Below are 115,343 nucleotides of genomic sequence, written 5' to 3'. Positions count from 1 at the left end.
ATAGCTAAAATTCATAAAACGGATAAGTTTGGATATCACTTTTACACACCGCATTATCAAAATCATTTTAAAAAATATAAATTCAATAAAAACAATATTTTAGAAATAGGCGTTGGTGGTTATGAAGATCCATTTGTTGGGGGAAATTCTTTAAGAATGTGGAAATCGTATTTCCCGTTTTCTAAAATATATGCTTTAGATATTCATGATAAATCTTTTCTTCAAGAAAGTAGAATAAAAATTTTTAAAGGAAGCCAGGTGGATTTTGAGTTTTTAGAAACTATTACCAAAGAAATAGGAGATATAGACCTTATCATTGACGATGGAAGCCATATAAATGAACATGTCATTGAAAGTTTTAAATATCTTTTTCCTAAACTTAAAAAAAGCGGGATTTATGTTGTTGAAGACACACAAACGTCGTATTGGAATGACTATGGAGGTGATTCAAGTAATTTTGATAACAAACAAACCATATATGGCTTTTTTAAATCTTTAATAGATGGGCTAAATAATGAAGAGTTTATTATAGAAAATTATCAAAAAACATATTACGACAAGCATATTATCTCCATGCATTTTTATCATAATATGATTTTTATATATAAAGGCGATAATGATGAGTGCTCAAATTATTTAGTAAATAATTCTATACCTAATGGAAAAGGCTAATATAGCAATATTAACTACGGTTGCAAATTTCGAGCTGTATGGAATTACTTCGAAGCTTTTTCCTAAAGGCATAAAAAAATATGTGATAGATGGAACAAATGGAATGCATGGCATTCACAGTATCTATTACATGTTTAATAAACTTTCAAATAAGGGCATTCATTGGTTGATATTAGCAGATGAAGATGTTATTTTTGAAGACAGTGATGTTGTTTTTTCTATTATAAAAAATATGGATGATAATAATATTTCTGTTTGTGGAGTTAGAGATGGAGGCGTTATTAGTCATCGAAATTATAATCCAATAGCAGTAAATACTTTTTTTTCAATACTTAATTTCAAGGAAATTTCTAAGGAATGGAACAAAGAAGAAGTAAAAAGCAACCAATTTATTTTACCTTTTGAATTTAAAATTGATGAAAGTAAATTAAATGGATTGTTTGATGTTCATAGTCTTTATGAACCGTATTATTGTTTTTTTCTTTGGTTAAAACGAAAAGGGAAAACCTTTTTATATTTAGATTCAGAAATGATTGACGATAATATTTCTAATACTTTATTGTTTGAAAATCAATTGTTTGCTTGTCATACTTGGCATGCTAGGAGCTATAAGATAAGCGAAAAGCATACAACCCGAATTAATAAGGTTTTAAATAAAATGAACATTGAACTTAATTCAAGTAAATTAGATTCTAATACAGTAATATTTAAAGATCAATTTTTCTACATTAAGATGAAACTTAAAAAAAGTTATAAAAAGGTTATAAATAAGCTGAAATAATATTTGACTAAAGGAAGTATATAGTATGGAAAAAATAGAAATATATAAGAACAGGTCATGTTTTGCAAGTATTATGTTAAACAAGTATTTCTATTTTGCACCAAATAAAATAGTCAGTGATATTGGTGCAGGATTTGGGCACATGAAAAAAGAAATTGAAAGTATTGGTGCTAAATGGCAACCTTTTGATTATGTTAAAAAGATAGACGAATCTGTAATTTGGAATTTAAATGATAAAGCTCCAAATAATGTTGAAAACGCTGGGATTGTTATTTTTTTAGAAGTGTTAGAACATCTAGATAATCCACTTTTTGGTATACAAAATATTGCAACACATATGGAAAAAGAAGGGGTATTAATATTAACTACTCCGAATCCACAATCTAGTAAAAATATATTAAGTTTGTTTTTAAGAGGTTCTCTTTATGCGTTTCAAGAAAAACATATTGTAGAAAATCACGTATTTACTCCTTGGAAACATGTTGTTTACGAGTTTTTAAAAAGAAGTGGATTTGAGGTATTGGAATATGCTATAGTTGATATGCAGTATAAAGATAGAAAAACAACATCAATTAAAGATTGGTTAAAGTATAAAGTAGAATCTTTTATAGAATACAGAAACCCTTTAGCCAAAGGCATGAGTTATGGAATAGTTGCTAGAAAAATATCATGACACATATTAAAATAATAGGAATTTGAAAACCATAGCCATCATACCAGCCAGGGGACATTCAAAACGATTGCCTAATAAAAATATCAAGTTATTGGCAAGCATACCCTTATTGGTTCACAGTATAAATTATGCTAAGGAACATGATTTTATTGATACTATTTATGTATCGACAGATAGCAAAGACATAAAAAACATAGCCTTAGAACATGGTGCATTTGTTATTGATAGACCACGAGAACTGTCTGGAGATTTGGAGCCTACAGTAACCGCTTTAAAACATGTTTTAGAGTCTATAGATGATGCTATTGAAAATGTTATTTTATTGCAGTCCACAAATCCGTTACGACCTAAACTTTTGTTAACAGAAGCATTTCAACGGTATAAAAGCAACACATACGATAGTTTATTTACGGTGTCCCGAAACCATCAAAAATTTGGGACTATTGAAAAGGGTATTTTTAAACCATTTAATTATTCTATTGGGCAGCGTAGTCAAGATTTAGAGCCTTTGTATTTTGAAAATGGCTTGTTATACATTACAAAAGCAACGCATATTTTGAATAACCAAATTATAACAGAAAATGCATTTCCGTTAATTGTAGACCACCCTTTTGTTTCAATAGATATTGATACACAGGAAGATTTTGACTTAGCAGAATTTATGATAAACAAATACAATAATGAATAACCCATTTATAGACATAGCAGGTCGCAAAATTGGTCAAGATTTTCCACCATTGGTTATTGCCGAAATAGGCATCAATCATGAAGGTTCCTTGCAAGTCGCAAAACAAATGGTTGATGCCGCTTTTAGAGCGGGTGTTGAGGTTGTAAAACATCAAACCCATATTGTTGAAGATGAAATGAGCCGTGTAGCCAAACAAGTGATTCCTGGAAATGCGGATGTATCCATTTACGATATTATGGAACGTTGTGCTTTAAATGAAGCCGATGAATTGGAACTAAAAAACTATGTTGAAAGTAAAGGCATGATCTTTATTTCTACGCCTTTTTCACGCGCAGCAGCAGAACGTTTAAAGCGATTTGATGTGCCGGCTTATAAAATAGGCTCAGGCGAATGTAATAATTATCCATTATTAGAGCATATTGCCCAGTTTGGAAAACCAGTTATTTTAAGTACGGGTATGAATACCATTGAAAGTGTTAAAAAGGCTGTAGCAATTTTTGATAAGCATCATGTACCCGTGGCGCTTTTACATACCACCAATTTATATCCAACACCAAGCCATTTGGTACGCTTTGGAGCTATGATGGCATTGCATCATGTGTTTCCAGATAAGGTTTTTGGGTTAAGTGACCATACTTTAAATAACAATGCGTGCTTGGGAGCAGTCGCTTTGGGTGGGTCTATACTGGAGCGTCATTTCACCGACCACATGCAACGCCAAGGACCGGATATTGTTTGCAGTATGGACGAAACGAGTTGTAAAGAACTTATTGCGGGTAGTAAAGAAATCGCGCTCATGCGAGGAGGTACTAAAGAACCGGCTAAAGAAGAACAAGTCACTATTGATTTTGCTTTTGCAACGGTGTGTAGTATTTCAAACATTAAAAAAGGAGCTGTTTTTACCAAAAAGAATATTTGGGTTAAACGCCCTGGTACAGGCAAAATTTTAGCAGAACATTTTGATAGCATTTTAGGAAAAAGAGCCAGTCGGGATATTGAAAATGATGAACAATTAACTTGGGGGGATATTGAATAAAACCACTGTTAAGTTTGTTGAAGTTATATGAAGGAGGTGTCGGTAATAGGACTTCGACAGGCTCAGTCTGACAACGTATGGTTTATTAAGTTAGTTTTGTGGAACAACGTTTGTCAAGCTGAGCTTGTCGAAGCTGTGTGAAGAAAGTGTTGGTAATAATAGGACTTCGACTGCGCTCAGTCTGACAGGGAGTTTGTTGTTTATTTGTTGAATCGTTTAATTGTTGAATCGTTGAATTGGTTGTTGATTACCAACTAGTGGCTAGTGGCTAGTGACTATTGACTAGTTGTTCACTAATTAAAATTTTATATTTGTTGCAAGTAAAAAAGCATGCATAAAAAAATAGCGTTTTTAACAGGTACACGGGCCGATTTTGGTAAAATGAAACCACTTATCCAAATTCTTGATAATCATCAGGATTTTGAAGCTCATATTTTTGTTACGGGCATGCATCTTCTCGAAACTTATGGATATACCCTCATTGAAGTAGAACGTTGTGGTTTTAAAAACATTTCAACGTTTCGGAATGATACCCATGAGGCCAGTATGGATTTAACCTTGGCGAAGACCATCACCGGTTTTTCTGAGTTTGTAAAAAATACACAACCAGATTTAATTGTCATTCATGGTGACCGAGTGGAAGCCTTGGCAGGCGCCATTGTAGGTAGTTTAAATAATATTTTGGTCGCCCATGTGGAAGGTGGCGAATTATCAGGAACTATCGACGAATTGTTGCGTCATGCCACCAGTAAAATGAGTCATATTCATTTTGTGGCAAATGGTAAAGCAAAGTCCTTATTAAAGCAAATGGGGGAGTTGCCAGAATCTATTTATAGTATTGGTTCCCCTGATGTCGATATCATGTTTTCAAATACGTTGCCGGATTTACAAACCGTAAAATCGTATTACAACATTCCTTTTGATGCGTATGCTGTTGCTATGTTTCATCCTGTAACCACGGAGCATCAACAAATGGCACATTATGCCAAGGCTTTTGTAGAGGCTTTAATTGAAAGCAATAAAAACTATGTGGTTATTTTTCCGAATAACGATATGGGAAGTCAGATCATTTTAGATGCGTATCAGTCCATTTTAAACCATCCGAATTTTAGAGTGTTCCCTTCTGTTAGGTTTGAATATTTTTTAACACTTTTAAGACATTCAGAATTTATTATAGGCAACAGTAGTGCTGGTGTCAGGGAGGCACCTTATTATGGCATTCCCACCATTAACATTGGTACGCGCCAACATAACAGAGCCATTTCTAATGCTATTATTAATACAGACTATCATGTCAATACGATTTTAGAAGGCATAGAAGCGGCTAAACATGTGGTTGTAAACAAAATCACTGATTTTGGGAATGGCCATAGTGCGGAAGCATTTTTAAACGTTTTAAAATCGGAATCACTTTGGAAAACGAATCATCAAAAACAATTTAGATCACTTTAATGAAAAAACTAGGATTGGTAATTACCGATGGCGTTGGCTTTAGAAACTTTATTTTAAGTGATTTTTTACGACATGCCGAAAAACGTTTTGATGAGGTGGTTATTTTATCATGTTTGCCAAAAGATATTTATAAGCCGTATACCAATCTTCGGGTGATTGAATTGGATGTGTTTGAAGAAACGTTCAAAACCTGGTTTTTTAGAAAGTCTAAAGAAATAGCACACCTTAAATTACATCAAAAAGGAAATTTAGGGATTCAAGATAATTTAAAAACCAATGACTCTAAGCTAAAAACAACCAGAGGGTATGCCACTCGTTTTATATATAAATTAACGGCGTTGTTTCATTCAGAATTTACTATTCAACAGTTTCAAAAATTGCAAAATAGTACCTTTTCTAATCATAGAATTACAAAAGGCTATGCTTCTATTTTAGAAAAAGAGTCTTTTGATTTGTTGTTTTTCACCCATCAAAGACCTCCATATATTGCGCCTTTGGTGTATGCAGCACAACAAAAAAAAATAAAAACGGCAGCCTTTATTTTTAGCTGGGATAATTTGGCTTCAAAAGGCAGGATGTCTTCCAATTTCGATTATTATTTGGTTTGGAGCGCTGTTATGAAACAAGATTTACTTCAGTTTTACACATCTATCAAACAGGAGCAAATTAAAGTCGTTGGAACACCCCAATTTGTGCCGTATGTGATGGATGATTATAAAGTATCGAAAGAAGCGTTTATTTCGGAATTTAATTTGGATGCTAATTTAAAAACGGTATGTTTTAGTTGTGGGGATATTTCAACTAGTAAAAATGATGAACTTTATATAGAAACCATAGCAAGTGCCATTACAGAAAATAAAATTGAACAGGTTAATTTTATTGTCAGAACATCGCCAGCAGAAGACCCCATTCGATTTCATTCTTTAGTTGAAAGATTTCCATTTATAAAATGGAACTTCCCTAAATGGATACAAGTACGCGCCAATCATCAAGAATCGTGGTCGCAACGTATCCCAACACTTGAAGACGTTAAACAATTAAGGGCATTATTGGAATATTCCGATTTGAATATCAATATGCTTTCTACCATGAGTTTAGATTTTATGTTGTTTGATAAACCTGTTATTAATCCTATTTTTGGTCATGCCACTAATGGGTTGTATGATGATCAACGATTTTTAGGATACGCACATATTCAGCATTTGGTGACCAGTCAATCTTCAAAAATAGTCAAGGATAAAGAACAATTACTTGCTGCTATTTCAGGATATTTAAATAGTGATAGTGATTCACTAAATCGAAAAAATTTTATTAAACAACAAGTCGGCGTATCTTTAGAAGAAACCAATAAGCAATTAGTGGTAAGTTTAAAAGAATGGGCATAATTAGAAAACATATAGCTGTAATTTGCAATTACGAACTTCTTGAAGATCGGGTAGGTGGTATGGACTATTTTTTCTGGGCGTTTAATGATAAATGTGCTGAACAACAGATTGCAGTCGATTGGTTTTTTCCAAATAAGGGCGGACATGGAGGTTATCCAACATTTAATATAATTCCAGCGAACGATTCCAGTTTAGAAGCATGCTTTTCAAGTTATATTAAAACACAAAAAGTTCAGTATTCACATATAGTTACACATTTTATTGAGTTGTGTACGCCCTTTTTTGTAGATGTTAAGAAACTTCAAAAAGCAAAAATTATTGCGGTTGACCACAATCCCAGACCTTTGGGAGGTTATTCACTTAAAAAGCAATTAAAAAAGAAGTTAAAGGGATTCTTATATTCAAGATATATTGATTTATTCATTGGAGTTTCCAACTATACAAGTCAGGCTATTTTACAGGATTTTGGAAGCCATTTAAAACCAAAAACACAAACTATTTATAATGGGGTGTTGATTGATACTATCCTTCCTAAAACCACGGAAAGAAGTCGAATAAACCCTAAGTTTTTAGTAGTTTCACATTTACGGGCATCTAAAGGCATTCAAGATTTAATACGTGCGGTTTATTTATTGACAGAAACGATAAAAAAAAGTTTAAAGATTGATGTGTATGGCGACGGCCCATATAAAGACAGCTTGTTTCAATTGGTAAAACTTTATAATCTAGAAGCTGTTTTCAATTTTAAAGGCAGTCAATCCACTTTAAAAGCCTTATACCAACAGTATGATTATTTGATTCAGCCCACGCATATGGAATGTTTTAGCTTATCTATTTTAGAAAGTTTGGCGGCTAATATTCCTGTAATTACTACGCCAGTTGGGGGCAATACGGAAGTTATAACCAACAATGAAAATGGGTTTATATTTGAAACTAAAAATAGTAAAGCATTATCAGGCTTGTTAGCCGACATTATAAAAGGAGAAAAATATATTATAGGACATACACGGACTTTAATAGAAGACAGATTTTCAATTGATATGATGGTACACAATCACATGAAACACCTATGGGAATAGCGTTCACATACACGAGCATGATTATTCAGGGTGTTCCATCTGACCAAAATATAAAATAAATTTTAGTACATGACAAAAATCAAAATACATTGAGATGTCAGTCTGAGCGCAGTCGAAGACATTGGAAGTATCGTTTTTAATGGCATTTCGCAAGCTTTGCTTTTATCTTCAAATAAAAATATATTTTCATTTTCGATAATGCTCAATGTGACATGCCTCAATTTTTGTCATGTACTAAAACAATATAAATAAACAGATAAAACACTCATGAGAAAAAGCTTCTCACACAAGCATGATTATTCAGGGTGTTCCATCTGACCAAATTAAAACAATGAAAATAAACCAGATGAAACTTATAGGGATATGAAAATCGCTTTCCTAACACCCGAATATCCCCATCCTAAAACCGGAACGGCTGGAGGTATTGGCACGAGTATTTTAAATCTATCGAAAGCCTTATCTGATTTAGGACACGATATTAGCATTCTTGTTTATAGACAGGATCAAGACGATTCTTTTATTGAAGCAGGCATTCACTTTTATAAAATAAAAAACATTAAAGTAAAAGGCTTGTCGCTTATTTTGACACAAAAAAAAGTAGAACGCTTGATCAACTCCTTGTATGATTCTGGCAACATTGAGCTTGTTGAAGCGCCAGAATGGACCGGTTTTACAGCGTTTGTAAATCCGAAATGTCCTTTGGTTATTAAAGAACATGGTAGTGATACCTATTTTTGCCATTTAGATAACAGAAAAGTTAAGTTTAAAAATAAATTCCTTGAAAAACAGGCTCTTAAAAAAGCAGATGGTGTTATTAGCGTCAGTGCTTATACAGGAAATTTAACGAATGAATTGTTTGGGTTGAATAAACATTTTACTGTCATTCCCAATAGTATTGATGTCTCTGTATTTAAACCAAACCCCAATAAGTCTGAAAAATTAACGATTTTATATTTTGGAACACTTATAAGAAAAAAAGGACTTTTAGAATTGCCTAAAATATTCAACCGTGTCCATGATTCAAAAAATGAAGTAGCATTAATTTTGGTAGGAAAAGATAGTGGTGATAAAAAAACAGGGTCGACTTCGACATGGCAACTCATGCAACCTTTATTTAGCGCATCGGCAATAAAGAAAGTAAGCTATATGGGAGCGGTTGACTATTCAAAAATCCAACAGCTCATTCAAGAGGCTACGGTTTGTGTATTTCCTACCTTTGCAGAAGCCTTACCCGTATCGTGGCTAGAAGCCATGGCTATGGAAAAAGCCATTGTAGCTTCTAATATTGGTTGGGCAAACGAAATGATTGAAGATGGTAAAGAAGGTTTTTTAGTGCATCCAACCCAGCACAAACAGTATGCTGAACGCATTTTAGAATTGCTTGATGATCCCTCAAAACAAAGGCAATTAGGTATGGCGGCCAGAGAAAAAGTAAAAACACATTTTAGTCATGATTTAGTGGCGAAACGTTCCGTAGAATTTTATAAAACCATATTAAGAACATGACAAAAAAACAAACATATTCAGATGTCAGTCTGAGCGCAGTCGAAGACATTGGAAGTATTGTTTTTAATCTAAATAATTCCCCGAAGGCTCTGCTTCGGGGTGTCCAATTCACCTCTCCTTTGGAGGAGAGGTCAGAACTGCCTTTTCGGGCAGTTCTGGGTGAGGTAAAATACAAAATTTCGGTTTTTGACCCTGAGGTCAAAATGAAACAGGCGAAATACCTCTATGGCTCTGCCTCGAGGATAGTCTGTTTCAAGAAATTTTTTATTCGTATTTCTCAAGCTTTGCTTTTATCTTCAAATAAGAATATATTTTCATTTTCGATAATGCTCAATGTGACGCGCTTCAATTTTTGTCATGTGCTAAAAACCATATTAAAATCTTGATACACTTAAAAGAATACATTACACCCAACGGCGATATTTTATTATATCAAGGCACTCCCAATTTTAGCTTGCTTGATGAGTTAGCTATGGGAGAAGGTGATATTTGGCACAGTAGTCTGGATCAAGGCTATAAAAATGTCTTTCCTGAAATTGTCTATCAAACGGTGGTGTTTTTCTGGTATGGAAAGGATTTTGATAATTTAGAAAAGTCGGTTAGTTGGCGAATCAATCCCAATGCTTTTGTAATAAGAAAACAGGTTTGGGAAACTTTTGGAGGTTTTGATTTGGATTATGAAAACCTACAAATGTCGGCTTTGGATTTTGGGTTTAATACGTTGAGGTACCAAGGTGTTGTTCCTTTGTATGTAAAAGGATTGTTTGAAAACCTTATTGAAGCCGTCCAAATTTCAACAAAAGATATTTATACCTTCTACATTAAAAATTTTAAGCTTTCACATAGTATTTATATGTTATTTAGAAGCGGTTTTTGGAAGCCGAAAGACCTGAAGGGGTTTTGGTTTGCAAAAAATAAATACCGTTTTAAGAATAAGTCAGTCTTATTAAAACCTCGGGAATTACAACCCATAAAAGGAACCCCAAAAGTAAGTTACATCATTCCCACCATGATGCGTCAAGATTTCACTTTAAACCTCTTGAACGATTTGGAAAATCAAACTTACAAGCCTTTTGAAGTGATTGTGGTGGATGCCACTCCAGAAGCAGCGAGAGATTCGTCGCTTTATCATGCCAATGCCTATTCGTTTAAGGTTGTTTTTAAATGGCAAACCACTCAAGGCAGTTGTAGGGCAAGAAACGAAGCCATCGATTTATGTACGGGCGATTACATTGTTTTTGGTGATGACGATATTCGCATTCAACCGCAATTTATAGAAAACCATATCAGATTATTGCAAACCTATAACGCCGAAGCCTGTAATGGGTTGGATATTAGGGCAGACCACCAGCAGCAAACGCTAATCGATTTAGATGATAAGTTAAAAGCGATGGGAGATGAACGTTGGAAAGTTGGTGCAGCACAATCATTTAGTAATGCGAATTCCTGTGTATCAAGGCGTGTTGTAAATCAATTGATTGGCAACGATATCAATTACGATGGCGGTTATGGTGAAGATAGTGACTTTGGCCTATCAATTTCAAAATTAGGTGTTACCGTTTTACATAATCCATTCTCTGTAAACTTGCATTTAAAACCACCTATGGGTGGTTACCGTTTTTGGGGACAACAAGCGGGTATAAAAGGAAAAAAACGTAAACAACAACCTTGGGAACTGGATAAGCCGGTTAAATGGATTGTACCAAAACCAAGCCCTACCATCATGTATCAACTGTTTAAACATTTTGATGAAAGACAACGTAAAGAATATAAAATCAAGTATTTTGTGTTTTATTTCACAAAAGCAAAGTGGATAGACATCCCATTAAGAGTATTAAAGCTCCCCATAAGGCTTTTACAGTTTAATAAATCAGTGTTTTATGCCAAAAACTTAATAGCTTTGGGAAAACGAACCAAGTAGTAGTATATTTTTTGTCACACTGAGCCTGTCGAATTTTGTCACACTGAGCGCAGTCGAAGTGTTTTTATTGGGTATTCGATAAGCCCAGATAAATAAATATATTTTTTTGAATTATATTAAAAATTTAATCATGCCTCAAGGCTTATGAATTTTACTTTAATAGTTTGTACATACATGCGACCAAAACCACTGTTAACTTTATTGCAGTCGGTAGCGAAACAAACATTATATCCCAATGACATTTTAATTATTGACGGTTCTACCAATAATGACACGGAAACCATTTTAAAAGAGAATGCATTTAAAGACTTAAAATATTTTAAAGTTGATGCCAGCCATAGAGGCTTGACCAAACAACGTAATTTTGGAGTTAAAAAGGTTTCTGAATCTTCGGAGATTATTTGCTTTTTGGATGATGATATTGTTCTTGAACCAAATTATTTTGAAGCTTTAATAAAAACATATTCTGAAAAGAAAGATGCTTTAGCGGTTGGCGGTTATATTATTAACGAAGTAAGTTGGACGAAGTCCGATCATAAAAAGGATCCTTCAAAATTTTATTATGATGGATGGATGCGAAGTGAACCTTCACGATTCAAAATGAGACGAAAATTTGGTTTGCTACCAGATGCTGTACCAGGATGTATGCCTACGTTTTCACATGGGCGCTCCATTAGTTTTTTACCACCCTCAGGAAACATTTATGAAGTAGAACAGCTTATGGGAGGTGTTTCTTCTTATAAGAAAGATATTTTCGACCGATTTAATTTTTCAAGCTATTTTGAAGGGTACGGACTTTATGAAGATGCCGATTTTTCATTGCGTTTAGCAAAAACAGGAAAACTCTATGTGAACACCAATGCACAATTGGCGCACTATCACGATGGTTCTGGTCGTCCCAATAAATACAGTTATGGCAAAATGGTGCTTCGAAATGGTTGGTATGTATGGCGCGTTAAATATCCAAATCCTACTTTTAAAGCGCGTTTAAAATGGCATGCTACAGCCATTTTATTGACTAAAATAAGATTGCTTAACGTCATAACGACTTCAGAAAGAAAAGAGGCGTTCACCGAAAGTTTAGGACGTATTGTTGGCTGGTTTTCGCTTATCTTTAATGCTCCAAAGGTTAACAGATAACTCATGGCAAGATTTAGACAAGACATAGAGAAATATAAAAAATATAGTGGTAATAAATCAGGAGTCATCTTGTTATTAACAACCCAAGGACTTTGGGCATTATGTGTTTATAGGTTTTTTAACGCCATTTATAGGAGGCAGATACCAGACATAATTAAAAAACCACTTTTGATTTTAGGTGTCATGTGTCAAAAATGGATAGAACTTGTTGCGGGCATTCATTTGCCTTATTCAGCAAGTATTGGAGTGTCTTGTTATATCGGTCATTTTGGTGGTATCATTGTCAATTCCAACGCCGTAATTGGTGATAATTGTAATATCTCACAAGGCGTAACCATTGGGGTTAGCGGACGCGATAAAAAACGGGGGGTTCCTGTAATTGGGAATCATGTATATATGGGAGCCCATGCTGTTATCGTTGGGAAAATAACGGTTGGTGATAACTGTGTTATAGCCGCAAACTCACTAGTTGTTAAATCGGTTGATGCCAATACAACGGTTATGGGTGTGCCTGCCGTAGTTGTAAATAACAATACTTCAAAAGATTATATTTAATGAAGTTTTTAGTCATTACAAACGCCCCTACTTTAAAAGAAAATGATTCTTATGTGGCTTATGAACCTTATGTTCGGGAAATGAATATTTGGGCTAAGTACGTTGATGCGTTTACCATATTATCTCCAACAACTTACGACAAAGCACTATTGACGTCCCGTTTTGATGTGCAACCAGAAGTGATATCTGTAAGGTCATTACAATTTGATTCATTAGGAGCCATGATATCCAGTTTATTAAGTATGCCTGTGATCGTTGTTAAACTATTTCAGGCCTGCAAAAAAGCCGATCACATTCATTTAAGATGTCCAGGTAATATGGGCTTGTTAGGGTGTTTTGTTCAAATGTTTTTTCCGAAGAAAACAAAAACAACCAAATATGCTGGTAACTGGGATCCAAAAGCCAAACAGCCTTTAAGTTACAGGTTTCAAAAGTGGATTTTAAGTAACCCCTTTTTAACTAAAAACATGCAGGTTTTGGTGTATGGTGATTGGCCAAACCAAACTAAAAATATCAAACCCTTTTTTACGGCTACCTATAAGGATTCTGAGATTGAAACACCTATCAAACGAGATTATTCTGGAGATTTGAAATTTGTTTTTGTGGGTACTTTAGTTCCAGGCAAGCGTCCGTTATTAGCCCTACAAATTATTGAGGCATTGTACAAACAAGGTAAAAACGTGTTTTTGGAGGTTTATGGTGAAGGTGTTTTAAAACAAGAGTTACAGGATTATATCCATGCCCGTGGTCTTGAAAAAATGGTTACATTACATGGCAACCAATCTAAAGACATGATAAAAGAAACACTAAAAACGGCCCATTTTTTAATACTACCATCAAAATCTGAGGGGTGGCCTAAAGTCATTGCGGAAGGCATGTTTTTTGGCGTGATTCCTATGGCGACAGCCGTTTCTTGTGTGCCTTATATGTTAGACTTTGGCAACCGAGGGATTTTAATTGAAGCTCATTTGAATGAAGATGTTAGTCACATTAATAATGCTTTAAAAGATACGGAAAAACTGGAATCCATGTCTAAAAAAGCTTCAAAATGGTCACAGCAGTACACTTTAGAAGCTTTTGAGAAAGCCATAGTTAAATTATTAAATTATAAATGAAAGTTTTACAGCTTATAGATTCGTTACATGCTGGTGGCGCAGAACGTGTGGCAGTAAATTACGCAAACGCGTTAGCAAGTCGTGTTGAAAAGTCGTTTTTATGTGCTACTAGGGCTGAAGGGTTGTTAAAACAAAGTGTATTGAAAGAGGTCCATTATTTGTTTTTAAATAAAAAATCTAGTTTAGACTTTAAGGCTATAAGAAAGCTTAATAGATTTGTTAAAACCAATAATATAGCTATCATTCATGCACATGCCTCCTCATTTTTTATAGCAACCATCATTAAAATTTTAAATCCGAAACTGGTCTTAATTTGGCATGAGCATTACGGAAATAGAGCCCAGACGTCAAGTGTAAATAAATTTATTTTAAAACTGTGTTCTTTTTTTTTCTCATGTATCATTGCAGTTAATAAGGCATTGAAAGTAAGGAGTGAAGATAAGCTTTTGACTAAAAATGTATATGTTTTAGCTAATTATCCACAAATTAATCCGACTTTAAAATTAACAACGCTTCATGGTGAAACTGGTAAACGCCTTGTGTGTTTAGCGAATTTAAGACCCGATAAGGACCATATTAATTTATTAAATGCCTTTAATGAGGTTTTTAAGCTTCAACCAGATTGGAGCTTGCATTTAGTTGGGTATTTTTATGAAGATGACTATTATCGTTCAATTAAAAGCTTTATTATTGAACGTCATTTAGAAAAACATGTGTTTATTTACGGAAGCTGTGCCGATGCTTCTAATATTTTAAGCCAAAGTACTATGGGGGTATTGTCGTCAAAATCTGAAGGATTGCCAGTAGCACTTTTGGAGTATGGTTTAGCAAAATTACCCGTAGTAGCAACAAATGTAGGCGATTGTAGTAAAGTGATCTCCAATAATGAGGAAGGTCTTTTAGTTGAACCTATAAACCATAAAGTTTTAGCTGAAGCTTTATTAACTTATATTAATGATTTAGATTTGAGGAATAAAGTTGCTAAAAATTTATATTTGAAAGTGACGTCCACTTTTTCAGAAGCAAAAGCTATGGAATCACTAATTGAAATCTACAAAGCCCATCAAAAATGAAGTTGTCGCTATATTATAAACTTCTCGTTTTTCATGTCATTTTAGCTATTGGTATTTACCTTATAAGGCCGTTGGCGTTGGTGTATTTTTTATTTATTACTGTATTTTTTAGCTATAAAATCTTAATGGCTTCTAAAAAGTACAAAACGTTCTATGTGTTGGTAGCTTGTGCCTATGTAGTCGGAATAGAGGTGTTTTTAAGAATGAATGGAGGTACGGTATTTTATGAAGCTATTAAATATTTGGTAATAATATTTGTTCTTATGGGCTTAATTAGCAATAGTTTTTCCAATAAGGCATTGATTTATGTGCTGTATATTGTACTATTAATACCAGGGATTTTTGTAGCGGTCGCCGATTTGGGTTTTGAAACGAGCATTAGAAGAGCCATCGCTTTTAACTTAAGTGGTCCTATTTGTCTAGGGATTACAGCCGTTTTTTGTTATAAACGTACCCTTACTTACAATCAGATAAAGATAGTGCTATTGGCCTTATTACTTCCTTTAATAAGTATGGCTGTTTATTTATTTTTATTTACGCCTGATTTACAAGAGGTAATTACAGGAACGGAATCAAATTTTATGACCTCTGGTGGTTTTGGTCCTAATCAAGTAGCAACTGTTTTGGGCATTGGTATATTTGTTTTGGCTACGCGGTTTTTTATGTCTAAAGACCCTTTTTTATACCGATTTATAGATTTGTGTTTATTAGGTATATTGACATACAGAGCACTTATTACCTTTAGTAGGGGTGGTGTTATTACAGCGGTTATTATGATTTTATTTTTTGTGGGATTATACTATTTAAAAGTTAATCTGAAAACCAAATTCCGTATAAAATTTTCATTGTTTTTATTTTTAATATGTATATTTTCTATTTGGTTATACAGTTCTATTCAGACGAGCGGATTTATTGAAAAACGTTATGCTAATCAAGATGCAGCAGGACGGGAAAAGCAAGATGTAACAACAGGTCGAACCGATTTAATGGCTTTTGAGCTTAAAGAGTTTATCGATAATCCTTTTTTAGGTATTGGGGTAGGTAAAGTAAAAGAAGAACGTTTAAACGAGACAGGCGTTGCAGCAGCGTCTCACAACGAAATGAGTAGAATAGTAGCCGAACACGGGTTATTAGGCGTGTTTGCCTTCCTTATCTTGTTAATGACTCCTTTGGTTTTTAGGATAAAAAATAAAACAAACTTATTTTTCTATTCGTTTTATTTATTTTGGTTATTGACCATTAATCACTCAGCAATGCGTATAGCGGCACCAGCATTGATTTATGGACTTTGTTTATTGAATATTACTTATGGAAACGGGAGGGTTAAGAATGAAGAATGAAGAATGAAGAATTAAGAATGAAGAATTAAGAATGAAGAATGAAGAATTAAGAATGAAGAATTAAGAATTAAGAATGAAGAATTAAGAATTAAGAATTAAGAATGAAGAATTGAGAAAATAGGATTGACACTCGAATCTTTGAAACTCTGTAGCTCAGAAACTTTGCAACTTTGAAGCTTTGTAACTTAAAAACTTTGCGCCTTCGTGCCTTCGCGAGACAAATAAATTTAGCGAAACAAATTAGCGAGACAAACACATAAACAATGAAAAACCTCCTATACATAGGAAACAACTTATCTAAAACCGGTAAAACTGAAACGACCATTGAAACCTTGAGCAAAAATTTAAGCTTGGAAGGTTATACAGTATATACCAGTTCAAATAAAAAGAACAAACTATTACGTCTTCTTGATATGCTTTCTGCTATTTTAAAATATGCCAAGAAGGTAGATTATGTTTTAATTGATACGTATAGTACCTCAAATTTTTATTATGCGCTTTTTTGTAGTTATTTATGCCGCTTTTTAAACTTAAAATACCTGCCTATTTTACATGGTGGCAATTTACCAAAAAGACTAAAAACGAATCCAAAGCTAAGTCAAGCCATTTTTAATCATGCCTATAAAAATATAGCACCTTCGGTTTATATACAGTCTGAATTTGAAAAAGCAGGGTATTTTAATTTGTTTCATATACCCAATGCCATAACCCTTAAAGACTATGTTTTTAAACAAAGAAACTTCGAAACTGTTCATTTGCTATGGGTACGTTCGTTTTCAGACATGTACAATCCGCTTTTAGCTATTAAAATTTTAAAGGCTTTGCAAGATGAGCATATAAACGCGACGCTTAGCATGGTAGGACCCGATAATGATGGTTCTTTACAAAAAGCAAAGGATTATGCAAAAGCACTAAATGTTGAAGTGAATTTTACAGGAAAACTTTCAAAAGAAGCATGGATTTCATTATCTAAAAGCCACACTATTTTTATAAACACCACGAATTTTGATAACATGCCGGTTAGTGTGATGGAAGCCATGGCCTTAGGTTTGCCTATTATTTCTACAAACGTAGGCGGTATGCCGTTTTTAATTAATAACAACCACGATGGCATTTTGGTGGACCCAAACAGTGCAAACGAATTTGTTGAAGCTGTAAAAAGGATCCTTTCAAACCACGAAAACACACATAAAATGACTTTAAACGCCAGAAAAAAAGTAGAAAGTTATGATTGGGGTGTTGTTAAAAAGTTGTGGATTAGTGTGTTTCAATAAATAGTAGTTTGTGTCATTTATACTGAACTCGTTTAAACTTTTCACAATTGGCTAAAAAATTGTCCTTTTGTACTCGCTTTTTGTCTTTTCTTCCTTCCGTAGCCCTGCTATGCAACTCAAAAAAGCCTTCAACCGAACACAGGGCGGAGCGTAAAAATAACCCTGTGGGTTATTTTAGTGAACGAGCCAGCTGGAGTAGGGCTAAATTTTCGCTTCAATCAAAAAAGTTTAAACGAGTTCACTATCTTTAGCACGACAAATAAATACAAGCTGTAAGGATGTCTAGAAAAGGGATTCATTTCGAAATATCAGAACGTAAAGTGTTGCTTCGAATTTTTGATATTGTTTTCATACTTATTGTTTTGTACTTTGTTAGCAACACCTTCGAGTTTGATTATTTTACCATAACAAAAGAAAATTGGCTTTGGGCGTTTGTACTTGTTTTATACATATCCATATTCGGAACTATTTTTGAGCTTTACGACTTACAAAAATCCAGCAAGCTTGAAAAAATTTCTACCAGCATTGTTTTTACGGTGTCTGTTACAGTTCTGTTTTATTTTTTAACACCTTTTTTCACGCCTATTTTACCATACAATCGCTTGCAGATTATATATTTTTACTTTGCCATTTTACTTGCATTGTTTTTATGGCGTATTGCTTATTTAACATTTATTGTATCTCCCCGGTTTTACAAAAAAGTGCTTGTCGTGGGCGAAACATCCAATATTCAAAATATTATTGAAGACTTTAAACATGCCGATCCTAATTATAAAATTGTGGGATTTATTAATTGCGAACCAAGGAAATCGGATAAGATTAAATTTAAAGGTATCGTTGAATACAGCCCAAAACAAATCTATCAGGTTATAAAAGACGAAAATATATCGGAAATCGTTATTGCAAGCTATAATTCCCAATCTATAACTGCAGAAATTTACAGAGATCTTATTACGCTTTTAGAAGGTGGTTTTCCTATAAAAGAATATACGCAGGTGTATGAAGATATGATGCAACGCGTGCCTGTTCAATTTGTTGGAAAAGATTTTTACAGATATTTTCCATTTAGTCGAACCAACCATAACAAGCTATATTTGTTTTTTCATCGCTTATTCGATATTCTTATTTCTGTTTTAGGACTTCTATTTGGGCTTATAATACTGCCTGTAATTTTGTTGGGAAACCTCATTGGAAACCGCGGTCCCCTTTTTTATATACAAGAGCGCATTGGTAAAAATGGTAATCTTTTCAAAATCGTAAAATTTAGAACCATGATTATTAATGCTGAAACTGCTGGTGCCGTTTGGGCAAAAAAAAATGATACCAGAATAACAGCTTTTGGTAAGTTTTTAAGAAATACCCGCTTGGATGAATTTCCTCAGTTTTTTAATATTTTAAAAGGCGACATGAGCTTAATCGGCCCCAGACCAGAAAGGCCTCATTTTGTTAGGCAACTATCACAAATATTACCTTTTTACGAAACGAGGCATATTGTAAAACCAGGATTAACGGGTTGGGCACAAGTAAAAACAAGATATGGCTCATCTGTAGATGATAGTTTACTAAAACTGCAATATGATTTGTATTATATTAAGCATCGAAGTTTTTTGCTGGATGTCAACATCCTTATAAAAACACTAAGTACCATTATTTTCTATAGAGGGCAGTAGTTGGTAGGTTTTGGGTTCAAGGTTTTTAGTTTCAAGGGTTTGAACTTCCCTGATTAGAGTTGACCGATTTTAAACATTAATTTCATTGTTAAAAATAGTAATAGATTGTTGATGAAAAGTACTTTTCATCAACAATCTATTTTCAAATTCCATTGGGCTTATCCTTCCAATATTATTATGTGGTCTTACGGTATTATATTGGCTGACTGCTTTTTTCACCATTCGCTTTAACTGCTCAAAACTTTTGGGTTTCCAGAGTTCAATATAATCGTTCTTTATGGTTCTGTTTATGCGCTCTGCATAGGCGTTGTCCTGGGCTGTTTTTGCCATGCTTATTTCGCAGCCTTTACTCTTTAGAAGGTCAATATACTTACTGTATATATACTGGCTTCCTCTGTCTGAGTGGTGTACCTGGGGCGCTTTATTGCTTTTCAGGGCCATTTGAAGGGCTTTAATATTTGCCGAAGCCCTCATATGGTCCGAAACTTGATGGCCCACTATTTTCTTGGTATAGACATCTATTATAAACACCGCATAGTAAAACTTTTCACCGACACGGACATAAGTGATGTCGGACTGCCAGACTATAGAGGGTGCATTTACCTCCATTCCCTTTATTAGGTTGGGATAAGACACATGCGATGAAAAGGTGGTCCTCCTAAAGTTTTTTTTGCGCTTTAAACGATAGCCCAACTCCATAAACGTCTCTACAAATCGGTCCCTGCCCATAAAATCGGGACGCAATGTATCGTACATCTTCTCAACCCCACAACCGGGATGGTCTTCCCTTAACCGATCAGCTTCCATAACCAAGCCCATCACTTTTTTATCAAAGACCGCTTGGCGCTTGGCGTACTGATGGACGGCCTGCTTGCTGATACCTATGGTTCTGTACAACTGGTTCATAGAGAAGTTTATTTTCTTCTGGTTCCTGAGGAACCACTCGATTGTGGGGTGTTGGAGTTTTTTTTGATGTCGATATCAAGTTCGGTCTTGGCGATGTCGATCATCTTTTCAAGATAATCAATCTGTATCTGCTTTTTACCAACTGTTTGCTCCAGCTCCTTGATCCGTTGCTCAAGGGCTTTTAACTTTTGTGTGCTGCTGTCCTTCATCTCTATTATGCGTTGACCTCGCTCGTTTGACCGGGAATATTTATATATCCAGTTGTAAATTGATCCTTTACTAAGTTTATGTAATCGCTCTAATTGTGGAACACTAAATTTACCACTTTCAAAATCATTGACAATGGACTTTTTGAACTCTTCTGAATACTTCCGTTGTTTACTAATTAATTTTACATTTGCTTTCATATAAATTGACTTTAAGTGGTCAACCTATATCAGGGACGTTCGTACAAGGTTCAAGGTTTAGGGTTCTAGGTTCTTGGTTCTTGGTTTGGTGGTTTAGCGTGAAATAAATTGTCTACCTTCTATCGTCTATTCTCTAATGTCTATTAGAATAGTATTTTATTAAAAACAAATATCTAATAAATAGAGCGATTAAAAAAGGAATCAGTCCAATGGCAAATACTTGTACGCCAATGATCCAATGAAGTGTTAACAGACATAAAAGAATGACCAAAAACTTCAGGTATTTAATAAACCAAGTGCTTGTTTTTTGCTTTAATAGCTGCCCAATGACTAAAATGTTTAGTGCGCATGCCCAAAGCAAATTGTAGTTTTGGTGTGTCCCTTTGTGGTCTGTGGCAAACCAAAGTAATAAAATAAGTATACCAATAATACCAGTAAGACTAAACAAGGTGATATCTAACCATACCGATTGCTTTTGTTTTTTAAAATCGGTGTAGGTTATAAAAAGTATGAAGCCACCTAAAATGCCAAAAATAAATAGGGGACTTGTCAAAAATTGAGAAGGAACGGGGGCATCAATTTTTTCATAAAGTACGTTGCTTTTTTTTATCAGTGGCTTATTACTGTTTTTTATGGTAGCTACTTCAAAGAATCTGTATATGTATTTTGGTAAAAACATATGTTCTTCTGGAGTCGCTTTTTTATCAATAACAGAACCCAATGCCAAATCGATACCAAAACAGCCCCACGAGTTTCTATTTAAATTACTGTGTATTAATTCCCTGAATGTTTGTGGTTTGAAATCTCTAGGGTCATTAAATTGAATTGAATTGTTTAAAGCAATATTAGTAACGTCTTTTATTTTTGTAGCGCAATTATCATAAAAGAAATCGTATAGATACCTTCTATTTTCTGGTTTGATATTGTTCAACAAATAATCAAATAACTTCTGTTTTTCAATTTGTGAAAGATTCAAAACCTGTTCTTTAATACTTCTGTTTTGAGAAATATAGGCTTCAAAAAAGTCTTCGTAATAATTCAAACCAATTAAATAATTAAGTTTCCCTTGAGCAAATTTTAAGTAAAAATTAGGAGTTTCAAAATCGTAAACGCCATAGTTAAACGCCAAATCGATGCCTTTTACGGGGTCTTTTACTCTAAAGGCATTGTGTCCAAACGAATCGTTTAGCAAGGCACCAGGACCGATAGTTAATACGCTAATTTCGGCTTGTTCAGATAAGATATCTTGTTGAGCGGTTATGACTTCAACAAATAAAAAAAGACATAAAAAAAGTAGTTTTTTTTGCATAAAAATAAGGTTACCTAAAAATGCTAAAATCGAGTTTTAACGAAAACACATTAGAATATAAGGCCACACTTTGGTCGCCAATATCGGTGAATGCATAATCAATTTGAATACCGTTATACTTAAAGCCAACGCCAAAACTAGGTTGAAAACTTAGTTGTTGTGAATTATCTATTTGTGTTTCATTTTGAAAATTACCAACACCAGCGCGTAAATAAACCATATCGATATACCCAAATTCAAAGCCTAAAGCAGGGTTGATACTTGCAAATGATGATGAGATGACATCGTTGTTTTCTTCAAACCGTACATTTAAATTGGCAGCAGCTAAAAGTGTATAGTCGTAATGAAAATCAAATAGTTTAGAAACGCCAATTTGTAATTTAGGAATGGTAATTTCGGTGGTTTCGGGTAGTTCCTGGTTCTGTCCTTCAACAGCATCCTGAACTTTTTTAAATTCCTCTTCATTAATAGCCCAAGCGTTAAACGTGGTTGTAATATCGCGTGCCATCACACCAAATTTCCAATCGTTATTGGTTTCAAATTGAATACCGGCATCAAACCCAAAACCCCAGGACGAAGCAAAATCGCCTATAACACGACGAATTATTTTGGCATTTACGCCGTAATTAAGCCCTTCAATAGGCAGGGCGCGTGCATATGAAAATGTGAGGCCATAATCGGCAGTAGAGAAGAGGCTAATTCTATCATAGTTTATATTGCCTTGTTCGTCAATAAGTTGGGTGGTATTTAAAATATCGTCAACAGCAAACCTAATTAATGAAATACCTATCGTGCTTCTATCATCTAAAGGTTTTGCAAAAGCAACATAATCATAATTGGCAATATTGGCAAAATAGCTGGAATGCATCAGGGCAAGTTGGTTGTCTTCCAATTTTAATAAACCAGCAGGATTCCAATACCCAGAATTCACATCGGAAGTATTTGCTGTAACGGCGCTGCTCATGCCTAAAGCTGCAGCATCTACACCAATATTCATAAACTCGTTGGAATATTTCCGAACGGTTTGGCTAAATACAGTTGCCGTGATTACACAAAATAATGCAGTAATGTAAGGTCTCAATCGCAATTTTTTTACAAAGATGCACATAATTTACAAACCTATTAACTTGAAATTATAATAGATATTGCTTTAGACGAGAATTGTTTACTATTTTTACAGCATTAAAAGAGCAATTATGAAGCAATATATACCTAATGCGTTAACCTTATTAAACCTTTTTTGTGGAAGTATTGCTGTTATTTTTGCAGTTAATAACCACTTTGTTGCCGCGGCATTATTTGTGTTTCTTGGTATATTTTTCGATTTTTTTGATGGTTTTGCAGCCAGAAAATTGCATGTGCAAAGTGCCTTGGGCATTCAATTGGATTCACTTGCCGATATGGTAACCAGTGGAGTGGTTCCTGGAATTATTATGTATAAGTTGTTGAGCTTGTCTGTTGACGCTCCATCGATGGTAACTGATTGGGATTCCAATATGAAACCTGTTAGTTTTACAATTTCGTTGGTGCCATTAATTGGTTTATGTATTACCTTAGCTTCAGCATACAGATTGGCCAAATTTAATATAGACGAAGACCAGCAAACCTATTTTAAAGGCTTGCCAACACCTGCCAATACCTTGCTAATTGTTTCTTTGCCTTTAATTATAGAATTTCAAAATAACGATTTAATAAATGCAATCATCGTTAATAAATGGTTTTTAATGACACTTACCGCATTGAGTTGTTACCTGCTTAATTCAAGTATTAAACTATTTGCCTTAAAGTTTAAGGATTGGAGTTTTAAAGCCAACGCAACCCGTTACATTTTTATCATACTTTGTATGATCTTTTTAATTGTGTTGCAGTTTGCTGCGATACCACTGATTATACTACTTTATATAGGCATGTCTGTTTTTGAGAATGTCGCTTCCAAATTAAAATAATTTTTACATACAATGGCTTCAGGTTTTTTTGCCCTATTAGATGATATTGCAGCACTTATGGACGATGTTGTGGTAATGAGTAAAATATCTACTAAAAAAACAGCAGGTATTTTAGGAGACGATTTAGCGGTTAATGCTGAAAAAGCGACTGGTTTTGTATCATCAAGGGAGTTGCCCGTTATATGGGCAATTACTAAAGGCTCGTTTTTGAACAAGCTTATTATTTTACCCATTGCTTTTTTACTAAGTTCCCTGTTGCCTTGGGCAGTCACTTTAGTTTTAATATTAGGTGGCGTTTATTTAGCTTATGAAGGTGTTGAGAAAATAGTAGAATATTTTTTTCCTCATAAACATGATGTCGCTTCAATTGAAGAAGTAAACCTATCAGAAGAAGCTATTATATTGCTTGAAAAAAAGAAAATAAAGTCGGCTGTTGTTACCGATTTTATTCTGTCTATTGAAATTGTCATTATTGCCTTAGGAACCGTTTTAGGCAAACCTATTTTATTTCAGATATTAGTCGTTTCCATCGTAGCTATTATTGCTACCGTAGGTGTCTATGGGATTGTAGCACTTATTGTAAGAATGGACGATTTAGGTTTTAAGCTAATTAAAAGGAGTGCCAATCAAAAAGGGGGTATGGCAAGCATTGGAAACCTTTTGGTTAAATCACTGCCTTGGGTCATTAAGAGTTTATCGGTTATTGGTACTGTGGCACTTTTGTTGGTTGCCGGAGGTATTTTTACACATAATATTGACTTTCTTCACCATTTTATGGAAGCCATCCCCAGTTTTATAAAAGATTTTATAGTTGGTTTATTAGTAGGTTTTATTGCACTTTTAATAATTAAGTCATTTAAAATTCTTAAAAAGATGTTGTTTTTCAACAATAATTAAATTAAATACCTCAAAAAGTCATTTAAAGCAATATATTTAGGTTTATTAAATAGCTAAGATGAATAGCATTAATGTAATCGATTAACTTGACTGGGATTTTTAATTATGAAACGCTCATACAGAATGGGATTTACACATACTAGGATGATTATTAAGGGTGTTCCATCTAAACAAAATATAAACTTATGAAAAATATAATATTACCAATTGTTTTATTTTTAGTTAATATAGGCATGTCCCAAACGCCCATTACTTCGGGTACGGACTGGACTGTAACCAACCTAGCAAATAATGATGCGCTGCTAAAACCAAATACGATTCTCTATGGTCCCGATGGTTATTTATGGATAACAGAACGTGTTGGGAAAAAGCTTGTTAAAATTAGCCCTTCTGGAGGGGCCAAAATAGAAATGTTGGATTTATCTGGTTTGGTCTATCAATCTTCTGGTCAAGATGGATTGTTGGGTATGACTGTGCATCCAGATTTATATGCAGATGTCAACACAACAACAAACAACTATTTATATCTGCTTTATACATATAATAGTTCAGGTGCTAAATTTAGAATTGCACGTTATACATATAATGCGGCCACAGGTAAACTAGATAGTGGGAGTGCTACGACCATCATAGATGGTATAGAAGCCAGTAACGACCATAATTCCGGTAAAATTGTAATGGGTCCGGATTTAAAATTGTATTGGACTATTGGTGAGTTTGCAAATAATAGAGGCAGTAAGGCTTGTTTCGAAATTAGAGCTCAATATTTGCCCACAAGCCCTTCCGATTACTCCGATTATAAAGGTAAAATGTTACGATTGAACCTAGATGGTAGTATTCCTTCAGACAATCCAATACTTAATGGTGTAATAAGTCATGTATTTAGTTATGGGCATAGAAATGCACAAGGTTTAGTATTTGGTTCAAACGGAAAGTTATATTCATCAGAACATGGCGATAAAACCGATGACGAAATAAATATTATTGAATCGGGTAAAAACTATGGTTGGCCATTAATAGCAGGTTATAATGACGATAGTGGTTATGCCTATTGCAATTGGTCCAGTTACCCTGCAAGTTGTGGTTCTTACAGTAATCTTATAGATAATTGTCCTGGGCCTGCAATAGAAGAATCGACATCGGCAGCGTCCATGCCCAATTTTATGCCTCCAATAGGTACTCTTGATAGTACGCTAGCTACAGAACCAACAGGTGGCACATCTTCTACATGGCCTACAGTGGCTCCTGCTAGTATTGATATTTATGAAGGTGGAAAAATTCCAGATTGGGGCGTATCCCTTTTAGTGCCTACGCTTAAAGCAGGAAAGATTTTCAGGACAAAATTAAATGCCGATGGTACTGCCTTAGAAGATGGTACTTATGAAGAATTTCATTCGTCTAGTGACCGTTTTAGAGATGTAGCAATAGATCCTGATGGCATCACCATTTACACCATAACTGACGCTGGTGCATTGGTTAAGCTTCAATTTGTTGGAACACCATTGAGTCATTCTAAATTTGAAACAAACACTATTTCAATCATACCTAATCCAGCATCAAATGAAATTAGATTAAGTTTCAATGCTAATTTTAAAGATACTCTTGATGTAGTGATCGTTGATGCTTACGGAAGAAAAATTAAAGAGATTCAAAAAATAACCAACAACTATTCGGTAGATACTTCTAAATTTTCGAATGGTATATATTTTGTTTCTCTGTTAGACGGTGATAAAAAAATGATGACCAAAAAAATCATTATTCAGCGTTAAGAGCATTTTGGGTAACGTTTGTTAATCAACATGAGTTATAAACGATATGCAAATTCTGTTACCTCGAGCGTAGTCGAGAGGTTTTAGACTTTGATACCTTTAAATGAGGTCTCGACTGCGCTCGACCAGACGGTGTTAATACAAATAATTAAATACGTGAGTTCGATATGAATTTTAACGAAGTGAGATGTTAAAAGTACAAAGTTAAAAAGTTCAAAGTACCGATGAAGTTTGTGATACACGATTCAACGATTACACAGTTAAACAGTTAAAAGTTACAGGATATGTTTACCAACCAGAACTAAGGCTTTAATCTAAATAATTCTCGACGGCCCTGCCTCGAGGATAGGCTGTTTCAAGAAATTTGTTTATTCGCGAATTTTCTTTTTACGTAACTCGAAGTTTTGGCCTAAGTACACTTTACGTACCATTTCGTCATTCGCCAATTCTTCAGGTTCACCTGCTTTAAGAATACTGCCTTCAAACATTAAATAGGTTCTATCAGTAATAGCAAGCGTTTCCTGTACGTTGTGGTCGGTAATTAAAATACCAATATTCTTTTTGGTAAGTTGTGCAACAATACGTTGAATATCTTCAACCGCTACGGGGTCAACCCCAGCAAAAGGCTCATCCAATAAAATAAAACTAGGGTCGGTTGCTAAGGCACGTGCAATTTCGGTACGTCTGCGCTCGCCACCGGATAATAAATCACCTCGACTCTTACGAATGTGCCCTAAACCAAACTCTTCAATAAGCGATTCCATTTTATATTCTTGCTCTTTTTTACTAAGCTTGGTAAGTTGCAGTACACTTAGAATGTTATCTTCAATACTTAGTTTTCTAAAAACCGATGCTTCTTGTGCCAAATAGCCAATGCCGTTTTGTGCACGTTTGTACATGGGATATTGTGTGATTTCAGTATTATCTAAAAAAATATGGCCACTGTTAGGTTTAATTAAGCCAACCGTCATATAGAACGAGGTTGTTTTACCTGCACCATTAGGTCCCAAAAGTCCAACAATTTCACCTTGTTCAACTTGTAAAGACACATCTTTCACCACTTTTCGTCCGCTGTAGGACTTCATTAAATTTTGAGCTCTTAAAATCATATTCTATGTAATGAATGCCAAAAATAGTGAAATCATGTACACTATTACAGCAGATGTTCTAATTTATATTTTGTTTAACGCTGTTGTTCCAAGGCGTCCCAAAATTCGTAAGCGCGACGTAAATGCGGAATGACTATAGTACCACCCACCAAAGTCGCAATACTTAAAGCTTCAACCACTTCGTCTTTTGTTAAACCTAATTTGTAGCTTGTTTCTAAATGGTATTTAACACAATCATCACAACGTAAAACTGCTGAAGCTACCAAACCTAAAAGTTCTTTGGTTTTTACGTCTAAAGCACCTGCTGCGTAAGCGTTCGTATCCAAATTAAAAATACGTTTGATGATTTTGTTATTGTCGGCTAAAATTTTGTCGTTCATTTTAGAACGATACTCATTAAATTCGGTAACGGTATCAGACATGTTTTTTTAGTTTACGATTTTGGTTGCGTACTACAATTTTAGCAATAATAATGCTTACTTCATATAGAATTAAAATAGGAATGGCTACAATAACCTGACTTGCTATATCTGGGGGTGTAATGATAGCAGATAAAACCAATACAAGTATTAAGGCGTATTTTCTATATTTTCTTAAAAATTCGGGGGTTACTAAACCGATTTTTGTTAAAAAATAAATGATGATAGGTAATTCGAAAATAATGCCTGATGCTAACACCGATGAACGTACCAACCCTATAAACGAGCTAATATCTATTTGATTGTCAACTCGTGATGATATACTGTAATTTGCCAAAAAGTTAATAGATAACGGCGTGATAATGTAATAACCAAACAAAGCACCTAAAAAGAACAGTAACGAAGAGATTACTATAAACCCACGGGAATGTTTACGTTCGTTTGCATGCAGGCCAGGGCTAACAAATTGCCATAACTGGTAAATAACATAAGGAAATGAAATAATAAATCCAGCTAAAACAGCGGTCCAAATATCTGCCGAAAACTGCCCTGCCATCGTTCTATTTTGTAAAATAAGAGGCACTTCATCGTTACAGAAACTGGTATCCAGATTCATATAGGTTGCTATTCTACATAAAAAATCGTAGGTTGGAAAATTCATGTCCAGTGGAGCGAAAATGATATCGTCAAAAATGAATCTACTAAAAATAAACGCCAAAGTACCTACAATTACTATTGCTAAAGTAATTTTAATAAGACGCCAGCGTAACTCTTCAAGATGGTCTAAAAAAGACATCTCGTTTATATTTTTTTTCGCCATTATATAATGCCTTCTTTAATTAAATCGTGTAAGTGAACAATGCCTGCATAATTACCGTTTTCTTCAACCAAAAGTTGGGAAATACCATGCGTTTCCATAATTTCCAACGCATCAATCGCCATAGCACCTGAACTAATGCGCTTAGGATTGGGACTCATGATATCTTTGGCGGTTAGTTTGGAGAAATCGTCAACCTTTGTTAGCATTCTACGTAAATCGCCGTCTGTTATAATGCCTGTAATTTTATCATTTTCAACAACAGCTGTAACTCCTAACATTTTTTCCGTGATTTCAATAATAACGTTTTTTATACTTGTTGAAGCAGTGACCTTTGGTTTTTGGTTAACTGAGGATATATCTTGAACACGCAAGTACAATTTTTTCCCTAAAGCACCTCCAGGGTGGTATTTGGCAAAGTCGGTACTGGAAAAACCCCGTAAATCCAATAAGCAAACGGCAAGCGCATCGCCAATAACCAATTGTGCTGTGGTACTTGTTGTAGGCGCCAGATTATTGGGGCAAACTTCTTTTTCGACGTAAGCATTTAATATATAATCGGCATGTTGTCCCAAAAACGATTCTAAGTTGCCTGTAATAGCAATTATTTTGTTTTTAGCTCTTTTAATAAGTGGGATAAGCACTTTTATTTCTGGGGTGTTACCGCTTTTTGAGATACAAATGACCACATCATCTTCAAGAATAAGTCCTAAATCACCATGAATAGCATCGGCGGCGTGCATAAAAACTGCAGGGGTTCCGGTTGAATTTAAAGTAGCAACAATTTTACTTGCTATAATAGCACTTTTACCAATGCCTGTAATGATAACACGCCCCTTAGAATTGTAAATAAGGTTTACGGCATCGGCAAAATCATCATTTACTAAATTTGACAGGTTAAAAATGGCTTTACTTTCCATTTCAATAGTTTGTTTTGCAATATTGATAATTGAGCTTTTACTATTCAAAATTTATTGTTTTTTTAGTTGATGCTTATAAAGAAATTATTATCTTTAAATGTAAATCGAAATTAATTTTGTTGTAATTTCGATTTTCGTTACAAAACTAACGAAAAAAACACGAGGGTTCTCTCTATACACTTTAAAAAATAATCCAGTGGGTTTTGAATATTTTTTATGATTTTTTAACGATTAAATAAATTTCAGTATCATTCATGTTAATAGCAAAAAGTGACTTGCATTCAGCACTAAAAAAGTATTTTGGGTTTGGCAAATTCAAAGGACTCCAAGAAGGTGTTGTAGAAAGTATTTTATCAGGAAATAACACATTCGTTATCATGCCAACGGGCGGTGGTAAATCGCTTTGTTATCAACTGCCAGCATTAATGCAAGAAGGAACGGCCATTGTAGTGTCTCCTTTAATAGCTTTAATGAAAAATCAAGTAGATGCCATTAGAGGTGTTTCCAATGAAGAAGGGATTGCACATGTTTTAAATTCCTCGCTAAATAAAACAGAAATAAAACGAGTTAAGGAAGATATTGTTAATGGTATTACGAAACTTCTTTATGTGGCACCGGAATCGCTCACTAAGGAAGAGAATGTAGAGTTTTTACGTTCGGTGAAAGTGTCTTTTATGGCTATTGACGAAGCACATTGTATTAGTGAATGGGGACATGATTTTAGACCGGAATACAGAAATTTAAAACATATTATTGGTCGTATTGGCGATAACATTCCCATTATAGGTTTAACTGCTACGGCAACGCCTAAAGTGCAGGAAGATATTATTAAAAACTTAGGAATTAGTGGGGCTAAAACATTTAAAGCCTCGTTTAATAGACCTAATTTATATTATGAAGTACGTCCTAAAACCAAGAATGTAGATGCCGACATCATCCGTTTTATAAAGCAAAACCAAGGAAAGTCCGGTATTGTTTACTGTTTAAGCAGAAAACGAGTTGAAGAACTTGCACAGGTTTTGCAGGTTAATGGTATTAAAGCAGTCCCTTATCATGCGGGATTAGATGCTAAGTCAAGATCAAACTACCAAGACAACTTTTTAATGGAAGATGTTGATGTGGTGGTAGCTACAATAGCCTTTGGTATGGGCATCGACAAACCTGATGTGCGTTTTGTAATTCATCACGATATTCCGAAAAGTATAGAAAGCTATTACCAAGAAACCGGTAGGGCAGGGCGCGATGGTGGTGAAGGACATTGTTTGGCATATTATGCCTATAAAGACATCGAGAAACTTGAAAAATTCATGTCTGGTAAACCCGTTGCAGAACAGGAAATCGGGCAGGCCTTATTGCAGGAAGTGGTAGCATTCGCCGAAACATCTATTTCCCGTAGAAAGTTTATTTTACATTATTTTGGTGAAGAGTTTGATAACGAAACAGGTGAAGGTGGCGATATGGATGATAACGTTAGACACCCCAAAAAGAAACACGAAGCGAAAGATGATGTTAAGTTACTTCTTGAAACTATTGATAAAACTAACGAAAAGTACAAGTCTAAAGACCTAGTACATGTTATTACGGGTAAAGAAAATGCCTTAATTAATTCGCATAAAACCAACGAGCAAGCTTTCTTTGGGAAAGGGAAAGATAAAGATAAAAAGTATTGGATGGCCTTATTAAGGCAAGTACTGGTGTCTGGGTTGCTTAAAAAAGATATTGAAACGTATGGTGTGATCAAATTAGCTAAAGCTGGTAGAGATTTTATAAAAAAACCAGAATCTTTTATGATGACCGAAGACCACATTTTTGATGGAGAGCAAGAAGACGGTACTATTGTTACAGCAGCTAAAGGAGAAGGCGCTGTAGCCGATGAGTTGTTAATGAATTTATTGAAAGATTTACGTAAAAAGAATGCTAAAAAATTAGGAGTGCCTCCTTTTGTTATTTTTCAAGACCCATCGCTAGAAGATATGGCGTTAAAATATCCCATTACTATGGCAGAACTTGCTAACGTGCATGGTGTTGGTGATGGAAAAGCAAAAAAATATGGTAAAGATTTTATAGAACTTATAGCACAATATGTTGAAGAACACGATATTATTCGTCCAGATGATTTAGTTGTTAAATCTACGGGAAGTAATTCAGCCAATAAACTTTATATTATTCAAAACATAGATAGAAAGTTGCCATTAGATGATATTGCTTCATCAAAAGGCATGTCTATGGAAGATTTTATCAAGGAAATGGAAGCCATAGTCTATTCTGGTACCAAACTAAATATAAACTATTGGATTGATGAGATTTTAGATGAAGACCAACAAGATGAAATTCATGATTACTTTATGGAATCTAAAACGGATAGCATAGATGTCGCTATTAAGGAATTTGATGGTGATTATGATGAAGATGAACTTCGTTTGTATAGAATTAAGTTTATTAGTGAAGTAGCTAATTGACGTTTTTAAGTTTATGGGTTTATGGGGTTATGAGATTTAGCTTTACAGCTCAGTCCCTTTGTAACTTTGTAACTTTATAACTTTTAACTTTACAACTCCTTACAGTAAACCAATCAAAAAATACCATTCGTTAATAAACAATTGTTAATCATTTCTTATATTTGCAGCTTCATTAAAAAAGAATAGCATGCAAGACGGATTATACGCAAAATTCAATACAACTAAAGGGGGGATCCTTGTTACTTTGGAATTCAAAAAAACACCAGGGACAGTTGGTAACTTCGTAGCTTTGGCCGAAGGAAACTTAGAAAACAAAGTAAAACCTCAAGGAACACCTTATTATGATGGTCTAAAATTTCATAGAGTTATTCCAGATTTTATGATTCAAGGTGGTTGCCCACAAGGTTCAGGTTCAGGTGATCCAGGCTATAAATTTGATGACGAGTTTCATCCGGATTTAAAGCACGATGGACCAGGGGTTTTGTCTATGGCAAATGCAGGACCTGGCACCAACGGTAGTCAGTTTTTCATTACACATGTTGAAACACCTTGGTTAGATAACAATCATACCGTTTTTGGTAAAGTGGTTGAAGGTCAAAATGTGGTTGACGCTATCGCTCAAGGTGATAAAATTGAAACTTTAGAAATTATAAGAGTTGGTGCAGAAGCAGAAGCTTTTAATGCCGTTGAAGCTTTTAGAACTTTTGAAGGTTCAAGAGAAAAAAGATTAGCAGAAGCAAAAAGAGAAGCCGAAGCCGAATTAGATAAATTAGCCTCAGGATTTAACAAAACCGAAAGCGGATTACGTTATCAAATTATTCAAAAAGGAACAGGGACAAAAGCCGAAAAAGGTAAGCATGTCTCCGTACACTATAAAGGACAATTAGCAGATGGAACTGTTTTTGATTCATCATACAAACGCAACCAACCCATCGATTTTCCGGTAGGAATTGGTCATGTAATCTCAGGTTGGGATGAAGGCATTCAATTATTAAACGTAGGTGATAAAGCACGTTTTGTAATTCCTAGCCATTTAGGATATGGAAATAGAGGTGCAGGAGGGCTTATTCCACCAGATGCAACCTTAATTTTTGATGTAGAATTGATGAGTGTTAAATAACATTAATTAAAATAATTATCAGAAGGCTCTGCTTCGAGGATAGTCAGCTTCAAGAAATTTTTTATTTAAAGTATAGTTTTATAAGCCACTTCATTGTGGCTTTTTTTTATATTTACATATGATAAAACAAGAATTAGAAAAACTTAAATACCCTATTGGGAAGTTTGATTGCCCAACTAATATTTATCCGCAACAAATTGAGGGTTGGATTTCCATTTTAGAACATTTTCCAAACCGATTAGAACATCTTGTTAAGAATTTATCTGATGACCAATTAGATACGCCCTATAGACCAGAAGGTTGGACGGTTAGGCAAGTTATTCATCATTTGTCCGATAGCCATCACCATAGCTATGCACGATTTAAATGGACTTTAACAGAGGATACACCAGTTATTAAAGCCTATTATGAAGATAGGTGGGCAGAATTATTTGATACTAAATCGGCACCAATTGATATGTCCTTACTTCACTTAAAAGCCATTCATGCGAAGCTCGTTTATTTATTAAAAGGGTTATCTGATAATGATTTAAACAAGCATTTTATTCACCCAGAAACACAAAGTGAAGTGGTCTTAAAAAAGAATATAGGTATGTATGCATGGCATAGCAACCATCATTATGCACACATCGAAAATTTGATGAAACGTAATAACTGGATTTAGAAGATTATGATAAGACCAGTAACTGTTGCAGATGCCCAACAACTTGTAGCGATCTATAATTATTATGTTATTCATTCTATCGTAACGCTAGATTTGGTTCCTTTTTCGGCTCAGGATTTTGAAGAGAAAATAAGCACCATTTCCAGTCAATTTCCCTTTATAGTTTACGAAGAAAATGATGAGATATTAGGTTATGCCTATGCCAATACGTTTCGAACAAAACCTGCCTATAATAAGACAGTAGAGCTAACCATTTACTTGAAGCATAATACATTGGGGAAACAAATTGGGAAAAAAATGTATTCAGAATTAATTCAACAGCTAAAAGAAGAAAATTACCATGTACTTATTGGCGGTTTAACATTGCCTAATGATGCCAGTGTAAAACTTCATGAGGGTTTTGGATTTGAAAAAGTAGCGCATTTTAAGGAAGTTGGCTATAAATTCGATAAGTGGCACGACGTAGGTTTTTGGCAACTAACCACCAACTAATTCTAAGAAATCCAACAATCTAACAATTTAAGAGGTCTAATAATCTAAGAAGTCTAAGTCGTCTAGCATTCTATTCTGGGATTTTCCATTTTATATTGCAACCTATACTAGGTTTTTGTGGGTTGCTGTTTTCTTTGTCTTCTATCAAACAATCCAATGCATGCCGTAAATCACTTCCTGTAACAGGTTTGCCATTCCCAGGTCTTGAATCGTCCAACTGCCCTCGGTAAACTAACTTTAAATCTTTATTAAACACATAAAAATCGGGTGTACAGGCAGCTTCATAAGCTTTGGCAATATCTTGACTTCCATCATATAAATAAGGGAATGGGAATTTTTCACTTTTAGCGTGAATTTTCATTTTATCAGGACCATCTTGCGGGTATTTGATAGCATCGTTACTAGAAATCGCTGCAAAACCAATCCCTTTTTTTAAATAGGCCTTTGCAATAGCTATTATTTCATCACATACATGAATTACAAAAGGGCAGTGGTTGCAGATAAACATAATAACTGTGCCATTTTTGCCTTTAACCGTTTCCAAATCTATAAGTGTATCGCTAATAGTATCAGGTAATTCAAAGTAAGGTGCCGTAGTACCCAAGGGTAACATATTTGAAGGTGTATTTGCCATAATAATGAGTTTTATTCAAAGTTCGGAATAATTTGTATTTTTAAAAAATGAATAGGACTATAACTTTTGAGGATTTTTCTAAAATAGACTTGCGGGTAGGAACCATTATTGAAGTAAATGATTTTCCTGAAGCACACCATCCTGCCTACCAATTAACAATTGATTTTGGCGATTTGGGAATTAAAAAGTCGTCAGCACAAATTACTACACGATATAAAAAGGAAGATTTACTAGAAAGACAAATTGTGGCCGTTATAAACTTTCCTAAAAAACAGATAGCTAAGTTTATGAGTGAATGTTTGGTTTTAGGAGCGGTTAACGGTAAAGATGTTATTTTATTAAACCCAGAAAACAAAGTAAAAAACGGTCATGTTGTGAGCTAAAAAAACCGCTACCAAAAAGTAACGGTTTGTATTGTTCATTTTTTTTATTACCGTATTAAATATCATCAAAACTTAAATCAGTGAAACTTTCGGTCGATTTGTGTAATTCCCCGTTTTCACTAGGAGTTTCTTCAGTATCATATTCTTTTTTGAAGTCTTTTTGATGACGCTCACTAATAACTTCATCACCTTTTTCATCAATAATATAATCGGTCATTTCAGCTAAAATATCTTTAAACTCACTAAAGTCTTCTTTGTAGATATAAATTTTATGCTTCTTGTAATGAAACGAACCATCATCATTGGTGAATTTTTTACTTTCGGTAATAGTTAGATAATAATCGTCTGCTTTTGTAGATCTTACGTCAAAAAAATATGTGCGTCTTCCTGCTCTTAATACTTTAGAAAAAATCTCCTCTTTCTCCATCATGTCATTATTGTTCATAGTTATATAGAAATTTATTAAATTATCAATTTATATCAAAAATCTAAAAAAAACCAATACGAACCAACATTTTATGAAATTTCTTTTTAAAGTATCCTATTTTGTTGCATTTAATGCAAGCCTATTTGTTTATAAATAAAGGGTTTATGCCAGTTGTTGTTTGAGTTTACTATAAAAGAGAATGATGATTTTTTATCGATATAAAATAGAGGGCAGAGTGAAAAGAAAATGTGCACTGCACATTTTTAACGACGAGCCAGCTGGCGTATTGAGCATAGACAAAGCTATATTTTCATTTTATATTGAAATAGCGAGGGGAAAAAAAGGCATTTTATTACAGTAAACACAAATAGTAAATGGTATTAGTCTTTATTTGAAGAAGCTTCACTTGATTGCTTTAAGTATAGGTGTTGGTAGTACCCTTCTACATTTATAAGTGTTTCGTGTGTGCCTTCTTGAACTATTTTACCATTATCCAACACTATAATTTTATGGGCATTTTTTGCAGAAGATACCCTATGACCCACAATAATAGATGTTTTGCCTTTAGTTATTCTGGTTAAATTTTTTAATATTTTTTCTTCGGTTTCGGTATCGACAGCCGATAAACAATCGTCGAACAATAAAATTTCCGGCAGCTTTATAATAGCACGTGCAATAGACACACGTTGTTTTTGCCCACCCGAAAGCGTAATACCACGTTCACCTAAAATAGTATCGTATCCATTATTGAATTTAATGATGTTTTTGTGTACTTGGGCATTTTTGGCGGCTTCAATAACCTCTTCATCCGTAGCATACTGATTCCCAAACTTAATATTGTTTTTAATGGTATCTGAAAACAAAAAGGCATCTTGGGGCACATAGCCAATGCTTTTTCGTAAATCGGTTAGATTATGATTTTTAATAGGAATGCCATTTATTAAAATAGAACCGCCATCAATATCATAAAGACGGCCAATTAAATCTAAAATAGTCGATTTCCCAGAACCTGTTTTTCCTAAAATAGCTAAGGTTTCGCCTTCTTTTATATGGAAACTTATGCCGTTTAACGCTTGAATATTGGTATCGTCGTATGTAAAGGTTACGTTATTAAAAACAATGTCTCCATTGATTATGGTATGTTCCTCTACCGTGTTTTTTATTTCGGGTTCCAGTTTTAAAAACTCGTTAATGCGTTTTTGGGAAGCCTCGGCTTGTTGCACAATAGAGGTTACCCAACCCACTGTTGCCACGGGCCATGTAAGCATATTTACATAAATAATAAATTCGGCAATGGTTCCTAAACTTTCAATTTCACCATTAATGTATTGCATGCCACCCACATAAATAACCAGTAAGTTACTGGTGCCAATAAGTAAAATCATCATAGGGAAAAACCATGCTTGTACTTTAGCGAGGTTTATTTGTTTTTCTTTACTTTCAGTAGCTAACGATTTGAAATTGGTAGCCGTTTGTGGTTCAATTCCGTAGGCTTTAATAACCGAAATACCACTAAATGATTCTTGTGTGAAAGTAGATAGTTTAGATAGAAACTGTTGCACAATGGTACTTCTATGATGTATTTCTTTACTTAATTTATATATAACAATTGATAATATGGGTAGGGGTAACACCGTATATAAAGCCAGTTTGGGGGCTTCATTAAACATGTAAATAAGTGCAATTATAAAAAGGGTGACGGTATTAATGCTATACATAATGGCAGGTCCTGCATACATACGTACATTACCAACATCTTCGCTAATGCGGTTCATTAAATCGCCCGTTCTGTTCTTTTTATAAAAATTTAAAGAAAGTTTTTGGTATTGGTTGTAGATTTCATTTTTTAAATCGAATTCTATGTAACGGGAAACATTAATGATGTATTGACGCATAAAAAACGTAAGTATGGCAGCAATTAATGCGGCACCAATAATGTAGATGATAACTTCGGTTAATTCTGCTTTTACAACCTGTTCAGAAACCCCGCCTTTTAAATATTTTTCAATAACAACAAAAATTTCCCGAACATAACGTGGTGTATATAGCAAAAATATTCTGGCTATTATAGTGATTACAGTACCAATTAAAAGCTGCTTTTTGTATTTTAAAAAATATTTGTTTAAGTGCTGTAATTCTTTCATTTAAAGGTCTAATTATATAGAGAGATATGGTACTAATTAAGTAAGCAAATATAAAGTTTTAAAAACATATTCAGCTTTAATAGCTATTTAGTAATTGTTAAAAATACCATAAAGTATTTAGTAAATGAACTCATCTTGACTTTTTGTTTTTAACCGAGAATGAGATGAAATTTGTCCAGATGAGGCACTTTTTGAAAGGCATAGCATCGCTAAGCATAAAAAAAGTAACGAAATATGGGTAAATTTTAGCCATTTTATAGGGAATAGAAAAAGTCAAGATGAGTTCAATAATAAAAACAAAAAATATGAAGTAACTTTTTAAAATAGTGCTATTTTTGCAGCTCGAAATTAAAAAATTTTCGTTTATATAAATTTAAGTTCCTTGTAATTATGCTAAACAGAAGACATATCCGTGTAAAAGTAATGCAAACCATGTATGCCTTTAAAGGTGGAGAAAGTGACGATTTTAGTAAAGATCAAAAGTTTTTACTGTTTAGTATAGACAATATGTACAACTTGTACCTATTGCTTCTTTCTTTGTTATTGGAGGTTCAAAAAAGAGCTGAAAACGATTTAGAAAAAAAACAAAAAAAGCATTTAGCTACCAAAGAAGATAAAGATCCCAACAGAAAGTTTGTAAACAACCAGCTTCTTGAACTTTTGGCAGCGGATTTTCAGTTAAAAAACCAGTTAGAGATACACAACATAACGAATTGGCAACTCGATGGTGAATATGTGGATGTTATTTTCAAAGCCATTACCTCTAGCAATTTGTATAAGGAATACATGACAACCAAAGTGTCCGATTTTAAAGAGGACAAAGATTTCATTGTAGATGTATTTAAAGACATTATAGCTCCAAACGATAAGCTTTACGACTATTTAGAAGATAAAAATTTAACTTGGTTAGATGATTTGCCAACAGTAAATACCACTATTTTAAAGTTATTACGAAAAGCAAAAAGCACATCGGCCGGAGGGTATTTTACACCAAAGCTTTATAAAGATGCAGACGATAAGCAGTATGCCATCGATTTATTTAGAAAAACACTTTTAAATAGAACGGCATTAAATAAAGAAATTGAGCAGAAAACACAAAATTGGGATTCAGACCGTATTGCCAATGTAGATTATGTATTGCTTCAATTGGCAATTTGCGAATTAAAAAACTTTCCGTCCATTCCCGTAAAAGTCACTATAAATGAATATTTGGAAATAGCCAAAGAATATTCTACCCCAAAAAGCAGCATTTTTATAAATGGTATTTTAGATAAATTGGTAAAAGAGTATGAAGAGGCTGGAACCCTAAAAAAAGTAGGTCGCGGATTGCTGTAAATTTGTGTTAAGAAGCTATTAAAAGTTTTTAATAGATTAAATAATTCCTATTTTTACTGCTTGAACAAAAATAGCTTAGTAATGAAAAAAATAATATTAGGATTAAGTGCCCTTAGTTTAATGGTTTTTACTTCTTGTAAAGAGGATGCTTCTAAAAAAGTAGATGATGCCAATGTAACGGCGGCAGCCCTTAGGGATGCTAACGCCTCTAAATTTCCTGTACTTGAATTTAATGAAACTGAACACGATTTTGGTGAAATAGAAAAAGGTAAATCAGTTGAAACGGTTTTCTCTTATAAAAACACAGGAAATGCACCTCTTGTTATAACAGATATTAAAAGTTCTTGTGGCTGTACGGTGCCAGAAGATTGGAGTAAAGAACCTTTAGCACCAGGAAAAACAGGTAAATTTACCGTGAAGTACAACGGAAGTGGTGCCAACAAAATAACAAAAACCATAACGGTAACCGCCAATACCGAAAAAGGGTCTGAGGTTGTTAAAATTTCAGCATTCGTAAAAGATCCTAATGCTATAACAACTAATTAACACTGCTACAAAAGTAGCATACCAAATAACTAACAAATAACTAAAAAACAATGGAAGGAATCGGTCAATTTTTACCGTTTATACTAATGTTTGTGGTTGTGTATTTCTTTATGATTGCACCACAAATGAAACGCGCTAAAAAAGAAAAGAAATTCAATGCTGAATTAAAAAAAGGCGATAAAGTTATTACCAAAAGCGGGTTGCATGGTAAAATTTTAGAACTTAACGATAAAGACCAAACATGTATTATAGAAACCATGTCTGGAAAAGTTAAGTTTGAACGTTCTGCAATTTCTATGGAGTTAAGCGCTAAAGCTAGCGCACAAGCATAAAACTAGTTTCGTTTAAAAAAAATTGTGAAGGGCTTCCTAATTAGGAAGCCCTTCTTGTTTTATAAAAACTTTTAAATTACTTCAGCTAAAAGGTAGGGTAAATAATTATAAGGTTGTCTTAATGTTAAGTACTTCGCTAACTTAATCGTTTAGACTATGTATTTGTTCATGCCTTATTTAGTGTTTTCAAGAAAGCTAGATGTTTTAGAAACTAAGCGTCTGGTCGATTTGAACTTGGAAAGAATTAAATTGAATAATAAACTGAAAATGCTAGCGTATATTTCAGAATTCGAACTGTATTTATCTCAAAGCAAAATTGATAGAAGTAGATTTAGTGAAATGAAGGAGTTTAACGATTTGAAATTCTCAATTCAAAAAAGCATATTAAAATCAACTAGAAGAATCTCTTCTCTGTCTACTATTAAATAAAATTTAAAATGTTTTTTTAAGGTAGGGTAAAGATGTTTAAAGTTGTCTTAAATATAGAATTACAGTAATTAAAGTTTAATATAAAATTATAAATTATGAAATCAATTAAAGCACTAGTCATGTTTTTTATAGTAATTGTTTCTTCTATAGTAAATGCCCAAGAAACCAAAACAACTTCTGAAGCTAAAATAGATAGTCAGTCGTATTATGAACAACGAGCCATAGAAGATGCTAAATACGAACAACAATTTGCTGCCAAAACAAAAGCTGAAGAAGATGCTTTTTGGGAAGAGCAAAAAGCCTATGAAAAAGAATTAAAACAAAGAGATAGAAAATCTTATAAAGCCTATATGAAAGGTAAGAGAGATGCTTATGCAAGCCATTATGAGCATTGTGATGCACACTGCCACCACAGTCCGCATTATTACCATCATGCGTCGTTTTATTATTATAGATACGACAATTATTATTACCATAGATATCCTCAACGAAGCACGGTTACCACTAGTGTAAACGTACGTACACCGAGGGTAAGTCTAGGGTTGTTTTAATCCATAGTTCTTGATTTTAAAGCTCCTTTTTTCAGGGAGCTTTTTTTGTTCTTTGTTAAAACTTATCATTATCTTAACAAAGCTTAAAGGGTATTATTTGCTATTAGCGGTCAATTTTCGTAAATTTGCAGCATGAGCAAAGGACTTCATGAAAGACAAAACTGTAGAATATTCAACTTTAACTTTTTAGTTTTTAGAACCCAATCCGATAAGTTTATTCCTCCTAGCACCTCTAAAAAGAGGTTCTATTTTTAAATAGTACACTTTATTTATTCCTGTTTTTTTATTTAAGTACTTACAAAGCTTAATTATTTATATTCTTAATTAGTTGCATCTATTACTGGTTTAGATGCGATTAAAAACAATAACATTAATGACTATAAAAACCTTTGATGCCTTTTCAAGGCTATCAATTATTGATATAAATCGCATAACTAATTTTTTATTTGAATATTCTGAGGATGCCAGAGACACTAAAAGTGCCATTAGAAAATCCGTATTATATGCCGCAAAAGAGGTTCCAGGATTAGGTGGCTATGTGTTTGTCATGGAGCATAATAATGAAATTTTTGGGGCTGCAGTAGTAAACAGAACAGGTATGAACGAATATATACCGGAAAACATATTGGTTTACATAGCTGTAAAGACAGCGTTTAGGGAAAAGGGAATCGCTAAAGAATTAATTAAGCACACCATAAAATATTGTGATGGCGATATTTCAACATATATAAACAAAAATAATGCTGTGGTGGAATTATTTGAAAAACAAGGTTTTAAACCCAGAAATATAGAAATGAGATTAGTTAGGAATTAACCAATCATGCAATACAAATTAAAAATAAAACACAGATGTGACTCCAATGGGAACCACATTCACACATATGAGGATGTTTATTTAGGGTGTCCCATCTGAAAATTAAAAAACAATAAATATAAACATTATGAAAATTATATATATAAAAAGAGAAACAACATACGAAAAACGACACAGTATAAAAATGGGCGAATTAACCACAAAGGTTACTTATATAAAAAAGTATCTACTTGGGCTGCCTATTAAAACACTTCATAAATATAGGGAAACCTATTATGGAGAGGTGAAAGACTGTAATGATTGTATGCTATTTGTTTAATAATTAAATTAACAAACACACAAATAAATAAATAAATAAATGAAAGTACTAGTAATAGGGGCAGGTAACATGGGGCTTACTTATGCCGAAGGTATGTCTAAATCAAGATTGTTAAAGAAAAAAAACATCATGGTTTTAGATAAATCTGAAGAAAAACTTGAAGAGCTTCACCAAATATCACATTTTGATGCTTTTAGCGAGTTAAAAGATTGCGTTCCGCAAGCAGATATTATATTTATAGCCGTTAAACCATACCATGCCGAAAGTGTCTTTAAAGCCATAAAACCACTTGTGCAACCACAACAAATTTTAGTATCCATAATGGCAGGTGTTTCCATAACCTCTATAAAAGAAATAACTGGACTGAACAAAATAGTTAGGGCCATGCCAAATTTGCCTGCGCAAATAGGGAAGGGCTTAACATCGTATGTTATATCGCCTGAGGTTTCTAGAATCGAAATGCTAACCGTAGAAAGCTTATTGGATACCACAGGAAAATCTATGCGTGTATCCAATGAAAACTTCATTGATGCTTCTACTGGCATTTCAGGAAGTGGGCCCGCTTATGTCTTTTATTTTATGCAAAGTATGATGGAAGCAGCCTTACAAATGGGGTTCTCAAAAAACGATTCCACAGTTTTGGTAAGTCAAACTTTTACAGGAGCGGTCGAGCTTTTCAATCAATCTAATTTATCGCCTAATTCTTGGATGGAAAAAGTGGCCTCAAAAGGCGGAACAACCCGTGCTGCACTAGATTCCATGCAAGATAATAATGTAAACGAATTAATAAAGGAAGCAGCATTTGCGGCGTTTAATCGCGCTGTTGAATTAGGAAAAGAATACTAAAATGTATAAAGAAAGAATAGTTATTAAAGTTGGTACTAATGTAATGACCAACAGAGACAATAGAATTGTTAGACCCGTATTACGTAATTTGGTAAAACAAATAGCCGAACTTTATGATCGCGACATTATTTGCTTACTCGTATCGTCGGGTTCAGTAATAGCAGGAAAAGAAGTTTTAGGAAAGTCCAAAATAAAGAATAGAACGCAACGCCGTCAGGTATATTCTGCCATAGGGCAACCACGTATGATGCGTTTGTATTACGATGTTTTTCATGACTATGGTATGAAATGTGCGCAAGTACTTCCCACAAAACGCGATTTTAGTCCAGGTGTACATAGACAAAATATGATTAATTGTTGTGAAGGCTTACTGTCCGAAGGTGTTATTCCTATAGCCAATGAAGATGATGCGGTATCGGTTACCATGTCTATGTTTTCTGATAATGATGAACTGGCTAGCTTAATAGCACAACTTATAAACGCTGATAAACTGATTATATTAACCGACATTGACGGACTATACACGGGGCATCCCGATGCACTAAACAGTAGTTTGATACAAAACGTTGGCCCACATGAAAATTTAGACAAGTATATTAAAGACAATAATAAAAGTGAAGAAGAAGGTCGTGGAGGTATGGGCTCAAAATTAGATTATGCACAGCAAGCAGCCGCTAATAACATCCCTACTTACATAGTAAACGGAAAAACAGACAATATTATAATAGATATAATTGATGGAAAAGCAGTTGGGACAAAAGTATCGTTGTAACTAAAACAGGTTTAGTCTTAATTAAAAAAGAAGCTGTATAAAAAGTCCATTAAATTTAATTTGTCAGGTTGAGCTTGTCGAAACCGATAATGATTGCTAGTAAGTTAAAATATTTCGACAAAGCCTGTGCTGAGCTTGTCAAAGTGCTCAATATGACATAGAACTAGACTTTTTATACAGCTTCTTTTTTATTTAGACAATCTCTTAGTAATTTTTGTATTTATCATTTAGTCCAATACCTTGTAAAATCATAGGTGTTATTTTATCTAGGCGAGTTTGTTTAGTGGCATCGCGTTTAGCTTCGGCAATAAACTCACAATATTCACGCTGCTTACTTGGTGTTAAAAGTTTGAAAGCATCAAATAAAACGGTGTTTTCTTTTAAATGTTTTCGAAGTCCCTCAGGAACCACAATATCTTTTTTTGTTGTTTTGATCGGCTTTATTTCTTTTCCTAGTCTTTGATTCTCAATGGCTTCTTTTACATAAGCTAAAACACTGTTTTTATCAATATCGTTAATAGATTCAAAACGCATTTGCCTTAAACCTTTGGTTTTTTCCTGAGCAGATTGCAGTAAGTTTTTTTCATCTTTAAGAAAGACACCATTAAAAAACCAAATGCCAAAATGCTGTTTAAAAGCACCCAAACCAATCACATTTTTACCATCAAGAGCATATATAGGAGCGTTCCATTTTATAGATTCTTCTAACTCGGTGCTATTAATAATACTGCGTAAAAGTGTTAATGCCTCACTAAATGGAGCATGTTCTTCAATGTATTCTTCAACCGAATTTACTTTTTTCATGGCAGTGTTTTGAAGAAGTTTGATAATGTAGTATTAGAAAATTAATTTAAATAATTTTTAAATCCTATCAAATAAAATGTTTCCTAAAAAATAAAAAACCTCGCTAATCTACGATTAGCAAGGTTTTGTCCTACGTGGTGACCGGGCTGGGACTCCCAAATAAGAATTAACACGCTCGTTATCAGTATATATTTTTTATTGTTGTGTCACTTTTGTGTCAGTTGAAGCTTTAAATCTGTTAGGAGCTCGATGGTTTTATCCACTATTTCTTCATTTTTCATCGGTATTTTATATCCTGCCTGATTCTCATTTACCATATATTCTTCATCCAAATTGTCTCGTAACAACCAATTAAGGTCTACGTCTGGAAATTCTTCGATGACTTTAGACAAAAACTCGATAGAAATTTTTTTACCATTTAGATATTGCGATAATTGCGTGTAATTCATACCGAACTTATCGGCGCAATCCCCTATGGTACGGTACTTTTTCTTAATTACCACCTTTAATTTTTCTCCAAAATCCATATTTAGAATAATTATAAATTATACTTATTGGTAAATATTTTGTAATTTTATTTACTTATTTGTATATATTTGTAAACACATTTAAACAACACATGACAAATTTAAACAAATTAACAACACTTTACAATGTGCAATCGCATAAAGAACAAGAGGTTCTACAAGATTTGATAGAAAACCACTTGCCAAAGGAGTACACCGCATTGGTTATTGAGAAGCTTCAGGAGAATAATCAAAAGGTTTCTTCTTCTATGGTGCGAAATGTTAAGTGTGGCACAAATAAAAACATCGCAGTGTTTAATGCCATCATTGAAGTCGCCAAAGAACATAAAATGATTTCGCAACAACTTAAAAAAAATCTGCAAAAAGCAGAATAACAAAAAAAATTATGACCACACCAACCACTACAAGAATTTATCCAGGATTAAATAATTCGTCAGTTGAGTTTTTCATCCTCAATGATCAAGTGAAAGCGTTCACAAACGGTAAACTACAAGATTTCTACGATTTGCCATTCGGCACACTGCTGATACTTCGTGATGCTTTGGACAAAGAAAATGAGGTAGATACTATTTTAAAGGATTGGCATCCCGATTCTGAAATGAAACGCTTAGAAAAATTTGTACGCTGCCGTTTTGGTGGCCTAGACTTCAATCCAGACATCGAAGATTTACAACTACAGAAAGGTGAATATTGGGATTGCCCATTACGCGGCGTTTGCAAAGGTGAAGGCGTTGTGTGCAAAAATTTGGAATATAAAAACAACGAGCTGATGCCAAAAGAAATAAAGTTGATCAAACTATTGGCTACCAATTTAACCAACGATGCATTGGCCGATAAGCTTAAAATGTGCATGGGTACTTTCAATCTATTCAAGAAGGGGCTATATAAAAAACTAAACATACAAACAAAGCAAGAAGCGGTATTAATAGCCGTGGAGCTTAATCTGCTTTAGGTGCGAGCCTACTGGCGTTCTTTTAATCAAATACTTCATAGGAAGTACTTTAGTTGGTAACCGCTGCTTAGGTGGCGGTTTTTAAAACGAGTTTAACAAAAAAATTATATAAACATGGCAGTAAACAAAAAACACCACGCAAAAATTGAAGAAGGTTTTAAAGAAATCTTCGGAACTGAAACAAAAAAAGAAGGAAAACCATACGCAGATGGTGCTTATGATGGATTGAAAACCATTGTAAAAGACCCTTTGAACGAACATCAAATCATTGCTTTAGCCGGATTAGCTAAAGAGGTTTCTGTAAGTATGATAATGAAGCGATCTGGAACAGGTATAGTTATTTGTTTTTGGTAAAGACATCACAACACTTAGTCTCTCACAAATAAGTGTTGTTGGAGTGATTGATAGATAAACCGCTGCTTAGGTGGCGGTTTTTAAAAACCACAAATCATGCTAAAAGGATATTACAGCAATTTAGAAATAGCAAAGATAGTACACCAGTGCAAGAGCATTGACGAACTAAAAAAAGCAGGCCATGCATTGGTAACGCTCCATGAGGATTATGAAATTTTAGATATCAGATTCTTCGAGCTGCTAGCCCACAAACGAATTAGAATAATAATTGACGCTTAAAATTATGAAAAAATACATCATCATCTTACTAATGTTCTTAATGGCATTATTAGCAAACGCACAAGACAAACGTTTTGCTTTATACAGTTACACCGATCCTGTGGCCACTTATAAAGATGGCTTTAACATCGGGTTTGGTATCGAGTACCAAATGACGGTTTATTACTTTAAAGCACAGGCTTTTGTCTTTCCAGACCTACGAGGTAAACAATACATAGAAGTTACCGGAACCCCTTTAGGTTTTAATCAACATTTTGGTATGGATTCGTTTAGGACCTACCAAGGTTTAAAGCTAGGCTTTATACGCAGAGAGGCTTGGCATCCAACGGTTGGTTTGGAAACAGGTTTAGATTTTTACTTCAACGGATATAATGACGGGTTTTGTATTGGTGGCGGCTTTAGCTATGATCTTAGAACCGATGGCAAAGAGGAAGATCCCGACATTAAAGACTACTGGCGTTTAAGCGGCTTGATTAAAGTTGGATTTACATTTTAAAAATTTACCATATGGATTATAGAGAACAAGTTTTAAAATATCAAAGTATCCTAACTGAAAATCAAATTTTTGAATGGAATGAAATCATTATGAATCCTGATTCTTCTACTAGAGATTTAGAACTTTTTGTGAATAAAACCCAACCGTCTAGATTTTTTGTTGAATCAAAAATTAGAGGGCTTGAGAACGAGTCCAGTGATTTGCAAAAGCGTTTAGAATATTCAGAAAAATATAGAGCTCCAGAAACTCATAAAGAACATGTAAAAAATCTAATAGTAGTTAATTCCAGTCAGCTTGAAAAATGGGATTTGGTTTACTCGAAATTATACAAATGAAACTGCTTTACACCTACAAGTTTTGGATTATTACAGCTGCAGCTTTAAAGCTCATGCTGATTATAGTTTTTTTAATGCTTATCAATTAAGAATGAAACTAATATTAAAATTTACCGAAGAAAATAACAATTTTTCTCATGGTGTTGAATTCGGAAGGATATTTCACAAGTTAGAAAATGGTTATAAAAAAATTGATAATAACGGATTTCCAATTAGGATAGAAAATAAAGAGCTTATAAAAAATGCTTGTTTAAAATATGATTATACACCATTATTTGGAGAAATATATTATGAAGAATGGATAGAATTTATGGCCATTAAGAACGTATCGTTATCTAATTAATTTATGCGAATGACACCAATCCAATCTAAAATAAACGCCGTCAAAAGTCGGATACTGCAGATAGAAACTAGTGATATGTTTTCTCCGGAAGAAAAACAAAAGCTTTTAAAATGTAACGAAATAGAGTTGGAATGTTTAGAAAATAAAAAAAATGAACCAGAAACCCGAAATGATTTGGAAGTTCGACAAGGATGGAAACGAGCGGCCGCTTCAGGAACAATTAGATAGAAGAAAAGCCGATTTAGAAATTGCTTTCATGCATCTAGAATGGTCAGAAAAAAATCCTTTGCGGCTTGATCAGCTAAAACAAAAAATCCATCAGCAAAACACCCAAAAGCATCTTAATAAAATCAAGTCCGATATCAGCACATTAGAAAAAAAAATCAATCAATCAATAACTGCCACCAATTAAATGATTACATCAGAAAGTATAGACCGCGTACTAGAAATTAAAGTAGATGAAATAATCCCTAAAATTTGGGACCTTAAAAAAGCCGGAGGAAACTTTAAAGGTAAGTCCCCTTTTAATCCTGAAGACAGAACGCCATCATTTGTTGTGTCTCCAGCTAAAAATATATGGAAATGCTTCAGTACCGGTAATGGTGGTTTTGGTCCTGTGAGCTACATCATGCAAAAAGAAGGTGTAGAATGGATTATAGCCATAAAAAAAGTAGCTGATATTGCTAACATTACCTTAATAGAGGAAGCCTTAACGCCCGAACAACAGGAAGAAAACACCACGTTTGAAACCTACAAGAAAATGGTAGAGTGGGCAAACAAAGTATTTTTAAAGAACTTTAATGACTTGCCGGTCACTCATTGGGCAAAACAAAACCTGGAGAATAGAAAATTTAGTGATGAAATTATTACCAAATTTGGTATAGGTTATGCGTCGCCCGATTTCCACCAACTTAACAAACGCTTTAAGGAAAAAGCCAAAGTAGATGAAGCGGTTACTTTGGGCTTAATTTCCCATAATCCGCCAAAGTATTTCGATTATTTTATAGATAGGATTATTTTCCCTATTCAAAATTCGCAAGGGCGGGTCATTGGTTTTGGTGGACGCAAAAGCAACGACGAAAGCGTTAAACAATTCCCGAAGTATTTAAATTCTCCCGAAACCCCACTTTACAATAAATCAAAAGTACTATATGGCCTGCACCAAAGCACAGCAGCTATTATAAAATCGAATCGCACCTACCTGGTTGAAGGCTATACCGACGTGATGGCGTTTCATAATAGAAATTTAGAAAACACCGTTGCGACATGTGGTACCGCTTTAGATATTCAGCAATGCAAAATCCTAAAACGTTTGTGCAATCACATAGTTATTGTCCGGGACGGCGATAAAGCAGGACTGGAAGCTTGCTATCGAGATATGGATTTACTATTGTCCTGTGGTTTCCGTGTTTCGGTCGTGGAACTTGCAGAAGGTGAAGATCCTGATAGTATCGCACGGCAATATCCAAAGCTGCAGGAATACATTTCCAATAACACGCTCGATGCTTTGCTGTGGAAAAGTGCCAAAGTACGTGACCTATGCGAAACGCCCGATGATATTTCGGCAGCTGCCGAATCTATCTGCAGAAGTTTATTGCATATCTCCGACCCTATAAAAAGGAAAGAATACATAAAAGAGTGTGGCAAAAAATTAAAAATTTCGGCAAAGGATTTAACCACTAAAGTAACCTTGTTTAGCAACCTGCAGGAAACGCACGAAAAACGTGAGCGCTTAAGTTTAGACCAGGAACTCATGCAAATGCAAAGCCGTGGATTTCCTTCAGATGGCGACCTTCAGCAGTTCAAAAAAGACGGGTTTGTTTATTCAGAATTAGAAAAGGCCATCTATTTTAAATCATCAAACGATATCTTTTTTAAAGGATCAAACTTCATCACCAAACCACTATTTCATATTATCTCAAGTAAAGACGAAGGGAAACGTATTATAGAATTTACAAATAATATTAACGAAACGGGGGTGGTCGATTTCACTAACAAAGAAATTTCCAGCTACACTTTGTTCCAGGAGAAGATAGTAGACCGTTACAACTTCACTTTCGAAGCTTCGGTAAGTGCATTAAATTTTAAACAGTACAGAAACCGATTATTGTACAGCTTCGATAAGGCCTATGAATTTACTACGCTTGGCCAACAGCCTGAAGGTTTTTTTGCATTCGCAAACGGGGTGGTTTTAAAAGATGAATTTAGAGAAGTTGACGATTACGGCATTGTACAGGTAAAGGACCAGGAGTTTAACAAGGAAGGCGATAAAATAGATCTGTTCTATTCGCCATCATGCTCTAAAGTAAACTTAGGAAATCGTGATGATGATGATAGTTTCGAAAGCGTAAGAAGCTTTGTTTATAAAGAATCGCCGATAAATTTCAATCAGTGGATGGACTTAATGGTTAAAATCTACGGCAAAAAAGCATATACCGGTATTGCTTTTAGTATTGCAGCGGTTTTTAGAGACATTGTGGTTGATCAATATGGGTTCTTTCCACATCTATTTTTAACAGGTCAAAAGCAATCGGGTAAAACTACTTTTTCAGAATCGCTTACCAATATTTTCACCATCGGACAGAAAGGATTCGACTTGAACTCTGGAAGTATTGTTGGTTTTTTTAGGCGTGTAAGTCGAATATCAAACATAGTCATTGCCTTGGAAGAGTATCATGATAGTAATATTCACGAAATAAAATTCCAAGTTTTAAAGCAAGCTTACGACGATAGAGCGCGTGAAACTGGGGTGGCTTCTGGCGATAAAAAAACCAAGTTAGACCGAATAAAATCGGCTTGCATAATACTTTCACAATATATGTCGGTACGTGATGATAATTCATTGTCGTCTAGATCTATTACCGAGCACTTTATGGAACGCGTTTATTCCGTTGAAGAAAAGCTGTCCTATGCCCAATTGAAGCAATACGAGCGCGAAGGATTAACAGGCATGATGATCGATATTTTAAAGTACCGGGAATCCATTCAAAAGGAATTAACACCGACGATAAATGAATTGAATAAATCATTGCTAGAACGCTTCGGAAAGGATGAATATATGGAGAGAATGCTTAACAACTTTATAGCTATTATGGCACCTGTAAAAATTATGTTCAGCAAATTTTCATTTCCGTTTACGTGGAAAGCCTTTTATAATCATTGTATTGAGGCTATTCAAGAATCTAGCAGTATGATAAGCGAAACCGAAGGAACTGCTAAATTCTGGCAAACTTTAAGTTACCTGGTAGATAGACGCATTATTAAAATTGATTTCGATTTTAAAATTGAGAAAAAAACCAACTTCAAAATATACCAGGGCAAAAAAGAAGGAGAAGCGGTTTACGAAGAAGTCGTCAACAAAAACGCTGATGAAATACTATTTCTTCGATTAAACAAGGTGCATCAAGATTATGTGGAAGCGGTGAGCAAACGTAAAAATGAAGAGCCTATTGGCGAAAGCACGTTAAAAGGATATTTCAAGAGCAAACCTTATTTTCTTGGAGCTATTAAAGGCCTGCAGTTCCAGAACGGCAGTAGCAGCTGTTACGCTTTTAATTATACCATGATGAAGAATTTAAATGTCGTAGAGCTCGAACGTGATTATTCTGCAGAGAATGAGCCGCCTGTGCCTGTAAATGTAGCAAACGCTAATAGTTACACTGAAGCAAAAAATGATGATGACCCTGAACTAGAGTTTTTTTAATTATCAATTCGAACTTTTAAATAAATAATCCCATGGCAGAAATAATAAAAATTGAAGTACAGGTTAGGCTTGCGACAAAAGCCGATTTGGTTATAAAAACAAAGCTTTTAAGAATTGGCCAACCTTACTATGTTCATTGTGAAGAAAGCAATAAAATAGAAGGCGTGTTTATGATAGATGCCTACACAAATTCAGTAAAGCTTCAGGAATTATTTTTAGCAAAAAAAGTATACGTACCGGTAACAGATTGGCGCGATTCGATAATGTACGATTTACAACAAACAGATTTAAAACAAGCTAACAATTATGGCCATAAAATACTTAAAAATATCGGGTAACACCGAATGTTTCACTATAGACGATGGAAATCCAATAGAATGCACCCCGTCGCAAGCCATTAAACCTTGCGTACCCCAAGATCATTTCGATATGATTGAAGAATGTAAGGTGTGTGGAAAAAAATTTTAATCCAAATAATTATGCCTATCAAAAAATGCACGCCAGAAATGGAACAATACTTTATTGAAAATGCCTTTTTGCTATCTGAAAAGAAAATGGCAGCAAGATTTAATGTATCAACTGCCGTTGTAAAAAGGGTGTTTAAAGCGTATGGTATTGTCGTGTCTAAAGAACAGCAAATAAAATTTAGATCTCAAGCTTTGAAAGGCAGAACCACCTTTACAAAGGAAGAAGATCTGTTTATTAAGAACTATTATTTACAAATGCCGGTAAAAGCTATTGCCAAAAAACTTGATAGGAGTTTTTGTGGCGTCTCCGGAAGATTAAAAGCGATGGGCTTAGAAGTTCCAAAAGAATTACGAGAGGCCAGGAAAGAAAAAGGGATGTACAGACAAGGGCAAGAACCAAAAAACAAGGGCAAAAAACAGCATGAATATATGAGCAAAGAAGCTATAGCCCGAACAAAAGCCACGCGTTTTAAAACAGGCCATAGTCCGCATAATACTTTACCGGTCGGCTCTGAGGTTGTTAGACATGATAATCGAAATAATACGTCATATTTAATGATAAAGCCTCCAGGGAAAAGAAAGTTGGTATATAAGCACATATATAATTGGGAGGCAGCCACAGGCAAAAAACTAAAAAAAGGGTTTAACATTATTTTTAAAGACGGCGACACCCATAATTGCGAGCCAATAAACTTAGAACGCGTAAGCGATGCCGAACTTATGCGCCGCAATTCCATACATAATTACCCTCCAGAAATAGTAGAACTGGTTCAGCTTAAAGGAGCTGTAACAAGACAAATTAACAAATACAAAAACGCAACAAAATGAGTCCAGAATTAAAACAGAAGTTAGATAACATAGTTGGTAAACAATTTAACTATAAAGGCAAAAACATAACTATTGAAAAGTATAAAGATGTGCGAGGCGCCAACGTTGTGGTATTTTGCCCAAACCCTCTTAATTTTTTAATGAGCGAAGTAGAGGGTTTTTTGCAATCGTTGTTAGATCCAGTTGTAAAACAAAAACATGTTACCGCTGTTTACGTTCCCAAAAATGAGTTGGCGGTTTTCGAACCAACCAAAGAGAATAAAGTAATAAAAGAAACGCTGCTAGATACCTTGATACAAATTAAAAAGAATCCTGAGTATATAGCACAAGCAACCGCGATATGTAATGTAGTAGATAAAATGGTGCAGGTCCAAAAAAACGAGATTCACATGCTCGCCATCATTAATAAAATAAAATAAACTTAAGTATAACCTAAAAACACATCAAATAATGATATTCAAATTAACTTTCGATGATGGCAGAATAGAATGGTGTACTGCCAAAGACCAATTACACCTACTAAAATCTTATGATGCTGATTTTGATTTGCCAATTCAAGAAATTGAAAGCATAGATCATATTTCAGACGAAGAAGCAAAAACAATCATGGTTCGCAATATCGAATTTGACGAAGATAATCCTGATGATATGCCCGAAGAAATTTGCTTATATGATTTGTCAGTAGGCGAAGATTTCGTACTCATCGCCTCTACAGAGTTCTATTAATAACTACCAAAAAAAGAGGTTAAATAACAACAAATGCAATTCTTAATAGGCGCAATAATAGGTTTCTGTGTAGCTTTTATAGGCTTGGGAATTATTATTGCCGTATTAATACAACTTTTAAATGACTTAAAAAAGAACCGATGAGAGATACATTAATACCATTAAAAGGGGTAAGCGACGAAATCAAAGAACTTACCGCGGTACAAAGTCTAAAAGCCGTACTGCGAATAAACGAACGCCTGCGAAAAGAAAACAAGCAGCTCCAGGATCGGCTGGATATTTTTGAAGAGAACCCTGATATTCGAGGGATGAGCAGAAAAATAAACACACAAAAATTAGAAATCGAAAATTTAACAAAGCAATTAAAATTATGAAGACACTAAAAATTATTCCACCAAACGGACAAGAAGCATGCTTCGACAAAAAAACGGGAGAAATAACCTTTAAAGAACTTCCAAAAGACATCAAGGAACGCATTAACAGTATTGAAGACATTTTTAAACTAAATGGAACAACTGAAGATGACTTTAACAGAAAATGGGAAGGTTTTGATCCTTATCACAAACACCATGAATTTGAGCTTTTAATGGTATCAGCTTACAACGAAGGAAAGATGCCGAATTTTACCGATGGAACTGATAAGTACTATCCAATATTTAATATGGGTTCCCCTTCGGGCGTCGGGTTCTCGTTCTTCGTTTTCGATTTCTGGCACTCGCTTTCGGGTGTCGGTGCCCGCCAAGTTTTTTGCGGTCCTAACGCCAAGGCTAACATGTTGGATGCCGTTAAAAAATTCCTTCCACAATATAAAGATTCAAGAACAATTTAAACAAGCACAATGAAAAAAGTAACATTAAAGGAGGCGTTTGCCCAAGAGAATTTAGACCCTAATACTATTGAAATTAAAGGAGTTCCCGAAAGGCACATAGAAGCCTTAAAAGCCGTGGCACAACTTTTTGTGATGCACGATGCCGTAAACCCCGATTTTCAACCAGACTATACTAATAGAAAGCAATCCAAGCATGAAAATTGGTTTAAGGTGGGTTCCCCTTCGGGCGTCGGGTTCTCGTTCGACGGTTGCGATGGCTGGCACTCGAATTCGGTTGTCGGTGCCCGCCTTGTTTCTGAATTCCCAAAGGCTTCAGAATACATTGCCGAAGAATGCAAAGAGCAATATAAAAAACTAATGGTTTACGAACGCCCAACGGCAAAAAAATAACAAATACAGGTGGTGTGATGCTTATGCTGTAGTTCCCCTTCAGGCGTCAGGTTCTCGTACAACGATTACGATAACTGGAACTCGAATTCGAATGTCAGTGCCCATCTTATTACTTGCATCACAGACCTTGCCACTGGGCAAAAGACAAATTTTTTAAAAGGGCTTTGGTATTCCGATAGCTATCGGGAGAATGAGACCAGCTAAAATAAGGCTAAAATGAAACGAAAAGGAAACTTATATAGTAAAATAATCAGTATTGAAAATCTGAGACTTGCAGACCAAAAAGCACGCAAGGGCAAACAAAACACTTATGGCGTACAATTGTTTGATCAAAATCCAGAAGGTAATTTTTTAATACTTCAGGATCTGCTTGCAAACAAATTATATAAAACATCACAGTACGATATTTTCACAGTTTTTGAACCAAAAGAACGACAAGTTTACCGGTTACCATACTTTCCAGACCGCATTGTTCATCATGCGATCATGAATGTTCTCGAACCAATTTTTGTATCAAACTTTACTGCAGACACGTACAGCTGCATTAAAGGAAAAGGCATACACGCGGCGGCCAAAGCGGTTAAAAAATCATTAAAGGATATTCCTGGTACCACCTATTGCTTAAAGCTTGATATTAAGAAGTTTTACCCTAGTGTAAATCACGAATGTTTAAAAAAACTGCTTCGTAAAAAGTTTAAGGATGCCGATTTACTATGGTTATTGGATGAAATAATTGATTCTGCCGAAGGATTGCCCATAGGTAATTACTTAAGCCAATATCTTGCAAACTTTTACTTGTCATACTTTGACCATTGGATCAAGGAAGACAAAGCCGTTAAATATTACTTCAGATATGCCGATGACATGGTGATTCCTGCACCGTCAAAAGATTATTTACATTCACTTTTAAACGAAATTAAACACTATTTAAACTTAAATTTGAAGCTTCAGGTAAAGCAGAACTATCAAGTATTTCCTGTTGAAGCTCGGGGTATCGATTTTGTAGGTTACAAGTTCTACCACACGCACACGCTACTGAGAAAACAAATCAAAAAAAACTTCGCAAAAATGCTGAAGAATAACCCAAACGAAGCTTCCATCGCTTCATATAAAGGTTGGACAAAGCACTGCGATGCCAAACATTTAATAAAAACATTACTACCAAATGAACGAATTTAAAAATTTCAACATCAAGCCAACCCTTAACGCCTTCGTAGGCGATAAAATAAAGATAGACCGTGTAATAAACGTGCCTATTACCGTTCACGATTTTAAAATCGAAGCATCCACTGTAAAAGAAGGCACCAAACGCTTAACCCTTCAGATAGAAAAGAACCAGACCAAGCATATCATTTTTACGGGTTCTAAAATTTTACAGCAACAAATAGAACTAGTGCCAAAGGATAAATTCCCGTTTACAGCAACCATCATAAAAGACAACGAATATTTCGAATTCACTTAAAAAATGGAAAAATACATACGCCATATTATACCAAGAATAAAATTCCTTCTAATGTGTATCCTGACATTGGTAGTTATTTTGATATGGCCACTCCTTTATTTTTGCTGCGACCACTTGTGGCTATACGATTTTAGAAACTGGATAATAAATGAATTCGATAGCATCCAAGACGATATTGAAAAGCACAAACTTTAACAATTTAAAAACATACAATTATGATGGAAATTATAGAATGGTTTAAAAATGCTAGTCCCGAGGAATTTTGTTTAGGGCTTATAGGTATAGCTATTTTTATAAGATTTATTTACGAGATACTTACTGATAAATAGATATCAAATCTTTTAGAAGCGTCTTTTTCCCAGCATCGAACCGGTAATTCAAAAGCGTCTGCATTAAGCAGGCGCTTCTTTGTTTTGGGCCATTCCGGGAATGGCCGTTTCTCTTTTGAACCTCTTCAGGATATCTTGGAATTTTTTTAAATCCCCCGCGCCCCCTTTGTAATCAAAATAATAAGAAAATATATTTGGGGTGGTTAAATAGTTCAAGAGTTCAAGAATAGTATAGTATATAGTTATAATATATTGTATATCAGTATAATAATACTCTTGAACTGCCTTTAAAAATCCTTGAACTTCTTGAACTCTAAAAACGGAGTTCAAGAAAAAACACCATAGTTCAAGAAGTTCAAGAAGTAATCACTTATAAATCAATAACTTATGCTTATTGAACTTTTTTTGTAAAAAAATGATATAAATGATATTTAATAAAATTTACTTATTTGTATATATAAATTAAAAAGTTTACTTTTAGGTATATTTTTATTTATATGGATAATAGTAAACGTGTGGCAAAATCGCCAAACACTTGCCAGATTAGTTTATTTTTTACTGGAGCTCCAGAAGCATCGGTTCTATCGAACACCGATACATTTTTTACTTCCTTATTATCTAAGGACCACCAAGCCGATTTATACGTAACATCCGGAAGCATTAATATTTCCGAAAAAACTAAACAGACCCGTGCGGGCCTGCAGTACATTCAAACGGTTAAATTCTCTTTACCATCAACCGATGAGCTTCGCGCCACACGCATAGATCAGTTTAGAAAAGTGAAGTTTATTGGCGTACGGCTTACCGACAACCGCGTGCTTTTTTTTGGGCGTAACGACGTTAAACAAAACACGAAACCTAAGGTGAGCGTGTCTTCAAACGAAAAGATAACGGCTGTCCAATACCAACAAACCAGTATGTACCCTCTTAGTTTCTTGGTTCAGGAAGTATTTGTTTTCCAAGATGGTATTCAATTTATATTTCAAGATGGAAGCTCCTTTAACTAACCCATACCTATGCATAGAAGTATTATTCCTGTAAATATACGTCCGCATTTAGTACCATTTTTATACCAGGAATTTGAAGGTATAGAAGAAAATTATTTAGACTCCAGAGTAAAAGCCGCCAAAATAAGCACCAGAACCGTTTTAGGTAAAATAATCCGGTTGCTGGCCGAAAAATCAGAAAAACCATTAAAAGCAAAAAGTTACAATGTTTTTTTATCTGTAAGAAACAAAGAAAGCTGTGACTTTTTTGGAAGCGTCTATAAATACCAATCAGGATCCTATTCATTTTTAAGATTACCCGAAGAAGGATGCCGACTTTTAAATGATCATTTAGAAGACACCTTTCGGCTGGTTCTGGTAAGTTTTGTTTTGGGATATGTCACAAAAAAAGAGCAAGGCGATGTGGCCGAAGCCTTAAATATTTTCTTAGACAGCTTTAATCTTCGGGAATTTGGTTATAGCGAACCTACCATTAGGCGTATGTACGACAGGGAATTGCAATCTGGAGCCATCTTGAAACGCCTTCAAAAATCCATTTCAAATAGAGTTTTAAACTACGTTTAGTTCATGTCTTAAACCAATTAGCTAATTCATTTTATGTTAGCAATATATTTAAAAGCACATGAGCTTCGAAGCAAGATTAACCGACAGGAAACCCCTAACCGCTGCAATGGCTAGCGAAAACCTCGTGTTTTATGTAGTAGACCAAAACGATCTTACCGAACATCCTTCAGGATCTAGTTACCGGGTAAGCAAGGCCGAATTAAAAGCCATTTTAGGAGTCGATTTACTTCTTAACGAAAAGTTTGTGGAAAATCCGTCGTATGCAGACATTCCCGCAATGCTGGCAGACCAGGCAAATCAAACTCCCGGAAAGGTGCAGCACGTTGTAGATGCTACTGGAGATATAACAGTCGTTGCAGGGTATGCATACTATGAATATTTAGGACCAGCTACAGCAAGCTTAATAAACTACCGAAAACTTAGTGCTTCAGAAGTGGCCTTGCTTCAAAACAATACTGGTTTTACAACCTTCAACACCGAAGCTGTATCTGAAGCTTTAGCAGAAACCGTTGCCACTTCCAAAATAAGTTTTGAATATGCTGCAGATGCGGTAACAAAAGTATTGTTTGATAAAGTATTTACGGCCCATCTTCAAGCGTTCAATAGCATTTTAGCAACCAAAAATATAGAGCTCGTGCTATTTAACCGCACGAAACAAAAAACATTAATAGCCACTGTTACGGCTTTTGCTTTTTCAAATGTCGATAATTTATATTACGAAGCTTCGGTAGCAAGTACCATAGATAAAGACGATGTTTCTGTAAACGATGTTATTGAAGTTAAACTCGATGTATCAATTAAAGTGCCTTATACCGGAATTACTAAAATAAGCGGTTTTTGGTTCGATACAAAAGATAACGTTAATCAAAACGCCATAGAAGTAGGGAACACATTTAACGGATGGGATGACGATACCTATGTTGTAGGTAAGGTAATAAGCCTGCCGGTTGTCTTGCCAGACGACTTATACGATGATACAAAAATAAAACTAGCAATAAACGCACCGGCTTTATGATATACGTATTGATAATATTGTTTATATCGGTTGTTTATTTACTGATAAAAGTAAAAAAACTAGAAAAAAAAATAGTTGAAGAACAACCTTTAGATATTTTAGAAACACTCAATGGAGGAGTGATTTTAATGTACAAAAACAAAGAAATTTTTAATGTAAAACCAAAAGAATAATGAAAAAATACAGTTTAATAATAATTTTACTTTTGTTGAGCTCGGTTGTTTTTTCTCAAGCTCAAGTAGTTGATGGTATAGGTTATAAAGAAGCCAATGCTTCTAAAAAAGCAATTCTGGTTTCTTTTGATAGTACAAAAAGATGGCAGGTTTTTGACGAATTAAACAACCGTTGGGAATATTGGGACGGCGACAGTTGGGAAGTTTTAGGCGCAACGCCAGATTTATCAGGATATGCGCAACTTTCAGCAAGTAACCTATTTACAGGGGCAAATAACCAGTTTCAAGATATTCAAGTAGGTGATTACTTGTTCGACTGGACTTCCGCAGGACAGCAATTACATGTTTCAGGGGCTAATGTTTTCACAATAAGTGGTATTAATCCAGGGTCTCCTACGATTACACCTCAGTTAACGGTTGATGGCAATGGTATTAGTGTTAACTCACAGAATAAATTAACTACAAATAGAGCTTATTTTAAAACAAACCTGTTAACGGTTCAGTCATATTATCGACTTCCAGATATTAATTCTTTACCCGGCGATACTGCCACGCTGCCTGTTTCGGTTAACGGTGTTTTAGCTGATAATACAGGAAATATCACTATTTCAGGCGGCGCAACCCAACTAATCGACCTAATAGACATAAACACATCTACCCCTACAAACAGAAACGCATTATTGGCTGATGGTGTAGATTGGGAGAGTCGTCCGATTGTTGAAGCTGATATTAGTGATTTTGGGAGTTACGCCACTTTAAATACTGAAGAAACAATAACAGCCACTAAGCATTTTAATGATTTTATAGGATTGACTACAACGACACCTGGTGCTGGATTTGGAATTCAATCAAATCTTACAGGTAGCGGGTCTTCATACTATGGAGAAAATAGTGGTACAGGTCAAATAATTAGATTTGATATAAATAGCGTAAACGGTAGAGGGATTTTATTAAATGGGGGAACGTCATCAACTAATGATTTGTTGACCATTCAAAATAATTCGGCTACTACTTATTTTATTAAAAAAGAAGGAAATGTAAATGCTAATTCATTCGTTAAAATAGGATCTACTTTAAATGATATTCTAACAGGTAACGGTACAACAAAAGCGTTTATAAACGACAACACGCTAGCTTCTGCGACATCAACCAATATAGCGAGCGCAGGAAGTCTTAAAGCTTATATAGATGCTGCAGATACGGCTTTGATAATTGGAAATGGAGCAAGCCCAGATCCAGAAGAATATACAACTACAGGAGGTGAGACAACGTGGGTGCTACCAAATCCTATAACAAATTCACATCAATTTTTTGTAAATGGATTAATTCAAAAAGTCGGAGTTGATTATACTTGGGCAGGAAGCACTATAACTTATTTAACGACTATCACGGCAGGGGAATTGCATCGGTATGATAGTAATGTTTCGGCATTTAGTGGAAGTGCTGCACCTGTTATTGAGGGTAGTTGGTTGATGCAAGCAGGATTCGGCAGATACTACTACACTAAAACACCTGAATATAACACTGGTTCAGCATTTTACCAAACATCAGCCACTAATGTTCCTGCTATGAATTTATCTGGAACTACAGGTATAGGTTTGCCAATAACAGATAATAAAACAATAAGCTCTATAAAGGGTACGATTATAGCAGAACAGCCCTTTACCACTACTTTATATTTCGTAAAAAAACATCAAGAGTTTATAACTGCGGATTTTAATATTACGGCTGCTGATAATACATTAACTACTTCAACTTATGTGTTTGTAGCAGGTGATGTAGGGAAAACAATAAGAGTTGTTGGAGCAGGAGTAGGTGGTATTGTATTAACAACTACTATAGCATCATTTACAGGTGCAAATGAAGTAGAGTTAACTGCTCCTGCTGATACCACTGTTGCATCCGTAGATGGGGCTTTGGAAACAAATACTCTTTTATACACAAGTCCGTCAATATCGGTTAAAGCATTTTCTCCTACAATTATAGACATTACTGGTATATCTTTTTCTTTACCAGAAGGAGATAGACTTATAATATCAAACATGGAACCAACAAGCGCAGCCAAACCATTAACATTATCTCTAAAATTATATGAATAACTTCAAAATAAATAAAATGAAAAAAATACTTTTTATAGTACTGCTAATTAGCTCATTTGGTTTTTCCCAAGAGGGTACTAAAATATTGCGTAAAAATATTCCAGACAATATCAGTTTAAATACCAAAGTTTTTATCCCTACGTCACCAACTGATTTTACAAGTCCTAACGCTGCTAATGCTAATAAAAAATGGGAAATACAAACAGACATTGATTTAGCTGGAGGTTCTTTTACAGCTCCAGCCAATATAACTATTTTTCTTAATGGAGGTAATGTATTGAATGTTGGAACATTTGTTGGTAATAACACTTCATTTAGTTTCATAAATGATGATGCTGTATTTGATTTATTTAGCGCCACGGTAAGCGGTACGTTTAAAACAAAACATTATGTTGCTACCAATTTTGGAGCAATTGATGATAATTTAAACACTACAGATAATTATCAAGTAGGCAAAAATTTATTAGATATTGTTAATTCTGTCGGAGGAACTCTGGTTTGGAATAAGAAAGACACTGGTAAGTATTGGGCAAGTGTTCAACCTTCAGCATTAGATAGTCCTTTTTATCCTACTTCTAATGATGTATCATGGTTCGTGGGTAATGGTAATGATTACGTAACCGTAAAACATGAAGCAGGAGTTGAAATTATAACTATTACAAATGATTTACCTTCAACTGCTCGTTATATATTTTATAATACAAGAGGAAGTCAGGTACTTGGTGGAACTTTAAGAGGTGATAGATATAGACATCGTTATAATAGAGAAATTCTTGTAAGTACAGCAGCAACTTCAGCAGCCTCTATTACATTAACAATAACTGTTCCTGACCCATATAAGGATATTACAACACTTGAAACATTAGTTGAAGTAATACCATTAACACTTTCTAATGCAAATACAAATGCTACTGAAATAGCAGATTATATTAATACTAATTTAGGAGCAGATGGATATGTGGCTACCGCTACTGCAAACAATGTTGTGTTTTATAAAGAAGGTGTGGATTTTACCATAGCAATAGATGTAGGTACAACAGGGAGTGCATTTACATTGACTCAAAGTCCTTATGAATGGGGGCATGCTTTTTTTATGAGTTCAAAAACTTTCTTTAATAAAATTGGTGGAGGAATAGTAATGACAGAGTTTCATGGAGACGGAATATCAGGTGGACAACAGGGTAATGGAACGTCTAATATATTAACGGCTCATTTGACTAATGGATATATTGATGAATTTGGCGTAGCTGATAATTTAAATACTGATTATTATTATTTAACTACTCCTAGAACATTACCAACTCCACATGAATGGTTCAGTTTTGCACCTAATGCAATGGCTTCCGTAGATTTATTGCATTATAAGTATTGGATGTTGTATTATGATGTTAATGATAATTTTATTGAAAAGTCTCCAACTTTAATACCTTATGAAAGCTATTATCCTAGAGTGATGGGTGATGATAGACCAGCTATTGCAAAGTATAGAATACTTGTAGAAAACAACGGTACAAATATTTCTGATTTCTACTATTTTGTTAATAGTAGAAGTTACGCAATAGGCAACGTGTATGAAGATTTTGAAATTTCACATACTAGACGCCAAGGTATTTCTAATCCTGGAATAGACTTTACAATAAGGAACTTTATTATAAGAGATGTTGGAGGCCAAGAACCTCAGTTTGCTCTAGATATAGAAGACGACCATAAACATCCTATGGGATGGATGATTGATAAAGGTCATTTTTGGAATAATGCAAATGGTGACATAATCGTAAAAGGGGCGTCTAATGGTGTTATTTCAAATTGCTTGCATAAACAGAATTCATGGAATCCAAGATTTCATGATACTAGAGGTTTAGCTTTAGACACAGGATATGGTAGACAATTAAAAATATATGGTAATACTTATGAACATAAAAATGTTCATTTAGACATTAATATGAATTTTTATGGTAACCATTTATTTTATAGTAGGGTTTATGCTAGACAAGGTGGTTCATTAATTAATGGAAATTATTTAATAAATTCATCAATAAATGATGGTACTAAAGTTGGTGAAACTACTTCACAATCAGGAGGGGGAAATAGTTTAACATATGTATATAGTAATATATTCAAATTCAATGATGGATGGGTTAATGATGATTTAATTGTTAATACAAATAATATTGTTTGGAATAACAACCGATACGACTTCAACGACAAAGTTACAAATCACGGGGCTATTGCAGACGAATCATTAAGAACAATTGTAATAAATGATACTGGCAATAACAGACTAAGAGCTGATAGAACCACAACTTTAGCCAATAAAGGAACTTCAAAAGGAACTGTAGTGACAGGATTATCAATTCAACCTAGTAATTTACATCGTTTAGGGTGGGCTGAATATGCAGCAGATTTAGAGGATTTTAGAATAGAAGGAAGTTTAAGAATTTGGAGTGGCGTACAAAAAGACTTTAGAATAAGAAATGGAGTTATTAATGGTTTCATTAATTTTGAATTAACACAATGGTTAACAGATGGAGTAGGTGCTTTTAATACTATTAAAGTAAAAGACATAGATGTAAAAGTTCCAATAGAAATAGATGCTAATGAAGGTTATCTAAATAACACTCAATATGGTGGAGCTAATCTACAAGCTTTATTAAGAACAAAACTTGATGCAAACTTAAACTTAGTGTTCAATAATTGCACCTTTATAATGGATGATACTTCTACAGGATTGTTTATGTACTTAGGACATCGAGGATACACAAAGTTTATAAACTGTACGTTTATTGCTGCAACATCACAAACTATTGATTTTACAAGTAGTGGTGCATTTGGTATTGGTGTGCATACTGGCACTAACACTGGAGCAATTACTAATATTAATCCTACTGTAGATAATGTATCTTTTGTTTATAGAGTAGGAGATACTGAAGTTTTATACTAGATTACAAAAACATAACAAGCGGAGAATTTGAAGTAACACATTTATAAATCACAAAATCATAAATCATGGAAGAAACAATCAGCAAATTTTGGTACCAGACTTTAGACTGGTCAATGATATGGGTATGCCTTGGATCGGTAGTCGCACTATTACTATATATGGGTGCGTATGGCACTAAAGAAATAGTGCAAGGCAAATCAGGCGAAATAATTAGAAACAAATGGGTAAAACCGTTTTATCATTTGGTTTCTGCTTTTGTGGTTCTGGCCATGATTAAAGAGATCGGCTTTGATTCTATAAAATCATTTATAGGCCTTTCGCTGGACGCAGAAGGCAAGACGATACACACATTAGCAGTGATATCTGGTTTAGGAGGCGGGTATATCCTATCTAAACTTATTCGTTTCTTTCAAAAACTTAAATAAACATGTTTTCAGACTATCTATTTTCATTTTTCGGCGTGCTAATTTTATGGATAACGGCACCTGTATTCCTTTCGGCAATATCTACAACAGCTGTAGTGATGTATTTTATTTCAATGACAAAAATTAATGTGGTCGATGTGAAATATCAAGGTAGTTGGAAAAGGTATTTTAAAAGTTGGTTTAATATATTCAAAAAATAAACATGGAAAGAATCAAAGTTAACTCAAATTTTTATTTAGACGAATTCGTTGATCCTTATACTTATTTTAACAACAATGATAATGGTTTAAGTTTAGTTGATGAAAGATTGTTTCAAGTCGCTCAACTTCTAAGGTTTCATTACATGAGTCCTGTTTATATTAATAACTGGTGGAAATTATATTTAAAATATAAAGACACCAGAAGCATTCCGCACATTATACAAATCATAGAAAGAGAAAATGAAAAAGACAATGTTAATATTTGGAGCGGTATAAGAACATCTAGATGTAATATTGGTAGCAAGCTTTCAGCGCATAAAATTCAAGCAGATGGAAAAGGTATGGCTATTGACCCTAAAGGAAATGAATTGATATTTTTCCTGATTGTTAAGAACAATGCAGAAGTTTTTTATCATTTAGGCGTTCGTCGATTAGAAGATATAAGCATAACTCCAGGTTGGCTTCATATAGATTTGCTTGAAAGAAACACCAAACCGAATTCTATTAGAGTTGTGGATAGGACAAAGTCAACAAAAACTTTATATTTTTAATATGAAAAGCATCCTTAAAAAAATCACCATAGGTACCATTGTTGTCTGGCTAAGCTATATTTTTATAATGCTATTAATGTTATTTATTTTAGGCTGCAAAACCAAGCAAAAAACCATTGAGCGAGAAAAAGAATCCATTATATCAAATCTTGAGCAAAAAGGCATTAAGATCACCAACAACGATATTAAAATAGATTCATTTGCTAAAAAAGGATCAAGTGTTTTTAAAGTGAATGATAATCAAACCTTAGAGCTCACTCAAGCAGATTCCAGCAAAACAATAACTCTAGAAGATGAAAAAGGCAACAAACTAAAAATTAAAGGGGCAAACGCCACTATTAAAAACGAGAAAACCATCACATCACAGCAGGATAGTTTGGTAGTTGACTTGTCAAAAAAAGACAAGACAAAAACTAAAAATGAAAGTCAATTAAAAAAGGAAGATTCCAAAGATTCTGTGAAGCGAAAAGCAGATAGCGATGTTAAAACTACGTCTATTTGGTTATGGATTGTAATCGCAGGTGTCGTGATAATTATTGTATTATTTTACATTAAGAAAAAGACTTCTTTTTTGAATTAAGGTTTATTAATTTCCTTAATCCCAAATTGTGCAAATCCGCTTTCGTTCCATGTCTTAAACCAATTTAGACTAATTCTAGACATTAGCCTAAAATTAGTTTAAATGAAAGTTAATCCCTTATTAAACGATTTATTTCGTGGTGAATGGCTACTCGATGTAAATTTTATATCCAGTGCAGCGCCCTTGGTTAGCAATCTATTGAAAGGGCTTCCTATTAATCTTCCTGAAGCCGCAAATCCATCGTCCATTCTTACCATTTTTGACGAAAACGGAAACAAGTTAAAACCAAATGCAGAAGGGGGAATCTCTATCCCTGAAGGCTCTATTGCCATGGTTAGTATGGTAGGGGCCGTTATAAAGTACGGCGATTTTTGCACTTATGGTGCAGATGAAATTGTCGCTGCTTTACAAAAAGCCGAAGACAATAAAAATATTAAGGCCACCATTTTAAATATTGATGGTCCTGGAGGAGCTGTAAGTGCTATTGGTCCTTTTATCCAGTTCGCAAAAACAAAAACAAAACCTATTGTTGGATTGGCAGACGCCTGTATGTCGTTGCATTATTGGACAGCCGTAAGCGTATGCGATTATTTAATGGCAGACAACGATGTCTCTGCACGTTTCGGCAGCGTAGGTGTAGTTTCCAGTTTTGTAGACGCACAAAAACACTGGGAAGCCCAAGGTTATGTGTTTCATGAAATCTATCCAAAAGAAAGTGAGCATAAAAATTTAGCGTTCCAAGAAGCCTTAAAAGGCAATTACGATAAAATCCGTGAAGAACATTTAGCACCTATTGCCCGAAAATTTCAAGCAGCCGTAAGAGAGAATAGACCAGGATTAAAAGAAGAAACTGGAGTGCTTACCGGTGCCACTTTCGACGCCGATAAAGCCTTTGGTTTAAAGATGATAGACGGCATTGGCGGGTTTAAACAAGCTATTAATATAGCACATGTATTGAGTGAATTAAAAACAAGTATAAATCATTAATCAAAAATCGAACAGTTATGAAATTTAAATTATTTGCAAGAACAATTGCGCTTATGACGGCCCTTTTTAGTTGGGGCGAAAATGTGCCAATTGTAGAAGGAAGGGTCAATCTAGATGATGACCAAAAACAAAAGCTTCAGGAAACTTTAGGCGAAAACCTTAGTGTTGAAGAAGTTTTAAAAGGCATCAATAAAGAGATAGCCGATGCAGCTGCAGGCGACGCTGGTGTTCAAGCAGCTAAAGAAGAGTTAAAGGCTTTATTAGACAAAACAGATTTAACCGAAGCCGAAAAGAAACAAATAACAGATCCCGATCCCGGAGCGGAAGTCTCACTGGCAGACCAGCTCAAAAAAGTAAACAAAGAGGTTGGGGAAAAGTTAACAGAAATGAACGAGAAAATCATGAAATTAGTTATTAATTCTGAAGGTGATACTCCTGCAGATATCATTGATAAAGGCTTGAAAGGTGAAAAAATTCAGCATTCAGCGACTCATTTGTTCGGATCTTCTAAAATCTATGATGCTTTTGCCGATAGACCTTGGAATAAACGAGCTGCAGGTTTAACAAACCATGCGACCGATTTTAGCGATAAAATCCAAGTAGAAAAATTAAACGGCGATGTAGAGCTGTTCTATCGTGAGAATCCGGACAAAATTGCGTCTTTAATTCGTGATAATTTCGGACTGCCTTCTTTCTGGCCAAAACGTTTAAATGTAGACGATAGAGTATCAGATGGTACCATTGTTACTGCAGAAATTACGCAAGCTAGAAAACTGCCATGGTTACCAAAAAACAAGCAAAAAATTGAAACTGAAGAAGGAAAAATTTTCCCAGTTCAAATTGATGCCGAATTTATAGGTTTCAACCTTCAGAAAATGGAAAGCTCTTGGTTGAATTCTTATAACAAAGAAGGCTCTCAAGCTTACAAAATGAGTTTCGTTCAGTTCCTTTTATCAGAATTGGATAAACGCGCTCGTATAGAAGATAGAGTGTCTACAATTAGCGGTGTGTATGTGGCAACTCCAGAAAACGCTACGACAGCAGCTAGTTTTATGCAACGTCAAGATGGTTTGTTATATCAGATTTGGAAAGCCATCAACGTTACCAAAAAATTAAAACCGTTTGATTTAGGGCTTCCTACAACGTCAAATATTGTCGATTATGTAGACAGCATGATTAAAGCGTTACCGGATGAAGTAAGAATTCAGCAAGGTTTGAAATTCTATTTGTCAGATGAGTGGTTACGTGCCTACAAACGCAGATATGAGCAAATTCATGGTAGCTATACCGATTATACAGGATATCCTAAAAACCCAAAAGACTACACAAACATCGATTTTGAAGCGATGCCGGACTTTTCAGGATTGGATATCATGTTTATCACTTTTAGCGATAACATTGAAATCCTTGAAAATATACCTGCAGAAAAAAGCAAGTATCATTTCGAAATGCTTAAACGTATCATTTACATTTTTGCCGATTACAAATTAGGTGTGCGATTAATTCATATAGGTACCACCGTAAAAGATGGTGATCCAGACGAATTTAAAGTACAATCGGTTTGGTCAAACAATGCTCCAGCGTTTAAAGCAGATTATTTTATTCCGGTGTATGATGATACAACAGGAAAAGTATCGGCAAAATACAGCAACCTAACCGTTGATGCTGCTTGGGCTACAGCAATTACCGAGTTTACCGGTACTTACGAAAATCAAATCATCAAAATAAAAGGAAACACATCTTTAGCAGGAGCTGTTAATGTGACAGATGGTGCTAAAATAAACCTTGCAGGCGATGCGCCGTTCGACCTAAAATCAGGAGGTACGTTAACGTTAATAGCCGCTGCCGATGGTTCGGTTACCGAAATTAAACGTACAACTGCTCCGGCAACTGCTCCTAGCACAACGGTTAACTTCTCCGGAACTACTGTCGATGCTAATGCAGGAACCGTATTCCAATACACAGGTGGTGCTGCTACTTTAGTAAGTATTACAGGTGGAACTGAAGGTAAAGTGATCAAAATTATGGGTGCTGCCGCAAGTGCGTTGACTGTTGAAGATGTACCTGGCAATATTAATGTATCTGGCGATGCTGTAATGGATGCCGATGGCGACTTTGTAGAATTGATTCTTGTAGATGGTGTTTGGGAAGAGAAATCTAGAACCATAGCCGCTTAATAAAAATGTATAATATGCCTGCGGTAACACGCAGGCTTTAAAAAATAAGAATCATGACATATTTAAAAACAAGTGTTCCTAGAGCCAATACCGGCACAAGCCCAGGAGCTTATAAAGCCAAAGTGCCTAATGTTGCTATTGTTGATGCCGATGATATTGATGTATGGCCATCACGTGATAGTAAAAATATAAAAGAAGTAGGTAACTACGTATTGAAGGCAAACGCTAGAATGATACGTATTTACATGACCCCTGAAACGATTGAGGCAGGTTTTGAAACCGAAGGACCAGAAGACGGTAAAGTGTTTAAAGCAACCTTTAAAGGAGAGCATCCTGGAGAGTCTTTAGAAATTAAAGAGCTTATACAAAACTGGCTTGGTCGTCCTGTAGTTATTTTTGAAGAAAACTGCCGAAACAGTACCAAAAATACTTATGGTACCAAATGTTCGCCAATGAAATTGAATCCTTCGTTTACATCAAATAAAGAAGGCACCAAACACATGCTAACGTTTGAGCAACCAAACCCGGTAGAGTTTTTGCCAGGTTATTATGAAGGCGCTTTAACCTTTGGTGATCCAGCAGCTGTAGCAGATAATAACATTAGCTTATTGAAAGCAAGTGGAAACTTTTATCAATTGCCAGCGTTTGCAGCTGCCGAAGTATTGGATATCGCTGCTACTGATTTAGATCATGGCGAAGTAGTATCTATCATCGGTGGTGGTGGTGTTTCTCCGGGAACCTTATCGGTAGGTGCGCACACAGCGGTAACGGTGGTGTTGGCTAGCGGTACGCAGTGGATAGCTCTAGAAGGTGCAACCATTAGTTTAAAAGTGTTTAAAGCAGGTGCTGTCACCTATTTAATAGAAGAGAAGAGATCATAATGTTGAATTAGTTTTGTTTAGTTGTAAAAAGGCTTGAGGGTGGTTTCTCAAGCCTTTTTTTTATGCCTAAAAAACAAGGGCGTTTCATGTCTTAAACGATTTCGACCGAAACGAACATCTTTACAATTACAATTGTAAAATATTAAAAATCCAATCTCATGAGAAACAAAGTCATTAAATTTTTAGCGTCGCTCCCAGAAGCACCTGAAGATCAGTTTAACGAGGCGTTACTGTTATATATGAAATCGCCCGTGCCAAATCCAGGATTAGTTAGGTCCTATAATCAGCAAGGGTATAGCCCGCAACGTTTAAACGAGCTGGTGTACGACCTTAAAAAAGCATTCGATATTTCAAATTCCGAAATCGTGGTGGTGCCAAAAGTTGTAGATAAAAAATCCACAGCTTCAGATTCCGGTTTACCTGAAGGTTTTCCAGAATTTTCAAAAGGACCAGTAGGCAACCAAGAGCGTAAAGCCTATTTGGCAGAACATAACATTACTTCAGATTCTTTTAAAAATGTTGATATGGATGCTGCTATAAAAGCACATTTATTAAAAGAGGCAGGAAATAAAGTGTTGACTGAAGCTGCTAAAAAAATGCAAGTAAATGTAGTTGATGAAGATCTTGTGGCAGAAGTAAAAGCTTTAATTGAATCGAAATCACCTATAACAGATGAGTTAGCTGTAAAAATTAATTCAAGTAACGAGAGTACAAAAATTGAAATAGGGTTAATTATAGGATCGGCTGCCGATAAGCAACGAAATGAGAAATTTGAAAAAGTAGTAGCGCTTATTACTGCAGGTGAAGTTCCTCCAGTGTCATTAATACGGGAAATTTATAACGATACCGAAATGAGCGACGAAAACGCTAAGGCTATTTTAGAGGAAGCAACAGCGTTGGTAAATAGTTCCGCCAATCAGGATACAGATTCAAAAGTTGATGAAATCTTAAAAGAATTGGCTTCAAAGCAATTCAAAAAAGAAGATTTAACAGATGAATTCAAAAAAGAACTTCAAGAAAAAACAGGTTTTGATGATGAAAAATTCAGCGTGTTTATGAAGCAAATAGAATCTATCACAACTGTAGTAGATGAAGTTGCCGATAAAGTTTTAAAATCCAAAAAGCAAGGAACAGATACCGAGACCTCTAAAAGTGAAGCCGAAAAAAAGTAGGTAAAGCATATATTTCTTTACGTGAGCAGTTTCCGTTTCTATACGAGGCGGATTGCCCGCGTGAGTTCAAAGAACTATATGCTCAAAAAAAGATAGCCCTCGATACCTATTTGGCAAACCATGGTAAACTTATAGGTTGTTTTTATTCAGCTTCAGGCGATTTATTAAAAGAGCCTAAAATCGGCAACGATGAAGTGTTTAAAATAGGCAAACAGGCCTTAGATAGTTTTAATGAAAATCAGCTCATTTATGATGAGTTTAACTATTACCAGGACCATAAAGAAGTGTTGGGTGTGCATCCGGTGTTTAGAGTGTACAAATTAAAACGAACAATAGCCAAAATGCGTGAAGTTACAGCTGCTAAACGTTTGTCAAATTTGGTCAATTACATAAATCGCGATTCTAGAAAATTAGAGACAATTAAGGATCCTGAAAAGAAACTGGCTTTTTCAGCCAAAATTGAGCTATGGAAAGAAGAGCGGGATATCATAAAAACCATTCATAACTTTGAGTAAATTTTTTGACTTAAATAAAAAAAAACAAGCAGTAGAAACTCCGGAGTTCAAAGAAAAATTTGAATCGAAATACCTACTGCAGCATTTTCAAAAATTAGAAAATCTAGATAAAGATTTACAGCGGTTACCAACAGTCGAAGAGTTTTTTTTTCTTCAAACCGAGAAATCGTTTAATGCTTTCACATTTATTCCGTTTGTCTGCCAATACGAGCGAATAAAACACCTATATGCTAGTACCTACAGTATAGGCAGTAAGGTTGTGAATGCTTTAATAGAGTTGCACGATACAGGCTTTATTGACGAAATAACGCTTTTAATTTCCGATTCTATGATAAAACGAAACCCCGTAACCATAGATAACCTGTGTAGTATGGCGGCAAGTAGAGGAAACGTGAATGTGTTATTTAGCTGGGTGCATGCCAAAGTCTGTATTCTCGAAACAAAAACCAACCATTATATTATTGAAGGCTCTGGAAACTGGAGTGAAAATGCCCAATACGAACAATACCTTTTCGGAAACAGTAAAGGAGTGTTCGATTTTAGAAAAGAATTATTTACTAATACTAAAATTATAAAAAATGGATAAAAACAATTTAACATTAGGTGAAGCTGTAACAGCTTTAAAAGAAGGATTAAGAGTTAGAAGAAGTAGCTGGAGTGGAGACAAAAAGTTTGTTTTCAGGCAAGTTCCTGCTGAGATACCTGCTGAAGTAGTTCCAAAAATGCAGTCGTTACCACAAAAGGTAAAAGATTATTTTCAAGGAACTTTTGAAGACGAAAACAAACAAATAGCATCTATTTATTATCGTGATCAATTAGTGCTGGTTGGATTAAGTAATTCAATAACAAGTTATTCTCCAAGTGTTTCTGACACTTTAGCTATTGACTGGGAAATTTTGGACTAAAAAAAAGCTTAATGGTTAAGGATAAGCGCTTGGAAAAACTAATAGGTAAAAGCATGGTGGTTATAAATAAGGACCATCCGCATTACCATAGGTTAGGTATTGGTAAAAGTTTTGATAAACTGGCGCATGGCGATTTTGGTTTAGCCCTGGAGTTTGAAGATGGTAGCAGTGGTTATGTTTTTTCTGCAGCTGAAGTAAAGCTTCTTCAGGAAGAATCAGATCTATTATTATCTACAGAAGATATCATAGAAAAATTGGCAGGGTGTAATTATGGCCCGCGCGAAATCGCCATGTATTTAGACATGAGCGAAAAAACATTTATGAAAGCGTGGTTGGATAAAACCAGCGCCATTCGCCATCATTACGAAAAAGGAAAACTGGAAGCCGATTTTGATATAAACCAGAAACTACTGGACAATGCCAAAACAGGAAATATAACGGCAGCGCAACAATATTTTAAGCAAGTTGAAGAGCGAAAAGTTCAAGATTTAAAAGCACAAATTTATTATGGGTCTGAAACTTGAAGACATAAACCTATCGCACATATACGAGTATTTGCAAAGCGGCACATCCGAAAAAGCAGATCCCGAAGTGATTCGGTATCTAGAGCTTTTGGATAAAGTTCGTGCCATGTACAACCGTATAGACGAATTTGGACATAAAGACTTAATCGTCTCCCATTTAATTAAAGTGGAAGGACTGTCGCGGTATCTGGCAAACAATATCTATAACGATGCGATGGAATATTTCTATTGCGACAAACAGATAAGTAACGAAGCCTGGAGTAATATGTTGGCAGAAGCTTCACGTAAAGATTACATTTTTGCGATACAGTTAGCTAAAACAACTGCAGATGTGGTAAATGCATCAAAAATCCACCTTCAAATTTACAAGCTTAAAGGCCTAGATAAGCCAGAACCACCCAAGATACCCGATGGTGCTTTCCAGCAACCTTTCAAAATGTATTCCATCGATACCGAATTTTTAGGTCTTCCGAAGAAAAACAAAAAAGAAATCAAGGAAATGCTGGAGAAATTCCCAGAAATATCAGAAAAAGTGCGCATGCGTCTTGAAGAAGAAACAGGCAGTTTACCAACAGTAAGATTATTTTTAAATGAGCACGAAAACCCACGTAAGTCTTGAACACGATAATGTCGAAGGACGTTTTGGCAGTTGGCTAAAACAAACCGTCGATTTAATACAGCCTAAAAACTTTTATGGCGTTATTGGCCGTGGTGGCGCAAAAACCGAAGACATCATTGCAGAACGCAGTATGGATATTATGGAAGATATGCCAGGGCATTATGCCGCTTTTGTTTGCGATACCTACGATAATGCTTTAAGAAATATTATTCCGTCATTAATTGGTGGTTGGATCCGCAAAGGTTGGGTTGAAGGTGTGCATTATGTTACCGACGATAGGCCGCCAAAGCATTTTAAAACCCCGTACAAGCCACCCCGCACGTTTAAACACACAATTTCGGTATATAATGGGTGTTTCTACAACATCGGCAGTTTAGCACAGCCTACGGGGCTTGCAGGGAATAGTTACCAGCATATATATAGTGATGAAAGCCGTAACAATGATTTTGAAAAGCTGAAGAAGTTGTTACCGGCAATGCGTGGAGATTTTATGGCGTTTGGCCACTCACCGTTTTTTCGAGGCATGACCTGTACGACCGATATGCCAAACATAGCTGAAGGTGATTACGATTGGATTTTAAACCAGGCCGAAAACATGGATAAGGAGCAAATAAAGACAATACTTTATTGCGCCAACGAACTTAACAAAGTAAAAAAAGCCTACCATCGTGCCGTTACTTTCAAAGATTACAATCAGATTGAGCGTGTAAAAAAACAATATATAATTTGGAAATCTAATTGGATAAGGGCCCGTTTCGACTCTACATTTTTTTACGTAGCGTCATCACTAATAAATATAGATATTTTAAGACCAGGGTATTTTATTGATGCCTTAAAATCGTTAGGACCAGAAGAATTTAAAACAGCCGTTTTAAGTCTCCAGCCCGAAATTAAAAAAGGGGAAAAGTTCTATATGAATTTAGGCCAGCATCATTATTATAGTGATGGCGTTATCGATGGCTATTATAAAAAATATGCCATTGGTGAGGAATTTAAATCGGTAAGCTTAGGATTAAAATATGTGCAGCACAAAAAACCGCTCGAATGCGGAATAGATTTTGGCGATATGTGCAGCATGTTGATAGGGCAACCTTCAGGAAATTACTATTACTGTCTAAAAAATTTCTACACATTAGCTCCGGAAAGCAGTAAAGAACTGGCTAAAAAGTTTCTCGACTTTTTTCAGCACCACGAAGTGAAGCTCTTGCATATGTATTATGACAGAAGCGGCAACCAGTACAGTAAAGTAAAACGCGATTGGGCTACAGAACTGAAGGATCATATCGAAAAGTACGACGGTAGTTCGACCGGATGGGTAGTAAAGCTTGAGAGTATCAATCAAGCTACTATATCCCAGGAAGAAGAATATAGCTTTGCAAAAAAATTATTGGGAGAATATTATGAGCAGCTGCCAAAAATCAAGATTGATAAATACCAATGTAAGGAGCTTAAGAGTAGTTTAGAACTCACCAAAACCAAAGTAAAAAAAGATAAAAAAGGTACCACGACCATACATAAAGACAAAACCAGTGAAGCATTGCCCCTGGATAAACGCCCGTTATTTTCAACAAACATGAGTGACGCCTTTAAATATTTAGTTTACCGCAAAAAATGGGTAATGATAGCCGACAAAAAAGTAAATACCGGCATGAGCGCACCTAGTATCATTGATTGAGTTTTTTTGTATATTTGGGTATGGAAGAAAAATATATTAAAAAATTGAAAAAAATTACTGCTCTGCGTTGGGCACGGGAGTATTTAGGAAATTTTTTAGATTCTTCAGAACCTCCAGAGTATAGAGAAGATATTTGTTATTTATTATATTTAACAGGTTTAAAGGAGAATGACTTACTGCGTGAAATAGTTCATGTTTCATTATCATTGAAAGACACTGCAAAATTTTACGCTTTAACAGGAAGGTTTCCAACAACTGAAGAATGTGAATTAATTTCAAAAATAGGTATTTATAATTTTTCTATTGCTTGTAACCGTATGAGTTTATTTTCTAAATGCATGTCTATGGAGTTTTCAAGAGGCTCTTTAGCCAAAATTGGTGACGTGGTATCGCTCAAAAAGTAAATACCGGCATGAGCGCACCTAGTATCATTGATTGAGTTTTTTTGTATATTTGGGTATGGCTACACTAGACACCAAATTAATAAGCAAAGAAGTTTTACCAGATCCTGAAACTTATGAATTAGATTTGATTTTTGTTCCTATTGCTCAAGAACCTATTTTAAAAATATCAAATAGTGTTTTGCCTGAACCATGTAACAACAATCCTCATATGGTTTTTGAAAAAAGATATTCTTCAATAACAAATAGGTTTTATTGGAAATTAAACGAATTGTAAATATTGATTATGGCAAGATTCGGAAAAAGTGAGGAATCAAAAGTACTATTATTAGAAAAACTCCAAAAAGGAAAAAAGGTAATTTATGCTTCAATTTCAAAAGAAAGTTGTAAAAACTTCATTTCTGAATTATCGAAAATGAATTTAGACTTTGAGTATTCTTATAAGATAAAAAATGATAGTATTTATTTTAATTAACATGGATTCATTGTCAAAAAATTTCGATATTTTACCTATAAAAGATAGTTGGTTAAAACAATTCAAGGAGCAACCAATATCTCTAACAAGATATATGGAAGATGAATTATTTAATAAAACTCGTGACTCTTTTGAAGAAGGATTAAAGGCTAATGTAATTTCTAATTTACGAAGGTTAGGCTTTTCTTTTCGTTCAGATGAAGAGTTTTTGAATTTTTGCAAGTATAGAATAACAAGGATAGCTTTTGATGAGGATCCTAATTGTTATGACATTTATTTAGATTTTAAAGACGAAAACGATAGAGGCGTTCTTATTACGACTTATTGTCATAAAGTTACTATTGATAGAGATAATTTTTCTGGAAGAATAACTTTAATAATAGGATAAAACGCTTTTTTTAAATAAGTCACAGTCCTGTGGCTAGCCCGCCCGAAAGGGCGATTTTTTTTAAATCGCCTTTGGGAGTGTTATATTAAGTAGCTTCGTGTACTTTCTAAACCCTAAAACATATTTTACGGCGGACGTTTTCAGGTTTTTTATACAGTCGTCTCAAAAGTCCTGCTAACAAAATTCATCTGTTAAGTTTTAAAATAAATAGTCGTTTAAGTCGTTTTGGTTTGGGTCTGCATCTGCCATAAAACGTTCTGCTATTGCTAAGGCTTTATTAAAAGCTTCTTTACATTCTTCTTTAAAAAACTCGTAATCGTTGTAATTAAAAAGTGAAGTAAACCCGTTACTTTTAAGTATATTTTTTACTTGTTCAGATAGTAAAAAAGGGTTAAATTTGCGTGAATTGTTTTGTCGTGTGGTCATGATGAGATAATTTTTTTGTTAAAAAAATCCTGCATCTGCGAAATGCAGGATTTTTAATTTAATTAAATAGTGAAATCAATTACTTGCCTTTCCGAATTGCTTGTAATTTGTTGCAATTCATTTTCCATTACATTAATAACTTTATTGATAACACTAGAATTTGAAACCTCAAATTCAAACCCTTGAGAATTTTTCAAAATAACTTTTTCTTTCATGCCATCACTTGAAGCAATGAATTTTTGTAAGTCGTCATTTTTTGAAACCAAGTATTTGTGTTTCTCTGCTAAAATCTTGAATGTATCAAGCTTTTTTAACCTACTTTCTGCGGTAGGGTTTAATACATCGTCAATATTTGTCTTTGCCCTTTCAACGGGTTTTAATATTGCGATTCCTTTTTGTTGTTCTTTGCCTTTCGGCGCTTCTTTTGTTGTACTCATTGAGAAATAATTTAATTGTTATTAATACTTAAATATACAAAAAAGTAGATAAATTATCTACTTTTAAGCACAAAAAGTTATAATATCTATACAATTTAAAATGTTTCTAAATAAATCAAAAACAGATATTTAAATACAAAAAAACCACACTCTTTTTAAAATCAAAAAAACGTAAAACGCTCATTTTCAAATAAGAAACCTAAATCTTTAGTTTTCGCAATTTGAAATAAGACGTTTGACACCGTCCCGCTAACATCTGTATTTGCATCGGCATACAATTAAACGTGTGGATATATGATTGTTTCATGTCTTAAACCATTTAAAGCAGTATTGATACTATTGTATGTATAATAATAGATAAGCTTTGATAATAAACGATGTAATAAAGCAGATGCGCTACCTATCAACCAACGGCATACCGTTTAGTTTTGAGTTTGTATCAATCAACCAATCAACTAACAAGAGTAACGGGGTTGTGCAGGTAGATAGTGCGTTACTAAGAAAGGGTAGACAAACAAACTCACCATCGTTAGTAGCATACACAGACTTAACAACTGAAGAGCCTAAGCATTTCCACCTACCATTACTAACTAAGTTTAACGGAAACCTCATACGCAATGAATATTGAAATTATAAACGGTAACGCCATTGTGAGCGACGACAACATCGCTTTCACCTTTGAGGTGACGGAAAACCCCAGACAGTTTGAGGAAGATAGACCAAAGGTTGACACGTTAACATGGTCTAATAAACATCATATAGTAGGTGAGTGGCGCATACATCCGTATGGGGATGATAACAACCTACCTACCATCATCAAAGAAACGGTACAGAACAATCATCTTGCTCCTGGTTCTTTGAATAAGCAAACCAATATGCTATGGGGTAAAGGACCAAAGCTTTATAAAGAAGTGTTTGAGAATAGAGAGCTTATATACGACTGGCAAGAAGATGCTCAGATACAGGATTGGTTAGACAGCTGGCAGTATGAAGACTATCTACTTAAAGCCTGTGTAGACTTCAATCATATTAAAGGGGTGTTCAGTAAGGTATATCAGAGCTTAGGCACTCGCATAGGTCAAGACTTCATTGCTAAATTAGAGCACGTACAGCCAGATAAGGCACGTTTAGCTTCTCACCTAACCAACGAAGACAGAACACCTACCCATGTAATAGTGACAGATTATGAATTTAAGCATATCAACTCTATACTGAAAGCTAAGGCATACCATAAGTTTGATCCATTAAAACCATTCCAGCATAAAAACGCCATATTCTACAGTAACATGTATAGTTTCTGTACTGAATATTACACCTTACCAGACCTATATGGAAGTTTAGAATGGATAAAACGCTCGACTGCGGTACCATTAATATTCAAGGCTTTATCAAAGCACTCTATTAATGCCAAATTCCATATACAATCACCTCAATATTTTTGGGATGATGCAAAATCAAAGATAGAGGAAAGATGTACGGATGAAGGAATCGAGTATAAAGACAAAATGCTAGAAGATTATCAACGCAGTTACCTTAAAAAAATCATCCAAAGCTTATCTGGAGACGACAATGTTGGCAAAGCCATTCATACCACAATAAAATTAGAGGTAGATGGCACAAACTTGCTTAAACACGGTTGGGAAATAAAAGCGATTGACCAAAACGTGCGCGACTTTGTTGAAGCCCAAATTAAAATATCCCAACGTGCCGATCATGTCCTTACAGGTACTACAGGCATACATTCGGCTATTGCCAATGTTGGCCAGGAAGGTAAATCAGATAGCGGTTCTGAGCAATATCATGCACTTAACAACTATTTGGCCACATCTATAGATATTCCAGAAATGATAGTTTTAAAAGCTATTAACTACGCTATAAAAGCCAACTTTCCAACCAAAAAATTAAAATTAGGCTTCTATCATTTAGGTACCAAAAAAATGGAAGACACCGCACCAAAAGACCGTAACCCAAAAGCATAAGCCATGAAACTATTATTCGATTTCAATCCAAATAAAGGAAGTGATGAGCTAAAAGCGCTTATAGGCCATATAGACAAGGATATCAATTTTGTTAATTTAAAGTCCGATATCGAATCAGCAACTACCGATTTAATAAAAATAATAGGTCAACCTGTTTACGATGCTGTTTTGGCTAAGTATGAAGCCGGTTCGGCTCTTGAGGCAGATATCGAATTAATATTCAAAGTGCGTTATCCCATAGCATTAAACGGATATAGCAGCTACGCCAGGGCTTCAGATGTGCAGCATGGAAACAATGGGCGTAAAATTCGCGTTGACGAAAAATATAAAGTGCCGTTTGAATGGATGATAGATCGCGACAACGAAATATTCGAGCGCAAATATTATAAAGCAGTAGATGATCTAATTGATTATCTAGACGCTACTTCAGCAACATGGAAAGCCTCAAACGCTTATAAGGACTCTCAAAAATATTTCGTGCGATTAACATCCGATTTTGATGAGTTCTTCCCTATAAATTCCCGTTTGTTGTTAATGAAGCTTCAGCCGGGGTTCCGACAATGCGAACGAAAAAGCATTGTGCCATTAATAACACAAACAACCTACGATGCGCTCAAATTAAAGCTTGAAGAAGCTACAGTTCTAACTTCTGAAGAAAATATATTGATAAGCCTAATTAAAGAAGCGTGTGTATATCACGCTCTTGCTTGGGGTATGCGTGTGCTTCGGGTAGCACTATTTCCTGAAGGTGTTCTACAGCGGTTTACATCCGATAGAATGTCAACCAAGGCGACTAAACCACCCGAAAAAATGGAAGCTGAATTAGCGGCGCAAGAATTCACAAAACAAGCAAAGGAAGCCTTAAATCAAATAGAAAGAATACAAACTGCAGCAGCTTTAACCGAACCAGATCCCGAAGTAGTAAAAGCTATTACCACACCAACGTATAAGTTCGACGATTGCGACGGATTTGTATCATTTTAAACCACAACAACAACAATGAAAAAACTAAAAAAACTAATTCGAAAATTATGGTACCGTTTGTTTCCAAAAAAACAAATCAACCAAATAAACAAAAAGCTGTTAATCGCTTTAAAAGACAAAGCAAAAGAACGTATTAATCTTTCAACCGAAATTAAGAACTACCTGGTTAACGAGCTTAAAATCGATAAAAAAAGCAAGTTCATTCCCTTGCATGTACGTCGTCAAGTCTGTACGCATGTGATGGCGAAGTTTGGTAAGCGCATGATAGCTCATAAAATTAAAATCAACATCAATTTAGAATTGGTTGCGCTATGATAACTCTGGAAATTCCACAAACAAAAACAACCTTATATCTTCCTGAAGATTTAAGCGAATGCGATTCAAAGCAATATGAAGATGTTTGTGAGCTTATATTTAGGTTTAATTCCAATAAAATACTCTTCGATACCTTTAAAATTCAGGCCGTATATAAACTATTGAATTTAACACCAAGTAAAAACAAACTGTCTGAAGAAGAAGACTTAAACAAAAACGCTAACATTTACCAGTTATCGAATCTTATCGATTCGTTTTTTGAAGTGAACGAAAAAGGAGAGCTCACAAACGTTATCAAACAAAATTACATCAATAATCACATACCCAAAGTAAAACCGCTTTGGCGAACCTATTACGGTCCTACTGATGGATTCCGTAACATAAGTTTTGGAGAATATACCGATGCAATCAACCTGCTTGTGGACTATGAAAAAAACAAGGACGAAGAATCACTACGTTTGCTAATGGCTGTTTTGTACCGTAAAAAACGCCCGTTCCATGCCATAAGAAACCTGTTTAAGTACAAATCCGATAAACGTGAAGCCTATAACGAAGACACTATAGAAATGCGTGCAAAAACTTTTCAATATGTACCCATCGGTCAGTTGTATGGTTTTTATCTATTGGTTGCAAGCTTTCACAAATACCTAACTAACTGCGTTCTTTATATTAATGGTACCGAAATAAATATAGGGCTATTGTTCCAGGAATCTTCAGAAAAACAGGTTACAAGCAACCTGCCTGGCCTTGGATTAAAAAGCATTGAATATCAAATTTCCGAATCAGCAGTGTTTGGAAACAACAAAGAAGTACGCGAAACCAATCTCTATGAAATACTTATCCGTCTATACGACATTACTAAACGAGATAAAGATGAAAAAGCGCGTCAAGAGGCCGCTGAACGTAAAGCTAAAACTAAGAACACATGATAGACGTAAACTTTTTAATTAACTATTCCGAAAGGCTAAAAACCGCTATAGATAGCATCAACTACAAGGAAGTTATCGTTGACGATTCCCAATTAATACATTTTCTTGAAGAGCGCTCTTTGGAAGACAAACACATGCTCTTTATGGTGTTGCCGGATTTCAGTAACTCAGGTCGTAACGTCGATGACATCAAAAAAAGAACCGATACCCTTATATTGGTGCTTCAGAAAACAGATTACAGTTCGGTATCACACGCCGAGTTCCTGCAGATCATGCAGGAAACCTTAATTTCGGCACGAGCTATTGAAACCAAAATGATTGCCGATAAGTTAGATGATACCGAGGCGGGTTGTCTCTACATGAAGGATCTAAACGTACCCAGTATAAGCATACAACCAGTTTGGGGATTGGCAGAATGTAACGGATGGAGTATTGAATTTAATTTTGAAGCTGATTAAAAAAGTAGTATATTTATCTACTTTTAAAACATAATCATGACCACACAAGACATTGACAACGCTTTCAAAACCGCAATTGAAAACAACGAACTCAAACAGCTCAAGCTTTCAAAGTTTATAAAATACAACCTGGAGAACAAACCATGTTCCACGGCGCGTAAACTTGAAATACTTTGGATGCTCGATAAAATAAAACTTAAATGAACCTACTCGATAAACGAAAAGACAACTCCGATGCCATATTAAAGGGCATCTTCATTCGTCGTGAGCTTCAGGAAGAATCCAAGGACATCGATGTTGCCCAGACAAGTCTTATGTCTCGGCGTGGCTTCAAATCGAGCGAGTTTTTTAATAGCAGAACCTATTCGGTAGACGACACCACAATGCGTTACGACCATTTGGCAAAACACCGCTTTGTCGATATGAAACGCCGTAACGTGCAGGGAAACTCCATAAAAAAGAAAAGCCACCCCATACACAACCGCATTTTGTGGGGCCATGCCAATAATATCGTTAAGCGTTTGTCCTTTGGCTATACCAATGCCGTTAAAGAAGAAATGGCGCAACTTGCCGAACAATTGAAAAAAAACACCCCTGTTTAAAATCATATTGATAATTTATAAGGCTAAACCAAAAATTATCAACAATGAAACAACCACAAGAAAACAACCTACAACAAGTAAGCACGAATTTTTTTGAGTTCTTTACAAAAAAAGAAGCCAAAAAACATTTAAACCAATTGTTCACTCTCTACCTAAACAGTTCTGAAGCCAATAATCTCTCCGACAGGCAAAAAAAACTGTTCTTTAAAAAACAGCTTAAAAAAATTATAAAACGCTTAAGCAAACAGTAATACCTCTCTATTAAAAAAAAATTGCTATTTTTCCTATCTAATTCAAAACCAACTAAAAATGAAAAATTTATTATTGCTTGCTTGCTTGATGGTGTTTACTGTTAATGCTCAGAAAAAAATTGAAAATTTAGAGACCTATACTGCATCTAATGGAGTGACTTATAGCATTGGCGATGAGTTTCAACTTGGCAGAGGCTCAGATACAAACGGAAAATTTGTATATGTAAATGTTGGGGGTTGGGCAGTGTCGTCAAGTGCCGAACAAAATAGATTAGGATCTTTAAATGTAGGCTTAATAGTAACTGTAAAGAAAATAAAAAAATATAATTATAAACGTTACAAAGGAGTGTATTTTACCGTTGGAGGAGGTAATATTACTAATTACACTATAGATATAGAAAATGCAATTTCTTCATGCGAAGTGATTCCTTGCAGGTCAGAAGCCTCATCAAAAGTTGTTGTAGATAAATATGATAAATTAAAAAAATTAAAAGAACTCTTAGATTCAGGAATATTAACAAAAGAAGAATTCGAGAATGAAAAAGCCAAGATTTTAAATTAGTAGCAATGTTTATTATTTTAGTTCTATTCCTTATTACTATGGTTGTTTTTATAAGTGTTAGTTATAAAAAAAGCACAGTTATACAACCTAAACTTATAGATTTAGAGTTAGTTGGTAAATACATGAGTGATTTTGAAGTGGTTGGAGTTCATTTAGGTGAGAGAAAATGGCATATTATAAATTATGTTGAAAAGCATAATCCTGTAGAGTTAATCCCAGAACCCAAAAACAAATATTCAAGCAAAGCCATTATGGTTGAAGTTGAAGGTGTTCATGTGGGTTATATATCTGAAAGTGATTTAGATGAAGTTCATGACATCATTTCCCGTCCTTATTCAGCACGAGTATTAGAAAAGGATTATTCAAATAGTTTCTTAAATTTAACCATTGAAATAAACCATTCTTAATGCCTACATACTTCCAACTCTGGCACCTAATAATAATTATCCCCCTCTACATATTAGGGCTATATGTGAACGAATATATACGCCGTAACAAATACAAATAAGTTTACTTATTAGTAAATAATAATTAACTATATTTACTTATAGTTAAACTATTAAAAATAAGCATTATACAACTGCACATTGTACAAAATAATTATATATATTAGCTTCGTCAAAACAGATTTAGGAGAAATCCGAAACACAATTTTTTAATAATAGAAGTCCATCTATGGTGCTCCCGGGCGAAAGCCTTCAATCGAAAGTAGGGTAAATCCAGTCCTAGACTGTTTTGACACATCTAAGGATGGATTTCGCGTTTTAATATTTTCGATATGTCAAAAGAAAATCAAACCCCGCGCGCCCAAGAACTCATGGCGCATTTAGCCTTATGGGCTGCAGAAGCTCGTCAATTTGAAGAGTTTGAAGATCAGGAAGAATTGTTAAACGATGTTTATCAAAACTTTTTAACCAGCTCCTTGGCAGACGATAACCAGGTACGCAACGATGCGATGGTTATTTTTAAGCAGCTAGCCAACCTTTACCAATTGCTCTCTAAATACAGTCACGAAGACTTTTTAGCCCTGGACCAACTAACTATTAAACTCCTGCAGCCATGTACTATCGAAACAGTAAGTTAATGTACACCAAACAAGGTGGAGAGATTGAAACCGGTAGCCTTTGGAAAAAAAAGGACGGTGTGCTGGTTCTGGTAGATGACGATCAATATGCCGAATCACCTATAACAGATGATTTTTATCCATCTACGGAAACCCGTAAAGGTTAATTAATAATTGGTGTTATATTTGGTTTATGAAATTTTCAGATAAAGAATTCATAAAAAAAGAAAATGAAAAACATTACCAATTAGGTTATAGGCACGGTTTGGAATTAAGTTTAGCCGTGACGACAATTTTTATAGTGTTTCTATTCATAACATATTTATATTTTAAAACCGATTAGCCTTTTTCATTTAAGGTTATTTTAAAGATTGGACAAATCTTGATGAGAGCGTATCGACGGATGCGCTCTTTTTTTTTAACCGCTGCTCATGTCTTAAACCGTTCCATTTTTCCGCTTTAAACTTACCTAAATTTTAAAGCACCATGGGAAAGAAGATTCTAGACGAAGAAATGCGTTTTTCGATTATCGTAAATGGTAATCAAGCACAAAAAGAACTCTTTGAGCTAGAAAATGCTACCCGAAAACTCACCGCTACCAATAAAGAGTTAAAGGCCGAACAGGCACGTTTGGTCGCTCAAGGCAAAAAAAATACTGAAGAGTATAAGCGACTATCTGCCGAAATAAAGCAAAACAACCAGGTAATTAAGTCAAACAAGGCACAGATGAACGCCTTGCAAAAAGAAATAGGCATCACAGGGCTTACCATGGCGCAGCTATCGTCTAAAGCCAACCAATTAAGGCTACAGCTTCGTAACATGGTGCCTGGTTCTGGCCAATATAAACGGCTCGATGCAGAATTAAAGCAGGTAAGCGCGCGCATGAACGAACTTCGTCTCAACGCTCAATCCACAAAACTATCTATAGGCAGCATCGCCAATGGTTTTAGCAAATATGCGGCATTAGGTGCGTCGGTAATCGCTATGGGAACCGGTGTTGTACTGTCTATTCAAAAAATGATAGACTACAATGGTAAACTGGCGGATGCACAAAGCGATGTTCAAAAAACCACTGGGCTAACAAAAATAGAGGTCGATGAGCTGTCGAAATCCTTTGGGTTAATGAAAACCCGTACTGCCCGCATAGAGCTTCTGGAGCTTGCCGAAGAAGCAGGGCGTTTAGGTATCGAGGGCACAAAAAATATTAAAGATTTCGTGGAAGTTGCCAACCAGATGAAAGTGGCATTGGGCGACGACTTGAGTACCGAGCAAATTCGCGAAGTCGGTAAAATGGTAAACATCTATAAAGTAGGTGAAAAAACGGGGCGTGACTTTAAAAACTCGATGCTGTCTCTTGGTTCTGCCATTAACGAAGTGTCAGCTTCAGGAGCTAACCAAGCAGGGTTCTTGGTCGATTATCTGAAAAGGCAAGCGGGTGTGGCGACACAGTCTCGAATATCTGCAGAAGATAACATCGCCTATGCTGCCACTTTTGATGAGCTCGGGCAATCTGTAGAAGTTTCGGCAACCGCTATGAACAAAATATGGATAGACATGTTTTCGAACGCAGATGTCTATGCTAAAATTGCTGGTGTTAGTGTTGGTGAATTTAGCAACCTGTTAAATACAGATGCCAATGCGGCGATGCTTCTATTTTTAAAAGGCTTGAACGGCAATAACGATGGCTTGACAATCATGTCCGAAAAACTAGAAGACTTAGAGGTTGGTGGGGCGCGTGGTGTGGCAGCGCTTTCTGCTTTATCAAGTAATACCGAGTTGCTCGAGAAACGTCAAAAAATGTCTAATAAAGCATTGATTGAAGCAACTTCTTTAACTGAGGAATATGGTTTAAAAAACAACAACCTGGCAGGAACTATTGATAAGGTGAAAAAAGCAATGACACTCGCTTTTTCGTCTTCTGGATTTAATAACATACTTAAAAGCATTATAGGAGGTTTTGCAGATTTATTAGGGGTTGTAGATGATACTAGTGAAGCTTTTGAAAAAGAAACGAAAGTCACTTACGAATCCTCTAAAGCAAATCGTAAACTTGCTGAAGAATCTTCAAAATTGCTTGAAGAATACGAAAGTTTAACAGCTGATGGTGTAGATCCTACGGCGGAAGCAAAGCAGCGTTTAGATGAAATAACACTGCAACTTCAACATCGGTTAGGTGATTCGGTTGTTTCTATAGATGCCGAAACAGGTGCTTTAAAATTGAATACCGAAGCTGTTAGGCAGCAAATTAAATTAAAGCGTTTAGCTGCCGATGAAGAAGCTGCAACATTAGTTTCCAGACTTAAAGGTGTTAAAGACGAGGAGGAACGTTTAAAAAAATTATTGCCAAATGCTAAAAAGAATTTTGAAGATGCAAACAAATTAGCTAGAGAAGCTCGTGCTGAATTAGATCCTGGCAAATCGTCTCAAGCAGATATAGATGCGAATGCTGATATCAAATTAGCCAGAAAAAAAGCAGATGAATATTTAGCAATACAAAAACAATTAGAAGAACAGGAAAAAAGACGGTTAGATCTTGCTGAAAAATTAAAAGACCTCAATTTTTCTGAAGCAGATGCCGATGCGTTTTTTGCAGATAATGCACCAGTGCCTACAGATACAACATCAACGGTTTCAACACCGCCAATACCTACCAAACCATTAACCGACAAAGAAAAAAACGACGGCAAAAAACGTGCTGAAGAATTATTAAAGCTAGAGCGCGATGCGGAAGACGCTCGATTACAGCTAATGCAGGAAGGCTTTGATAAAGAAATGCTTCTGGAGGACTTTAATCATTTCCGTAAAATTGAAGACTTACAAAACAAATTAGTAAGCCAAAAGCTTATCCAACAAACCAAGGACGAAAACCTTAAAGCCTCATATATTGCCCATAATAAGGCAGTAAATAGCCAAATAGAAAGCGAAAACGAGCTACACGAAATTCGTAAGGCCACCATTCTGGAAAAAGGTTTACAAAACCAAATAGAGCTTAAGCAGGCACAATATGAGCGAGAAGCTCAAGAGCGATTAATAGCTCATAATAATGCGTTAGCGGCTCTTGGTGATAACGAAAGGGCTAAAGAAAAACTTCAGAAAGAATTTGACAAAAAAGAACTGGAGAATAAAAAAGCCAATTTAGAATCGTTAGTAAAAGAGGTAAACAAAGTTCTTGAAACCTCACAATTTGAAGGTTTTGATATCAAATTATTAACACCGGAACAACTTCAAGCAATTAAAGATAGGCTTTCAGAATTGGGTCTTTCCTTATCCGAAATCAATAAGCTACTTGCTTACATGAGGGGCGAAAAAGACGTTGAATTTGGCGGTGAAGTTGATGTTTTAGGATTTTCAATAGATGAATGGGAAAAAACATTTGAAAAGCTAGAAACGCTAGAGCAAAAAATTAGAGCAGGCGAAATGGCTGTTGGTGCGTTTATGAATGCCTGGAGCATGTACAACCAATTCGTTTCGGCAAACCAACAAAAAGAGCTGCAACAATTTGAACGGGCTACCGACAAGAAAAAGGAAAGACAAAAGCGTTTATTGGATTCTGGGTATATAAACGAACGCCAATATAACGATGCCATCAGAGCATTAGACGAGGCTGCCGATAAGAAGAAAGCAGAAATGGAGTATAAAGCGGCAAAGCGTGAAAAAACCATGAATATTGCTTCTATTATTATGAATACGGCTGTTGGTGTCTCTAAAGCTTTGGCGCAAGGTGGTCTTATTTTAGGTGTGCCATGGGCGGGAATTGTCGCTGCGTTAGGCGCTATACAGCTTGCTATAGCAGTTGCCCAACCATTACCCGCCAAAGGTTTCGAAAGCGGCTACTATCCCGTACAGCGAGAGCAAGACGGCAAGGTGTTTAATGCAGCGTTTGGCGGTGAATCCAGAACTGGCGAAGTGGATAAACCTACGGTCTTCCTTGCCGGTGAAGGTGGTAAAAACTTCCCCGAAATGATTATAGATGGCCGTTCGTTCAAACAAATGAATCCAGATGTAAAGCAAGCGCTGTATAGCGAATTGGCACGTGTAAAAGGCTTTGAGCGTGGGTATGTACAAAACCAAACCACCCAACCCCAGTTTAACAATAGCTCTACGACTGCAGCACCAGATCCGTTGCTTATCGCCACCCTAAACCGTACCAATCAATTACTGGAGCTCATTGAAAAAGACGGTATTGTCGCTGTTATGGACAAAAACTTCCGAAACATTAAAAAGCTTCAGGAAGAACTCGATAAATACAATAAACTAAAACTTAAAAATAAACGCTAATGGCTTACGATCTATATACCACTGAAGGGGTTTTTGTCGATAACAACATAAATGCTATGTGCAATGCCATTATGGATGCACTAATCAATCAATTTGATGCTCCTACAGTCAATGCTGCTTTTGGTCTTACGGGATCTACTGCTAAAATTATCCAAGGAGAACCCAATGTTTATATACATGTAGTGCCTTTTATTACAAATAGTTTGCCTATTTACGACTATTTAAAAGCGAATATAAACACTATGGTGCAAGTAGATGGAGTGATTCAGTTTACCGATAGGTTTCAAGTGATTACACCACGTGCGTATATAGAGGTTTGGTTTAAATCGCCATTAACACTCGTAGATACCAACGGCATTTTTTCTGAAAATAAAGCCAATATTGCTAATTACATTTTATAGCCATGCCATATAATATCATTTTACATAAAGCAAAAAAATTCTCAACAGGACCAGGCACGCCATTGGTTAACGATTGGGTGTTTGTTCCAAGTTCCGGAGTTGAAAAAAACTATGTTATAGGTGGTGCGCTGCCAGGTAATTTAAATATAGACACGTTCATTAAAAATTACTTGCTAACAGGGTCTTACGGAAAAGTAATAGTACGGGCCAAAATAAATACACCTGGACAAGTAGGTAATTTAAATTGGGCTACATTATCCGGTCCCATAGCTGCCGCCACGCCTGCAGAACCTATTGGGATAACAGACAAAACAGGTTACGAGCTTACAAATTTAAATCTAAATGTAACCAATACCGTTAGTTTTATAAACACACAATTGCTTACTGAAGGTGCATATTTTGGTGTCATTGAATTTTTAGTATATAACGCTTCCGATTCACTAATACAACCGGTTCAAATAGGCGCTGCTGTTTTCTCATTTGTGCTAAATGTCATGTCGCAACCGCTTTTATCGGTAACACCTACTGCCTTGGTGTTTTCCATGATAAGAAATGGCGCGCTTCCTGCATCCCAAAATATAAATATCACGGCGGGTAGCTCTTGGATAGCTTCAACCGACAAAAAAGTAACGCTTTCTGAAGCTTCTACGGTAGACAATTCTTCTGCTACCCAAACGATCATTACAGGTACTTCTAATAAAACCGTAAGTGTTGGTATTGCTTCTGAAATTAATGGTTTTGCTGGTAATAAGTTCGAAACCGTTATAGTTATAAAAGAACCTGTAGGTACGACCCGATCGGTTTCTGTTACGGTAAACATTCTAGAAACAGATATTTTTACCATAACGCCTAAAAGTCTATTGTTTGAAGCCGTTAAAGGATTTACGGAAGCCGATGCGCAAGCGTTTCAAGTGTCGGGTTTTGGTGCATTTACTTTAACTGCACCAACATGGTTAAATTTATCGGCGTACAGTGGGGTGTCTTCTGGAACATTTATAGCCACGCCTATAAGCGCAAACAATCTAAGTTCTAAAACCTATACGGGCGAAATTGTTTTAAAAACCAATGTTGCCGAATATATACTACCTGTTACCTACATTGTTCATGGAAGTGTTAGTACCAATTTGCAGTCAAACAATTTCAATTTTACAAAAGATATTGAGTATATAAATATTAGAAATGCAAACCGAGACGACGAAAATGTGGTAAGGCTAACTTTAGACGTCAAAGTGTACAGTTACCTCTCGCATGCCGAAACCTTGCTTTCATACACGTATTTTTTACCTTTTTTTGAGTATAATGCGAGCTTTCATATCGGAGAAGTCATTGAGCGTTTGCTTAAAAAACCATCAAAAATTACCGATTTCAATCTAGAGAACCTAGATCCAGAAATTAATTTTTATCCGGTATACAAACCTGCTTCGGTCAATGCGAAAATCGAAATAATTAAGCGTTCAACTGCTGCAGTGATTTTAACCGAAAACCTCGATTATTTATTGTTTGTTAATGGCAAAAAACCTGCATCATTTATAAGCAATGGTGCAATATTGAGCAATAGTAAATCCATTAAACGGGTTACGAAAACATCGAGAGAGCTGCTTAATTTTTTAGTGCCTGCAGGTGGTTTCGAAATTAAGATTCAAAAAAACAAAGAAGCGTCAGAGACTATTGCGTCTAGAAATACCGATGGCCATAATATCTTTCAATATTATTTTGATTTCGCGGCATATAACCCTGCAGATGTTATTACGTTAAGTGTTTTGTCTCAAGGCAACGTATTTAAAAAAAGCTATCAATTAATTACTGAAGGCGATTATTCCAACCACATTGCCTTTATAAACCAATTCAATACGTTAGAGGTTCTAGAGCTATTGGGAGGTTATTCCCTGCAATCGGATATTAAAAAAATTACCCATAAATACTATAAAGATTTAATTGAGCATATCGAAACTTTAGAATCTACCAAAGATTTAAGGTTGCTTATTAATACGGGCAATATTTTTAAAGAAGACCAGGTAGTTATAGATGAAATGCTACGCTCTAAAAAAGCCTGGTTAATTTTTCCTGATAAACCGGCAATAGAATTGATTCCATTGGACAAAAAACTAACAAATTTCGACTCAGACCAAGAATTGTATGATTTTGAGTTAGAATTCCACATAAACCGCCAGCACGATGTTGAAAATTATACATTCTAGTTTCCAGCTAGATCTCTCGAATTACGATATTTCCATCGTTGAAGAAAATCATTGGTTTTCAGATACCTTCTTTACAAAGTTTACGCTGCCGTTTACTTTTTATATTACCGACGAACTAAATGCGGCCATCGGCGATTTATTGAGTCATAATTCCAACGATTGGGAAACGTACTTCGAAGTGTATTTTTATCATAACGGTAAAGAGCATGAGGCCATTTTTGAAATTGAGGAATTCACGGGAAGGGAAGGTTCTGGAGTCGTTCGATTTGGATTGGAAGAGTTGCCTAATTACAATAAAAAATTATCCGAATTACCTCTGGATGATTTTGCTTTAGAAGCTCCTGCAACCATATATACACATGCCGAAACCGTAATAACTAAAACATGGCCAGAAGTAAGCCATAATTTTGTTATGGTCCATACCGATAAATTTGATGCTGCAGAGGATCAGTGGCAGGCTTTTGAAGGTGTCATAAACAAACGTGTAGGTTCTGCTTTTGTGGTCAATGAATATGATGCAGTAGAAGACTTGCAGCTGAACAGAAACATCATGATGCCACAACCATATTTATTGTATGTACTACAAAAAGCGGTTGAAGATGCCGGCTTTACCTTGGCGGGCGATGTACTGGAAGATGTCGAACTTAAGAAGGCGCTCTTTAGCGAAATAAGCAGCTATTACCATACTATAAATGTAGATTCTACAGAATTAAAGATGCATAGTGGTGAACAGTATGGGTTTAAAGGTCACGATGGAAAATATAAAAAATCCATAATATTAACTGAAAAAGGACGATATAAAATAGCGGGAAACTTAACCATTAGGAGGTATTATTCTATTGCATGGGACAAGATTACTTTAAACGGTAAAAGGATTTGGCTAACCATTAAAGAAGGCATTGTTTTCAGTTATAAGGAATATACCAGGTTTGTAGACATGAACATCGATTTTTTTGAAGGCGACGAAGCTATTATAGAATATACTTCAGAGCAATATCCCGGCGCAATAATTGACGGCGAATTTGTGCCCGACCAACCGATTTGCGATTTATCAATCACCCAGCTATCAAAGCTAGATGCAAGCGGTAACCTGTTGCCTACTTTAGTGCTTCCAAACGAGGTAAAATTGGCTAAGTGCGTTCCGGATATGACGGTCGATGAGTTTATTACCATATTAAAAAATTGGAAAAACCTCGATTTAGTGCCTGAAGGAAATATTATGTACTTCAATTATATTGAAAGTCAAATAGATATTACCGACGCTAAGGATCTATCCTCTTACGAGGAAAAAACGCCCAGACGTTTGCCAGGCAGGGGCAAATCGTTTTTATTGAAATTTTCAGATGTCACTTCAGAAGACTATACCTTTGAAAAAGTGTTTGTAGATTTAAATGGGGTCACTACCAATGGCATCGAGACAAACGAAGATACTTCAGAAATAGTTATAGATGCAATTCCGTTGCCAATCATTAACCGTGGAAATATCATTACGGCACACCATTTTTTAGACGAAGGTTCCAAGCTAAAGGTAATTCTTTACGAAGGCGAAATTGGCAAAATAAATGCATCCGAAACGCCTTTTGAGCTGTTGATTCCTCAGGTATATGACAAACATTTCCTGAAGTGGTTTAATTTCCGTCTAACAGGTCAGAATTACGAATGGTCCTTTAAAATGTATGAAGAGATCATGCGTAATCTAGACATTAGAAACAAGGTGTTTGCCTATAAAAACTACCATATCATAAAATCCATGACCAAAGATTTGGTAAAGCCTGGCGTGTGGTTAATCCAATTGAACACGGAATCACTTAAACAGACCGTCGAGTAGATCGGCATTATTGTTTTTTTCCTGTTCCGCCAAATGTACATAGCACATCGTGTCTTTAATATCGCTATGATTCAATAGCTGCTGAACCGTAGTCACCGGACATCCCATAATAATGAGATTGGTAGCAAACGAATGGCGTGCCACGTGAAAGCTCACCTTTTTGTTGATGTTCAAGGCATCCATTATTTTCTTTAAAACCTCGTTAACATGCGCTTCGGAATAATGCTTGACAAATAAATCGGGGTTGTCGTTAATTATAAATTTTGCTTTTTCGTTGAAATTAATAACCTGCAGCTTTTGTCCTTTTACATTGTGCAAGGTATAGCTGTCGTGTTTAATGTGCTGGCGTTTCATGGCCATCACGTCCGATATGCGCAACCCGGTAAAGCAGCTGAACAAAAAATAACCTAGAACCAATTTGTAGCTTGGGCTTATAAATTCAGACTTACAATAGTTGTAGCAGCATTCAATTTCTTTGGCATTTAGGTAAGTTCTGTTGCCTTTGGTAGAACCTGGTTTAATATCTTCTAAGTCAATAGCGAGCTTGATGCCCAATTTGGTGGCATAGCGCAGATATTTCTTTATAACCTTTATATTGTTGTTCCTTGTCGTTTTGGCGTTGCCTAAAGCGGCCATGTGCCCCCGATACTTTACGAAAAAGTGTTGGTCGATATCGCAAAAAATTATTTCAGGTTTGTAAGCCTTCAGTTTTCTGAAAATACCTATTTCCTTTTTGTAGGTGTTCGGGTTCATGGTTTGCTTGTTGATGGTAAGCACTTTGTGATAAAACGCTACAAAGTTTGCGCGGGGCATTTCGTTATTGAATTCATCCAAAAAACTATCAATAGTCAATGTTTTGGAAGATAACCGGTAGTTGATTTGAATGTTATTTATTTTTGTACGAATACTGTTTAGCAATAGATTGGTGTCGTGTACTTCTTCCGCGGGCCCGTTAAGTTTACAGTCTTTGGCGTTCCAATATTTTGCTTTAACAAAAATATCCAGGTTTAACCTAACGCGCCTGTTTTTTGAAGAAACGTTTAGGTAGATAGGTGAAAGTCCATCTGAATTAATGTACTTACGAAGTTTAAAATTAATGGTCATTGGCACAAAGTTTTTGTTTGTGTCAATTCTTGTGTCAAAAAGAGTTAGGCTGTTGATCATGGTACCGAATTAAGTTAAGATTAGTGTAAAGGCTTGCATTTGCAAGCCTTGTTAACACTTCAATTCAGTACTTTAGTTGTTTTTAAAGAATCAAATTCTTTAAACTTGTGACCGGGCTGGGATTCGAACCCAGGACCCTTTCATTAAAAGTGAAATGCTCTACCAACTGAGCTACCAGGTCTTGTATTTTGTTTCTCTGTAACGAGGGTGCAAATATAAAACCTATTTTCAATAAAACAAGACTTTTTTAAAAGAATTTTTTGTTTTTTTGCAGTACTAAAACGTATGTTTTTAATAATCAATTTATAGCGTAAAAATGATTGTAATTTTAATTGGGTATATGGCTTCAGGAAAGTCTACTTTAGGTAGAATTTTGGCAAAAAAACTAGATTATGGGTTTTTAGATTTAGATGATTACATTGAAGAAAAAGAAAATTCGACCATTAGTAATATATTTAAATCAAAAGGAGAAATTCATTTCAGAAAACTAGAAGCGCATTATTTAAAAGAATTACTGGCTTCTAAAAGCAAATTAGTATTGTCTTTAGGAGGGGGGACGCCATGTTATAGTAATAATATGGATATAATTTTAAAAGCGAATAATGCAAAAAGTATTTATTTAAAAGCGTCTATCCCTACTTTAATTGCCCGATTGAAGAATGAAAAGAGCAAACGACCGTTAATTGCCCATATAGAAACAGACGATTTATTGGCTGAATTTATTGGGAAGCATCTTTTTGAGCGGTCTCAATATTATAATTTAGCGCATGTCACTATAACTACAGATAACAAACCAGAAAGCGATATCGTAGAAGAAGTCGTGTTACAGCTATTCTAAAACAACTTCAAACTTTTTGCCATCTAATACAACGTTTACATGCTCATGTAAAGAAGTGGAGAGTGAAATACCTTTAAAATCGGCTTTAACAGGATATTTTTTATGGTTTCTATTTACTAAAACAGCCGTTTTAAATTGTTTTAAGGGCACATTTAGAAAATGCTTCACACCATAAATTAAGGTTGTGCCTGAGTTTAAAACATCGTCAACCAATACCAGCGATTTATTTTCGTAATCTTCTGGTTGAATAGATGTTTTTATTGGCAGATGGGGATTTTTTTTATCAATATTTACTTTACATAGAATAGGATTGATGTTTGATATTTTTTGAAGTACGCTTTTTAATTTTTTGGCAAAAATGTAACCGTTACTATCTATACCGGCTAAAATAACTTCTTTTTCGTTTACATTATTCTCATAAATTTGAAACGCAATACGTCTTATTTTATGGTTAATTTCATCGTGGTTTAATATCACATTGTTTGTAACGTTCATATCGGTTGTATTGTTTTAAAGTATAAAATTACTCATTTTTACCTGTTTCTATTATTTTTTTCAGAGGAAGTTGTAATCTACATTCACTCTTCCGAGTCATCAGCTTTCAAAGGTGGTTCATCGGTAAAACCATCAATGTCTCTTCTATCTTTTTTAGTAGGTCTGCCAACGCCTTTTTTTCTGTAATAATCTTTTGAGTATTTTAAAAGTTCTTGCGCTTCAAACTGTTCCTTAGGAGTGGTATCGGTTCTATAAATGTCAACTAATTTAGCGCCAATCCTACTTTCAGGAATGTCGTTTACAGTAAGGCGGTAGTTTATTTGGTCTTTTCTTAATTCAATAACATCTTGAGGGTAAACTTCTCTACTGGGTTTAACAATTTCTTGATTTACACGAACATGCCCTTTTTTGCAAGCTGTAGTTGCAATAGTTCTTGTTTTGTAATATCTAACACACCATAAATACTTATCTATACGCATATAATTATTGTGAAATGAGCATGGATGAAAAAATATTCACCATATGAATTATTAATTATGAGAATTGCATCTGACCATATAAAAAATAAAATATACAGATGAAAACTACGTTAATGTTGTTATGCAAAATTATATTTAAATTGTATCTTGCGGCTCAAAAATAAGGAATAATGGAGTATTCTTTTAAGATTTAATAAAATCAAGAAAAGAATTCACAGGCCAAGCCTTTAAAAAACAAAATAACGCATGAATTTAAGAAAAGTAAGCCTATATCTGTTATGTTTAACCATTGGAGTGTTATCATGTAAGAAAGATGACGATCCAGATCCTGTTGTTATTGAGATAAGAGATAGGGCAGAGCAACAGCTTAAAGATAAAGATTCTTTGGATAAGTATCTAGATACTCATTATTATAATGCTAGCGAGTTCGAATCTAATACCAATCCTAGTATTTCGGACATAATTATTATCAAACGATTAGAAGGTGAAACTATTCCTGATGGATATACGAAGCTTAAAGATGCAGTTGGAATGCCAAAAACAACTATTTTTGCAGAGACAGATTATGAATATTACGTTCTTAAATTAAACCAGGGAGGTGGAGATTCACCTAAATTCAGCGATAAAATTCGTTTTAATTATGAAGGTTTTACACTTGATGATGTTGTTTTTGATTACTCTGTAAACCCTATAGATAGTGATTTAATAGGTAATGGCATTACAACTTCAGGGCTTATACCTGGTTGGAGAAAAGTAATACCTGAATTTAATACAGCTGAAAGTTTTATCGAAAATGGCGATGGCACCGTTAATTATACCAATAAAGGTTTAGGTGTCATGTTTTTACCTTCGGGTTTGGCCTATTTTTCTAATGCTTCTGGTGGTATTCCAGCCTATTCACCATTAATATTTAAGTTTGAATTATTACAAATGGCTGAAAACGATCATGACGGTGATGGCGTTCCCTCGTATCTTGAAGATTTGAATGGTGACGGAGAATTTACAGTAAATTTTGAAGATTTAACCGATGCTACAGATGATGATACCGATGGTGATGGTACGCCCGATTATATAGATGTCGATGATGATGGTGATGGTATTTCAACTATCAATGAAGATATCAATAAAGATGGCGATCCCACCAACGACGATTCAAATGACAATGGCATCCCTAACTATTTAGATCCAAATGATAAAATTAGAGAATAACAACATACTCGATATTTTTAAAACAAAAAACCTCGCCATTAGCGAGGTTTTTTGTTTTAAAGCAATTTATTTTTACGGTATTAAAGATAAACTTAAAATCAATTGGTCGGGTCTAGTGTCTAATCTACCAGTTCCAATACCATTGTTACCAATAAAAGTAGCTTCATTTTCGCTAAAACCACGTTCGTATCTTAAATCGATACCAACTTTATTAAAGTTAAGTCCAATACCAAAATTCAAACCAACTGTTAAATCATTTTCAACATCATCCATAGAAATACCATCAAATTCGGAGTCCAATATATATTGTAGCGACGGACCTCCAAAAACACTAATTGGGCCTATTACTTTTATGCCAACTAATAATGGGGCATCCAATTTTTGCATTTTAAAGCTATCGTCGTTGTAATCACTTTTGGTACTTGTATAAACCAATTCCGGTTTAAAGTAAATTTGGTTTCCAATTTTCCCAAACACACCAATATGGTAACCAATGTTCCTATCGGGGTTTTGTGCGTTATCACCAATAGATTCAAAATAATCGCCATTGGCATTATAATTTAATCCACCTTTTAATCCAAAACCGGTGGCCGATTGCGCATAAGTATATGATAATGTTGATACTAAAAATAATATTAGTAAAACTGATTTTTTACTAGCATTCAATTTGCTTTTTAAATGTCTCATAATTTTTGTTTTTAATTTTGACGTGGGGTTTTTGTTTCTCTAAAAATATATATCCAAAAATATATAATATCAAATTTTTCTATGTTATACAATTCATTTAGTTTTTTATATAATTCAAATGAACACGTATTCACATACAATCAAAAACGTTTTCAAAAGCAAATTATTTTCTTTTCATAACAATCAATATCATTTTTCAGTTAATTATCTTTGCCAACCAAAATGCTATTTATATAATTTGGTCTAGAATGATTTAAGTCAATTTAGCACTTAAGTGTCAGTCTGGGCATTGTCGAAGATATTAAAAATACATTCCAACAAGCTCAATGTGACAATGAATATAATTAGCCTGAATAACGTAATTAGACCCAGCAGGTTATAAATTTAACCTTTTTTATAAAAGCGATAAGAATACTAGATGAAATTTGAATTAAAAGCGAAAGACACCCAAAGTAAAGCAAGAGCAGGTACAATTACCACCAATCATGGTGTCATTGAAACCCCCATTTTTATGCCTGTCGGTACTGTAGGAACTGTAAAAGGGGTACATCAACGCGAGTTAAAAGAGGACATTAATCCAGATATTATCCTAGGGAACACCTATCATTTATATTTACGTCCACAAACAGACATTATAGAAAAAGCGGGCGGTCTTCATAGATTTATGAATTGGGATCGAAATATTTTAACCGATTCGGGTGGTTATCAAGTGTATTCGCTTTCTGCAAATAGGAAAATTAAAGAAGAAGGTGTTAAATTTAAATCGCATATAGATGGTAGTTACCATACGTTTACACCCGAAAACGTTATGGAAATTCAACGTTCAATTGGTGCCGATATTATTATGGCGTTCGATGAATGTACCCCATATCCATGCGACTACAAATATGCAAAACGTTCCATGCATATGACGCACCGTTGGCTGGATAGATGCATCAATCATTTAGAAAAAACGCCTTTAAAATATGATTACGATCAAGCCTTTTTTCCTATAGTTCAAGGTAGCACTTATAAAGATTTACGACAACAATCTGCCGAGTATATTGCCAATGCCGGAGCTGTTGGAAATGCCATTGGTGGACTTTCGGTTGGCGAACCCGCCGAAGAAATGTATGCCATGACTGAAGTGGTAACCGAAATTTTACCCGAAGACAAGCCCCGTTATTTAATGGGCGTTGGTACACCTATCAATATTTTAGAAAATATAGCGTTAGGTATTGATATGTTCGATTGTGTGATGCCAACTCGAAATGCCAGAAACGGTATGTTGTTTACAGCACACGGAACCATAAATATCAAAAATAAAAAATGGGAAGCCGATTTTTCGCCAGTAGATGACATGGGGATAACCTTTGTAGATACCGAATACACTAAAGCTTATCTAAGACATTTATTTACGGTTAACGAATTATTAGGAAAACAAATAGCTACCATTCATAATTTAGGGTTTTATTTGTGGTTGGTTCGTGAGGCAAGAAAGCATATATTAGCAGGAGATTTTAAAACTTGGAAAGACCAAATGGTAAAACAAATGGACAATAGGTTATGAAGAGTTAAGAGTTATGAAAAGTTATGAGTTAAGAGTTTAAAGTTTTCAACCAAAACCCAACACCTGATACCCAAAACCAAACAATAAATACCCAATTTGAAAATACTAGACTGGTACATATTAAAACGTTATTTGTTTACATTTTTTATGATGTTGCTATTGTTTATTCCCATAGGAATAACAGTGCATCTTGCTGAAAAAATAGGTAAAATTCTTGAAAGCGAAGTGCCAATAGGTGAAGTGCTCGTCTATTTTTATAATTTCACAATATATTTTGCACATTTACTCTTTCCGTTATTTTTATTTTTATCTGTTATTTGGTTTACATCAAAATTAGCCAATAACACCGAAATCATAGCTTTTTTAAGTTCAGGTGTGTCATTTTCCCGATTTTTACGTCCCTACATGATTGGCGCAACCATAGTTGGGGTATTAGCTATTTTACTAGGTTTATTTTTAGCTCCAAAAGCCAGCGAAGGCTTTAACGACTTTACTTATAAATATCTAAAAAAAGGTAAATCAGCTTTTGAAGAAACTGGCCAAAACGTTTTCAGGCAAATTAACGATAACGACATTATTTATGTGAGTAGTTTTGATGTAGCAAATAAAAATGGAAGTAATTTTGCGTTAGAGCATTTTGAAAAGAATGAACTAAAGTATAAGATAACAGCCAATAATATTAAATACATTGAGGAAGATACTACTTATAGATTGACCAATTATGTTAAGCGTACTATAGGTGTAAATGAAGATGAATTAGAAATCAGCGCAACCAAAGACACACTTTTTGCTTTTGATGTAGACGATTTAATTCCTGAAATTTATGCAGCTGAAACTAAGATGTATGGTGATTTAAAACAATTTATAGCCAAAGAAGAGGCCAGAGGTTCTTCAAATGTGGGGCGTTTTAAATTAGTATTATACCGAAAATGGAGTTTACCAGTTTCTGTGTTTATTTTAACCATTATTGCTGTAGCGGTATCTTCTATAAAACGACGTGGTGGTATGGGGGTTAATTTGGCAGTAGGGATATGTATTGCCATGGTTTTTGTGTTTTTCGATAAAATTTTTGGTGTTATGGCAGAACAATCCGATTTCTCACCACTAGTAGCTGCTTGGTTTCCAAATGTCGTTTTCGGTATTCTAGCCATTTTCCTGTTGCGCAATGCTAAACGTTAAGCTAAAAAATCATTTACATCTTCATTTCTTAGTTTTTATAGCTGGTTTTACTGCTATTTTAGGTGAATTAATTACCATTACGGCCATTCCTTTAGTTTGGTTTAGAATGGTAATGGCGTCTTTTTTGATTTTTATTTACATAAAAATAGCAAAGATTGATATAAGAATAAGTCTCAAATCAATTGTTAGATTATCTATTGCTGGTATTATTATAGCCTTGCATTGGATTACCTTTTTTGGAGCTATCGATGCATCAAACGTATCCATAACACTTGCCATGTTTTCTTGCGGTGCTTTTTTTGCGTCGTTAATAGAGCCTATAATTTATAAGCGACGTATTATTTGGTATGAAATTCTATTTGGAGTGATAGTAATAATAGGTGTTTTTATAATCACTAAAAGTGAAATAAAGTATATTAATGGCATCATTTTAGGAATTTCATCTGCGTTTTTGTCATCGCTTTTTGCAGTGTTAAACGGTAGTTTTTTAAAGCAGCATACAGCGACGGTTATTTCATTTTACGAATTTTTAAGTGGTGTTTTATTTATATCTATTTATATTTTGATTTTTGGTGGAGGCTTTTCTGCGGAGTTTTTTAATTTAAGTCATTCGGATTATGGATACTTATTTATTTTAGCCTCTATATGTACAGCTTATGCATTTATTGCAGCGGTGCATGTCATGAAGGTTATTAGTCCATATACAGTGGTTCTTAGCTATAATTTGGAACCTATTTATGGTATTTTTATGGCAGTTATTTTGTTTCCAGAAAAAGAATATATGAGTTCGTCATTTTATTACGGAGCTATAGTAATTATTGCCACGGTGTTACTAAATGCCATTCTAAAAAACATAAGATTGTTAAAAAACAAGTATTCTCTTTAAGAATTCTTATTTTTGTAAAGAAGTTAAAAGCCTCAACATTTTTATATTTTTATCAATTTAAAATGAAAAAATATGTAGGTTTGTAGACTAACTTAAGATTAATAGCCAAAATAAAATTCTTATGGAATATTTAGAATTTGAACTACCCATAAAAGAACTTGAAGACCAATTGCAAAAATGTAGAGTTATTGGTGAAGAGAGTGAAGTAGATGTTACTGAAACATGTTCAAATATTGAGAAAAAATTAGTTGCCACCCAAAAAGATATTTACAAAAACTTAACACCTTGGCAACGTGTGCAAATGTCTCGTCATCCAGATAGACCTTATGTTTTAGACTATATTCGTGCTATTTGCGGTGAATCTTTCTTAGAATTACATGGAGACAGAGGCTTTAAGGATGATAAAGCAATGATTGGTGGACTAGGTAAAATTGGTGACCAAAGTTTTATGTTCATTGGCCAACAAAAAGGTTATAACACCAAAACACGCCAATACAGGAATTTTGGTATGGCAAACCCAGAAGGTTATAGAAAAGCATTACGTTTAATGAAATCTGCTGAAAAATTTGGCATACCTGTAGTGACTCTTATAGACACGCCAGGTGCATTTCCAGGTTTGGAAGCCGAAGAGCGTGGACAAGGAGAAGCCATTGCTAGAAATATTTTAGAGATGACCCGCTTGAAAGTGCCAATTATCACCATTATAGTTGGTGAAGGTGCTTCCGGTGGTGCTTTAGGTATTGGTGTTGGTGATGTAGTTTTGATGCTTGAAAATACATGGTATTCTGTAATTTCTCCCGAATCTTGTTCGTCTATTTTATGGCGTAGTTGGGAGTTTAAAGAACAAGCTGCTGATGCCTTAAAATTAACAGCTACCGATATGAAGAAGCAAAAATTAGTAGATGAAATTATAAAAGAACCACTAGGTGGTGCACATAGAGATAGAGATAAAACATTTTCTACGGTTAGTAATGCCATTGTAAAATCGTTTGAAGAACTTAAAAACTTATCACCAAAAGATTTAGTTGCCAAACGTATGGATAAATATTCTCATATGGGAGTCTTTAAAGGCTAATACGTTTAATAACATAATACAAGAAAATCTGAAGTATAAAGCTTCGGATTTTTTTTGTGTTATTGACAATACTTATAAGTTATTAACAACTAAATTGTTAAAGACTAGTTAACAATCATAATTCATTTTCTAACAAAAAACACGTTCTTTTTAGTTACTTTCGTAGTTATGAAACAACCCGACCAAATTAGAGGATTTAAAGTTGACAAAAGTACATTGATTAGCCTTGAGAAAGGAAAAATACCACCACAAGCACTTGATTTAGAAGAAGTTGTGCTAGGGGCGATGATGATTGATAAAAAAGGAGTCGATGAAGTTATCGATATTTTGAGTCCAGACGCTTTCTATAAAGAAGCGCATCAACACATCTTTTCCGCTATATTTCAATTGTTTGAGAATAGTGAACCAATCGACTTATTAACCGTTTCAACACAATTAAAGAAAAATGCTAAGCTGGAGCTCGCAGGGGGTGATTTTTACCTCATTTCTTTAACCCAAAAAGTATCCTCTTCGGCACATATAGAGTTTCATGCACGCATCATTTTACAAAAATTTATTCAACGGAGTTTAATTAAAATTTCAAGTGAGATTATTGAAGATTCTTATGATGAAACCAAAGATGTTTTCGATTTATTAGACGCTGCCGAATCAAAATTATACGAAGTTACCCAAGGTAATATTAAAAAATCGAGCGAAACAGCTCAAGAATTAGTAATTCAGGCTAAAAAGAAAATTGAAGAAATTTCTAACAAGGAAGGGTTAAGTGGTATTCCAACAGGCTTTACCAAATTAGATAAATTAACATCGGGTTGGCAACCGTCCGATTTAATTATTATTGCAGCACGTCCTGGTATGGGTAAAACAGCATTAACCCTATCTATGGCAAGAAACATAGCCGTGGACCAGAATATTCCCGTAGCATTTTTCTCGTTAGAGATGGCTTCGGTACAATTAATAACCCGTTTAATTTCTAGTGAAACTGGACTGTCTTCAGAAAAATTAAGAACAGGAAAACTAGAGAAACACGAGTGGGAGCAACTTAATGTAAAAGTTAAAGGTCTTGAAAAAGCCCCTTTGTTTATTGATGATACACCGTCGCTTTCTATTTTCGATTTACGAGCAAAAGCGCGCCGTTTATCTTCGCAACATGGTATCAAACTCATCATGATTGATTATTTACAATTAATGACAGGAGGTAGCAACCATGGTGGAAACCGCGAGCAAGAAATATCGATGATTTCCAGAAACCTCAAAGCTTTGGCAAAAGAATTGAATGTACCCGTAATAGCACTGTCACAATTATCGCGTGCGGTTGAAACTCGTGGTGGTAGTAAACGCCCGTTGCTTTCAGATTTACGTGAATCGGGTGCTATTGAACAAGATGCCGATATTGTAAGCTTTATTTACAGACCGGAGTATTATAAAATCGATGAATGGGATGATGAAGAACGTTCACCAACCGAAGGACAAGGTGAGTTTATTGTAGCAAAGCACCGTAATGGTGGTTTAGAAAATATACGTTTAAAGTTTATTGGACATTTAGGTAAGTTCGATAATTTAGATGACTTTGATTCACCTTTCGAATTTCATTCTAAAATGAATGCTGCAGCAAACGATGATACATTTAAGTCCGATACGTTTAAAGCAAGTCCAGACCAAGCTTTTGGTAGTTCGTTTAATGATGATGATGATAACGATGTGCCATTTTAAATCCAATCTTCTGTTAAACTAATTTTAGAAAGAATAAAATTTAAGTATCTTTCAACGTAAATTATGGAAAGTTAGTCATTTCGGAGAAGAAGTGGCTGAGAAACCATATAAAGCTTAGCCTCAATTTTGAAAAAGATATTTGTCACATTATTTTTGTTATTCATAGGTTTAAAAACCTATGCATCCTACATTCTAATCCCTATGGATGCGGAGAGTCAAAAAAATCATTTAAAGGCATACGGATTAACCTATTGGGTATTAAGTAAAGAGCAAAAAATAAAATGGTTGCTTAATTTTCGTGGCGGTTCTTTTTTATTGCCCGATACACAAGAAATTCAACGAGAATGTCAAATTAGGGGCATATCGTTTGAAGTACTTTCTGATTCAAAAACCGAAAGCATTTTAGAAGAAATAAGTAGTCCGAGCCAAAACATGGAAGCCGTTATTTTAGAAAAAGCTCCTAAAATTGCTGTTTATACCCCAAAAGGAAAATTACCTTGGGACGATGCCGTAACCATGGTGTTGGAATATGCAGAAATACCTTATGAAACTATTTATGATGAAGAAGTGTTGAACGATGCACTTTTAGCATTCGATTGGCTGCACTTACATCACGAGGATTTTACGGGGCAATATGGAAAATTTTATGGTGCTTACAAAGCGTCATCCTGGTATATTGAAGAGAAGAAAGAGGCAGAAGCCTTAGCAACAAAATTGGGTTATAACAAGGTATCACAAGAAAAGCTGGATGTTGCTTTGAAAATAAGAGATTATGTTATTGGTGGTGGTTTTATGTTTGCCATGTGCAGCGCTACCGATAGTTTTGATATTGCTTTATCTGCCGAAGGTATCGATATTTGCGAACCCATGTTTGATGGTGATGGTAGTGATTCGGGGTATCAAAATAAAATTGATTATAATAAAACCTTTGCCTTTACAAATTACATTTTAGAACGTAACCCGAATGTTTATGAGTTTTCTTCTATTGATATGACTCAAAAGCGAGCAGTTTCCAAAACCTCCGATTATTTTTCTTTAATGGAATTTTCGGCTAAATGGGATCCTATTCCAACGATGCTATGCCAAAACCACACCGCTTTGGTAAAAGGTTTTATGGGTCAAACAACCGCTTTTACCAGAGATGAGATAAAATCGAATGTGTTGGTAATGGGAGAAACCAAGTCTAACGGAGAGGCTAAGTATATTCATGGCATAAAAGGAAAAGGCTTTTTTACTTTTTATGGTGGTCACGATCCTGAAGATTATCAGCATAGGGTAGGAGACTCTAAAACCGAACTCGATTTACATCCAACCTCACCTGGTTACAGACTCATTTTAAACAACGTATTATTTCCTGCAGCCCGAAAAAAGAAACAGAAAACTTAAACGTTTTTATTCAGCATCTTCAACAATAGTTACGCGGGTAAAAGTATATATAAAACCATCTGCACCAGTTCCACTTGTAGTCATATTTTGGTCTATTGTTAATTGGGTTTGGGTAGCAACCACTTTGCCAAATTCATTGGAATCTATAACAAGAAATTCGTCACTACCAACAGTTGTAACCGAAAAGTTATAAATTCCGGAATCAAAACCATCTTCAATGGTATCATCGGTGTTGGTATTATTAATTGTTAATTTATTGGTGGTATTATTAAAATGCCAAACAATATCATTGAGATCAAAATCATTATCAACACCTGCCACCCCACCACTTACATTCGTTAAATGCCAATACGTAGTTATTATTTGCTCTGGGATATCGTCATTATTACCAATAGAGCAGTTTGTTAAAGTAATAAAGCTTAAAAATGCAATTAAAATATTAGGTCTCATCGTATTTAAATTTAGGTTCTCTATTTTTGTATAGATGCTATTAAATTTAAAAGGTTGCGTTATTAAAACGAAAAATGCGGCGTGCAATTATATTTTAAAACTTAAATCTAGGCATCATTTTAATTTAATAATAAAGATATATGAAGTCCTTTCAAAAGCAAATAAAATTAAAGTCATACTCAAGAGGTTTTCACTTAATAACCGATACTGTTTTGGAGGCACTTCCAGAAATTAGTCAAATTAATATAGGGCAATTACAGGTATTTATTAAACACACATCGGCTAGTTTGACCATAAATGAAAATGCCGATTTTACGGTAAGAACAGATTTTGAAAGTCATTTTAACAAAATGGTTCCTGAAAATGCGCCTTATTATAAACATACTTATGAAGGTTCTGATGATATGCCTGCACATATTAAGGCCTCTTTATTAGGAACTTCGGTACAAATACCAATAACGAATGGAAAATTGAACTTAGGAATTTGGCAAGGAATTTATCTTTGTGAACATAGAAATCATGGTGGGTCAAGAGCAATTATTATAACCGCTTTTGGGATATAGAAGTGGTTTAAACTTTTTCCATTGGTTAAAAAATCGCCCTTTTTTGCCCACTCTACATCTTTTTTTCTTTCCGTAGCTTTTCCAACGCGACAAGCTGGCTCCTTCTCTAAAAAGGTTTACTAAACCTTTTCTTTACGCTCGGCCCTAACTCGAAAAAGACTTCGATTGAGTAAAATTGCCATTGCGCTGGCTGGCCCGTTCGCTAAAATAACCCACTGGGTTATTTTTTCACGCTCCCTCCTGCTTCAATCGAAAAAGTTTAAACCACTTCATAAAAAAATCCGATTCAATTAAGAACCGGATTTTTTGTTTAACATACCGAATATTTATTTTATAAACCAGCGTCATATTTAAAATAAGTGGCCCAATTTTTTCCAGGGAATGGACAACCATCACCCCAAGCTGTTTCTTCACAATCACCACATGGTGCAGGGATGGTAATAAAAATAGATTGCTTATTGTCAGTAGGTATAAGAACAATTACAATATCGTCACCACAACCAGGCACAAAGTCATTGTGAGCTAGAGCCATTTCAACAAGCATATTTATTCTGTCATTGTTGTAAGGGCCAGTGAATTGGCATAGCGTACATACACTATCATCAACTAACTTCCAAACAGCTATTTGAATATCACCAAAAGTATAATTACCTAATTCAGGAGTTGCTTCAGTTCCTATAAATCCTTGATTCATAAGCCAATTAAGGGCTCCGAAATTTTCAGGTTTTTCAAATTTACCAGCAGGAAGAGTTTCATAAGAAGAATAAACATCAGCAGTAAAACATTCATTATTGTTTAAAGTAGCGTCTTGATCTAGACACCAAGCATCAAATAAACCAGATAAAGAATTTCCATCAGCAATTTGTATATCGAAATAGCTTTCAGGTACACCTTTAGCTGTCACGCAAACATCCACTTGTTCTGGTAAAGACTGTTCAAATGCTTCACTTGTAACATCAGACACACAATTTACAACTGCATGGGCTGCAATATAGGTTCCTTTTGAAGTAGGAACATAATAAGTAGCACTTGTAACACAATCAAGCTCGTCATCACCATACTCAAATTGACCATTTGTAGGGTTACCATTATTATTTGGGAATAAATCTGGCGATTCAACAACAGATAAATGTGTAGATGTTAAACAATAACCATCAGCAGTAATATCGTAGGTTATTTTGTAGTCCGAACCTACAACTTCTACTTTCACTTTTCCAACTAACATGGTTTGTCCTGCTAATAAGTCAACTTCAGTTGCTGTTGTGCTGCAGGACCAGTCAAGTATTACTGAACTTGTTTTAGAAGCACTACTACTTGTAGCACTTAAACTCTGTTCAGAATCTAAGGGTTCGGTTTGGCAGCTATACATACCAAAAAGCATTAACACGCCTACAAGAAAGGCATAACTTGCATAAAATTTAATTCTCATAATGTTGTAATTTTAAGTTAAAGTGTTGATTTTTTTGCTATTAATCGAATCACCCTAGTAGGAAGGTTTAAAATCTGATACAAAATTATATAGATTCGTTTAACATGATTAAAATATTTGTTTAGCTGCAATTAAATTCGATTAAAGGATTATTCAGTATGATTTATTCTCATTATTTAGAAGGTTTGTTGAATTATGTTAAATTTTCATAGATGAAGTTTGAGAATATATTATATTTATCTGCAAAAGCAAAAAAAAATTAATGGCTATTTCAGTTTTAATTCCAGATGGCGATAGCCATTTATTAATTTATGTGGTAAATAGTTTGTCTCAAGTTAAGGATGTTGAAATTTATATTATGTCTAATCAAAGACATATTCCAATGAGATATTCGAGACATATATTTCATTTTTCTTACTATCCTAAAACAAATGAAGAACTAGAGTGGATTAAAAACATTAATGAAGAGTCAAAAAAGCATAAGATTGACGTAATAATGGCAATTTATGAAAAGGGAATTGAAGCATTAATAAAATATAAAGATAAAATATTATTTAAAGATAAATTATGTTTACTACCTGCCTATAATAATTTTAAAATAGCGAAGAATAAATGGAAATTAGCAGAGCATTTATTGACTAATAACTTGCCGTTTCCAAAAAGTTATTTATATAATTCAAATAATTTAACTACAGATGAGACCATAAAATTTCCAATAATAGTTAAACCGACAGAAGGGATAGGGGGCGGAACGGATGTGAATATTTTTAAGGACTTAGCGGGTTTACAAGAATATTTTGCAATTAACAAATTAAATGATCACGAATTTATTATTCAAGAATATATAGAGGGTTATGATATAGGTTGCAGTGTTTTATGTAAGTCTGGTTCTATTTTGGCATTTACAATTCAAAAAGCAACCATGAATGCCGATAATCCGTTCGCTCCTTTATTGGGAGTTAAATTTGTATATGAAGAGCAGTTGTATGAGATTATTGTAAAGTTAATCAAATCACTTAATTGGTCTGGTGTAGCCCATGTAGATTGTAGGTTTGACATAAAAAGTAATACATTTAAGATTATTGAAGTTAATACCCGGTTCTGGGGATCTTTAGATGCATCATTAATTGCTGGCGTTAATTTCCCTTATTTATATTGTTTAACAGGTTTAAATAAGCAGTTTGAGTTGCCAAAGTATAAAAAGGTAAATTATTTAAACTTAAAAGGATTAGTTAAAAGTATAAGAAATAATGTTCTTTTCATATTTCATTTCAAATTTATATTGAATAATACGTCTTTTAAATATGCTTTAAATGACCCAGTTCCGATGGTTTATAAATTTGTTATGAGAACTAAAAATATTATATTAGAAAAAATAAAGCATCATTTTAATCGGGTTTAGTATAATTACTTGCTACTTTTTTTCTTTTTCCAGATGATAAAGGAGGGATTTCATCCACATAAATGATACTTACTTTAGCATCATTTCCAAAGTCATTTTTAATATCATTTATCAATTCTTTTTCATTAGGAAATGAACTTTGTATATTTAACTTAACAGTATATTCTTTTTCGTTTTCTTGAATAAATTGATATTGTTTTAACCAATGAAAGTATTTGTAAAATATGGTATGTATTAAATGTGGAGATATTATTTTGCCACTGGTGTCATATAAGATATCCATTTTTCTTCCTTCAATAGTTTTAAATTTATAAAGATCATTACCTATTTGAGGGGTTTCAAAAGCTCCTATGTCTCCAGTATCATACCGTATAAGAGGTATACAATAATTAAATAAATCGGTTATCACAATACGTCCTAATTCCCCCAATTCGGCTTTGTCATTAGAATCCATTTTCAATATTTCTACATGATAGCTAGCCCAATTAATATTAAAGCAGTTGCTGTCATCATTTGGGTCTTGTTGTGCCAAAATTCCCATTTCTTCATTCGAATATCTTGAAACTACTTTTGTATTGAAATGCTTTTTTAAACTTGTCTTTAGGTCATTATTTAAAAATTCTGAGACAGTTATTATTGAATGAATATTGAAATGTTTTGAGTTGAAAGAACCATTTGCTTCAAAGTATTTACAAATGTTTTCAAAGGCAGATGGTAAGCCTATAATGGTTTTTGGTTTTGAGCTGTTTTTGAGTTTATTTAAAAAAGCTTCAATTTGGAAACTTTCAAAACTTGAAATATCAATATATTCCAGGTTTTTAATTCTAGATTTAAGTAAATTATTATTTTTAAAGTGCCTCCAAGCTTCTAAAAAATAAAGTTTCTCTCCAATAATATATCCGCTTTTTTGGAAAAAATATATGACATCGGCAGTATTTCTGTGCCTTTTATTTTTGTCTTGAAATAAATAAAAAGGGATGCCTGTTGAACCACTAGTTGAGACTTTGTGTTTTGTTTTTTTTAAAAAAAAATCTGATTGAAAAGTATTAAAATTATTTTGAATAATACTTTTATTTATAACAGGAAACTCTTCAATATTTTTTAATTTATCATATTGTTTATAAAACAATGTTGTGCTTACCGCATGATTAATTAAGTTATTTATGTGTTGTTGCCTTTTTGGATTGGAACCATTATGGTTTTCTAATATTTTAGAAATATCGGTTAAATGGTTTTTTATTTTGCTTCCTTTAATGAAATCTAACGCCCAAAAACTTATATTTCTTATACGGTTAGATAAATACATATACTTGTGTTATTAGGTTTATAAATTTACATTTATTTTAAATTTAAATCAAAAAAAATCCGATTCATTTGAATCGGATTTTTATATATTAAGCGAATATAATATGTTTAACAATGGCGAAAACGCCTTATTTTACTTTCTCTATTACGGCTTTAAAAGCCTCTGGGTTATTCATGGCTAAATCTGCTAAAACCTTACGGTTTAATTCAATATCATTAGCTTTTAATTTCCCCATAAATTGAGAATAAGATAATCCATATTCTCTGGCGCCTGCGTTTATACGCGCAATCCATAATGCACGGAATGTTCTCTTTTTGTTTCTACGGTCTCTATACGAATATTGCATCGCTTTCTCAACCGCATTTTTTGCTACTGTCCAAACGTTTTTACGACGTCCAAAGTAACCTTTTGCTTGTTTTAGAACCTTTTTTCTTCGGGCTCTTTTTGCTACAGAATTTACTGATCTTGGCATAATTTTAATTGTTTTTTTGTAGTAGGCGATTCTTTAATTCTGAATTTTGAATTCTGAATTCTGAATTCTTTATGGCCTAACTCCAGGGTTTATAATTTATTTTAACCGGTTAAAAAGTTGTTACTTTAAACGTAACATCAATTTAACATTATTCTCATCCGCCTTATCTACTAATGTATCATGCGTCAAAGCGAGCTTACGTTTTTTAGACTTCTTTGTTAAGATATGACTTTTAAAAGCGTGCTTTCTTTTAATCTTACCAGTACCAGTTAGCTTAAAGCGTTTTTTGGCACTCGATTTTGTTTTCATTTTAGGCATTTTCTTTTCCTAGGTTTTAATTATTTCGCTTAATTACGTTGTGCTGAATTTATTTCAGCATCTTATTTATATAAGATATACTTTTCTTTACTTTTTTGGAGCAATAAACATGGTCATACGTTTGCCTTCCAATTGAGGCATTTGTTCTACTTTACCAAATTCTTCAAGATCTTGGGCCAATCTTAATAATAAAATCTGTCCTTGCTCTTTAAACACGATAGAACGTCCTTTAAAGAAAACAAATGCTTTAAGTTTAGCACCTTCTTTTAAGAACTTTTCGGCATGCTTCTTTTTAAACTCGTAATCATGATCGTCGGTTTGAGGTCCAAATCGAATTTCTTTAATTACAACTTTAGTAGCTTTGGCTTTAATAACTTTATCACGCTTCTTTTGTTCGTAAAGAAACTTTTTATAATCCATAACTTTACAAACAGGAGGATCTGCATTTGGAGAAATCTCTACTAGATCAAATCCTTGCTCGTCTGCTATTTTTAAAGCATCTCTGGTAGAATACACACCTATTTCTACGTTTTCGCCTACCAGACGAACGTTGGGTGCACTAATCTTAGAGTTAATTCTATGTTTATCCTCTTGTGAAACCCTTTTTGCGGGTTGCGATTTTCTTCTAATTGCTATGGCTTTATATTTTTTAAGTTAAACTTATTTAAAACGGTTTTAACGTTTTGCTTATTTCTGTTTTGATAATTTTTGAGAAGTCTTCAATAGAAATCATTCCTAAATCTTCTCCTCCGTGCATGCGCACAGTTATTTTGTTTTCTTTTTCTTCTTGCTCACCAATGATAATCATAAAAGGGTGTTTTTGCATTTCAGCTTCCCTAATTTTCTTACCAATTGTTTCATTCCTATGGTCTACAAGGGCGCGAATTTCGTCATTTTCTAGCAAATTTAAAACTTTTTCAGCGTATTTTTCATATTTCTCACTAATTGACAGTATAATAGCCTGTGTTGGCATCAACCAAAGTGGGAAATTACCAGCGGTATGTTCTAATAAAATAGCAATAAAACGCTCCATACTTCCAAAAGGAGCTCGATGTATCATTACAGGTCTGTGTAATTCATTATCACTGCCTTTATACGTTAAATTGAAACGCTCAGGTAAGTTGTAATCGACTTGAATAGTACCTAATTGCCATTGACGACCAAGCGCATCTTTTACCATAAAATCTAGTTTAGGTCCATAAAAAGCAGCTTCACCAGTTTTTACGGTATAATTCAAACCTTTATCTATGGTGGCACTCATAATAGCATTTTCAGCTTTCTCCCAGTTTTCTAAGCTACCTATATATTTATCAGGATTTTCAGGATCTCTTAACGATACTTGGGCGGTAAAATTTTCAAATCCTAACGAGCCAAATACATAAAGTACCAAATCAATCACATTTTTAAACTCAGTATCTAGTTGGTCTGGTGTACAAAATAAATGCGCATCATCTTGAGTAAACCCCCTTACACGTGTTAAACCATGTAATTCACCACTTTGTTCATATCTATATACAGTGCCAAATTCAGCATAACGCTTAGGTAGATCTTTATAGCTCCATTGGCTGTTGTTGTAAATTTCGCAGTGATGCGGACAGTTCATGGGCTTTAACAAAAATTCTTCACCTTCTTTTGGTGTATGTATTGGCTGAAAACTATCGGCACCATATTTAGCATAATGCCCGGAAGTAACATAAAGTTCTTTTTGTCCAATATGAGGTGTAATGACCATTTCGTAACCAGCCTTTTTTTGTGCTGCTTTCAAAAAATTCTCTAGACGTTCACGTAATGCAGCACCTTTTGGCAACCACAAAGGAAGTCCTTGCCCCACTTTTTGGGAAAATGTAAACAACTCCAATTCTTTGCCGAGTTTTCTATGGTCGCGTTTTTTAGCTTCTTCAAGTAATTCCAAATATTCTGTAAGCTCTTTTTGCTTTGGAAATGAAATAGCATAAACACGTGTCAATTGCGGATTGTTTTCATTACCTCTCCAATAAGCACCAGCAACACTTAAGATTTTAACGGCTTTTATAATGCCAGTATTTGGTATATGGCCACCACGACACAAATCTGTAAACGTAGAATGATCACAAAAAGTAATCGTGCCATCTTCAAGATTTGTAATTAACTCTGTTTTAAACTCATTACCTTTATATAAATCTAAGGCTTCAGCTTTTGTAGCAGAGCGCATTTTAAAATCATGCTTTCCACGAGCAATTTCCAACATCTTGTCTTCAATCGCTTTAAAATCTTTTTCAGATACTACATGTTCACCAAAATCAACATCGTAATAAAACCCGTTTTCAATCGCAGGACCAATAGTAAGTTTAGCACCTTTATATAGTTCTTCAATAGCCTGCGCTAACACGTGAGCAGATGAATGCCAAAAGGCCGTTTTTCCTTCGCTGTCGTTCCAAGTATATAAAACCAACGAGCCGTCGGTGGTTAAAGGCGTTACGGTTTCCACGGTTGTACCATTAAAATTTGCTGAAATCACGTTTCTAGCAAATCCTTCACTAATGCTTTTTGCAACATCCATTGGTGTAACGCTCGCTTCAAACGTTTTCACACTGCCATCGGGTAATGTAATATGTATCATTAAAATAAATTAAATTCAGTGTGCAAAGATAGGAGTATAAACAAATACATACAATGAACTCGTTTAAACTTTTTTAATTGAAGCGAAAATTAGTCATTTTGCGCTCGATTGAAGACATTTTAGAGTTGCATAGCAGGGCTATGGAACGAAGAAAAGGCAAAAAGTGAGTGTAAAAGGACAATTTTTTAACCAATTGTAAAAAGTTTAAACGA

At 34.7% G+C, this 115,343-nt stretch carries 126 protein-coding genes and 1 tRNA gene (1 of these 127 running past the window's edge); 100 read left to right on the top strand and 27 right to left on the bottom strand.

What is annotated here, in order from left to right:
* The 18 genes from CJ739_RS00805 to CJ739_RS00720 form a co-directional block, all read left to right on the top strand.
* On the top strand, window positions 1-672 hold the 3' portion of the coding sequence (locus CJ739_RS00805) for a class I SAM-dependent methyltransferase (protein WP_117172174.1). It extends 105 nt beyond the left edge of the window; 672 of the gene's 777 nt are visible here — the last part of the coding sequence; its start codon lies beyond the left edge, outside the window; the stop codon is at window positions 670-672.
* On the top strand, window positions 659-1,453 hold the full coding sequence (locus CJ739_RS00800) for a hypothetical protein (RefSeq protein ID WP_117172173.1): 795 nt from the start codon (window positions 659-661) through the stop codon (window positions 1,451-1,453). Before CJ739_RS00805 ends, CJ739_RS00800 begins: the two co-directional genes overlap by 14 nt.
* Window positions 1,454-1,478: 25 nt before the next feature.
* Entirely contained in the window at window positions 1,479-2,126 is a 648-nt protein-coding gene (locus tag CJ739_RS00795; RefSeq protein WP_117172172.1) for a methyltransferase domain-containing protein, read from the top strand.
* Window positions 2,127-2,148: 22 nt separating this feature from the next.
* Window positions 2,149-2,814 (top strand): acylneuraminate cytidylyltransferase family protein, encoded by a 666-nt coding sequence (locus tag CJ739_RS00790; RefSeq protein WP_117172171.1) that lies wholly within the window; start codon window positions 2,149-2,151, stop codon window positions 2,812-2,814.
* On the top strand, window positions 2,807-3,850 hold the full coding sequence (neuB, locus tag CJ739_RS00785) for an N-acetylneuraminate synthase (RefSeq protein ID WP_117172170.1): 1,044 nt from the start codon (window positions 2,807-2,809) through the stop codon (window positions 3,848-3,850). The genes CJ739_RS00790 and neuB overlap by 8 nt, the downstream gene beginning before the upstream one ends.
* Before the next feature lie 330 nt (window positions 3,851-4,180).
* Complete coding sequence (neuC, locus tag CJ739_RS00780) at window positions 4,181-5,302, top strand: UDP-N-acetylglucosamine 2-epimerase (protein ID WP_117172169.1); 1,122 nt, start codon at window positions 4,181-4,183, stop codon at window positions 5,300-5,302.
* On the top strand, window positions 5,302-6,687 hold the full coding sequence (locus CJ739_RS00775; RefSeq protein ID WP_117172168.1) for a hypothetical protein: 1,386 nt from the start codon (window positions 5,302-5,304) through the stop codon (window positions 6,685-6,687). The genes neuC and CJ739_RS00775 overlap by 1 nt, the downstream gene beginning before the upstream one ends.
* Window positions 6,678-7,766 carry a glycosyltransferase family 4 protein gene (locus CJ739_RS00770; RefSeq protein ID WP_117172167.1) on the top strand — a complete coding sequence of 363 codons (1,089 nt, stop codon included), beginning with the start codon at window positions 6,678-6,680 and terminating at the stop codon, window positions 7,764-7,766. The genes CJ739_RS00775 and CJ739_RS00770 overlap by 10 nt, the downstream gene beginning before the upstream one ends.
* Before the next feature lie 363 nt (window positions 7,767-8,129).
* Window positions 8,130-9,272, top strand: a complete 1,143-nt coding sequence (locus CJ739_RS00765; protein ID WP_117172166.1) for a glycosyltransferase family 4 protein — start codon at window positions 8,130-8,132, stop codon at window positions 9,270-9,272.
* Window positions 9,269-9,658, top strand: coding sequence for a hypothetical protein (locus tag CJ739_RS00760; RefSeq protein ID WP_117172165.1), 390 nt, complete (start codon window positions 9,269-9,271; stop codon window positions 9,656-9,658). The genes CJ739_RS00765 and CJ739_RS00760 overlap by 4 nt, the downstream gene beginning before the upstream one ends.
* Entirely contained in the window at window positions 9,655-11,193 is a 1,539-nt protein-coding gene (locus tag CJ739_RS00755) for a glycosyltransferase family 2 protein (RefSeq protein ID WP_236951576.1), read from the top strand. The genes CJ739_RS00760 and CJ739_RS00755 overlap by 4 nt, the downstream gene beginning before the upstream one ends.
* A gap of 144 nt (window positions 11,194-11,337) precedes the next feature.
* Window positions 11,338-12,333: a glycosyltransferase family 2 protein gene (locus CJ739_RS00750; protein ID WP_117172164.1), complete on the top strand. Its 996-nt coding sequence runs from the start codon at window positions 11,338-11,340 to the stop codon at window positions 12,331-12,333.
* A 3-nt stretch (window positions 12,334-12,336) separates the two neighbouring features.
* Window positions 12,337-12,888: a serine O-acetyltransferase gene (locus tag CJ739_RS00745; RefSeq protein ID WP_117172163.1), complete on the top strand. Its 552-nt coding sequence runs from the start codon at window positions 12,337-12,339 to the stop codon at window positions 12,886-12,888.
* Window positions 12,888-14,003 (top strand): glycosyltransferase, encoded by a 1,116-nt coding sequence (locus CJ739_RS00740; protein ID WP_117172162.1) that lies wholly within the window; start codon window positions 12,888-12,890, stop codon window positions 14,001-14,003. The genes CJ739_RS00745 and CJ739_RS00740 overlap by 1 nt, the downstream gene beginning before the upstream one ends.
* Complete coding sequence (locus CJ739_RS00735) at window positions 14,000-15,076, top strand: glycosyltransferase (RefSeq protein ID WP_117172161.1); 1,077 nt, start codon at window positions 14,000-14,002, stop codon at window positions 15,074-15,076. The genes CJ739_RS00740 and CJ739_RS00735 overlap by 4 nt, the downstream gene beginning before the upstream one ends.
* Window positions 15,073-16,416, top strand: coding sequence for an O-antigen ligase family protein (locus tag CJ739_RS00730; protein ID WP_162880085.1), 1,344 nt, complete (start codon window positions 15,073-15,075; stop codon window positions 16,414-16,416). The genes CJ739_RS00735 and CJ739_RS00730 overlap by 4 nt, the downstream gene beginning before the upstream one ends.
* A gap of 263 nt (window positions 16,417-16,679) precedes the next feature.
* On the top strand, window positions 16,680-17,690 hold the full coding sequence (locus tag CJ739_RS00725; protein ID WP_117172160.1) for a glycosyltransferase family 4 protein: 1,011 nt from the start codon (window positions 16,680-16,682) through the stop codon (window positions 17,688-17,690).
* 278 nt (window positions 17,691-17,968) lie between these two features.
* Window positions 17,969-19,360, top strand: coding sequence for a sugar transferase (locus CJ739_RS00720; protein WP_117172159.1), 1,392 nt, complete (start codon window positions 17,969-17,971; stop codon window positions 19,358-19,360).
* 69 nt (window positions 19,361-19,429) lie between these two features.
* Here CJ739_RS00720 and CJ739_RS00715 read toward each other — a convergent pair whose 3' ends face one another.
* The 4 genes from CJ739_RS00715 to CJ739_RS00700 form a co-directional block, all read right to left on the bottom strand.
* On the bottom strand, window positions 19,430-20,266 hold the full coding sequence (locus CJ739_RS00715) for an IS3 family transposase (protein WP_117172158.1): 837 nt from the start codon (window positions 20,264-20,266) through the stop codon (window positions 19,430-19,432).
* An 8-nt stretch (window positions 20,267-20,274) separates the two neighbouring features.
* A complete protein-coding gene (locus tag CJ739_RS00710; RefSeq protein ID WP_117172157.1) occupies window positions 20,275-20,673 on the bottom strand; it encodes a transposase in 399 nt (132 codons plus the stop codon).
* A 133-nt stretch (window positions 20,674-20,806) separates the two neighbouring features.
* Window positions 20,807-21,982, bottom strand: coding sequence for a lipoprotein N-acyltransferase Lnb domain-containing protein (locus tag CJ739_RS00705; protein ID WP_117172156.1), 1,176 nt, complete (start codon window positions 21,980-21,982; stop codon window positions 20,807-20,809).
* Between the two features lie 10 nt (window positions 21,983-21,992).
* Window positions 21,993-23,063: a putative type IX sorting system protein PorV2 gene (locus CJ739_RS00700; protein WP_457922273.1), complete on the bottom strand. Its 1,071-nt coding sequence runs from the start codon at window positions 23,061-23,063 to the stop codon at window positions 21,993-21,995.
* Window positions 23,064-23,178: 115 nt separating this feature from the next.
* On the opposite strand from CJ739_RS00700, the gene CJ739_RS00695 reads away from it, so the two are divergent.
* The 3 genes from CJ739_RS00695 (at window position 23,179) to CJ739_RS00685 (ending at window position 26,594) form a co-directional block, all read left to right on the top strand.
* Window positions 23,179-23,928 (top strand): CDP-alcohol phosphatidyltransferase family protein, encoded by a 750-nt coding sequence (locus CJ739_RS00695; RefSeq protein ID WP_117172155.1) that lies wholly within the window; start codon window positions 23,179-23,181, stop codon window positions 23,926-23,928.
* Window positions 23,929-23,940: 12 nt separating this feature from the next.
* A complete protein-coding gene (locus tag CJ739_RS00690; protein ID WP_117172154.1) occupies window positions 23,941-24,825 on the top strand; it encodes a DUF808 domain-containing protein in 885 nt (294 codons plus the stop codon).
* A 185-nt stretch (window positions 24,826-25,010) separates the two neighbouring features.
* On the top strand, window positions 25,011-26,594 hold the full coding sequence (locus tag CJ739_RS00685; RefSeq protein ID WP_117172153.1) for a PQQ-dependent sugar dehydrogenase: 1,584 nt from the start codon (window positions 25,011-25,013) through the stop codon (window positions 26,592-26,594).
* Between the two features lie 368 nt (window positions 26,595-26,962).
* Here the strand turns inward: CJ739_RS00685 and lptB are convergent, their stop codons facing one another.
* The 4 genes from lptB to CJ739_RS00665 all read right to left on the bottom strand — a co-directional run bounded on the left by lptB (window position 26,963) and on the right by CJ739_RS00665 (window position 29,859).
* The gene (lptB, locus tag CJ739_RS00680; protein ID WP_117172152.1) at window positions 26,963-27,703 is read right to left on the bottom strand and encodes an LPS export ABC transporter ATP-binding protein; all 741 of its coding nucleotides are present in this window, start codon (window positions 27,701-27,703) and stop codon (window positions 26,963-26,965) included.
* A gap of 74 nt (window positions 27,704-27,777) precedes the next feature.
* Window positions 27,778-28,125 (bottom strand): carboxymuconolactone decarboxylase family protein, encoded by a 348-nt coding sequence (locus CJ739_RS00675; protein WP_117172151.1) that lies wholly within the window; start codon window positions 28,123-28,125, stop codon window positions 27,778-27,780.
* Entirely contained in the window at window positions 28,118-28,942 is an 825-nt protein-coding gene (gene tatC, locus CJ739_RS00670) for a twin-arginine translocase subunit TatC (RefSeq protein ID WP_117172150.1), read from the bottom strand. Before tatC ends, CJ739_RS00675 begins: the two co-directional genes overlap by 8 nt.
* The gene (locus tag CJ739_RS00665) at window positions 28,942-29,859 is read right to left on the bottom strand and encodes a KpsF/GutQ family sugar-phosphate isomerase (RefSeq protein ID WP_117178639.1); all 918 of its coding nucleotides are present in this window, start codon (window positions 29,857-29,859) and stop codon (window positions 28,942-28,944) included. Before CJ739_RS00665 ends, tatC begins: the two co-directional genes overlap by 1 nt.
* 254 nt (window positions 29,860-30,113) lie before the next feature.
* Here CJ739_RS00665 and CJ739_RS00660 point away from each other — a divergent pair, with 254 nt between their 5' ends.
* From CJ739_RS00660 to CJ739_RS00645, 4 genes are all read left to right on the top strand, one after another.
* Window positions 30,114-32,318 (top strand): RecQ family ATP-dependent DNA helicase, encoded by a 2,205-nt coding sequence (locus tag CJ739_RS00660; RefSeq protein WP_117172149.1) that lies wholly within the window; start codon window positions 30,114-30,116, stop codon window positions 32,316-32,318.
* 187 nt (window positions 32,319-32,505) lie between these two features.
* Complete coding sequence (locus tag CJ739_RS00655) at window positions 32,506-33,438, top strand: peptidylprolyl isomerase (RefSeq protein WP_117172148.1); 933 nt, start codon at window positions 32,506-32,508, stop codon at window positions 33,436-33,438.
* 118 nt (window positions 33,439-33,556) lie between these two features.
* Entirely contained in the window at window positions 33,557-34,102 is a 546-nt protein-coding gene (locus CJ739_RS00650) for a YfiT family bacillithiol transferase (RefSeq protein WP_117172147.1), read from the top strand.
* 6 nt (window positions 34,103-34,108) lie between these two features.
* On the top strand, window positions 34,109-34,594 hold the full coding sequence (locus CJ739_RS00645) for a GNAT family N-acetyltransferase (RefSeq protein WP_117172146.1): 486 nt from the start codon (window positions 34,109-34,111) through the stop codon (window positions 34,592-34,594).
* Between the two features lie 70 nt (window positions 34,595-34,664).
* Here CJ739_RS00645 and CJ739_RS00640 read toward each other — a convergent pair whose 3' ends face one another.
* The gene (locus tag CJ739_RS00640; RefSeq protein ID WP_117172145.1) at window positions 34,665-35,228 is read right to left on the bottom strand and encodes a thioredoxin family protein; all 564 of its coding nucleotides are present in this window, start codon (window positions 35,226-35,228) and stop codon (window positions 34,665-34,667) included.
* Between the two features lie 47 nt (window positions 35,229-35,275).
* Between CJ739_RS00640 and CJ739_RS00635 the strand changes: the two genes are divergently transcribed.
* Window positions 35,276-35,611 carry a tRNA-binding protein gene (locus tag CJ739_RS00635; protein ID WP_117172144.1) on the top strand — a complete coding sequence of 112 codons (336 nt, stop codon included), beginning with the start codon at window positions 35,276-35,278 and terminating at the stop codon, window positions 35,609-35,611.
* Window positions 35,612-35,666: 55 nt separating this feature from the next.
* On the opposite strand, the gene CJ739_RS00630 is transcribed toward CJ739_RS00635, so the two are convergent.
* Window positions 35,667-36,056: a PUR family DNA/RNA-binding protein gene (locus tag CJ739_RS00630; protein ID WP_117172143.1), complete on the bottom strand. Its 390-nt coding sequence runs from the start codon at window positions 36,054-36,056 to the stop codon at window positions 35,667-35,669.
* Window positions 36,057-36,418: 362 nt separating this feature from the next.
* Window positions 36,419-38,182: an ABC transporter ATP-binding protein gene (locus CJ739_RS00625; RefSeq protein ID WP_117172142.1), complete on the bottom strand. Its 1,764-nt coding sequence runs from the start codon at window positions 38,180-38,182 to the stop codon at window positions 36,419-36,421.
* Window positions 38,183-38,572: 390 nt separating this feature from the next.
* Here CJ739_RS00625 and nusB point away from each other — a divergent pair, with 390 nt between their 5' ends.
* The 8 genes from nusB (at window position 38,573) to proB (ending at window position 44,126) form a co-directional block, all read left to right on the top strand.
* Window positions 38,573-39,517, top strand: coding sequence for a transcription antitermination factor NusB (nusB, locus tag CJ739_RS00620; RefSeq protein ID WP_236951574.1), 945 nt, complete (start codon window positions 38,573-38,575; stop codon window positions 39,515-39,517).
* An 81-nt stretch (window positions 39,518-39,598) separates the two neighbouring features.
* The gene (locus tag CJ739_RS00615; protein ID WP_117172141.1) at window positions 39,599-40,063 is read left to right on the top strand and encodes a DUF1573 domain-containing protein; all 465 of its coding nucleotides are present in this window, start codon (window positions 39,599-39,601) and stop codon (window positions 40,061-40,063) included.
* A gap of 50 nt (window positions 40,064-40,113) precedes the next feature.
* The gene (yajC, locus tag CJ739_RS00610; RefSeq protein WP_117172140.1) at window positions 40,114-40,395 is read left to right on the top strand and encodes a preprotein translocase subunit YajC; all 282 of its coding nucleotides are present in this window, start codon (window positions 40,114-40,116) and stop codon (window positions 40,393-40,395) included.
* Between the two features lie 524 nt (window positions 40,396-40,919).
* Window positions 40,920-41,375, top strand: coding sequence for a hypothetical protein (locus tag CJ739_RS00600; protein ID WP_117172138.1), 456 nt, complete (start codon window positions 40,920-40,922; stop codon window positions 41,373-41,375).
* 373 nt (window positions 41,376-41,748) lie between these two features.
* Window positions 41,749-42,189, top strand: a complete 441-nt coding sequence (locus CJ739_RS00595; RefSeq protein ID WP_162880083.1) for a GNAT family N-acetyltransferase — start codon at window positions 41,749-41,751, stop codon at window positions 42,187-42,189.
* 127 nt (window positions 42,190-42,316) lie between these two features.
* The gene (locus tag CJ739_RS00590) at window positions 42,317-42,508 is read left to right on the top strand and encodes a hypothetical protein (protein WP_117172136.1); all 192 of its coding nucleotides are present in this window, start codon (window positions 42,317-42,319) and stop codon (window positions 42,506-42,508) included.
* Window positions 42,509-42,547: 39 nt separating this feature from the next.
* Complete coding sequence (gene proC / locus CJ739_RS00585; RefSeq protein WP_117172135.1) at window positions 42,548-43,354, top strand: pyrroline-5-carboxylate reductase; 807 nt, start codon at window positions 42,548-42,550, stop codon at window positions 43,352-43,354.
* A 1-nt stretch (window position 43,355) separates the two neighbouring features.
* The gene (gene proB / locus CJ739_RS00580) at window positions 43,356-44,126 is read left to right on the top strand and encodes a glutamate 5-kinase (protein WP_117172134.1); all 771 of its coding nucleotides are present in this window, start codon (window positions 43,356-43,358) and stop codon (window positions 44,124-44,126) included.
* Between the two features lie 204 nt (window positions 44,127-44,330).
* Here the strand turns inward: proB and CJ739_RS00575 are convergent, their stop codons facing one another.
* Both CJ739_RS00575 and CJ739_RS00570 read right to left on the bottom strand, forming a co-directional pair.
* Window positions 44,331-44,930 (bottom strand): YdeI/OmpD-associated family protein, encoded by a 600-nt coding sequence (locus CJ739_RS00575; RefSeq protein ID WP_117172133.1) that lies wholly within the window; start codon window positions 44,928-44,930, stop codon window positions 44,331-44,333.
* A 206-nt stretch (window positions 44,931-45,136) separates the two neighbouring features.
* Window positions 45,137-45,457, bottom strand: coding sequence for a helix-turn-helix domain-containing protein (locus tag CJ739_RS00570; protein ID WP_117172132.1), 321 nt, complete (start codon window positions 45,455-45,457; stop codon window positions 45,137-45,139).
* A 92-nt stretch (window positions 45,458-45,549) separates the two neighbouring features.
* Here CJ739_RS00570 and CJ739_RS00565 point away from each other — a divergent pair, with 92 nt between their 5' ends.
* The 40 genes from CJ739_RS00565 to CJ739_RS00360 all read left to right on the top strand — a co-directional run bounded on the left by CJ739_RS00565 (window position 45,550) and on the right by CJ739_RS00360 (window position 77,224).
* Window positions 45,550-45,831, top strand: a complete 282-nt coding sequence (locus tag CJ739_RS00565) for a hypothetical protein (RefSeq protein ID WP_117172131.1) — start codon at window positions 45,550-45,552, stop codon at window positions 45,829-45,831.
* 11 nt (window positions 45,832-45,842) lie between these two features.
* Window positions 45,843-46,409: a helix-turn-helix transcriptional regulator gene (locus tag CJ739_RS00560; RefSeq protein WP_117172130.1), complete on the top strand. Its 567-nt coding sequence runs from the start codon at window positions 45,843-45,845 to the stop codon at window positions 46,407-46,409.
* Between the two features lie 114 nt (window positions 46,410-46,523).
* Window positions 46,524-46,763, top strand: coding sequence for a hypothetical protein (locus CJ739_RS00555; RefSeq protein ID WP_117172129.1), 240 nt, complete (start codon window positions 46,524-46,526; stop codon window positions 46,761-46,763).
* Between the two features lie 96 nt (window positions 46,764-46,859).
* Complete coding sequence (locus tag CJ739_RS00550) at window positions 46,860-47,042, top strand: hypothetical protein (protein ID WP_117172128.1); 183 nt, start codon at window positions 46,860-46,862, stop codon at window positions 47,040-47,042.
* A 4-nt stretch (window positions 47,043-47,046) separates the two neighbouring features.
* Window positions 47,047-47,538 (top strand): hypothetical protein, encoded by a 492-nt coding sequence (locus CJ739_RS00545; RefSeq protein ID WP_162880082.1) that lies wholly within the window; start codon window positions 47,047-47,049, stop codon window positions 47,536-47,538.
* Between the two features lie 11 nt (window positions 47,539-47,549).
* Complete coding sequence (locus CJ739_RS00540) at window positions 47,550-47,873, top strand: hypothetical protein (protein ID WP_117172126.1); 324 nt, start codon at window positions 47,550-47,552, stop codon at window positions 47,871-47,873.
* A gap of 91 nt (window positions 47,874-47,964) precedes the next feature.
* Entirely contained in the window at window positions 47,965-48,216 is a 252-nt protein-coding gene (locus CJ739_RS00535; RefSeq protein ID WP_117172125.1) for a hypothetical protein, read from the top strand.
* Window positions 48,217-48,367: 151 nt separating this feature from the next.
* Window positions 48,368-48,628: a hypothetical protein gene (locus CJ739_RS00530; protein WP_117172124.1), complete on the top strand. Its 261-nt coding sequence runs from the start codon at window positions 48,368-48,370 to the stop codon at window positions 48,626-48,628.
* A complete protein-coding gene (dnaG, locus tag CJ739_RS00525; RefSeq protein WP_117172123.1) occupies window positions 48,629-51,919 on the top strand; it encodes a DNA primase in 3,291 nt (1,096 codons plus the stop codon).
* A 32-nt stretch (window positions 51,920-51,951) separates the two neighbouring features.
* Complete coding sequence (locus tag CJ739_RS00520) at window positions 51,952-52,257, top strand: hypothetical protein (RefSeq protein WP_117172122.1); 306 nt, start codon at window positions 51,952-51,954, stop codon at window positions 52,255-52,257.
* 141 nt (window positions 52,258-52,398) lie between these two features.
* Window positions 52,399-53,214, top strand: a complete 816-nt coding sequence (locus CJ739_RS00515) for an HNH endonuclease (RefSeq protein ID WP_117172121.1) — start codon at window positions 52,399-52,401, stop codon at window positions 53,212-53,214.
* Window positions 53,211-53,633 (top strand): hypothetical protein, encoded by a 423-nt coding sequence (locus CJ739_RS00510; protein WP_117172120.1) that lies wholly within the window; start codon window positions 53,211-53,213, stop codon window positions 53,631-53,633. Before CJ739_RS00515 ends, CJ739_RS00510 begins: the two co-directional genes overlap by 4 nt.
* A gap of 31 nt (window positions 53,634-53,664) precedes the next feature.
* Entirely contained in the window at window positions 53,665-53,940 is a 276-nt protein-coding gene (locus CJ739_RS00505) for a hypothetical protein (protein ID WP_117172119.1), read from the top strand.
* Between the two features lie 140 nt (window positions 53,941-54,080).
* Entirely contained in the window at window positions 54,081-54,314 is a 234-nt protein-coding gene (locus tag CJ739_RS00500) for a hypothetical protein (protein ID WP_117172118.1), read from the top strand.
* A complete protein-coding gene (locus tag CJ739_RS00495; protein WP_117172117.1) occupies window positions 54,311-54,769 on the top strand; it encodes a hypothetical protein in 459 nt (152 codons plus the stop codon). Before CJ739_RS00500 ends, CJ739_RS00495 begins: the two co-directional genes overlap by 4 nt.
* 9 nt (window positions 54,770-54,778) lie before the next feature.
* Window positions 54,779-55,159: a hypothetical protein gene (locus CJ739_RS00490; RefSeq protein ID WP_117172116.1), complete on the top strand. Its 381-nt coding sequence runs from the start codon at window positions 54,779-54,781 to the stop codon at window positions 55,157-55,159.
* A gap of 216 nt (window positions 55,160-55,375) precedes the next feature.
* A complete protein-coding gene (locus CJ739_RS00485) occupies window positions 55,376-56,338 on the top strand; it encodes an RNA-directed DNA polymerase (RefSeq protein ID WP_117172115.1) in 963 nt (320 codons plus the stop codon).
* Entirely contained in the window at window positions 56,325-56,621 is a 297-nt protein-coding gene (locus tag CJ739_RS00480; protein ID WP_117172114.1) for a DUF8468 domain-containing protein, read from the top strand. Before CJ739_RS00485 ends, CJ739_RS00480 begins: the two co-directional genes overlap by 14 nt.
* Window positions 56,622-57,447: 826 nt before the next feature.
* Window positions 57,448-57,957 (top strand): hypothetical protein, encoded by a 510-nt coding sequence (locus tag CJ739_RS00470; RefSeq protein WP_117172112.1) that lies wholly within the window; start codon window positions 57,448-57,450, stop codon window positions 57,955-57,957.
* A 9-nt stretch (window positions 57,958-57,966) separates the two neighbouring features.
* Window positions 57,967-58,521 carry a hypothetical protein gene (locus tag CJ739_RS00465; RefSeq protein WP_117172111.1) on the top strand — a complete coding sequence of 185 codons (555 nt, stop codon included), beginning with the start codon at window positions 57,967-57,969 and terminating at the stop codon, window positions 58,519-58,521.
* Window positions 58,522-58,579: 58 nt separating this feature from the next.
* The gene (locus CJ739_RS00460) at window positions 58,580-59,536 is read left to right on the top strand and encodes a hypothetical protein (protein ID WP_117172110.1); all 957 of its coding nucleotides are present in this window, start codon (window positions 58,580-58,582) and stop codon (window positions 59,534-59,536) included.
* Window positions 59,533-59,709, top strand: coding sequence for a hypothetical protein (locus tag CJ739_RS20205; protein WP_162880081.1), 177 nt, complete (start codon window positions 59,533-59,535; stop codon window positions 59,707-59,709). Before CJ739_RS00460 ends, CJ739_RS20205 begins: the two co-directional genes overlap by 4 nt.
* A complete protein-coding gene (locus tag CJ739_RS00455; protein WP_117172109.1) occupies window positions 59,709-61,808 on the top strand; it encodes an autotransporter outer membrane beta-barrel domain-containing protein in 2,100 nt (699 codons plus the stop codon). Before CJ739_RS20205 ends, CJ739_RS00455 begins: the two co-directional genes overlap by 1 nt.
* Window positions 61,809-61,824: 16 nt before the next feature.
* On the top strand, window positions 61,825-64,749 hold the full coding sequence (locus CJ739_RS00450; protein ID WP_162880080.1) for a hypothetical protein: 2,925 nt from the start codon (window positions 61,825-61,827) through the stop codon (window positions 64,747-64,749).
* A gap of 65 nt (window positions 64,750-64,814) precedes the next feature.
* Window positions 64,815-65,174, top strand: coding sequence for a hypothetical protein (locus tag CJ739_RS00445; RefSeq protein WP_117172106.1), 360 nt, complete (start codon window positions 64,815-64,817; stop codon window positions 65,172-65,174).
* 202 nt (window positions 65,175-65,376) lie between these two features.
* Entirely contained in the window at window positions 65,377-65,925 is a 549-nt protein-coding gene (locus CJ739_RS00435) for a hypothetical protein (protein ID WP_117172103.1), read from the top strand.
* Between the two features lies 1 nt (window position 65,926).
* A complete protein-coding gene (locus CJ739_RS00430; protein WP_117172101.1) occupies window positions 65,927-66,505 on the top strand; it encodes a hypothetical protein in 579 nt (192 codons plus the stop codon).
* Between the two features lie 102 nt (window positions 66,506-66,607).
* Window positions 66,608-67,492, top strand: a complete 885-nt coding sequence (locus CJ739_RS00425) for a S49 family peptidase (RefSeq protein ID WP_117172099.1) — start codon at window positions 66,608-66,610, stop codon at window positions 67,490-67,492.
* A gap of 17 nt (window positions 67,493-67,509) precedes the next feature.
* Window positions 67,510-69,669: a hypothetical protein gene (locus CJ739_RS00420; protein WP_162880079.1), complete on the top strand. Its 2,160-nt coding sequence runs from the start codon at window positions 67,510-67,512 to the stop codon at window positions 69,667-69,669.
* A gap of 53 nt (window positions 69,670-69,722) precedes the next feature.
* Window positions 69,723-70,550, top strand: a complete 828-nt coding sequence (locus CJ739_RS00415; protein WP_117172095.1) for a hypothetical protein — start codon at window positions 69,723-69,725, stop codon at window positions 70,548-70,550.
* A gap of 158 nt (window positions 70,551-70,708) precedes the next feature.
* Complete coding sequence (locus tag CJ739_RS00410) at window positions 70,709-71,722, top strand: hypothetical protein (protein ID WP_117172093.1); 1,014 nt, start codon at window positions 70,709-70,711, stop codon at window positions 71,720-71,722.
* A 110-nt stretch (window positions 71,723-71,832) separates the two neighbouring features.
* A complete protein-coding gene (locus CJ739_RS00405) occupies window positions 71,833-72,237 on the top strand; it encodes a hypothetical protein (protein ID WP_117172091.1) in 405 nt (134 codons plus the stop codon).
* Window positions 72,230-72,823 (top strand): hypothetical protein, encoded by a 594-nt coding sequence (locus tag CJ739_RS00400; RefSeq protein ID WP_236951573.1) that lies wholly within the window; start codon window positions 72,230-72,232, stop codon window positions 72,821-72,823. Before CJ739_RS00405 ends, CJ739_RS00400 begins: the two co-directional genes overlap by 8 nt.
* Window positions 72,816-73,142 carry a Thoeris anti-defense Tad2 family protein gene (locus tag CJ739_RS00395; RefSeq protein WP_117172087.1) on the top strand — a complete coding sequence of 109 codons (327 nt, stop codon included), beginning with the start codon at window positions 72,816-72,818 and terminating at the stop codon, window positions 73,140-73,142. Before CJ739_RS00400 ends, CJ739_RS00395 begins: the two co-directional genes overlap by 8 nt.
* Before the next feature lie 11 nt (window positions 73,143-73,153).
* The gene (locus tag CJ739_RS00390) at window positions 73,154-73,666 is read left to right on the top strand and encodes a hypothetical protein (protein WP_117172085.1); all 513 of its coding nucleotides are present in this window, start codon (window positions 73,154-73,156) and stop codon (window positions 73,664-73,666) included.
* Complete coding sequence (locus CJ739_RS00385) at window positions 73,650-74,285, top strand: hypothetical protein (protein WP_117172084.1); 636 nt, start codon at window positions 73,650-73,652, stop codon at window positions 74,283-74,285. The genes CJ739_RS00390 and CJ739_RS00385 overlap by 17 nt, the downstream gene beginning before the upstream one ends.
* A complete protein-coding gene (locus CJ739_RS00380) occupies window positions 74,257-75,960 on the top strand; it encodes a hypothetical protein (RefSeq protein ID WP_117172082.1) in 1,704 nt (567 codons plus the stop codon). The genes CJ739_RS00385 and CJ739_RS00380 overlap by 29 nt, the downstream gene beginning before the upstream one ends.
* Window positions 75,961-75,980: 20 nt before the next feature.
* A complete protein-coding gene (locus CJ739_RS00375) occupies window positions 75,981-76,364 on the top strand; it encodes a hypothetical protein (protein ID WP_117172080.1) in 384 nt (127 codons plus the stop codon).
* Window positions 76,365-76,419: 55 nt separating this feature from the next.
* Window positions 76,420-76,638 (top strand): hypothetical protein, encoded by a 219-nt coding sequence (locus tag CJ739_RS00370; protein WP_117172078.1) that lies wholly within the window; start codon window positions 76,420-76,422, stop codon window positions 76,636-76,638.
* 175 nt (window positions 76,639-76,813) lie between these two features.
* Window positions 76,814-77,224, top strand: a complete 411-nt coding sequence (locus tag CJ739_RS00360) for a hypothetical protein (RefSeq protein ID WP_117172074.1) — start codon at window positions 76,814-76,816, stop codon at window positions 77,222-77,224.
* 198 nt (window positions 77,225-77,422) lie between these two features.
* On the opposite strand, the gene CJ739_RS00355 is transcribed toward CJ739_RS00360, so the two are convergent.
* Both CJ739_RS00355 and CJ739_RS00350 read right to left on the bottom strand, forming a co-directional pair.
* Window positions 77,423-77,650: a hypothetical protein gene (locus CJ739_RS00355; protein WP_117172072.1), complete on the bottom strand. Its 228-nt coding sequence runs from the start codon at window positions 77,648-77,650 to the stop codon at window positions 77,423-77,425.
* Between the two features lie 62 nt (window positions 77,651-77,712).
* Window positions 77,713-78,087, bottom strand: a complete 375-nt coding sequence (locus tag CJ739_RS00350) for a hypothetical protein (protein ID WP_117172071.1) — start codon at window positions 78,085-78,087, stop codon at window positions 77,713-77,715.
* A 391-nt stretch (window positions 78,088-78,478) separates the two neighbouring features.
* Here CJ739_RS00350 and CJ739_RS20200 point away from each other — a divergent pair, with 391 nt between their 5' ends.
* From CJ739_RS20200 to CJ739_RS00280, 16 genes are all read left to right on the top strand, one after another.
* Window positions 78,479-78,715, top strand: a complete 237-nt coding sequence (locus CJ739_RS20200; protein WP_162880078.1) for a hypothetical protein — start codon at window positions 78,479-78,481, stop codon at window positions 78,713-78,715.
* Window positions 78,705-80,066, top strand: coding sequence for a hypothetical protein (locus CJ739_RS00345; RefSeq protein WP_117172069.1), 1,362 nt, complete (start codon window positions 78,705-78,707; stop codon window positions 80,064-80,066). Before CJ739_RS20200 ends, CJ739_RS00345 begins: the two co-directional genes overlap by 11 nt.
* 3 nt (window positions 80,067-80,069) lie before the next feature.
* Entirely contained in the window at window positions 80,070-81,050 is a 981-nt protein-coding gene (locus CJ739_RS00340; protein WP_117172067.1) for a DUF6712 family protein, read from the top strand.
* Between the two features lie 15 nt (window positions 81,051-81,065).
* Complete coding sequence (locus tag CJ739_RS00335) at window positions 81,066-81,365, top strand: hypothetical protein (protein WP_117172066.1); 300 nt, start codon at window positions 81,066-81,068, stop codon at window positions 81,363-81,365.
* A complete protein-coding gene (locus tag CJ739_RS00330; RefSeq protein ID WP_117172064.1) occupies window positions 81,362-82,294 on the top strand; it encodes a hypothetical protein in 933 nt (310 codons plus the stop codon). Before CJ739_RS00335 ends, CJ739_RS00330 begins: the two co-directional genes overlap by 4 nt.
* Window positions 82,291-82,752, top strand: coding sequence for a hypothetical protein (locus tag CJ739_RS00325; RefSeq protein WP_117172062.1), 462 nt, complete (start codon window positions 82,291-82,293; stop codon window positions 82,750-82,752). Before CJ739_RS00330 ends, CJ739_RS00325 begins: the two co-directional genes overlap by 4 nt.
* A 36-nt stretch (window positions 82,753-82,788) precedes the next feature.
* Window positions 82,789-82,956, top strand: a complete 168-nt coding sequence (locus CJ739_RS20195; protein ID WP_162880077.1) for a hypothetical protein — start codon at window positions 82,789-82,791, stop codon at window positions 82,954-82,956.
* Complete coding sequence (locus CJ739_RS00320) at window positions 82,953-83,354, top strand: hypothetical protein (protein ID WP_117172060.1); 402 nt, start codon at window positions 82,953-82,955, stop codon at window positions 83,352-83,354. Before CJ739_RS20195 ends, CJ739_RS00320 begins: the two co-directional genes overlap by 4 nt.
* A gap of 309 nt (window positions 83,355-83,663) precedes the next feature.
* The gene (locus CJ739_RS00310; protein ID WP_117172056.1) at window positions 83,664-84,167 is read left to right on the top strand and encodes an SHOCT domain-containing protein; all 504 of its coding nucleotides are present in this window, start codon (window positions 83,664-83,666) and stop codon (window positions 84,165-84,167) included.
* 5 nt (window positions 84,168-84,172) lie between these two features.
* A complete protein-coding gene (locus CJ739_RS00305) occupies window positions 84,173-84,574 on the top strand; it encodes an HIRAN domain-containing protein (RefSeq protein WP_117172054.1) in 402 nt (133 codons plus the stop codon).
* A gap of 371 nt (window positions 84,575-84,945) precedes the next feature.
* Complete coding sequence (locus CJ739_RS00300; protein WP_117172053.1) at window positions 84,946-85,251, top strand: hypothetical protein; 306 nt, start codon at window positions 84,946-84,948, stop codon at window positions 85,249-85,251.
* Window positions 85,251-85,397 carry a hypothetical protein gene (locus CJ739_RS20190; protein ID WP_162880076.1) on the top strand — a complete coding sequence of 49 codons (147 nt, stop codon included), beginning with the start codon at window positions 85,251-85,253 and terminating at the stop codon, window positions 85,395-85,397. Before CJ739_RS00300 ends, CJ739_RS20190 begins: the two co-directional genes overlap by 1 nt.
* Window positions 85,398-85,716: 319 nt before the next feature.
* Window positions 85,717-89,508 (top strand): phage tail tape measure protein, encoded by a 3,792-nt coding sequence (locus CJ739_RS00295; protein WP_117172051.1) that lies wholly within the window; start codon window positions 85,717-85,719, stop codon window positions 89,506-89,508.
* Window positions 89,508-89,909, top strand: coding sequence for a hypothetical protein (locus CJ739_RS00290; RefSeq protein WP_117172049.1), 402 nt, complete (start codon window positions 89,508-89,510; stop codon window positions 89,907-89,909). The genes CJ739_RS00295 and CJ739_RS00290 overlap by 1 nt, the downstream gene beginning before the upstream one ends.
* A 2-nt stretch (window positions 89,910-89,911) precedes the next feature.
* Window positions 89,912-92,107 (top strand): hypothetical protein, encoded by a 2,196-nt coding sequence (locus CJ739_RS00285; protein ID WP_117172047.1) that lies wholly within the window; start codon window positions 89,912-89,914, stop codon window positions 92,105-92,107.
* Window positions 92,085-93,935, top strand: coding sequence for a hypothetical protein (locus CJ739_RS00280; protein ID WP_117172045.1), 1,851 nt, complete (start codon window positions 92,085-92,087; stop codon window positions 93,933-93,935). The genes CJ739_RS00285 and CJ739_RS00280 overlap by 23 nt, the downstream gene beginning before the upstream one ends.
* On the opposite strand, the gene CJ739_RS00275 is transcribed toward CJ739_RS00280, so the two are convergent.
* Window positions 93,912-95,039 (bottom strand): site-specific integrase, encoded by a 1,128-nt coding sequence (locus tag CJ739_RS00275; protein ID WP_162880075.1) that lies wholly within the window; start codon window positions 95,037-95,039, stop codon window positions 93,912-93,914. The genes CJ739_RS00280 and CJ739_RS00275 overlap by 24 nt on opposite strands.
* A gap of 168 nt (window positions 95,040-95,207) precedes the next feature.
* Window positions 95,208-95,280: transfer RNA gene (locus tag CJ739_RS00270), tRNA-Lys, on the bottom strand.
* Between the two features lie 135 nt (window positions 95,281-95,415).
* Between CJ739_RS00270 and CJ739_RS00265 the strand changes: the two genes are divergently transcribed.
* Entirely contained in the window at window positions 95,416-95,937 is a 522-nt protein-coding gene (locus CJ739_RS00265) for a shikimate kinase (RefSeq protein ID WP_117172041.1), read from the top strand.
* Here CJ739_RS00265 and CJ739_RS00260 read toward each other — a convergent pair.
* Together CJ739_RS00260 and CJ739_RS00255 are read right to left on the bottom strand one after the other, a co-directional pair.
* The gene (locus CJ739_RS00260; RefSeq protein WP_117172039.1) at window positions 95,929-96,432 is read right to left on the bottom strand and encodes a phosphoribosyltransferase family protein; all 504 of its coding nucleotides are present in this window, start codon (window positions 96,430-96,432) and stop codon (window positions 95,929-95,931) included. The two genes, CJ739_RS00265 and CJ739_RS00260, sit on opposite strands and share 9 nt — an antisense overlap.
* Window positions 96,433-96,515: 83 nt before the next feature.
* Window positions 96,516-96,911 (bottom strand): RNA-binding S4 domain-containing protein, encoded by a 396-nt coding sequence (locus CJ739_RS00255; RefSeq protein WP_117172037.1) that lies wholly within the window; start codon window positions 96,909-96,911, stop codon window positions 96,516-96,518.
* 246 nt (window positions 96,912-97,157) lie between these two features.
* Between CJ739_RS00255 and CJ739_RS00250 the strand changes: the two genes are divergently transcribed.
* The gene (locus CJ739_RS00250) at window positions 97,158-98,120 is read left to right on the top strand and encodes an FKBP-type peptidyl-prolyl cis-trans isomerase (protein WP_117172035.1); all 963 of its coding nucleotides are present in this window, start codon (window positions 97,158-97,160) and stop codon (window positions 98,118-98,120) included.
* A gap of 72 nt (window positions 98,121-98,192) precedes the next feature.
* Here the strand turns inward: CJ739_RS00250 and CJ739_RS00245 are convergent, their stop codons facing one another.
* Window positions 98,193-98,807: an outer membrane beta-barrel protein gene (locus CJ739_RS00245; protein WP_117172034.1), complete on the bottom strand. Its 615-nt coding sequence runs from the start codon at window positions 98,805-98,807 to the stop codon at window positions 98,193-98,195.
* A gap of 418 nt (window positions 98,808-99,225) precedes the next feature.
* Here CJ739_RS00245 and tgt point away from each other — a divergent pair, with 418 nt between their 5' ends.
* The 6 genes from tgt (at window position 99,226) to CJ739_RS00215 (ending at window position 106,592) form a co-directional block, all read left to right on the top strand.
* Entirely contained in the window at window positions 99,226-100,356 is a 1,131-nt protein-coding gene (gene tgt / locus CJ739_RS00240; protein ID WP_117172032.1) for a tRNA guanosine(34) transglycosylase Tgt, read from the top strand.
* A gap of 96 nt (window positions 100,357-100,452) precedes the next feature.
* Window positions 100,453-101,535 (top strand): LptF/LptG family permease, encoded by a 1,083-nt coding sequence (locus tag CJ739_RS00235; RefSeq protein ID WP_117172030.1) that lies wholly within the window; start codon window positions 100,453-100,455, stop codon window positions 101,533-101,535.
* Window positions 101,522-102,421: a DMT family transporter gene (locus CJ739_RS00230; RefSeq protein WP_117172028.1), complete on the top strand. Its 900-nt coding sequence runs from the start codon at window positions 101,522-101,524 to the stop codon at window positions 102,419-102,421. The genes CJ739_RS00235 and CJ739_RS00230 overlap by 14 nt, the downstream gene beginning before the upstream one ends.
* A 121-nt stretch (window positions 102,422-102,542) precedes the next feature.
* Window positions 102,543-103,496, top strand: coding sequence for an acetyl-CoA carboxylase carboxyltransferase subunit alpha (locus tag CJ739_RS00225; RefSeq protein WP_117172027.1), 954 nt, complete (start codon window positions 102,543-102,545; stop codon window positions 103,494-103,496).
* 168 nt (window positions 103,497-103,664) lie between these two features.
* Window positions 103,665-105,206 carry a replicative DNA helicase gene (gene dnaB, locus CJ739_RS00220; RefSeq protein WP_117172025.1) on the top strand — a complete coding sequence of 514 codons (1,542 nt, stop codon included), beginning with the start codon at window positions 103,665-103,667 and terminating at the stop codon, window positions 105,204-105,206.
* 201 nt (window positions 105,207-105,407) lie between these two features.
* Window positions 105,408-106,592 (top strand): asparagine synthetase B, encoded by a 1,185-nt coding sequence (locus CJ739_RS00215; RefSeq protein ID WP_117172023.1) that lies wholly within the window; start codon window positions 105,408-105,410, stop codon window positions 106,590-106,592.
* Between the two features lie 6 nt (window positions 106,593-106,598).
* Here CJ739_RS00215 and CJ739_RS00210 read toward each other — a convergent pair whose 3' ends face one another.
* The gene (locus CJ739_RS00210; protein ID WP_117172021.1) at window positions 106,599-107,042 is read right to left on the bottom strand and encodes a hypothetical protein; all 444 of its coding nucleotides are present in this window, start codon (window positions 107,040-107,042) and stop codon (window positions 106,599-106,601) included.
* A 140-nt stretch (window positions 107,043-107,182) separates the two neighbouring features.
* On the opposite strand from CJ739_RS00210, the gene CJ739_RS00205 reads away from it, so the two are divergent.
* Window positions 107,183-107,605: a secondary thiamine-phosphate synthase enzyme YjbQ gene (locus tag CJ739_RS00205; protein ID WP_117172019.1), complete on the top strand. Its 423-nt coding sequence runs from the start codon at window positions 107,183-107,185 to the stop codon at window positions 107,603-107,605.
* A gap of 331 nt (window positions 107,606-107,936) precedes the next feature.
* On the opposite strand, the gene CJ739_RS00200 is transcribed toward CJ739_RS00205, so the two are convergent.
* Window positions 107,937-109,034: a hypothetical protein gene (locus tag CJ739_RS00200; protein WP_117172018.1), complete on the bottom strand. Its 1,098-nt coding sequence runs from the start codon at window positions 109,032-109,034 to the stop codon at window positions 107,937-107,939.
* A gap of 262 nt (window positions 109,035-109,296) precedes the next feature.
* Between CJ739_RS00200 and CJ739_RS00195 the strand changes: the two genes are divergently transcribed.
* A complete protein-coding gene (locus CJ739_RS00195) occupies window positions 109,297-110,436 on the top strand; it encodes a carboxylate--amine ligase (protein ID WP_117172017.1) in 1,140 nt (379 codons plus the stop codon).
* On the opposite strand, the gene CJ739_RS00190 is transcribed toward CJ739_RS00195, so the two are convergent.
* From CJ739_RS00190 to thrS, 5 genes are all read right to left on the bottom strand, one after another.
* A complete protein-coding gene (locus tag CJ739_RS00190) occupies window positions 110,423-111,742 on the bottom strand; it encodes a phenylacetate--CoA ligase family protein (RefSeq protein WP_117172015.1) in 1,320 nt (439 codons plus the stop codon). The genes CJ739_RS00195 and CJ739_RS00190 overlap by 14 nt on opposite strands.
* Window positions 111,743-111,869: 127 nt before the next feature.
* Window positions 111,870-112,214, bottom strand: coding sequence for a 50S ribosomal protein L20 (gene rplT, locus CJ739_RS00185; protein WP_117172013.1), 345 nt, complete (start codon window positions 112,212-112,214; stop codon window positions 111,870-111,872).
* A 120-nt stretch (window positions 112,215-112,334) separates the two neighbouring features.
* The gene (gene rpmI, locus CJ739_RS00180) at window positions 112,335-112,532 is read right to left on the bottom strand and encodes a 50S ribosomal protein L35 (protein ID WP_117172011.1); all 198 of its coding nucleotides are present in this window, start codon (window positions 112,530-112,532) and stop codon (window positions 112,335-112,337) included.
* A gap of 87 nt (window positions 112,533-112,619) precedes the next feature.
* The gene (infC, locus tag CJ739_RS00175) at window positions 112,620-113,168 is read right to left on the bottom strand and encodes a translation initiation factor IF-3 (RefSeq protein WP_205419400.1); all 549 of its coding nucleotides are present in this window, start codon (window positions 113,166-113,168) and stop codon (window positions 112,620-112,622) included.
* A 28-nt stretch (window positions 113,169-113,196) separates the two neighbouring features.
* Complete coding sequence (gene thrS / locus CJ739_RS00170; protein ID WP_117172007.1) at window positions 113,197-115,131, bottom strand: threonine--tRNA ligase; 1,935 nt, start codon at window positions 115,129-115,131, stop codon at window positions 113,197-113,199.
* Between the last annotated feature and the right edge of the window lie 212 nt (window positions 115,132-115,343).

It is taken from the genome of Mariniflexile sp. TRM1-10, assembly GCF_003425985.1.
Classification (GTDB): Bacteria; Bacteroidota; Bacteroidia; order Flavobacteriales; family Flavobacteriaceae; genus Mariniflexile.
This window is presented reverse-complemented; position numbering and strand designations above follow the sequence as displayed.

Coding starts and splice junctions, on each gene's coding strand:
- CJ739_RS00800 (WP_117172173.1), top strand. CDS start 659: ATGGAAAAGGCTAATATAGCAATATTAACTACGGTTGCAAATTTCGAG.
- CJ739_RS00795 (WP_117172172.1), top strand. CDS start 1,479: ATGGAAAAAATAGAAATATATAAGAACAGGTCATGTTTTGCAAGTATT.
- neuB (WP_117172170.1), top strand. CDS start 2,807: ATGAATAACCCATTTATAGACATAGCAGGTCGCAAAATTGGTCAAGAT.
- neuC (WP_117172169.1), top strand. CDS start 4,181: ATGCATAAAAAAATAGCGTTTTTAACAGGTACACGGGCCGATTTTGGT.
- CJ739_RS00775 (WP_117172168.1), top strand. CDS start 5,302: ATGAAAAAACTAGGATTGGTAATTACCGATGGCGTTGGCTTTAGAAAC.
- CJ739_RS00770 (WP_117172167.1), top strand. CDS start 6,678: ATGGGCATAATTAGAAAACATATAGCTGTAATTTGCAATTACGAACTT.
- CJ739_RS00765 (WP_117172166.1), top strand. CDS start 8,130: ATGAAAATCGCTTTCCTAACACCCGAATATCCCCATCCTAAAACCGGA.
- CJ739_RS00760 (WP_117172165.1), top strand. CDS start 9,269: ATGACAAAAAAACAAACATATTCAGATGTCAGTCTGAGCGCAGTCGAA.
- CJ739_RS00750 (WP_117172164.1), top strand. CDS start 11,338: ATGAATTTTACTTTAATAGTTTGTACATACATGCGACCAAAACCACTG.
- CJ739_RS00745 (WP_117172163.1), top strand. CDS start 12,337: ATGGCAAGATTTAGACAAGACATAGAGAAATATAAAAAATATAGTGGT.
- CJ739_RS00740 (WP_117172162.1), top strand. CDS start 12,888: ATGAAGTTTTTAGTCATTACAAACGCCCCTACTTTAAAAGAAAATGAT.
- CJ739_RS00735 (WP_117172161.1), top strand. CDS start 14,000: ATGAAAGTTTTACAGCTTATAGATTCGTTACATGCTGGTGGCGCAGAA.
- CJ739_RS00730 (WP_162880085.1), top strand. CDS start 15,073: ATGAAGTTGTCGCTATATTATAAACTTCTCGTTTTTCATGTCATTTTA.
- CJ739_RS00725 (WP_117172160.1), top strand. CDS start 16,680: ATGAAAAACCTCCTATACATAGGAAACAACTTATCTAAAACCGGTAAA.
- CJ739_RS00720 (WP_117172159.1), top strand. CDS start 17,969: ATGTCTAGAAAAGGGATTCATTTCGAAATATCAGAACGTAAAGTGTTG.
- CJ739_RS00715 (WP_117172158.1), bottom strand. CDS start 20,266: ATGAACCAGTTGTACAGAACCATAGGTATCAGCAAGCAGGCCGTCCAT.
- CJ739_RS00710 (WP_117172157.1), bottom strand. CDS start 20,673: ATGAAAGCAAATGTAAAATTAATTAGTAAACAACGGAAGTATTCAGAA.
- CJ739_RS00705 (WP_117172156.1), bottom strand. CDS start 21,982: ATGCAAAAAAAACTACTTTTTTTATGTCTTTTTTTATTTGTTGAAGTC.
- CJ739_RS00695 (WP_117172155.1), top strand. CDS start 23,179: ATGAAGCAATATATACCTAATGCGTTAACCTTATTAAACCTTTTTTGT.
- CJ739_RS00690 (WP_117172154.1), top strand. CDS start 23,941: ATGGCTTCAGGTTTTTTTGCCCTATTAGATGATATTGCAGCACTTATG.
- CJ739_RS00685 (WP_117172153.1), top strand. CDS start 25,011: ATGAAAAATATAATATTACCAATTGTTTTATTTTTAGTTAATATAGGC.
- lptB (WP_117172152.1), bottom strand. CDS start 27,703: ATGATTTTAAGAGCTCAAAATTTAATGAAGTCCTACAGCGGACGAAAA.
- CJ739_RS00675 (WP_117172151.1), bottom strand. CDS start 28,125: ATGTCTGATACCGTTACCGAATTTAATGAGTATCGTTCTAAAATGAAC.
- tatC (WP_117172150.1), bottom strand. CDS start 28,942: ATGGCGAAAAAAAATATAAACGAGATGTCTTTTTTAGACCATCTTGAA.
- CJ739_RS00665 (WP_117178639.1), bottom strand. CDS start 29,859: ATGGAAAGTAAAGCCATTTTTAACCTGTCAAATTTAGTAAATGATGAT.
- CJ739_RS00660 (WP_117172149.1), top strand. CDS start 30,114: ATGTTAATAGCAAAAAGTGACTTGCATTCAGCACTAAAAAAGTATTTT.
- CJ739_RS00655 (WP_117172148.1), top strand. CDS start 32,506: ATGCAAGACGGATTATACGCAAAATTCAATACAACTAAAGGGGGGATC.
- CJ739_RS00650 (WP_117172147.1), top strand. CDS start 33,557: ATGATAAAACAAGAATTAGAAAAACTTAAATACCCTATTGGGAAGTTT.
- CJ739_RS00645 (WP_117172146.1), top strand. CDS start 34,109: ATGATAAGACCAGTAACTGTTGCAGATGCCCAACAACTTGTAGCGATC.
- CJ739_RS00640 (WP_117172145.1), bottom strand. CDS start 35,228: ATGGCAAATACACCTTCAAATATGTTACCCTTGGGTACTACGGCACCT.
- CJ739_RS00635 (WP_117172144.1), top strand. CDS start 35,276: ATGAATAGGACTATAACTTTTGAGGATTTTTCTAAAATAGACTTGCGG.
- CJ739_RS00630 (WP_117172143.1), bottom strand. CDS start 36,056: ATGAACAATAATGACATGATGGAGAAAGAGGAGATTTTTTCTAAAGTA.
- CJ739_RS00625 (WP_117172142.1), bottom strand. CDS start 38,182: ATGAAAGAATTACAGCACTTAAACAAATATTTTTTAAAATACAAAAAG.
- nusB (WP_236951574.1), top strand. CDS start 38,573: ATGCTAAACAGAAGACATATCCGTGTAAAAGTAATGCAAACCATGTAT.
- CJ739_RS00615 (WP_117172141.1), top strand. CDS start 39,599: ATGAAAAAAATAATATTAGGATTAAGTGCCCTTAGTTTAATGGTTTTT.
- yajC (WP_117172140.1), top strand. CDS start 40,114: ATGGAAGGAATCGGTCAATTTTTACCGTTTATACTAATGTTTGTGGTT.
- CJ739_RS00600 (WP_117172138.1), top strand. CDS start 40,920: ATGAAATCAATTAAAGCACTAGTCATGTTTTTTATAGTAATTGTTTCT.
- CJ739_RS00595 (WP_162880083.1), top strand. CDS start 41,749: ATGACTATAAAAACCTTTGATGCCTTTTCAAGGCTATCAATTATTGAT.
- CJ739_RS00590 (WP_117172136.1), top strand. CDS start 42,317: ATGAAAATTATATATATAAAAAGAGAAACAACATACGAAAAACGACAC.
- proC (WP_117172135.1), top strand. CDS start 42,548: ATGAAAGTACTAGTAATAGGGGCAGGTAACATGGGGCTTACTTATGCC.
- proB (WP_117172134.1), top strand. CDS start 43,356: ATGTATAAAGAAAGAATAGTTATTAAAGTTGGTACTAATGTAATGACC.
- CJ739_RS00575 (WP_117172133.1), bottom strand. CDS start 44,930: ATGAAAAAAGTAAATTCGGTTGAAGAATACATTGAAGAACATGCTCCA.
- CJ739_RS00570 (WP_117172132.1), bottom strand. CDS start 45,457: ATGGATTTTGGAGAAAAATTAAAGGTGGTAATTAAGAAAAAGTACCGT.
- CJ739_RS00565 (WP_117172131.1), top strand. CDS start 45,550: ATGACAAATTTAAACAAATTAACAACACTTTACAATGTGCAATCGCAT.
- CJ739_RS00560 (WP_117172130.1), top strand. CDS start 45,843: ATGACCACACCAACCACTACAAGAATTTATCCAGGATTAAATAATTCG.
- CJ739_RS00555 (WP_117172129.1), top strand. CDS start 46,524: ATGGCAGTAAACAAAAAACACCACGCAAAAATTGAAGAAGGTTTTAAA.
- CJ739_RS00550 (WP_117172128.1), top strand. CDS start 46,860: ATGCTAAAAGGATATTACAGCAATTTAGAAATAGCAAAGATAGTACAC.
- CJ739_RS00545 (WP_162880082.1), top strand. CDS start 47,047: ATGAAAAAATACATCATCATCTTACTAATGTTCTTAATGGCATTATTA.
- CJ739_RS00540 (WP_117172126.1), top strand. CDS start 47,550: ATGGATTATAGAGAACAAGTTTTAAAATATCAAAGTATCCTAACTGAA.
- CJ739_RS00535 (WP_117172125.1), top strand. CDS start 47,965: ATGAAACTAATATTAAAATTTACCGAAGAAAATAACAATTTTTCTCAT.
- CJ739_RS00530 (WP_117172124.1), top strand. CDS start 48,368: ATGAACCAGAAACCCGAAATGATTTGGAAGTTCGACAAGGATGGAAAC.
- dnaG (WP_117172123.1), top strand. CDS start 48,629: ATGATTACATCAGAAAGTATAGACCGCGTACTAGAAATTAAAGTAGAT.
- CJ739_RS00520 (WP_117172122.1), top strand. CDS start 51,952: ATGGCAGAAATAATAAAAATTGAAGTACAGGTTAGGCTTGCGACAAAA.
- CJ739_RS00515 (WP_117172121.1), top strand. CDS start 52,399: ATGCCTATCAAAAAATGCACGCCAGAAATGGAACAATACTTTATTGAA.
- CJ739_RS00510 (WP_117172120.1), top strand. CDS start 53,211: ATGAGTCCAGAATTAAAACAGAAGTTAGATAACATAGTTGGTAAACAA.
- CJ739_RS00505 (WP_117172119.1), top strand. CDS start 53,665: ATGATATTCAAATTAACTTTCGATGATGGCAGAATAGAATGGTGTACT.
- CJ739_RS00500 (WP_117172118.1), top strand. CDS start 54,081: ATGAGAGATACATTAATACCATTAAAAGGGGTAAGCGACGAAATCAAA.
- CJ739_RS00495 (WP_117172117.1), top strand. CDS start 54,311: ATGAAGACACTAAAAATTATTCCACCAAACGGACAAGAAGCATGCTTC.
- CJ739_RS00490 (WP_117172116.1), top strand. CDS start 54,779: ATGAAAAAAGTAACATTAAAGGAGGCGTTTGCCCAAGAGAATTTAGAC.
- CJ739_RS00485 (WP_117172115.1), top strand. CDS start 55,376: ATGAAACGAAAAGGAAACTTATATAGTAAAATAATCAGTATTGAAAAT.
- CJ739_RS00480 (WP_117172114.1), top strand. CDS start 56,325: ATGAACGAATTTAAAAATTTCAACATCAAGCCAACCCTTAACGCCTTC.
- CJ739_RS00470 (WP_117172112.1), top strand. CDS start 57,448: ATGGATAATAGTAAACGTGTGGCAAAATCGCCAAACACTTGCCAGATT.
- CJ739_RS00465 (WP_117172111.1), top strand. CDS start 57,967: ATGCATAGAAGTATTATTCCTGTAAATATACGTCCGCATTTAGTACCA.
- CJ739_RS00460 (WP_117172110.1), top strand. CDS start 58,580: ATGAGCTTCGAAGCAAGATTAACCGACAGGAAACCCCTAACCGCTGCA.
- CJ739_RS20205 (WP_162880081.1), top strand. CDS start 59,533: ATGATATACGTATTGATAATATTGTTTATATCGGTTGTTTATTTACTG.
- CJ739_RS00455 (WP_117172109.1), top strand. CDS start 59,709: ATGAAAAAATACAGTTTAATAATAATTTTACTTTTGTTGAGCTCGGTT.
- CJ739_RS00450 (WP_162880080.1), top strand. CDS start 61,825: ATGAAAAAAATACTTTTTATAGTACTGCTAATTAGCTCATTTGGTTTT.
- CJ739_RS00445 (WP_117172106.1), top strand. CDS start 64,815: ATGGAAGAAACAATCAGCAAATTTTGGTACCAGACTTTAGACTGGTCA.
- CJ739_RS00435 (WP_117172103.1), top strand. CDS start 65,377: ATGGAAAGAATCAAAGTTAACTCAAATTTTTATTTAGACGAATTCGTT.
- CJ739_RS00430 (WP_117172101.1), top strand. CDS start 65,927: ATGAAAAGCATCCTTAAAAAAATCACCATAGGTACCATTGTTGTCTGG.
- CJ739_RS00425 (WP_117172099.1), top strand. CDS start 66,608: ATGAAAGTTAATCCCTTATTAAACGATTTATTTCGTGGTGAATGGCTA.
- CJ739_RS00420 (WP_162880079.1), top strand. CDS start 67,510: ATGAAATTTAAATTATTTGCAAGAACAATTGCGCTTATGACGGCCCTT.
- CJ739_RS00415 (WP_117172095.1), top strand. CDS start 69,723: ATGACATATTTAAAAACAAGTGTTCCTAGAGCCAATACCGGCACAAGC.
- CJ739_RS00410 (WP_117172093.1), top strand. CDS start 70,709: ATGAGAAACAAAGTCATTAAATTTTTAGCGTCGCTCCCAGAAGCACCT.
- CJ739_RS00395 (WP_117172087.1), top strand. CDS start 72,816: ATGGATAAAAACAATTTAACATTAGGTGAAGCTGTAACAGCTTTAAAA.
- CJ739_RS00390 (WP_117172085.1), top strand. CDS start 73,154: ATGGTTAAGGATAAGCGCTTGGAAAAACTAATAGGTAAAAGCATGGTG.
- CJ739_RS00385 (WP_117172084.1), top strand. CDS start 73,650: ATGGGTCTGAAACTTGAAGACATAAACCTATCGCACATATACGAGTAT.
- CJ739_RS00380 (WP_117172082.1), top strand. CDS start 74,257: ATGAGCACGAAAACCCACGTAAGTCTTGAACACGATAATGTCGAAGGA.
- CJ739_RS00375 (WP_117172080.1), top strand. CDS start 75,981: ATGGAAGAAAAATATATTAAAAAATTGAAAAAAATTACTGCTCTGCGT.
- CJ739_RS00370 (WP_117172078.1), top strand. CDS start 76,420: ATGGCTACACTAGACACCAAATTAATAAGCAAAGAAGTTTTACCAGAT.
- CJ739_RS00360 (WP_117172074.1), top strand. CDS start 76,814: ATGATAGTATTTATTTTAATTAACATGGATTCATTGTCAAAAAATTTC.
- CJ739_RS00355 (WP_117172072.1), bottom strand. CDS start 77,650: ATGACCACACGACAAAACAATTCACGCAAATTTAACCCTTTTTTACTA.
- CJ739_RS00350 (WP_117172071.1), bottom strand. CDS start 78,087: ATGAGTACAACAAAAGAAGCGCCGAAAGGCAAAGAACAACAAAAAGGA.
- CJ739_RS20200 (WP_162880078.1), top strand. CDS start 78,479: ATGCGCTACCTATCAACCAACGGCATACCGTTTAGTTTTGAGTTTGTA.
- CJ739_RS00345 (WP_117172069.1), top strand. CDS start 78,705: ATGAATATTGAAATTATAAACGGTAACGCCATTGTGAGCGACGACAAC.
- CJ739_RS00340 (WP_117172067.1), top strand. CDS start 80,070: ATGAAACTATTATTCGATTTCAATCCAAATAAAGGAAGTGATGAGCTA.
- CJ739_RS00335 (WP_117172066.1), top strand. CDS start 81,066: ATGAAAAAACTAAAAAAACTAATTCGAAAATTATGGTACCGTTTGTTT.
- CJ739_RS00330 (WP_117172064.1), top strand. CDS start 81,362: ATGATAACTCTGGAAATTCCACAAACAAAAACAACCTTATATCTTCCT.
- CJ739_RS00325 (WP_117172062.1), top strand. CDS start 82,291: ATGATAGACGTAAACTTTTTAATTAACTATTCCGAAAGGCTAAAAACC.
- CJ739_RS20195 (WP_162880077.1), top strand. CDS start 82,789: ATGACCACACAAGACATTGACAACGCTTTCAAAACCGCAATTGAAAAC.
- CJ739_RS00320 (WP_117172060.1), top strand. CDS start 82,953: ATGAACCTACTCGATAAACGAAAAGACAACTCCGATGCCATATTAAAG.
- CJ739_RS00310 (WP_117172056.1), top strand. CDS start 83,664: ATGAAAAATTTATTATTGCTTGCTTGCTTGATGGTGTTTACTGTTAAT.
- CJ739_RS00305 (WP_117172054.1), top strand. CDS start 84,173: ATGTTTATTATTTTAGTTCTATTCCTTATTACTATGGTTGTTTTTATA.
- CJ739_RS00300 (WP_117172053.1), top strand. CDS start 84,946: ATGTCAAAAGAAAATCAAACCCCGCGCGCCCAAGAACTCATGGCGCAT.
- CJ739_RS20190 (WP_162880076.1), top strand. CDS start 85,251: ATGTACACCAAACAAGGTGGAGAGATTGAAACCGGTAGCCTTTGGAAA.
- CJ739_RS00295 (WP_117172051.1), top strand. CDS start 85,717: ATGGGAAAGAAGATTCTAGACGAAGAAATGCGTTTTTCGATTATCGTA.
- CJ739_RS00290 (WP_117172049.1), top strand. CDS start 89,508: ATGGCTTACGATCTATATACCACTGAAGGGGTTTTTGTCGATAACAAC.
- CJ739_RS00285 (WP_117172047.1), top strand. CDS start 89,912: ATGCCATATAATATCATTTTACATAAAGCAAAAAAATTCTCAACAGGA.
- CJ739_RS00280 (WP_117172045.1), top strand. CDS start 92,085: ATGTTGAAAATTATACATTCTAGTTTCCAGCTAGATCTCTCGAATTAC.
- CJ739_RS00275 (WP_162880075.1), bottom strand. CDS start 95,039: ATGACCATTAATTTTAAACTTCGTAAGTACATTAATTCAGATGGACTT.
- CJ739_RS00265 (WP_117172041.1), top strand. CDS start 95,416: ATGATTGTAATTTTAATTGGGTATATGGCTTCAGGAAAGTCTACTTTA.
- CJ739_RS00260 (WP_117172039.1), bottom strand. CDS start 96,432: ATGAACGTTACAAACAATGTGATATTAAACCACGATGAAATTAACCAT.
- CJ739_RS00255 (WP_117172037.1), bottom strand. CDS start 96,911: ATGCGTATAGATAAGTATTTATGGTGTGTTAGATATTACAAAACAAGA.
- CJ739_RS00250 (WP_117172035.1), top strand. CDS start 97,158: ATGAATTTAAGAAAAGTAAGCCTATATCTGTTATGTTTAACCATTGGA.
- CJ739_RS00245 (WP_117172034.1), bottom strand. CDS start 98,807: ATGAGACATTTAAAAAGCAAATTGAATGCTAGTAAAAAATCAGTTTTA.
- tgt (WP_117172032.1), top strand. CDS start 99,226: ATGAAATTTGAATTAAAAGCGAAAGACACCCAAAGTAAAGCAAGAGCA.
- CJ739_RS00230 (WP_117172028.1), top strand. CDS start 101,522: ATGCTAAACGTTAAGCTAAAAAATCATTTACATCTTCATTTCTTAGTT.
- CJ739_RS00225 (WP_117172027.1), top strand. CDS start 102,543: ATGGAATATTTAGAATTTGAACTACCCATAAAAGAACTTGAAGACCAA.
- dnaB (WP_117172025.1), top strand. CDS start 103,665: ATGAAACAACCCGACCAAATTAGAGGATTTAAAGTTGACAAAAGTACA.
- CJ739_RS00215 (WP_117172023.1), top strand. CDS start 105,408: ATGGATGCGGAGAGTCAAAAAAATCATTTAAAGGCATACGGATTAACC.
- CJ739_RS00210 (WP_117172021.1), bottom strand. CDS start 107,042: ATGAGACCTAATATTTTAATTGCATTTTTAAGCTTTATTACTTTAACA.
- CJ739_RS00205 (WP_117172019.1), top strand. CDS start 107,183: ATGAAGTCCTTTCAAAAGCAAATAAAATTAAAGTCATACTCAAGAGGT.
- CJ739_RS00200 (WP_117172018.1), bottom strand. CDS start 109,034: ATGAGAATTAAATTTTATGCAAGTTATGCCTTTCTTGTAGGCGTGTTA.
- CJ739_RS00195 (WP_117172017.1), top strand. CDS start 109,297: ATGGCTATTTCAGTTTTAATTCCAGATGGCGATAGCCATTTATTAATT.
- CJ739_RS00190 (WP_117172015.1), bottom strand. CDS start 111,742: ATGTATTTATCTAACCGTATAAGAAATATAAGTTTTTGGGCGTTAGAT.
- rplT (WP_117172013.1), bottom strand. CDS start 112,214: ATGCCAAGATCAGTAAATTCTGTAGCAAAAAGAGCCCGAAGAAAAAAG.
- rpmI (WP_117172011.1), bottom strand. CDS start 112,532: ATGCCTAAAATGAAAACAAAATCGAGTGCCAAAAAACGCTTTAAGCTA.
- thrS (WP_117172007.1), bottom strand. CDS start 115,131: ATGATACATATTACATTACCCGATGGCAGTGTGAAAACGTTTGAAGCG.